The sequence below is a fragment of the Paenibacillus hemerocallicola genome, from assembly GCF_006265175.1.
GTDB classification, from domain to species: Bacteria; Bacillota; Bacilli; order Paenibacillales; family NBRC-103111; genus Paenibacillus_AB; species Paenibacillus_AB hemerocallicola.
The window spans coordinates 117,402-232,744 of the sequence record NZ_VDCQ01000003.1; the positions used below are offsets into that span (position 1 = coordinate 117,402).

Below are 115,343 nucleotides of genomic sequence, written 5' to 3' on the forward strand. Positions count from 1 at the left end.
TTTGCAGCTATCGAATAATTACACCCTGCAAGGCAAGCCGTTCCCGGCCGGAGACGGCGCTCCGGTACTGACACAATTGGGCGACGGCGTTCAGATTGTGGCGGGAACCAAGTTTCCGTACGCGAATTTGGAAGGGAAGACGAAGGAAGGACTCATTGCGATAAACGACGGATTTTTGTTGGCCGATGTCCATGGGCGGCAGGCATCCGCCTCGTACCAGCCAGGGGATGTGGCGTGGGCTGCCGTGGGAGCGATAGATAAAGTGTATTTTTGCATCACGGGCGGCACGTCGAGCACCGGCAGCTTTCCCGGCAATGAAGGAAACGCCATACCGGATGGCTCGGTCGTATGGCGATATCTCGGACGCAGGCAAGTGTTATCCGAATACGGGATGATCGGAAATGAACAGTGAGATACAAAAATAGCGAAGAGCTCCGCGAGGGGCTTTTTTGTTTTCCTGACAGGCGTGCTGAAACGGGGTCAAAGACAGTCGATTTGCACAAGGCAGACGTCAACTGCATCCTCAGCAATAAATGCTTACTTTTTGCGATTGTGCTTTCATCCTCATTTTCATATAATGTTTTTCGTAGGCTTCAAACATGTATTTGCGTCGGCTCCTTTCCATAAATGGTCGTTCCCGGCTGGAGATTACCGCCATTTTATGTCGGAAGTTCCTAGGTTTTGGATTGGATTCGGATAGGGGAGGGAGCTTCATGTCTCGATTTCCTGAGTACCAGGACGCGCTGACTTTTAATAAGTTCGGTAAAAACGATTTGCCGTTTTACGTATTGGTTTGCCGGCATACGAAAAGCTATCGTCTGCATTATCATAACTTTGCGGAACTTTCCTTCGTGATCGAAGGCTCCGGGGAAGAAATCTTGAATGGCCAAAGCCATCCATTAAAACGAGGGACGATTTCATTTCTGCTTCCCAATCATCTCCATGAAATCGTGATCCAGCCGGGGACCGTATTGACGAAATATTGCTGCATGTTCGATCTTCATCTCCTACAGTCGAGCTCCATCGATCCTATCGTATGGGATAAAATTTTGAAAATCGGCAGCGAGCTGCCTTCCCGCTACGATTTGGAAGGAGAACAAATAGAAAGCTTCGAGAGATTGATCGAAGAAATGTTCAAGGAGTACCACTCTAACGGGTTCGGGAAAAACACGGTAATCCGGTCCAAGCTATCCGAGGCGTGCGTCTATTTGCTGCGTACGGTGCAGGAATCCATCCATCAGAGCGGCACCCTGAACATGGAGAAACAAGGGGCGGTCATGGAAATGCTGAAAGTGATCCACATGCACTATAACGAGGAGCTAAGTCTGACATTCCTTTCCGAGACGCTGGGACGGACCCCCACCTATTTGAGCAGCATTTTTAAACGACACGTCGGCCATACGTTTTTGGAATATTTGCACGCACTTCGGGTAGGACGTGCGACCGGGTTGCTGGCAGCTACAAACTTGTCCATCTCCGAAATCGCATTGGAGGTCGGATTCGGAGACTTCCGCACATTTCGCAGAGTGTTCAAAGAAATGAAAGGGATGTCTCCGCTGGAATTCCGGCACCGTTCCCATTCGAACGACGACAACGCCCTGAGCCTTTAATGTTTCAAGATCCGTTTGGCTGTTTCGATTCATCGGATAAGGCAATCCGCCTTCATCAACCCTATACGGATCCGGCTGCCACTCCACTTTACAGTCTTCTGTAAAGTGATTTTTGTGTTGTCAGGTTTTCCTGGCAGGATATTTTGATTTATATTAAATATTCCCAGGTTATCTTTTGACATTTTGATACTATTGATAGTGACACTCAGTGAAGAGCGTACATGGATCGATTGGAGGGATGGAAGCATGAGTGATCGGAAGGTAATCAAACCAAACGCCCATGAGTTGATGGAATTCCATGTTAAGGCGCTGTTTACGCATGACCAGAACGCCCGACTTCGCACGATAAACGAGCCTTGGCCCGGAGAGACCCTTGCCCCCCGTTTTTTCTTGGGACGGACTACAGTAGGAACGACTCTATGCCGGTTCCGGTATGATGTTCCGGTGAAGCTTGTCGAACAATTGGAGAGATTGTGCGCTGACGAACCGGTCGTGACGGATTTCCAGACGAAGCCGAAACATGCCGAGGAGTATTTGAACCTTTTGCAAGGGGAACGATTCACGATGGGGCCTTGTTTTCTCGTGCCTGACGAAATCGTGCCGTTCACACAGGTTGTCAGCATCACCCCGGAAAACAGGACGGAGTTTTTGCACGGCGATTTTGAATGGCTGAACTCGGAAATAGACTTCGCGCAGCCTTGCATAGCGCTCGTGCGCGAAGGCCGGGCCGTCTCGATCTGTCGTAGCGTTCGCATCACATCCAGGGCGCACGAAGCAGGGCTGGAGACCTTGAATGCTTTTCGCGGAAGGGGATATGCCGCGGCAGTAGTTGCCGGATGGGCAAGGGCGGTGCGGGAGCTGGGGATTGTCCCGTTATACAGCACCTCATGGGAGAATGCTGCATCCCGAAGCGTGGCAGCAAAATCGGCTTTGACTTTCTATGGAGTCAACTTCACGGTGACTTGATCACATTTGCGAGGAATTACTGCCGATTCATGATGCCATCGAATTATATTGTGCAGCGATCCGCTATGACCCGCTATAATGTACGTAGGGCGGATTTGGGCACAATTGAACGGAAAAGGTGGGAGCGGAATGGAACCGGCTGGTCAGCTTCTCAATTATTTTGTCCATCATCTGAGCAGCTTCAGGACAAAACCGTTTTATCATAGCCATACCGACTACGAGGTTTACTATTTTCATGGCGGGAGCGGCTCGGTGCTCGTGGGCGAGACATCGATCGATCTCGTTCCCGGGGACTTGATCATTATGAACGGGATCAAGCGCCACGGCTCTGTTATGCGCGATACATGCGCCCGCACGATGTTGCGCATCGAGGAATCCAGCGTGCAGCCGCTGGTGCAATTGCCGGGAACCGTCGATTTGTTCCGCCCGTTCCGCGAGCTGCAAAACGGTCACTGGCGTCTGACGGGAAGTCGCAAAGAAGAAGTTGAACACATTTTGGCGAAAATCGACAGATTTTACAACCAGCCAGGGCAAGTCAACGTTACCCGTCTGCGTATGGCCGTCGCCGAGCTACTGCTGTTTATTTACGATTGCGACGAGCGGCAGCCCGGCAGACGGGAAGACGCCGCAGGGGAGAAGGAAAGCCACGTGCGAAATGTCATCGCGTATATCGAGCAGCATTATATGCGCGATCTGTCCTTGGACGAGCTGGCACAAGGCGTTCATTTCAGCAAATATTATGTGCTGAGGCTATTTAAAGAGGTGACCGGCATGACGGTGTTCGAATACATTCGCCGGCGCCGTATCAATGAGGCGAAGCTGCTGTTCACGCTGAACAAGGCCGAGACGGTGACCGACATCAGCTATCGGCTCGGTTTCAAGCAACCGACGCATTTTTCGCGTCTTTTCAAACAATTCGTAGGCCAATCGCCGGAGCAATACCGCAAGCAACTGGAAATCATGTTGGCGGACCGCAACGATAGATAGGCAGTTCGCCGAATACGGCAATCATCGGCATTCGGAGGATCCGCTTCCGTGGTATGCTCTAATTCGAGCGCCTGTCAAACGACGGAGCGCAAGCTACCTTTATATTCGGTTTTGGGAGGCTACGGAATGTACGGATTTATACGATACGATGCAACGTCCGCTTACGAGCAGTCAGCCGGTTTTCCGCGCGGATTGAGGGTCTGGAGCGACGAGGAACGAGCAAACGAGCTGAAAAGGAGGATCGCGGAAGAGAAGCGGAGGTCGGAGCTTCACGTGCATTATTACCGGATCGATCACGTGCTTGCTTTTCCGCTGCCGGTCACGCAGCTGGACATTATACGCAAGCCGGAAGGGATTCCGGGGATGGAAGCTTACCCTTGGTACACTTGGTTCATGTGGGCGATCAAGGAGCGTTGGGATTTGCTGCATGCGGCTTGGCGGCGGTTCGGCGACGAGGAGGCGGGGCTTCTGCTGCAACATGAGCTGGCCATAACCGCCAATTGGAGCAATGGACATAAAGGTCCCGGCAAGGCCGGGTTATTCAACGGTCATCTGGCTGTTTGTCTGGCCAATTATTTGCAGCGTCCCGAGGGCTGGGACCGCGAGCTTCTCGAGAATACGAGGCAATCCGCCATTCAGTTGCTGGAAAGGGACATCGTTCCGTTTTACCATAACGTCTGGGGGCAGAGAGAGCGGGTCGTTTCCGAGCATCTCGTAAATATTCCGGTTATCGTACTGCTCGGCGGCGCTTATTTGGCGGAGACCGTCGGACATGGCGAAGCGTCATCGTTGGCGGACAAAGCACAGGAAGTCGTGATGGTTTGGAAAACGGCCCGGCTCGGTGACGAGCATTTATCCGAAGGCATCGCGTACGACGGTTTCTGGCTCGATGCGCTGACGGACTGGCTGACGGCGCGGGCTAGTTCCAGGCCGTCCGATTCGGATAACGAGCCCGCGTATGCTTCCTTTGTCAACAGCTGTATACAGCTGGCGCTGCCGGGACGTATCGATATCAATGCTCCGCTCGGGGACAACGAGCCGGAAATGCCATTTTGGATGGACGCCGCGCTAAAGCTGACCCGTATCTACGATTGGCCGGAGGGCCATTGGCTGGCCGGCAGGCTGCCGCCTGCACGCATGACCGCCGCGGCTTTGGAGCAGCTGCTCGATTGGCCTTGGCGCGATCGACCGGACCAAGAGCAGCCTGTTGCCCGCTGCGAGGAGCACCCTTTCGCCGTCAGCCTGCGAAGCGGCTGGGGCAGCGAACACCTGCTGGCGGCCGTCGGCGCTAGCCGGTATCCGCTCGGGCATTTGCACTTTGACGGCGGGCACGTCGTCATCGGCGGGGGCGATCGCTTCTGGATTACCGATCCCGGCTATCAGCAGTACCGTCAAGGGCCGGAACGGGAATTTTCGATCGGGATGCAAGCCCACAACGCACCGGTGTTGGACGGTATGCCCCAAACGAAACGCGCCGCTCTCGTACTGCGGGCGGAAACGGATCAAGAAGGAAGGCAGCATACGGCGCTGCAGTTGGCCGATTGCTATGGGACGACGACCGATTCCGGCGAAGCTGCGGCGACCGACGTGATTCGCGATGTGTGGATGCTTCCTCGGGGTGTAGTTGTCGTCAAGGATACTATCCAAACGGCACGAAACGGTTTGCGGGCGGACTATTATTGGCAAGCCGGCACATTTCTCGCCTGGGCGTTTCCGGACGGCTGGGCTCGTCTCGGAGACGGTGCGCAGGCGATGTGGATCGGCGCTTTCGACGGATCGGGCGTACAGGAGCCGATTGCACCGGTAGCGCTGCATCGCCACGAGGGCAGCCGCGGCCCGCTGACGCTGCATCATTCTCGCGTATTGGAGCAGGACGGCGGAACGGTTTGGTGGGTATTCGCCTTCGATCGCAGCGCGGGCTGGACGCCGCCGGTTGCAAGTATGGACGAAAGCGGACTCACCATTCGTTTTGCCGAAGGGGTCGAATCGAATGTGCCGATAAAATAATGCATGTATATAATGAGGTTGTTGACATTGTCCGATGTCATCAACCTTATTTACATTTCCGTCCAAACGAAATATGCCAATAGTACGTGGGTTTGGCTGATTCGGGAGCTTGTCTCCTGTCGTGTGCTCCTACATCGCATGATCGGTGAAGGCTTGCCGTCTTTGCCGGCGTTCGCGAGACGTGATTCCATAAAATAGCGGAACTGGCGTATGTTATTGAACCGAATAGCAGTGTCGACAGCAAAATAACGGAAAGCTATTCCTCTATTATGCTGTTCATTATGTATTATCCCCCCGAGAGATCGTATTAACGGAAGCCAGTGCCGTTATAATCGGGATTGTAGTGAAATTCGGGACAATAACGGAAGTCTGTGCCGCTATATATAGGGAGTGTATCACTCAAGCCCACTTAATCGCCTCCAAGCTGTATGCGGCTTATGCGTTAGTAGTTTTTTCGAGGGGAAATTTCCCGCTAAATTACTTTTGGAAGTATATTCCCTTTTCCGAACGAGTGTGATATAAATGAGTTGAAAATGAATCTAATCATTTATTTTTATTTATATATGAATATATGGATTCAATCTTTTTCGACTGTTGAACTCCATGCATTCCACGATCGAACAACAGTTTAAAGCGAAGAGGGTGGATTGTCAGCCTCAACAAAGGTTGTCGAGCTTTGATTGTAATCGCTCTCTTAAAAGCTGCGCTGATATTATCGGATCGGAACTTCTTAAGCAAGTTGGCCTCGCGTTCCAGAACAATCCCACTAAACGCATATGCAGCTTAACCGGTAGCGGATGACAAGCATTTAGGGAACCGACCGCCAGTACAGGGAGCAGATCGGGCAAATCATCTCGAAGGAGAATCGTAGCGATGGCGAACTATGTGAAAATCAGCTGCTTGACAGCCCCACACTGCCGGATCGATCCGTTGACAGATATGGAGGCGATAGTCGATCGGATCATTGCATACTGGAGCAAGCAATTGGACCAGGTACTGCGCGATCGACCGGACCTGATCGTACTGCCGGAATGCTGCGACGACCCGATGAAGCAAGACCGTACACTGGAATGGTTGTATGACTATTACCGATATCGCGGGAACCGTGTTCGCGATTTTTTCGCGGCAACGGGCAGGGACAATCGATGCTACATTGCTTATTCCGCTATGATCGAAGCCGCCGACGGAAGCTTTCGCAACGCAACCCAGCTCCTTGATCGGTCCGGATCCGTTTGCGGCGTATACAACAAAAACCATCTCACGATCAAACAAAAATCGACCTCCGGCACGTTATACGGCAAATTCGCGCCGATTATACAAACGGATTTCGGTCGAGTCGCCTGCGTGATCTGCTTCGACTTGAATTTCAATGAGCTGCTGGAGCAATACGCACGGGAAAAGCCCGATCTGATCGTATTCTCCTCCGCCTATCACGGCGGCTTGATGCAGCAATATTGGGCTTACCAATGTCGGGCCCATTTCGCCGGGTCCGTGTATTTGCCGAACCCATGCTCGATTATTTCGCCTGTTGGGGAAATCGTCGGGGAGAGCACGAATTATTACCCCTATGTAACTCAGACGGTGAATCTGGACTGCGCCGTCATTCATCTGGACTACAACATGCCGCGGCTGGAAGAATTGAAACGAAAATACGGCGCTAAAGTACACGTTCAAGATCCGGGTCGTCTCGGATCGGTTTTAATATCCAGCGAAACCGACGAGTTCTCTGTCGATGAAGTGATCCGAGAGTTCGATCTGGAATTGTTGGACGATTATTTTGCCCGATCGCGTGCCGATCGTTGTAAAAGCGGTCATCTTGAGCCGTAAACCGCCGCCAGCACCACACGAGCGTAGTTATTACAATCATTGAGTATAGCTTCATCCTGCTGTATAATGTGAATATTCGTATTGATGGAGGGATGAGAACGTTGATGATGATGGCCGTATTCTTGACAGTTGTTATCAGTTGCTAATGAACTGAATAACGCGAATGACACGCGAGAAACCCAAATCCGATATTTCGGGTTCTGTTTTCATGGATTTCTTCCTGCTGTCGATTGTCAAGGAACGGAATAGTCAATACGCTCTTTTCTAAGGCGGCCCTGAGAGAGGGGTCTACTTACTGTATAGGAGACGCGAATGGACTTTTGTTCATTTGCGTTTTTTTATACCCAAAATCCCGAATACGAAGGAGAAATAGGAAGTGGCGCATCTATTTGCAACGGTATTGCCTGGGCTCGAGTACGTTTTGGAGAATGAAATTCGGGTTAAAATTACTGACGCTAAAATCGAAAATATAGAGCGAGGCAAAGTTTTTTTTACTTCCGACTTGCCTGCTGACGCATTAATGGTTTTACGGACTGCTGACAACCTATACGAATCGATTCATCGGTTTCGGGTTGGCCCTCATAAGATTCATTTAATCGGCATAGAAAAAGAAATATCCCAATTAGACCTTTCTTGCTCTTCTCGCAACCGGTCAGAACCTGTCAGCTTTAACGTGAACGCCAGCCGAAAGGGAAAGCATACTTATTCCCGTTTTGAAGCTGCTGAAGCCGCCGCACGGGGAATTGCGAAACGCAATGCTTTTTGTCGGCACGAGATCGCTGGTACGCATGATATAGAATTTCGGCTTGATATTGATCATGAAGAGGCGATGTTCGCTTTAAGGCTGACGGATGCCGCATTTCGTTATCGAAAGAACGCAAGAAGTTTTACCAACGCCGCTTTGCGTCCTACAATCGCCCATGCGCTAGTTTGGCTATCAAGTCCCGAACCGACGGATGTTTTTGTTGACCCATGCTGCGGTTCGGGAACGATTGTTTCCGAACGTATTGCGTACGCTTATTCTCGAATATGCGGAGGGGATTTGTCCAAAGAGGCAGTCGCAGCCTCATTGGAAAATGTAGGAATCCGCGATCATGTAAAGATTCGACATTGGGACGCCCGGCGTCTGCCCATCGAAGCCGGTACTGTAAATAAAATGGTTACCAATTTGCCGTTTGGCCGGCAAATCTCATCCGATGAACTCATCCCGTCCCTGTATCAAGCCGTCTTCAAGGAGATGAGACGGGTGTTGGACAAGAACGGATTCGTCCTTTGCATGACCGATGCGGATGCCGCGTTACAAACCGCCGCCCGACAGGTCGATTTCAGCTGCCGCAAGGAGGCTGCACTTAGCTTAAAAGGGCTTCACCCGGCAATCTATAGGCTCGAAAAACAGTAGTACCCATAGAGCAGAAAGGTTCTGAGACACATCCAAGTTTTTCAATTGTAATATCAAAAGAAACTCCGCGTACCGAAACGCGGGGCGAGACGCATAAACAGGTATGATGTACTGGATCAAATGAAACAAAAGGGCGATATCCGAGGTGTTTTAACTCTCCGGATTATCGTCCTTTTAGTTTCAGGAAGAAGATTTGTTGCGAGTCGTGGAGCTGAGACGATGAATCTGCTCTTCCAAGACGTCACTTGCCTTGCCTAAAAACTGTGTAATCAGCTCGAGCTCCTCTTCCGTATAGGTGGAAGCCAGTTTCACCATCGCGGTGTGAAGGGGGAGGTACGTATTGAAGACCTCTTCTTTATTTTCATATAAAGGGACAATAATTACTTTGCGACGGTCGTTCGGGTCCTTTTGTCTGCGAACAAAGCCGTTTTTTTCGAGCCGGTCAATCAACGCGGTGACGCTGCCTGTAGCAAGTCCGGTCAGCTTGGACAGCTCGCCGGCGGTAATGGGTCCTTTTTCATGCAGAATATCTACGGATAGATATTCATTATTGTATAACCCTAACGAGGCGGCTACATTTTGCTGGTATAGTACCGTGCGGGTGCCCAGGCCTCGCATGCGCAAGGTGAAATTTTGATGCAAATCCGTTGGTTGATCTTGGCGATCGCTTGACAAAAGACAACCCTCCTTTTAAGATATATTTATCTCGATAATCAAGATATTAGATAGAAAAGATACTAGATCATCGTATGTTTAATCAAGTAAACTTATTTTATCGAAATTAACGCGAATTTGCAAAGGAATGAAGCATAATGCTTTGTATAACGGTTTAACGCTACGTTCAAGTTGGGAAATGAGGGGGAATCTTTGTTGTGAAAGAAACTATTGTTATTAAGGGCGCACGGGAAAATAACCTGAAGAATGTCTCGCTTACGCTTCCCAAGTACAAGCTGGTCGTACTGACAGGTCCGTCGGGCTCCGGCAAATCGACGCTGGCCATGGATACGCTTCAGCGGGAATGCCAGAGACAGTATATGGAATCCATGGGTTTGACGTCCGATTCGATCAGCAAGCCGAAGGTCGAATCTATTGAAGGATTGTCGCCATCCATCAGCGTGGGACAGCATGTCACTAACCGCAATCCGCGCTCGACAGTCGGGACAGTTACGGACATATACACGTATGTACGATTTATTTTTTCCAGACTGGGTGAGCGAGTATGCCCATCCTGCAGCGGCAGCATCCTGCCTACCTTTGAGCCGGCTGGTCTGTTGGCGGAAGAAGACGAGGACATGGAGCGTCATACGATGCGTTGTCCGCATTGCAATACGGAGCTTGAGAAGCTGGGAATGTCACACTTTTCCTTCAATAAGCCGGAGGGAGCTTGTGAAGCGTGCAGCGGGCTCGGTCATGTGGCAAGCATCGATGAAGCGGCTGTTTTCAATCCGGAGCTCAGCTTGCGCGACGGGGGAGTTGCTTCTCTGAACGGCGTCCATCGCGATATCCAGATCCGTATTTTAATAGCGGCGGGCAAGCATTACGGATTTGACCTTGACCCTGATCAGCCCTTGAAAGATTACGGCGATATTCAGCGGGACTTGCTGTACTACGGAGTCGAAAGCGAGGCATTCAAGCGTCATTATCCGAATGTGAAGCCGGTTCAAGGCACTAAATTTGAAGGTGTCATACCTGGATTGTGGCGGCGCTACAAGGAGAAGGAGGGGGAGTCCGGCTCACAGGAAAAAGAAGGGGGCTTTTTTCATGAACAGCTATGCCCCGAATGCCGCGGAGCTCGCTTAAAGAAAGATATTCGTCTTGTTCGGGTAGCTGACGCCTCCATCTCCGACCTATCGGACTGGTCGCTCGTCGATGTGTACGAATGGATGGGAGGGTTGCGGGCGGTACTTCCCATAGAAGGACTTCATCTGCTTGAGCCGATCCTCCACGATATGCCTGTACGGTTAAAGCGGATTATCGATGTAGGTCTCGGCTATCTTTCCATGAACAGGCAGACGGTAACATTGTCCGGAGGTGAAGCACAACGGCTGCGGCTCGCATCGTTGCTTGGTTCAGGCTTGACTGGCGTGCTGTATATTCTGGATGAACCGACGACGGGTCTTCATCCTCGGGATACGGTTGGCCTCATACGGGTGCTTCAGGAGCTGCGCGATCTGGGCAATACAGTCCTCGTTATCGAGCACGATGTCGAGATGATGCGTGCTGCCGATCATATTATCGATATCGGTCCGGGCGCCGGATTGTACGGTGGAACCGTTGTGGGCGAAGGTAATCTGGAGGATCTGATGGCAAGCGAGCTTTCGGTTACGGGTGCTTATCTGAGAGAAGAGAACCTCTCGACTTCCGCCCGTGTCCAAAGGAAGGGGAACGGACATCATGTCACGATCCGCGAAGCTCGGTTCCGCAATATCAGTATCCCGGCAGTTTCCTTTCCGCTTGGCTGCCTAGTGTCCGTAACGGGGGTTTCGGGGTCGGGCAAATCTACGCTTGTATTCGATATCCTCGCACAAGGAAGTCCGAAAGGAAACGAGCAGAGCGGATACAAGGAAATTACGGGCTTGGAGCAAGTCGGAAATATCGTTATCTTTGACCAAACGCCAATGGGAAGAGTTCAGCGCTCGAATGTCGCGACCTATACCGATGTGTTTACACACCTGCGCCAGCTGTTTGCCGGATTGCCGGAGGCCAAGGAAAGAAAGCTGACCTCGAAGCATTTTTCTTTTAATACGCCGGGAGGTCGTTGCGAGACATGCCAAGGTCTGGGCGTGCTGTCCGTAGATATGAATTTTTTGCCCGATCTGGAGGTGAAGTGCCACGACTGCAAGGGTAGAAGGTTTACTGACGAGGTCTTGCGGGTTCGGTATGAAGGAGTTTCCATCTCGGATCTGCTGAATATGTCCGTACAGGAAAGCCTGCCGATCCTCAAGTCGGAGTCCAAGATTGCAGGCATGATTGCGATGCTGTGTGAGGTAGGGCTTGGTTATCTGAAATGGGGTCAATCGGTCAAAACGTTGTCCGGTGGCGAAGGACAGCGGATCAGGCTGGCGAAAGAGCTGAGCAAACCATCCAAAAACCATACGCTATATTTGCTGGATGAGCCGACGACCGGCCTCCATCCATCCGATATCAAACAGCTTCATATCTTATTGAAAAAGCTGGTCGAAACGGGAAATACCGTAATTGTTGTCGAGCATAGCCTGGAATTGATCCGGGATTCCGACTGGGTTATCGATATCGGACCGGAAGGAGGCGCAGCCGGCGGCAAGCTTGTAGCCGAAGGTACACCGGAGCAAATAGCCGAAGCTCCGGCTTCTTACACGGGAGTGTTCTTGAAAAGGATTCTGACTGAAGGTCTCTGATTACTGTGAGCCGAGGTCTCAGTGGAGCTTAGCCCTTGTTGGTTTTGTTGCAGAAGAAGTAATATGAGGAGGGTACATGGGACGATGGCAAAATCCTTATGGCATATTCCGTCTGTCATTGCTCTGCTGGCGCGCTTGCGATGAGCAAATATAAATTTGGTCCAGCTGCCGAACTCGAACAATATTCGGCTTCACTTTAATAAATCCGTAAACGTGTCAACATAAGTTGTTCCAAAAAAGCTTGAGAAATCAGGCTTTTTTAATTTATGAGGCAACTGGCGAACCGGTTAGGGTATCGGCTTGTCAAGCAAATTGAATCATCCTATACTAGTTAACATATCAACTAATGGAACTACAATTTGCCGGAGGCGTCAACTTCAATAGGGAGAACAAATGGAGGTATATATGAAAAGTAAGATCGAGATCCCGAAAATCCCTTTAAGCCTACCCATATTATCACAACAAGTTTTCTCGTTGAAATCAAAAGATGAGTTCAGTATGGGGACTATAGACGACATCACAATCGACAATCAGAAAGCTTCCAAGGTTTCATTTGAAAAAATGGTTTTTAAAAATGTAACCATAATGGAATCGGCATTGACGGAGACTGAGCTTACAGACGTCATTTTCGATAAATGCGACTTTTCAAATATTGATTTTTCCGGTTCCTTCATTCATCGGGCAGAGTTCAGAAATTGCAAGCTGATAGGAACCGATTTCTCGAGAAGCAGATTTCAGAACGTTAGTTTTCTAAGTTGCTTGGGGGATTATTCCATGTTTCGATTTGCAAAATTTAAGCAAGTCGGATTCGAGGACTGTTCCTTAATTAGCGCGGACTTTTATCAGTCCACCTTTCAAAAAATATGGTTTACCGTCTGCAATATGGATCAAGCGGTCTTGTCAGGGTCGAAGCTGGAAGGGATCGACTTAAGCGATTGCGAATTTGAAAAATTATACGTAGAAATTGAAGACTTGAATGGCTGCATCATCTCATCGCATCATGCTTCGTCTTTTGCCGGACTTTTAGGTTTGGTTATTAAATAGGGATTGATTGGGAGGCATACTATGTTCCAGTACATCGATCAACATTATAATGCGGTTAATTATAGCGGACGAGATTTAAGGGACGGCGAGCTCATTCGTTGTACATTTGAACGCTGCACCTTTACTAACGGTTCACTGGAGGAAATCACGACAAGCGACTGTCGTTTCATTGAATGTAATTTTCGCGGAGCCACGTTGAACGGTTCGATTCACTCGGATTCGGCTTTTGTAAATTGCAGCTTCGTGGAAGCCAATCTCTTCGTCTCGAAATTCAACAATTGCAAAATGACAGGTTCGGACTTTTCAAACGCTCAAATGGATGGTATTACAATTTTTCACGGGGATTGGTCTTATACGAATTTGAGACACACTCGGTTTGTAAAACAGGATATGAGGGGAATTCGCTTCAATGAGGCCGATCTCTCCGAAGCTAATTTGGAGAAAGCGGACTTGAGAGATTGCGACCTGACAAGAGCCATTTTGGCTAAGGCCAAACTGCAAGGGGCCGATTTGCGCGGTGCCAATCTGGATGGGGTCGATTTTAAATCGTTTGCCGTCAAAGGTGCGCGGATGGACAGAGAACAAGCTATTCTTTTTTTGCGTTCACATGGTGCGAAGATAGATTGAGACCAGTTGATGGACAGAGAGCCGGAGGAAACGAGACTGCTGCTGGAGCCGGTTACCGTTATTTTCCGATGCGAAATCGCCTTTGCGCAAAAAAACTGGGGCATGCTGGCGCAAGGGATCGAACAGCTTCGGCTATGCTTCGCCGGAGAGGATCAGCGCATGGCGCTTTCCTTCTATGTAAGCCAGTGGGCGCTAGCGCAAAGCGAAGTCGAGGTGTTTTGGACCATGCGACGGAATGCTTGCCTTACTTTGAAACTACGGGTCACGCCATGCGTATGGAGCAGTTGTATGAAGCTTTGGCCGTCGTATCAGAGGAAGGGCGTCGATATAAGGAATCTTCGCTTTATTACCGCAAATTGGTATATTTGCTGCGGAGTCAGGGTGGAGGAGGGACTCCAGCATCGGGTTAAATACAAACAAAGCCGCATCCGTTTCGTTTCAATGAGCGAAAGGAGCGGTTTTTTTTGCGGAAAAGCCCGTTCTCACCAAAAAAATACGGCGTGTATTGTCCACATGGGGCGATATCGCTTCTTTGTTTTGTCTTATGAACGAATGGAACAACTGATCGGAGTCTGGAGTCGCAATCCCAGCGTAACGGTTCACGAATTCGGTCGGTCTATTGGCGGCAGAATACTGTACATGGGAAAGTATGGTCGAGCCGATCCTGTACCCCGGCCCGGAGTCATTCTCTTCGCCTGAGGAATGGGTTGCATTGCGGGAGCTGATGAGAAAGAACGATCCGAACCATTACGTCAAAACGCTGCATATTTCGGAGCAGAGGCTCGGGAGGCCTGACGGTTGGAACGGCGGTCCGCAATGGCAAATCGGGATGACCGGCACATTGGATCCGGCAGCCTTCGCTGCATGAACGGGCAGAATGATAGCTACTCCGATGGCCGACCTGCGAAAAGTCATTTTCTGAAATTCGGGTCCAGGCTTTCGTACCAGTCTCTCCTGCTATTGGACTTGTGTGAACTCCAGCCGATAAATTTCATCAGTTTTCCGAAGAATTTCCTCTGCATAATGGGCAAATGGCGCTTGAACCGGCTTGCCTTTTACCAGAAACGCCCCGTTATCGGTTTGCTGCCGATGGAATGCCGCATCATACAGTCTGGCAGCCCCTTTGCTAGGCGGCGAAAAGAACAGGTGAACCAGAGGTGTCATAAAGGCCGGCATGCCGGAGCTTTTGGTCATTGGCGTTTTATTGGGGCCCGGACAGACGCTTCTAATCCGGATTCCCTCCGTCGCGAGAGCTGGCGCGACTTGTTGTGACCAAAGCGATAGCGCCAGCTTGCTGTCCGCGTAGGGTCCAAGAAGCTTGCGAAAATGCCGCACTTGCCCCAGCGTCTCCGGATTCAAGCGTTTCACCGTCAATGAAGCATTGGATGAAGTGTTAATGACTGTTTTTGTAACGCCTCGCAGCAGCAAAGGCTTCAGTTCCATCAGTACAATATAAGGCGCAACCGTATTTACCTCATAATGCGCTTCGCGTCCTTGCCTGGATACATCCGAATTCGCCAGGCTGATTCCCGCATTGTTAAACAGCGCATCAACAGCTTCCACATCTGCGACTATGCGTTGAAGAACCACTTTAAGCTGCGCGAAATCACGGAGATCGACACGATACAATTGCAGTCGATTTTGCCGTATGGCTTGTTGAATGGATAACTCATGATCTGGAAATTCTGAACGATTCATCGCAATAATATGCCATCCTTCAGCCAACAAGCGTTTGGTCAGCTCCAAGCCGATACCCGAATTCGCTCCTGTAATGCATGCAACTTTAGGTGTATCGTTTTTCATCTTAGCTTTTCGCCTCCGTATTCGACTCCGATCTTCTCAAGGCCAGCTTCTCGCCACTGTGCAGCTTTGCCGTAATTACATCCAGAATTTTTTGCAATTCACGCATTTGCCCCTCGACTTTTCTTTTGTAATCGAGCAGCATGTCGCGGATAACGGGAATGTTCTGGATGTCCTCATCCATGGGCAGCTTCATAAAAGGACTGATTTCCTCCAGCGACATTCCGGCTTTCTTCAGGCATAAGAGAACCATTACTCTTTCCTCATCCTCAGCTGAATAATAGCGGTGTCCATTGTTCTTGCGCATGGCAAAGGGCAACAGCCCGATTTTTTCGTAATACCTTAATGTGTCTTCACTAACACCGGTCAGTGCGGCGAATTGCTTGATTGTATAGGTACGCTGCTTCATTTTTCATCCCCAGCTTTCTTTTCTTTGCCTAGCTGTTAAAAGCCTTTAAAAGCATATTACAACTTGGAGCCAACTCCAAGTCAATACAAGGTTGCAAATTCGTTTGCTAATCGAACGCCATGACCGAAATCGGGCAAAAAACAAACCGCATTCACTATTGCTGAACTACCTAAGTTCGCGAATAGTAAAATGCGGTTCAATAATGTCCATACTCGCCGATATACAGCATGATCAGCGGTGGATTGCAGCTTGCTCGCTCACGATCGGATCGACGACATCAGGTTTTTGGATGCCGTGCAGATTTCCTCGATCTCGATTTCGGAATGCGGAACGAAATCGTTGTTCCGACTCCCGGCTCGCTATGGATGAACAAGCCTTCGCCGTACTGCTGCGTCAGTCTCCGATGCGTGTTGAGCAGTCCGATTCCCCGGCCGCTTCGCCGTTCGCCGTTCAGCAGCCCGCTGATTTTCTCCTGATCGATGCCTGCGCCGTCGTCCGAGATCGTTACGGTCGAATAATCGTTGTCGTTGGTTATGGTAATCCGGACGGTTCCGCCTTCGAACTTGCTGAGTATGCCGTGCTTCACGGCGTTCTCCACCACCGGCTGGATCGTGAGAGGAGGGAGCTGCAGTCCGTGATTCGGTTCGATCTCCCAGACGACGTTCAACCGGTCCTCGAAACGCTCCTTCTCGATATACAGATAAGAACGAACCAGTGTAAGCTCGTGCTCGAGCGGGACTAACCGCTCGGAGTTCCAGAAATCGAAGCTGATCCGCAAGTAGGTGCTGAATGCTTCGACAAGCCCGTTCATTTTGTTCGTATCGATATCGCCCAATGCCGTGATCGAATTCAGTGTATTAAACAAAAAGTGGGGTTGGATCTGGGCTTGCAAATAAGCCGCTTCCATTCGAAGCCGTTCGCCGACCGACTGCTTCAGGCTGATCAATGCCCTCACCCGGTATTTCAATTCCATGGCGTCAACCGGCTTGGTCACGTAATCGTTCGCTCCGGACAAAAATCCCGAGTAGACGTCTTCCTGCTGGTTGCGCGCCGTCAGCAGCAAAATCGGCAACTCGGATATCGAGTAGCGTTCCCGTACGATCCGCGCTAACTCGTAACCGGACATCCGGGACATCATGACGTCGGCGATCAGCAGATCCCACTGGGTAGTCTCCAGCAGCGATACGGCTTCCACTCCGGAAGTCGTAACCGTGATGTCGTACCGTTCCGAGGACAAAATATTGCTCAATACTTTCAAATTGATCGAATCGTCGTCGACGGCCAATATTTTCGGATTACCGGTAGATGGAGCTTCCTTCGATACTTGGAAGGAGTCCGGTAACGGCGGCACCGTCCCGGCATCTATGACCACCGGATCTCCTTGGGCGGCGGACGGGTCGGGTAGTTCCGAATACGAAGCGATATGATGATTATCGGACAAAGGAAGCGTAAAAGTGAAAACCGATCCTTCGCCCGGCGCCGATCGTAAGGTCAACAAACCGCCGTGAAGCTCTATCAGCGACCTGCATATGCTCAGACCGAGTCCGATGCCTGCGCCGACGCCGAAGCCGGCAGCTCCTTGCTCGTAGGGCAGGAATGCGCGAGCTTGCGTGTCGTAGTCCATCCCGATTCCGGTGTCCGATACGTGGATAGCCGCCCGACCCTCCATGATTTCGGCTGAAACAGAAATCATACCCTCATGCGTAAATTTGATCGCATTATGAAGCAGGTTGAACAAAATTTGCACAAGTCTTTTCTCGTCGGCGATGACGGCGGGAAAAGACGGCGCAATCTCCATGCCGATCCGGATCGGCTTGCCCTCGGTCAAATACCTGACCATATCGATCACGCCGGTTGCTACGGATTGTACGCGAACGTTGCCGGGGCGAAGAGAAACGCGATTTTCCTTCAATTGCGACAAGTCGAGCAAATCGTTCAGCGTATAGGACATCCGGCGGCTTATCGTAATGAGGAGCTCCAGATCTTTCCGATTTTTCTCCTTCATCGTATCCCACTCGTCGTTCGCGACCGATTGCGCGATATTCATAATGCCGTGCAGCGGCGTTCTCAGCTCGTGGGACGTATTGGCGAGAAATTCATCCTTCAGCCTGTCTTCCTTTTGCAGCCATTCGGTCAGTTTGGCGTTTTGTTCCGCATTGCGGAAATATTGCTTGAACCAGAAGGCGGAAAACCCGACGACCGCCGCCACAATGTCGAACGGGTAAAACGTTACGTCGACATAACCCCTGCTTTTCAAAGATCCCCAGACAATGCTGGACAAGACGCTTGCTGCGGCCATGAGCAGGAAAAAGGCGTCTTTGTAGTTCCGGACGAGCATTTTGGCGATTATGAAGTTGATCGCGACAACCGGAAATACGACAGCAAACGAAAATAGGGGCGTGCATAGCAATATCCATTCGTGAGGCGCGATGATGAGAAAGACCGCATATAAGACGACAAACCAATCGTACCAGCGCAACAACTTACCGCCGATCGTATATTCCGGAAACATTTGCTTGATAACCCTCAGCATGAAATACGACAAGGCCGCGTAGGACAGCAGCTTCAGTTTGATCGACCAGGCGAAAGAAATCGGCAACCAGAGCAGAAGCAGTAAATCGTCGTCTGTGGCGACGGACAGAGCGGCGCAGACGAACAGCACAATCAAAGATAGAATGACCTTTTGCCTGCGGTTGAACAAAAAGACGATACCCGCATACAAGGCGTGCAGCAGCAAAATGACGATCGTGACGAGCTGGAATCCGATCGAGTACATCCGTTCGCTGTCGATAGCCGCCTGCGAGCCGAAGCGAATCGATTTGACGATGCCGCCCATGCGCGGATTGTCGAAGTTGGCGGCATGGACAAACAGTTCGATTTCATTGCGACCGTCCGCCGCGTACGTGGCAGAATAGGTGTTCGCCTTGGCCTTGTAATGTTCCTTGTTTTCCGCCGGCGGACCAAAGCTCGACAGCTTTTCCCCGTTCACATACATTGCCGAAGCAGCCGAAATTTTTTGAACCCAAAAACCGTACGGCTGCTCCAGATTTCCGCTGACCATTATGCGCAGCCGGTAGGTTCCGTAGCCGTAGGGGGTTTGTCCGGGCATAGACGTACGCCAGTCACTCGGAACTTGGATATAGGCCGGCTCCGATGAGGAGGTTGGTCCTCGTTCGTTATTCGGCACTAATTGTTCCGGATAAAACTCCCACTCGCCGTTAAGCGTGATCGATCGGTTGCCCTCGAAGTTCCATTCGCGCAAGTCCAGCACGCCTCGAGAGGCGTGAGGATGGTCCGGGGTCGCTTGTATGGCCATCCACACCAGGCGCAGACTGGTAAGCAAGCATAGGAATAACGTGATCAGTAAAAACAGCTTGCGTCTCGACATGGAATCAGGCCGTCGTTGCCGGCATCGCGGCAATATCGCTTTCCGCATTCGGCATCCCCGATTTTGACGGTTCGGTATTGTCGGGGGCGTTACATTTTTTCCTCATGTTTGCGTTCTCCTCCGCCGTTAGCGCTATCATTTTTTTGCTATTCCTAGTTTCGCCGCTTTCGTCGGAAATGGCAAGTACGGAAGCAGTGCGAGCGAACGTATGGAAGGGTATAATTAGTTAGCGGAAGTTAACCCTAAAGGGGATGCCCTGTGCCGATACAGAAAGTAGTTATCAAATAACATCGCTTTTGTTTTATGTAATAGAAAATATTAAAATACATAAAAACATGACAAAGAAGGAGATACGATGACAGAGAATAAAGCAGGTACAGAAGCAGGATGGAACTTCGACAACGGTTATGCCCGTCTGCCGAAGTCGCTTTATACGAGGCTCAACCCGACACCCGCAAGCTCGCCGAAGCTGGTTATTTTTAATGATCCGTTGGCAATATCCCTAGGGTTGAACGTTCAAGCGCTGCAAAGCAATGACGGTATATCGGTGCTTGCCGGCAACCGGATTCCCGAAGGGGCATTGCCTCTTGCTCAAGCTTACGCCGGACATCAATTCGGGCATTTTAATTTGCTGGGAGACGGCCGGGCTCTGCTGCTTGGCGAACAGATCACTCCGCAGGGGGAGAGGTTTGATATTCAGCTTAAAGGTTCAGGCAGGACGCCATACTCCCGTCAAGGCGACGGTCGAGCGGCACTCGGACCGATGCTGCGCGAATACATCATCAGCGAAGCCATGTTTGCGCTTGGAATACCTACGACCCGCAGCCTGGCCGTTGTTACAACCGGGGAGTCTATAATCCGTGATACCGAGCAAGCCGGCGCAATTTTGAATCGCGTGGCTGCAAGTCATCTGCGGGTAGGTACTTTTCAATACGTTTCGAATTGGGGCACTGCCCAAGATCTCCAAATATTGGCCGATTACACCTTGCAAAGACATTATCCGGAAGCGGATTCGGAGGAGAACCGCTATCTTGCGCTGCTTCATGAAGTGATCAAGCGGCAGGCCGTACTGATTGCCAAATGGCAGCTGGTCGGCTTTATTCACGGGGTAATGAACACCGACAACATGGCACTCAGCGGAGAAACGATAGATTATGGTCCTTGCGCCTTCATGGATGCCTATGACCCGGCAACTGTATTCAGTTCCATCGACATCCGCGGCCGCTATGCCTATGGCAACCAACCGCGTATTGCCGCCTGGAATCTCGCGAGATTTGCCGAAGCTCTATTGCCTCTGCTGCATGACAACGAGGAGCAGGCTGTCAAATTGGCCGAGGATGCGATTTCAGATTTTATCGAGTTGTATCGCCGCGATTGGCTCGCGGGAATGAGGGCGAAACTGGGAATCTTTAACGAAGAGCAGCACGATGAATCCCTTATTGAAGACCTCCTCAGTATGATGCAGAAAAATCGTGCGGACTTCACCAATACTTTCCGCGCATTAACTTTTGACAAGCCGGAGGATACGGCCCTGTTTGGGACCGTGGAATTTACTCAGTGGCACGAGCTGTGGCAGGCGAGACTGGGCAGGCAGCAGGAACCAAAAGCTTCCTCGCATCAGTTGATGCGGAACAACAATCCAGCGGTCATTCCTCGCAACCATCGTGTAGAAGACGCGCTGGAGGCCGCGGTGAATCTAGGAGATTTCAGCGTAATGGAGAGGCTTCTTGATGTTCTATCGCGCCCTTTCGCTCACTCCAACGAACAGGCTGATTACTCCACATTGCCTGCGCAATCAAACCGTCCTTACCGAACCTTTTGCGGGACCTGATGCAGAAACATTGGATCGTTCGAAGGCTGCCGACATGACCGGCAGCCTTAAGGCCCAGGCACAGTAAAAAGCCTTAAGGACTATTTTCTATATTCTACCATGAACAAAGTTTGTAGCGACTCCTCATAATATTGAAGGGGATTAGTATCCAGCCGTTCAACTAAGTTAACATAACATTATTTATGTAAACTAATTATGAAAACGATAAATTCCCAAAGGCAAGAGGGAAAAGAGGATACGGATTCGCTATCGGAAACGAGTGCTCACTCTCCCGCAAAAATGAGGCTGCCGGCTTGGGGAGCGGCAGCCTCATTATGCTAACGGGCGGAAAAGCTCAAATCGATCAAACCTACTTGGACAAGCTCTTCACGACATCGTCCATCACTTTCGAGCCGGCGATAAGTCCGTTGTACAGCCAACTGCCGGAACGGTCGAACTCGTACACATGTCCCGCTTTGACGGCCGGAATGTTTCTCCACAGCGGTTCCTCCAGATTGCCGGCTTGCCCTTTGTCGCTGTTGACGAGGAAAATATAGTCGGCGTCCAGTTCGGCGAGCTTCTCGAGCGAGATTGACACCCAATTTGCTTTGGCATCCGGAAGCACGGCCAAAATATTGGGCGACTTCATACCCAAATCGCCATACAAGACGGCTCCGCTCGCCACTTTACCGTTCACGACGTAAAACGTTTTCTTGCTCAGCCACAATATGGCGGCGGATTTGTCGCCGATCGTTTGCTTGACCTTATCCCGGGTTGTTTTGGCTTTGTCTTCATATTCTTTGAGCGCTTTCTCGGCAATATCGGTTTTATTCAGCAGTTCAGCCATTTTCAACAGCGTTTTGCGCCAATCGCCGACAATTTCGTCACCCAGCACGTAGGTTGGCGCGATTTTTGAGTACTGCTCATACAGCCCCTTGGCTACCTGCGATTCGTTGCCGATCAACAGCAGATCGGGCGAAAAGCTCAGAACCGTCTCCGGAGGAAGCGTCGACGGTATGGTCGGAACTCCGCTTAGCTCTTTCTCCAAATACAGCTGCGTTCCGTTCGCCACCATCCATTGCGCAACCGGCTTCTCTCCCAATACAAGCAGCGGATCTTCCAAATACGAGGCGATTATCCGTTTCGGATTGGCCGGTATCGTTACTTCATTTCCCATTGCATCTTTGACCTTTTTCTCCGCGACCGGCTTGGCGGCTGTAGAAGAACCGGGAGCAGAGGTCTCGGCAGCGGAGCCGGCCACTTGGTTCGTACTTTCTTTGTTCCCTCCGCAAGCCGAAGCCGTCAGCGAGATTGCCAGTATTGCCGATAATAGTCCGATATGTTTCCGCGACTTGAACATGACCATTTTTAGGATTCCTCCATAGATATCGATTAAACAATTACACTCGGCCTCTATGATATTGAAAATCATTATCATAGTCAAGCGTATTCCCTAAAAGAATTTCGTACAAATAAAATTAATAATATTAAATAATAATGACATTAAATACATTTCCGGGTCGTTATTATAGTCCGTGCTCGCAATCGTTAATATCATTAACTAAATGGAGTTAAAGAACCAGCCACGAACAACCAACCACTACAACCCATGCAGTAGAAGGGGGAATTGCCATATAGGCGAGCTTTGTCTTCCACGGAATGAAAACTGTGCGAATAGATCATTCGTTCAACTTATTGGAGATGAGTTGTACTCGAGGTAATACAAAAAATGATATTCATTATAATGATTAAAAATTTATTTACAAATAGATTATAATGATATAATATAAATAACAAGAAAGCGAATTCAAATGGCATTGATTATAATGAATGAGCGTGGTGAGGACATTGAAAAAATTGGATAGAGGCTCCGGGATGCCTTTGTATCTTCAGCTAAAGGAGGTTTTAAAGGAGCACATCGAGGCCAACTACCGACCGGGAGACATGATACCTGTCGAGTCGGAGATCGAAGAAATGTATCAAGTCAGCCGTATGACCGTCCGCAAGGCGATCGACGAATTGGTTGACGACCAGATCGTCGTGAAACAGCAGGGGCGCGGAACATTCGTACAATCGCCCAAAATTACTCAGGATATGAGCCGGATATTCAGCTGGACGGAAGAAATGCAGCAGCTGGGCAAGCAAACCGAAACGAGAGGATTGGAAATCCAGGAAGTACGGCCGTCGCGCAAAATGGTGCAGCAGCTGCAGCTGGCTGCGAATGAAAAATTGATTTCCATCAAGCGTATTCGTTACGCGAATGGGGAACCTATAGTCATAATGATCAATTATTTAAGGGCGAGCCATATTCCCGGATTTCTGGAGACAGGACTGAAGTCGGAATCTTTATATGACGATCTGGAGAAAAGGTACGGGATCCGTTTCTCCGATGCCGAAGAGATCGTCAGCGCCCGCGAAGCGTCTGATTTGGAAGCGCTCGCTCTTCAAATCGAGCAGTACTCCCCGGTCATGCATATTGTCCGTACGTCTTATTTGGCGGACGGTACGCCAATGGAAGTCGTCGATTTGGTAGCACGGGCGGATCGGTATCAATACTCCATCCGGCTTTCCGGAAATAGCCGTTCCCGCAACCTTATCTAACATCAAACAACTACGGAACAAAGGGGGTATCGGTCATGCTGCCATTAAGCGAAGAGGTTATTCGATTGGATGCCGATGCGGAGTCGCCGATCGATGCGATTCGTATCGCTGGAAATCTGTTAGTGCAGGCAGGCAAAGTCGAACTGGCCTACGTAGAGTCAATGGTTCAGGCGTTTCAAGAGTTGGGGGCATATTTCGTTATTGCTCCGGGCATTGCGCTGCCTCATTCGCGGCCGGATGAAACCGTCAAAGAAGTTTGTCTGTCGTTAGTTCGGCTGAACCAGCCGGTCGTGTTCGGCCATCCAAAGAACGATCCCGTTCAATTGGTTTGCGCAATAGCCGGCGTGGACAAGAAAGCTCATATCCAAATGCTGCGCTCGCTTGCCTCGATATTGTCCGACGAGGCGAAGCTCAATGAAATAATGCGGGCGACTACGGCCGATCATGTATTGTCGACCATGCAGCATTCCTAGACCAATCATTTACCAAATGAAACGAGAGGATGATAAACATGAAGGTTGTAACCGTGTGCGGAATGGGATTCGGGACTAGCTTGATGCTGTTGATGGACATTCAAGAAATGGCGGCGAAGCATGGAATTAAAGTTGAGGGAGAAGCGGTCGATCTCGGCTCGGCCAAAGGAAAAAGCTGTGATCTGATGGTAGCATCCAGCGAAATTGCCGGAGAGCTGAGCGAGGAAAGCGTACAAGTGATAGCCATCAACAATTTGCTGGATAAAAACGAACTTCAGGACAAGGTGCTTCCGGTACTTCAAGCTATTATTGCTGGAAAGGATAAATGACTATGCTAAATTTCATTACGAACGTCTTAAGCAATCCGGCTATCATTCTCGGCATCATTGCGGCAATAGGATTGATTGCGCTTCGTAAAAGCGTTTCCGATATTATCAAAGGAACGTTGAAAGTATTGCTTGGTTTTATTATTTTGCAGCAAGGCTCCAGTATCATCGTGTCCGCGCTTGTTCCGTTCAGTACAATGTTCACCGAAGCGTTTCATTTAACCGGTATCGTAGCCGAAGACAATTCGCTGGTTGCCGCCGTGCAAACCGTGCTCGGCAAAGAAACGGCATTCATTCTCATATTCTCGTTTATCATCAATCTGATCATTGCCCGGTTTACGCGATGGAAATATATTTTCTTGACGGGTCATATGATGTTTTCCTTCGCCGGCACGATGGCGATCACACTCGATCAGATGGGAGTGAAGGGATGGACGGCCATCGCGATCGGTTCGGTTATTCAAGGGATTTGTATGGTCTTGTTCCCGGCGATTTCCCAGCCGTTCGTTCGTAAAGTGACCGGTAACGATCAAGTCGCCTTCGGGTTTTGGGGGAGTTCCTGGATTTCGCTATCCGGCTGGGTCGGGGGCTTGGTAGGCAACAAGAAGAAATCGACGGAAGATATTAAAGTGCCCAAATCGATCGATTTCCTAAAGGACATGTCCGTTCTCATGAGCTTGGTCATGATCGTTATATTTATTGTAACCGCTGTATTCGTAGATAATTCGAAGATTACGGAAATAACGAATGGTCAAAATGCTTACCAATTCTCGATTATGACGGCATTGACGTTTGTCGCCGGCGTACTGGTGCTGCTGCAAGGTGTCCGTATGTTTCTTGGCGAGATCATTCCCGCATTTAAAGGAATTGGCGATAAAATCGTTCCGGGAGCCAAGCCCGCGCTGGACGTGCCGATTTTCTACTCGTTTGCTCCGGTTGCGGTAACGATCGGCTTTATCGCCGCTATGATCGGCGGTCTAATTGTGACGTTGATCTCCGGATTTCTGCCGGTCGTCGTTCTGCCCTCCGTCATCGGCTTATTCTTTATGGGCGGGGCAGCGGGCGTATTCGGAAATGCGGCGGGCGGCGCGCGCGGCGCAATCGTTTCCGGCTTTTTCCTCGGTATTACCTTTTCGCTGCTGGTCGCCTTGGCTTATCCGCTGATCGATGTAGGGAAGTATGGGGTGCAGGGACTATGGTTCGCTTCTCCCGATGCGATTATCGTCGTCATCATCATGCGTCTAGTCGGAATGATCTTCGGATAATAGCATTTCCCCATATGTCATAGATACAATTCATATCGGAACAGGAGTGGTACAGATGACTAAAAAAATAAGAACCGTACTGGGAGACATAAAAAAGGAGCAGTTGGGATTCACCTACAGCCACGAGCATCTATGGTGTTGTCCGCCGCCTTCGCAGAAGGACCGCGATTTGGAGCTGACCGACTACGCGGCTTCGCTGCACGAGCTGCGCAGCTTCAAGGAAGTCGGCGGACAAGCGTTAGTCGACGCATCGACGTTGGACTACGGCAGAGACGGCGGCAAGCTGAAGCAGATGTCGCTTGATTCGGGCGTTCACGTCATAGGCACCACGGGTTTTAACAAGCATATTTATTTTCCGGAATGGGTGGAGACGGAGTCGATCGAACAAATCGCACAGCGGCTCGTACACGATGTAACACAAGGCATGGACGGCACCGATGCGAAAGCCGGATTTTTGAAATCGGGCTCCTGGATGCAGATGATCCATCCGCTCGAAGAGAAAACGACCCGAGCTTTGGCGCTCGCGCAAAAAGAAACGAAGGCTCCGGTGTGGCTGCACACGGAGGCCGGTACGATGGGCATGGAGATGCTCGATATTTTGCAGGAGGAAGGCGTCGATATGTCCATAGTGGCTGTCGGCCATAGCGATCGCAATGCGGATCCGTATTATCACCTGCAGCTGGCAAACCGGGGAGCATATGTTCAATTTGACGGTGCGAGCAAAGTAAAATATTACCCGGAAAGCACGCGCGTCATGCTGATCAAGAATATGATCGAACACGGATTTATCGATCAATTGCTGTTCTCCGGGGACATGGGGCGTCAATCTTATCTTCACGGATATGGCGGCGGTCCCGGATTCCAATATATTATCGCGAAGTTTATTCCTCGGCTGCTCTCGGAAGGCATTACGCAGGAGCAGATCGATACCATTTTCGTCAAAAATCCGGCTCGATGGCTGGCACAGTTTGAGTAAGGAGGCCGTTATGAGACCGTTGCAAAAAGGCACCATTATCAGTATCGTGCGTGGCGTCGATCCGCATGAGATCGTCCCGATCGCGGAGGCGCTCTTGGAAGAAGGGATCGAATGGCTGGAAGTCAGCCTAAGCGAAGAGAAGCAAGGGCTTGACAATATCAAGCTGCTGTCGGAAACGTATGGCGATCGGTTGCAGTTGGGCGTCGGTACCGTGATTCACAAGGAACAAGCGGATCGCGCCATCGCAGCGGGAGCCCGTTATGTAATTACTCCCGGCTGGGAGAGGGAGCTGGTTCGCTACGTAAAATCATTGGACATGCAAATCTTTCCGGGGGTGTATACCCCGGGCGATATTATGCAAGCCGTGCAAGAACAGTTGCAAGTCGTCAAGCTGTTTCCGGCTTCGACGTTAGGCGCCGACTTCGTCAAACAAGTACAAGGTCCGTTTCCGAGCCTTCACATCATGGGTGTCGGAGGGATTGCTTTGAGCAACATCAATTCTTTTTATGAGGCCGGATGCTCCTCTTTTGCCATCGGCAGCGATTTGGTTCCTCGCGGTGCGACCAGGCAGCAACTATCAACCATTCGTGAGCGGGCCAAACAGTACAAGAACATACTTCACGAAAAGGGTTGAGCCGACTATGAATGCATGCAACGAATTGATAGTTATGACCAGAGATGATGCCGCGGAAGCCGTGAAGCGCTATCCTGTGGCGGTTCTTCCCCTGGGTGCGACAGAACAGCACGGTCATCATCTTCCGATCGGCGTCGATATCTTTTTGGCGGAAGCTTTATCGCGGCGCGTGTGCGAACAGACGGGCGCCATCCTGCTTCCGTCCGTACCGTTCGGATACTCATGGGTATGGCGGGATATTCCCGGAACAGTATCTTTGCAGCAGCACCACGTGGAAGCGGTCATTAAGGATGTAGCGCACAGCGTGTCGCGTTATGGCACCAAACTGCTGGTTATCATTAACGGTCACGATGCGAATAATACTTCGATGAAGTATGCGGCGCGGGAGCTGGAGGACGAGCTGGATATGAAAGTCGTCTACTTGTTCTATCCGAATATGTCCGGCATCGTCGAGAAATATTGCGATTCGGAATTATGGCACGGAATGATACATGCCTGCGAATTCGAAACCTCTCTGATGCTGGCGGTTAAGCCGGAATACGTCCAAATGGGGAAGGCCGTACGCGAATATCCGGATAAACCGAATTTGTACGGGAAGTCCACAATATCTCTCGGCGATTTAAGCCGAAGCGGCGTTTATGGCGATGCGACGCTCGCTACCAAGGAGAAGGGCGAACTGATGCTGCGTCTGTTTGTAGAAGAAATGTCGCAATTGGTGGATGAAGCATACCGGGAAACAATCGGCAACTAGGAGGGATTAACATGATTCGTCAAACCGTAGTCGTTCCATTTGAGGAAGGCATGCACATTAGACCGGCCAACGATTTGGTGCAAATTACGGCCAAGTTCCAGAGCGATATTCAGTTCGAGCGGGAAGACGAAGCGGCGGATGGCAAAAGCGTGATGGAAATCATGCTGCTCGGTGCCGAGCATGGAAACGAAATTTTGGTGACTGTGGACGGAGAAGACGAGCAGGCGGCGATGGATGCGGTCAAAAACTTTTTCCAATCGAAGGACGGGCAAACGTGATGGCGCAGATCAGCTCGGTTCGACTGCAGGGGATTGGGGCATCGGAAGGGATCTCTATCGCGCCGGTTACGATTTTCTGCAAGGACAAGATTCAGGTTCAGCTTCGGAAAATCGACGATGCAGAGTCCGAGTATGAGCGCTTGGATAAGGCGATTGCCGAATGTTATGCCGACCTGCAAGCCGTCCATGCCGAAGCGGGCAAAAGACTCGGTCCGGAGGAAGCCAAAATTTTCGAAGGACACTTGTCTTTGCTTCAGGATCCTTCCTTGAGAAAAAAAGTCACACAGCTCATCGAGCGCGAAAAAGCGAATGCCGAATACGCCTTGGAGCAGCATTTCGACACCATTATCGCCAAATTCGAAAAGATGAAAAATGAGTACATGCGGGAGCGTGAGGCCGATGTTCGCGACGTGAAGGAAAGACTGCTGAAGAAGCTGCTCGGTATAGCGGACCAATCGTTTCCGGAACAGTCTCTTAAAGTACGTTCCATTCTTGTCGCGCATGATTTGACTCCGGCCGATACGACGAGCCTGACAGTCGGCAGCACAGCCGGGTTTGCTACTGAAATCGGCGGCAAAACTTCGCATACGGCTATTATAGCAAGGTCTTTGAACATTCCGTCGGTCGTCGGGGTATCCGGGCTAACCAATGCGGTGAACCCCGGCGATACGATCATTGTCGACGGGAGAGAGGGCGTTGTGATCGTTAGGCCTACGGAAGAGGAAATTGCAAAATACGAAAGCAAACGCGAACAATACGAAGCAGAAAAAACTGCGTTAGCGTCGTTGATTCATGAACCGAGCTTGACCAAGGATGGCAGGAAAATCGAGATCGCCGCGAACATCGGCTCTCCGCTTGATGCGGATGCGGCTATCGCTGTCGGGGCGGAAGGAATCGGTTTGTTCCGAACTGAATTTCTATATATGAATCGAAGCTCGCTGCCGGATGAGGAAGAACAGTTTGAAGCGTACAGGACGGCGGTCGAGCGAATGTCTCCCAAACCAGTCGTCATTCGGACGCTGGATATTGGCGGGGATAAATCGCTGCCTTACTTGCCCATGGACCCGGAAATGAATCCGTTTCTCGGCCATCGCGCCATTCGGCTTTGCTTGGAGCGGCCGGACCTGTTCCGACCTCAAATTCGGGCTATCCTTCGTGCCGGCGAATATGGAAATGTCCATATGATGTTTCCGATGGTCGCTACCATGACGGAACTGCGACAAGCGAAAGAAATGGTCGATGAGGAAAAAGCCAAGCTGCGGACGGAAGGAACACCGTTTTCAGATCATATTCCGGTCGGCATCATGGTAGAAATTCCTTCTACGGCTCTGATCGCGGATCAGTTGGCCAAGGAAGCCGACTTTTTCTCGATCGGCACTAACGACCTAATCCAATATACGTTGGCTTGCGACCGTATGAACGAGAAAATTTCGCATCTGTATCAACCGTTCCATCCCGCCGTACTCAGGTTGATTCAAATGACAGCGGACGCGGCTCACCGCGAAAATAAATGGGTCGGCGTTTGCGGAGAAATGGCCGGCGACGTCCAAGCAATTCCGCTGCTGGTCGGGCTTGGCATCGACGAACTAAGCATGAGCGCATCCTCCGTGCTCAAGGCAAGACATCTCGTTCAGGGGATGGATTACGTCGAGCTCCGGGAGCTGGCGCGGAATGCGCTTCAACTGGACACGCAGGAAGAGGTGCTTCGTTTGTTGGAGCGATCGAGAAGGAACCGCAACGCATAATCAATCGTTTCGGACCGAGAACATGTGAATAGGAAGAGTAAGCGGTAGCAGTTTATTGTCAGATTCCATTGACATTAAGCTGCTCTTTTTTTCGTTATCCTAAATTTCTCCAATGTTTTGAGGCGGCGGGTCTAGCCTGCGAATCTGCTTGTCCCATGCTGGATCTGCAATTCAGGCTTGCATGTTTATGATCGATTATAGCGACGGAACAACATTTTTTCTCAAAAAAGATTACAAATGTACACGTTGACTTGTTATAGTTTGGATAGACAGAAGCGAATCGCGAAACGGCTCGGGGAGGAAACAGCAAGATGAACGATTGGCCAAACCGTCATTTGACGAATGGATTTCTGCATCCGGATGGAGGAGAGATATGATTCCATTTACCGAGATTAAAAATGCCGTTATGAAAATGCCCCCCAGGGATGGAAACGCGTACCCCTACGCGTCGGAATGGACCCCGGAGCGGTTGCTTGCGATGCGGGAGGCGCCCCATCTGCAAAAGCTGCTGACGGAAATCCGTCGGGAGGCGCAGCGGGCCGCCGAAGAACCGATCCCTCCGCTGGCATTCTCCTTGTTCCGCGCATTCGAGACGGATGGAACGCGCAAAGAGTACGAAACCCCGTACTTCGAACGGCGGGGGAGGCTGCTGGCGTTGACGATGACTTCCGTAATCGACGAGACGGACCGGTATATGGGTGCGCTGCACGATCTGATCTGGGAAATGTGCGAGGAATTTACGTGGTGCTTGCCGGCGCATTTGCCGGTCGGTGTCGAAGCGAACCGGGCGAGCCGGAGACCACCGGAGCAAATCGTGGATCTGTTCGCCGCGGAGACGGCGCATGCGCTGGCCGAGTGCGTCGTATTGCTCGCCGGCCGGCTGGATCCCTGGATCGAATACCGGGTGCGCGGCGAAATCGAACGTCGCGTGTTGCGTCCGCTGTTCGACGATCCGGTCCCGTTCGGCTGGGAATCGTCTATGATGAATTGGTCCGCGGTGTGCGCCGGCGCGGCCGGAATGGCGGCGCTCCTGCTGGTGGACGACCGCGAACGGCTTACCGCCGCGATAGATCGCGTCGTTCGGGCGATGGAATGTTTTCTATTGGGTTACGGCAACGACGGCGGCTGCGCGGAAGGGATCACCTATTGGGCGTACGGCTTCGGCTATTATGTCTACTATGCGGACATGCTGCATACGGTTACCGCAGGCGCTCTCGATTTGATGAACATGCCGAAAGTAAAGCGGATCGCCGCTTTTCCGGCCGAGTCTTGCTTCTCCGGTACGCATTATCCGGCCTTCTCCGATGCGGACGGTTCGTGGATGCCTACTCCAGGACTGTTATGCAGGCTGGCGTCCCGGCTCGGCATGCCGGTTCCGGAATTGCGGGAGATGCCGTCATTTCACGCAGACCACTGCTACCGATGGCCGACCGTCTTGAGAAACGCGAGCTGGACGGACCCGTCTTTGCTCGGACGGCCGGTACCGGACGGGACGGCGGTTTTCGACGACCTGCAATGGATCGTCGATCGCGGACATATCGGCGGTATGCCTACCGGGTTTGCTGCAAAGGGAGGACATAACGCAGAGCCGCATAACCATAACGATCTGGGACATTTTATTTTGCACGCCGGCGGCGAGGACCTGCTGACGGATTTGGGAGCCGGCTTATATACGCGCGATTATTTCGGTCCGCAACGCTATTCGATGATCCATAACGGCTCCGAAGGCCATTCCGTGCCGGTCGTCGACGGCTGCCCACAGCTGGCGGGCGCCGCCCGTAGAGCTGAAATGTTGGTTGAAGAACGCCATGGGAACGGAGCTCTGAGAATTGAGATCGATGCGACGAAAGCGTACGACGTGAAGCACCTACGGCTGTGGAAGCGGAAATTCGGCTGGGAATGCATTCCCGGCTCCGATCGAGCGGCGCTTCATGTGCGGGACATCTTCGCGTTCGATACGATGCCCGGGCATCTGGAGGAAGTATGGATAAGCCGACTGAAGCCGGAGCTCGGCGACGGAGCTGTGGTGTGGCGCGGACGGGAGGCGACGCTGTCGCTGCGCTTCGAGCCGGAATGGTTCGACGCCGAGGCGGAGCGGCTGGAGACGCTGAACCATGCGGGCCAGCCGGATGACGTATACCGCGTGAAGCTTCGGGCGAAGCGGCTCGAGCGGGAGATGTGCTTCGATTTCGATTTCGAAATTACGACGAACGTCGGCTGAACGATGAACGATGCTCAAGTTTTCCGTTCATGATGTAGCGACATCACGATGCTTTTGCGAAACAGAAGGCAGAAATACGGAATGTTGCTATAACCGGTCCGCATGCCGATCTTTTGATCTGCAATAGCCGGTTTTCAACAGCCGGCTAGCTTCTTTCACCCTGCGGGCAGTCGAGTATACCTTTATGGTACATTCGGAAAGTTGCTTGGACAATAGGGGCACGCGGCTCTTTGGTGGAGTCGTCCAGTCAAAAATCGTGCGCAAATCTCGGCGAGTAAGTGCAGGTTACGCCGAGCGTAATTTGCAGTAAACGAGGAGGCGAGATCGAATGGTCGAGTATGTACAACACAAAAGTCCAATCTATGACATTCGGCTAGATAAGATCAGCTCGGGGTTCGTTCCGGGACAGGATTACTGCTGGACGCATCCGAGAGCCGGTATCGTGAAAGGGGAGAAGCCCTCCGTAGTGGTGACTATGTCACCGTTGAAATTAACCGGCAGCGACGTCTTCTTCGCCTTGAACGAGACGCGCTCCGACGAAATGGGGAAGACTTGGTCTTATCCCGCGGAACAGCCGGCTCTTGGACGACATGCGCTTAGCGACGGACTCGAAGAGGTCATAAGCGACTTTACTCCTGCATGGCACGAAGCGTCCGGCAAGCTTCTGGGTATCGGCCATACCGTAACGTACAAAGGCAATCATATATACCGGCCGATCCGTAAAACGGTATATGCGGTATACGATGCGGGTAGTCGAAGCTGGACGGAATGGCGAGAGATGGCGATGCCGTCAACATTTTTCACTTCGGGTGCGGGATCGACGCAGCGATTCGATTTGGAAAATGGAGATATTTTATTGCCGATCTATTTTTCGAAATCCGTCGAGGATTTAAGCAACGGTCGTCATTTCAATTACTCTACGGTTGTCCGATGTCGTTTCGACGGAGAGAGTCTGCGATATATCGAGCACGGCTCGGAGCTCACGGTTCACCGGCATCGCGGCTACGTCGAGCCTTCCTTGACGCGGTTCCGGGGACAGTTTTTCTTGACATTGCGGGCCGATGATCACGGGGCTGTGGCGCGAAGCGCGGACGGACTGCATTTCGGTGAGCCGAAAGCATGGACTTGGGATGACGGTAGCGAGGTGCTTACATACAACACCCAGCAGCACTGGGTAACCCATAGCGATGGGCTGTTCCTGGTCTATACGAGAAAGGCGGACAACAACGATCACATCTTCAGACACCGTGCTCCATTGTTTATCGCCGAGGTCGATCCGGAACGGCTATGTTTGATCCGCGCATCCGAACGCGTACTCGTCCCGGAGCGGGGGGCGAGACTGTGCAACTTCGGGGTAGTGGACGTGAACGAAAGGGAGACATGGGTAACCGTAGCCGAATGGATGCAGAACGGCGGCGTGTGGGGCGAGGAGATGCGTCGACTGCTGCTTGAAACGTATACCGGAGAGGAACTGGCTCCTCTCGAATCAGCGCCTCATATGAGCGGACTTATAACTTTAATGGGCGCCGACAACAGCGTATTTGCCGCCCGTATTTTATGGAAGACTCCCAACCGCAGCGTGTAACGGGTCAAGCAGGCCGTCGTCAGTAATGTCAGAATACAATAATATTATCCTCAGGAAGTCCGCGTAAATCGCGGGCTTTTCTATCTGGGACAGCCTATTCCGCATGCAAGTTGATGGAGTTCAGGTAGACTTGACATGTAGCGGACTGTATATAAAGGAACCAGATACCGTTATCATCCCGAAATTCGTTGCACTCCTTAATATAGCGGCACTGGCTTCCGTTATTTGAATCACTCGGGGTGAAATGGCTAGCGAACAGCGGAATAGAGGAGTCGTTTTCCGCTATTTTTCTATCGACACTTGTAAACGGGCCAATAGCATACGGTTCCGTTATTGTATGGCTTTGCGGTCTCGTGAGCGTCGGCATGGACGACAGACAAACCTTACACGTAACAAAGCTAATAGCCCGGTTCTTATTTATTACAACTGATTGGGCAGAAGCGGAAGCGGCGGCTATTCCGTCGAGTTATCCTTTTTCTCGTATTGACAAAAATCTTATTCGGTTTAATAATGAGTATATATTCACTCATAAAAGTGAGGGTAAGCTTATGCCGCGTACCAAAGAACAGTTTGAAGAAATGCGCAACGCAACAAGAGAGAAAATCCAAGAAGCGGCCATGCAGTTGTTCGTTCAAAAAGGATTCGGCTCCACAAATGTTCAGGCGATTGCCGATTTGGCCGGAATCAGTATTGGGCTGCTTTATCGGCATTACAAGACAAAAGAACAATTATTTAGTGAATTGGTCGAGTTTTCGCTTGCAGGTATTCGGGCGGTTACCGATTTATTCGGGCTGGACGAATCACCTAAAAAACTAATCGGGCAATTTGTCAGTGAGGTATACAACGACATGATAACCGGCGAACAACTGGCCAATTTATTGATTCTCATGTCGCAATCTTTTTTTTCAGGAGAGGCAAATCTAAAACAAAATGAGATTGCCGAGCTAAACGGCAAAATGCTTCATTCTACTGCCGAGCTTATCAAAAGAGGGCAGGAGCTCGGAGAATTCCATTCGGGAAATCCTCATGAAATGGCTATATATTTCTATTCGGCTATACATGGATTGGCCGTGATGAAAATCACTTTGAAAGACAGCTTTACCATGCCATCCTCGTCTATTCTTACCGCGTTTTTGTACAAGGAAGGTGAATGATGTACGCAAGTAACGCGAAGGGGTGTTAACAATGATCGAAATTAAACGTGCAAGCGAATTGGGAGAAATGGCAAGAAAAAAAATCAGCGAGGTATTTGTTGATGCATTCGGTAAAGAGCTGCAGTTTTTTACAAAAGATAAAAAAATATTGGCGGATGCGATAGAGCATATGTTTGTTCTTGATGCTTTTTATGTCGCAGTCGTAGATGGGGAGATTGCCGGCATCACAACTTGTACAAATGGTCCTGTGCTGTGTATCGATCATAATAAAAAAGAATTGAGAAAACATTTAGGTTTCTATAAAGGCACGATTGCCAGCATGGTGTTCAAACGCGAGTTCCAAAAACCTTCATTGGAAACCGGAGAAGACATTGCATCCGTCGGATTTGTTGCAACATCCGGAAAATATAGAAGAAAAGGTGTTGCAACCGCGATTATGAACCATTTATTTGCTTTGCCTCAATATCGCGAATACGTTCTTGAGGGAGTTGCGGATACGAATACGAGCGCACTAAAACTATATGAAAAATTAGGTTTTAAGGAATTTAAACGAATCAAACAAAAGCATACCAAAATAAGCGGAATTAATTATTATGTATATATGAAATATGTATCAAACGACTCCGAACGGACTACCTAAGCTTTTAGAACAAAGCGTCACATTCGAGGGCACTCGAAGTGCCCTTTATTTTCAGGTTTCATTGCTGCTTCGGAATAGAAGAGCAGGAAAGGGTTGGCGGTTGCCGACTTTTAATCGGTCGAGTTCCCATCCAACCCATGATTTGCTCCATTGTTCACTATTCATTGTAGAGAACCCTGATGTTGTCTGCGCTTGCGCCCAAACTAATTCCATCTTCACCGTTTTGCTTGAATCTCCGGGGGCCGACGCGTTGACTGCAGACTGAATCGTGGGAAAGCCGCGCTGGGGATTAGATTAGCAATCCATAAGAAACGCAACCTTTGCCAATGTGATAGAGTAAGCTTGTGGAATCCTAAAACCCCAATGGAAAGGATGGTTGAGTATGGGAAGTTTGAAGCCATACATCATATCGGAGGATGCGAGAGCTCAAGCCGAGTTCTACACGCAATCGCTCGGAGGAGAGATTTTGTCCTTAAGTACTCACGGAGAGTTAATGGGAGCACAAAATGAGTTTAAAGACAAAGTTATGCATATGTGTCTGGCTGTTGCCGGAGGAAATACATTCTTCATGGCGGATGCAATCGAACCGTTTACTCAAGGATCCGGCATCTCATTAACGATAGATTACAAAACGGAATCCGAAGCCGGTGAAGCATTCGCGAAGCTTGCAGTAGGCGGACATGTCAAATATCCTATTGAAATGCAGCCTTTCGGAATATTTTACGGAGAGCTTACAGATAAATACGGTATTATGTGGATGATTACGGCCCAGTTGAAATCGGAGCCATCCTGATCCACTTAGTGAAATCGCGGTCGCCACGTTAATCGAAGTCATCCTACTAAGGATACATGTTATTGTCCAAGCTTGGGACAACAACAAGCTTGCTCGGGAGGGAAGGTGCGATGGGGGAGATATTGCCCGATCGGTCGCAGCCGGACACCCTGGTCGAGTAAAAAAGAGATTGCAGCCCGAGCGCAGCGCGGGAGCAATCTCTTTTTGTAAGACCGTCTAATTCGATGCGAAGCCGCACCATAGCGGACTTACAACCGGTGTTCCATACGGTATTGTTTCGGGGTCATGCGGCAATTGGCTTTAAATACGCGGCTTAAGTAAAATCCGTTCTGGTAACCGCAGCATTCGGATATTTGATCCACCGTCAAATTCGTTTCGGCGAGCAGCTTCTTCGCTTTTTCGATACGAAGGGCGGTCACGTATTTGATCGGGGTCGTTCCCAGCTCGGCATGGAACTTCTGACATAATTGCACACGGTTAACTCCGAGGGATACGGCTATCGCTTTCAGGCTGAACCGCTCGAACGCTTGCGTCTGTATGAGTGTAGTCGCCTTCAGAATAAGCGGATCCGATGAGCGCGGAGCTTCGGCGGAGGGCAGTTGTTCCGCCTGTTCGCAGTACATCAGCCAAATATGGTGCAAGTAATGGTTTCTGCCGATCATGCTCCATCGCTCTTCAAGGAAGTTATGCTGCTTCATGGCGGCATAATCGACCATAAGCTTCTCCGTATCGCGCAGGCTGACTTTACCGACCGGAATGCGGTCAAGACCCGACGGATCGAGCTCGTTTCCCTGATCGTCTCCCCAGCCCATCCGGAGTACGAAAAGGGTTACCGGCGAAATGACGACCCGCCGAAAGACGACGCCCGGCGGACAAAACACAAGATCGCCGAAGGAAGCGGTTGCACGACGATTCTCGATTTCGTAATAAAACGACCCGTCTTCCACTGCAAAGACGAGCCATTCGTTCTGAACGCTTTCGTATTGAAAAAATTGCTCGCGTCGCACCACGTGCCGAAAATATGTTAGCCGCGGTATATGTCCGCATAAAGGAAAAGACATCCTCAACCTCTCCCCGTCTGCATCATCGGTGAACGGACTTGCTGTTCCGAAGCGGCGATCATTTGTATATAGTTTAGATTACAAAAGTGCATGGAGAAAGTAAAGCGTTTTCCCCTACAATAAATAAGGGAAGCAGGCCTGCCATACCAATAAAAAGACAAAGGGGAGCGCTTGAATGGGAACGACCAAACGAATACCGCTTGTAACGGGCTTAAGTCTCGTTATCGCTTTGCTGACTGCGGCTTGCACCGCGACGAATAACAAGGCGGATGCGCCGGCGCCCGGGGCGGCGCCAAAATCGTATGCCGACGAGCCGGCTGAGCTCGTTATTTTCGGGGCGGTCGGAAATACGGAAGAGGTATGGAACGAAAGGTTTGGGACAGCGCTTAAGCAGAAGTTTCCGAAATACAAATTCACTTATATCCAGGGATCGGCCAAAAATACGCTGCAAAGTATGATCGCCGCCGGCCAGACGATCGATCTCATCCATGATTCGCTCGGCGGCATGCGCGCCAATATTATCGATAACGGGTATAACTACGATTTATCCCCGCTCATGAAGACGCATCAAATCGACACGAGCCGATTCGAAACGGCGGTTTTCGACTCGCTCAGCGACAAAGGGAAGCTGTACGGATTTCCGCTGCACGACGGAGGTTTGGTCCTTTATTACAACAAGGACATTTTCGATAAATTCGGAGTCGCCTATCCGAAAAACGGCATGACATGGGATCAAACCATCGAGCTCGGAAAACGTTTGACCCGCTTCGACAACGGTGTCCAGTACATCGGCCTCGGCGTTTCCGTCAATCACATGCTCACGATGAATCCGTATTCCTTGCCGTTCGTTAACGAAGCGACGGGCAAAGCGGCGATCAATACCGATGCGTACCGCAAGCTCGTAAGCAAAACGATTCTCGAGCCGACCGATGCGAACGGTTATCGCCAATATGTAACATCAATAAAGAAAACGTTCAACAACGATAATTTCATGAAAGACAAAAATATGGCCATGTTCGTCATGAACTTCTATTTGCAATTGCAGCCGGACTTTAACACGTTCAATTGGGGAATTGTCAGCTTGCCTGTGTTCGGAGATTTGCCCGGGGTCGGCTCGCAGCCTTATCCGAACGGTCTGTTTCTTACGAGCACGAGCAAGTACAAGGATCAGGGGATGGAAGTATTGAACTTTATGGTTTCGGACGAATTCCAAATGCAGCTGTCGCGGAAAGGATTCATTCCCGTCGTCAAAACGAAAGCGGTCCGCGATGCGTTTGCGCAAGATACCGCTTTTAAAGACAAACAAATCGTCGAAGCGCTGTTTACGAATAAGCCTGCCTCCCCGATCGTACGCTCCGCGAACGAGGGCTTGGTGCTGTCTCCGCTCAGCGCGAATTTGGCCAAGGTCATGATCGGAGAGATGGATGTGAACACGGCGTTGCGACTGACCGAGGAGCAAGCGAATAAAGCGTTGGAAGAGGCGGTGCGCAAATGAGTGACGGGCTATACGGGGGGCGGCCTGCAACTATCCCGATGCCGTCGGGAGACGCGATTCATGGCGAGTACGACATCATGGTGTTCGGCGGCGGATCTGCAGGATGCACGGCGGCCATTCAGGCAGCCCGGGCCGGGAAGCGAACGGCGCTCGTGGAGAAAAACGGCATACTCGGCGGCACGACGATCGTAGCCTCGGTCAATTTCCCCGGCCTGTTTCACGCCTGGGGCAAGCAGGTCATTCGCGGCATCGGCTGGGAAATCATTGAACGAACCGCAGAGCTGGGCGGAGCGGAGCTTCCGGATTTCTCCGTCGTTCCCCAAAGGCATTGGATGCATCAAATTACGGTTAATCGGTTCATATACAGCGCCGTGCTCGACCGGCTCTGCCTCGAAGCGGGCGTAAGCTTGCGTCTGCACGAAATGCCTGCCGCGGTTCTGAAGGGCGAGGGTGGAACTTATGTCGCGCTCGTAGGCAAGTCGGGCTTGAAATGGTACAAGACGAACAAGCTGATCGATGCGACCGGCGACGCCGATGTGACAGGCTTGATGGGATACGCGCGAAAAAAAGGCGAGCAGCTTCAGCCGGGCACGCTGATCAACGATATTGGCGGCTACGATATTTCGGCGATCGACACCGACATGCTGAATCGCGAGTATGAGGAGGCGCTCCGGTCCGGGGAAATAAGCCGGAACCGCCACGGACTGTACAACGACCTCAAGTCGGGACGGATCAATATGCACATTCAAGACATCGACGGTTCGGAATCGGAGACGAGGACGCTTGCGGAGGTCAAGGCGAGGCGGCATTTGCTGGACACCGTTACGATGCTGCGCCGGGTCCCGGGATGCGAGAAGATCGAGGTCCGACATTTCGCGAGCGAATGCGGAATTCGCGAAACTTGGCGCATCGACGGGGAAGCGGAGGTCGACGAGCAGTCGTACGTTTCCGGCTACGTTTGGCCTGACGCGGTGTGCTACAGCTTTTACCCGATCGATCTGCACCACCATAGCGGATTTCATATCGAGCAAAAAATGATTGCGCCAGGAATCGTTCCGACACTGCCGTACCGGGCGCTGATTCCGAAAGGAAGCGACGACCTGCTCGTTGCCGGACGCTGCGTGTCGGGCGACAGGATGGCCAATTCTGCCTTTCGCGTACAGGCCAGCTGCATGGCTACCGGACAGGCCGCCGGCATGGCGGCGGCGATCGCCGTCGATCGGAACTGTTCGGTACGGGCAGTTCCGATCACGCAATTGCGCGAAGAGCTGGAGCGCTTCGGCGCAATCGTGCCGAAGGACGCCGGCAACCGCTAATGCTCTGACGCGTGAACAAGGAGGACTTCGAGACTTCGATTGGGCCGATCAAACCGAAAGAGGTCTCTTGAACTCTCGAATCCAAGCATCATGCCGGTATTTATTAAGGACGTCGCGCGTATCGAAACCGATTAAAGCTTATCCAGACATTCGCCGGTTTGCGCATCCACGAAGGTCTCGCAATCCAGCAAATGCATGAAGCGATAGGAGTCGGATTCGCTGTTCCAAACATAATATGGCTTGCATACCACTTGCTCCTCTAAGCGGGCGAAAGCTCCAACTGCCGGAAGCAGCTCGGGGACCGAAGCCGGTTCGGCCGGGGATCGTTCCATCACCTCGATCAAACCGCCGCTATTGGCGTCAAGGAACAGCTTGATTTTGCCAAGTATGTCGCGGTATGCTTCTTCCTTTCGTCGGATCGCGGCGACCAACATCCCGTTATGGCGGGTGAGCCGTTCAAGCATCCATATCCCCGACTGCTCCGGTTTCGTCCGCATAGCCCAGGCGATAACCGTCCGGTATGCTCGCTCCGCTTCCTCCTCCCCGATCGGAACGCCATCCGGGTGTTTAACGTTCCAGTCGATACGAGTGGAACGGATTTCCGCAGCTTCAATAAAACGGCGTATTCGCTCCCCGATTTTTTCGTTCGCCGGCGCGGCGGGTACGACCGTTTCGCGCGCCAGCTCTTCCTCGGTCCATTCTATGGTACGGTTCAGCGGAGGCTTGCCGAAGTTCCGGGTATCGAACTCGTAAGGAACAGTCCCCCCGCCGCGGAAGTCGATAAATGTCTCTTCCATTCCGTACACCCAGCTTCGCGAAGCATATCCTTCGCCCGACAAGCGATCCGGTATATGCACCAACGTAAAATACTCGCGGGCATATTCGCGGACGGTGCCGGCCGCCGGAACGGGAGCAACCGATTCGCTGTCGAAGGAATGATGGACAGCGGATGTTCCGTAGGACGAATAGCCCGTAACGGTGCCGTCTTCCAGCATATCGACCGAGATCGGGTTCGGAGGATAGAGCGGAACGCCGTCATATACTTCCCGGAAGTGCAACGAAACTCGTCCGCGACTCTCCGTTTCCTTTACGAATTGAAGCCGATCGGCCTCTTCTCGGAAATCGGCATTTGCGTATATCCACTTCAAAGCAACCTTTTTGCGATCTTCGCAGGCCGACAGCATGGGTCCGGCTGGCCCGCCCCCTTCAAACCATTCTTCGCAGCGAACGACAAGATAGGAGCAGAGCCGCCCGCTGTACGCGTCGACGCTCACTAGCACCGTACCCGGCGGATTCGGTTTGTCGGTCGAGGTTTCCCCCTCGTACGGCTCCCCGTGTCCTGCGTTATCCATGGCTGCAGGAGTCCACTTAAGCTCGACTATATATTCGGTCTCGTTGCGCCCGTTTAATTGCTGTCGGATCATCCATTCTCCGCGATCGCGCGCCGCAAGTCCAAGCCGCTCCTCCCATACTCGAAAGAAGGCTCTCACGTCGATCCAACCGATGCCCAGACAGACGTGCTGCAAATTAGGAAGACATTCGATCTCGGGAGGAAAACAATCGAACTCATTGTTTGTGATATCCAAAAACTTCAGTTTTTGCAAATTCGTAAATTCCGGGGGCAAGCTACGGATCCCGGTATAATGGATCGTCAATATTTCCAAATTCGCAAGCAGACCGATTTCGGCGGGAAGCTCGGTCACGCTTACCTCGGATTTATCGATTACCGGCTCTCCTGGTTTAAGACTCGTATAGCAGCCGCAGCTGATCTCCAGTGTTTTCAGGCTATGCAGCTTGCCGATTTGAGGCGGAATGCATTCCAGGTCCTTCGTCCAGATGCGCAAATGCTCGAGCCGCTCCAACTCAAACAAACTGTCCGGCAGCCGGACGACATCGTCTTCGAAGACGGTAAGAGAGACTAACGATCGAATAAGACCGATCTGTTCGGGAATTCGGTCGATTCCGAATCCTTCTATATGCAATTTGTCCGCTTGGTGCCGGATGGCATCGCGAATCAAATAGTCGAGAGAGGAATTAAATCCGCTTTTCAGAAACAAGCCGTCAACCGTCTCCGAGATCTCCTTTCCTTCCGTTTCCCCTATGTGAAGACCGGCCATCTGTTCGTGGGCCACATTGTACAGCCAGTCTTTGCCGTTTTCGTCCAAAAAGCATAAATCTTCCGGCAAATGAGGATGCTGCCAAGCGAACAGGCTCGATGCGGCCTCTTTTATAACTATCGCCGCTTCCGGGTCGCAGCGATAATAATAGATCGTTCCCTCAAGCGAGTATGCGATAGCGGACATCCCGATCGCACTCTCGCAGCTTTGCATGCGGATTAAATACGGCTCCAGCGCTTCGAATACGCGGGAACATGCGTCCCCCGAACCTTTCCATCCCCGGTCGGCCAAAGCAAACACGGGGCAACGACTCATGGCATAGTCGATCAGCCAGCAGTAAGCGTCCCCTTTGGGGTCATTGTATATTTCGATCATGCTCTCGCCTCCTAACTACATTGACGCATGCCGGACAAGGTTGGTTTCACGGATCGTACGCTATCGTAAGAAATAACGGAACGATCGGAGTCGTGTTCCGGTTTTATCGGTGTTCGGATGCGGAACTATACGGATATACCCCAAATGGGTTATATACAGGATCGGAAGCGAGCTTATAATTATTAACATGGGAACGGAAAAGAACACAAAATGGAAAAGCCGGAATGTGCGCTTGACACGATTCGGCTTTTTCATTTGCTCGGAATCGAACGGATTTGATTTTTGGAAGGAGATATATGTTGCTTGAATAAGCTTACATTTCTGGAGATTCCGCTGTTTGAAGGTCTGGATCGGGTGCACAAGGCTGCACTGCTGCAGGAATTCACCCAGCTCAGTTACTGCAAAGGGGATTTATTGTTCGAGGAAGGCGAATTCGGCGATTCCTTGTACATCGTTATGCAAGGCAAAGCCAGAATTTATCTGGGCTCCGGAACGAACGAAACGACTCTGGCGATCTTGGGCGAGAAGGAATATTTCGGAGAAATGGCTTTGCTGACGGGAGATCCGCGCTCGGCCTCCGCTAGGGCGGAGAGCGACCTGGTTGTGCTTAAGCTGATCAAGGAATCATTCGATCGGATCTTGTACGAGCACAACGCGCTTGCCGTTCAATTTGCCGGTATTCTTGCCAAGCGTCTAGCCAGGGTGAATCGTCAGTCGAGTTCAGAGGGCTTGACGCGCGATGATCCGGCGATATCCGAATCGATGTTGTCCGAGGAAATTCGTTCGACGTCAGCGGCCACTGACGCGCGGCCAAGCGAGTACCGGGGAGAGGTCAGTATAGAAGCGGACCGCTGGCGTTCGCCGCTGTCCCGAGCGTTATGCATGACAGTATCGCTCATTTCCGGTCTTCTTACCTATTATGCAATGCGTGCGGGTGGCGAGCCGAATACGGTATGCGCGCTAGGGGCCATAGGAATAACAGCCTTGCTGCTCACAGCCTGCGGGGTCGCTTCGCTGCCGTTAGTGTCGGTGCTTATGGGGGCCGCCGCCGTATCGCTGCCGGGTGTCGAGTTCGAGTACGGCAGGGGAATCGCTGCTGCTTCCGCGCCGCTGCTCACCGCATTGGCTCTAACGATGTCGGCGCAAGCCATGTATCGATCCGGTGTCGTGCAGCGTTTGCTGCTTGCGCTAGCTCTGCGATTTCAGAACAAGGGCAAGCGGTATGGGGCCATGATCGAAATAATGTCTGCGTTATCGGTATTGCTGCTACCGTCTTCCAGACTGCGTAGCGATGCATTCGCTCTTTTACAGATTAAGGATCGGGAGCGGCGTCATGCGGATGCGTATTCTCTTCTGTTTATCCAATCATCCAGTCTGTGCTGGTTTGCAATGGCGTTGATTCCAGGCGCCCTAGCGGACAATTATGGATTTTCGCATTGGATGATGGCGGCTTTGCCTCTGGTGGCGGTCATGTTCCTTTATAATACGGCCAAATCGTTTATGAAACGGGAGGGTGAACTCTTTGCGCCCGACCCTGCCATCCTATCCGCTCAGCTGTCGATAATGGGCAGCTGGTCGATCAAGGAGACCGCCGCCCTGATTATCATGCTTGGCGGCGGCTTGGCTATGGTGCTGGCACCTTGGCTGGGCATCAGCCTGCTGGGGATCAGCTTGCTTATGGTGCTTGCCTTGACCGTTTGCGGGCTGATGAGCAAGACTATCGCCGGCGAAGTGAAATATGAGCCGTACATTGTATTTGCATTGCTGGTTGGAGTGGCAGGGCTGTACGAGGGCTCCGGTATGCAGCATCTGACCGCCGGGTGGATTTCCCATCATATGTCGGCCGCGGGAGCGCTCGTTGCGCTGTTTGCCGTCGTTTTGCTGCTTAGCCGCTTCATTCCTCCGATGATGGCCATCTTCGCTGGAATGATTTGTATAGGCACCGGCTCCGTGGTGGCGGGAGCGAGTCCGGCTCAAGCAGCCGTCGTCGTCGTGTTGGCCTCGCAATTGCAGTACGACCGGCTGTTCACCATGAAGACGTGGAATCAAATTATGCTTAATAAAATCGTTCCCGCCTGCTTGGCAGTCCTCCTCGCGATTCCTCTATGGCATTGGACCGCGGCTTGGACCGAAATGCCCGTGCCATCGTCCGCGCCGGCCCTGCTAGCCGGTGACAGTGCAGCGCCCGAGGTGCCGTTTGCAGTTATTCTCCCGGGAGAGGCGAGCGCTGCAGCCTCCATCAAGCAAGGTGTTGAACTGGCTGTAGCGGACTTGAAGCTTAGCTCCGATTTGCCGCCTCTGAAGCTGAGGCCGGATTACCGGGGCAACGGAGAGGCAGGACGGATCGAGGATCCGGCTCCGGCTCCCGTATTCGCCATCGCGGCAGCACAAACGGATTCGGCGAATAGGCAAGGCCTGCCAGCAATCATCTTGAATGGGGCGCTGGCGGCTGCGGATCGTTCTGTTGCGCTGGCGCCGTCACCCGAGGTCTACGCCAAGGAAGTGGCGGATTTGTTGGTTCGGCAAGGCTACGACAAAGTTGCGATTTATTACGAGGACAGCAATCCGGGTAAGCAATTTGCTGCGGCCCTGGAAAAAGCGGCCGATCAGCGGGGGAAATTGGTAGTGGACCGGCTGACTAGAATTCCCGCACGGACAGCGCTGATCAACGCAAGCAACAGGTGGAGGATTCTGGAGACAGAAGCTGTAATCGTTTATGACAGCAGCGGGGAAGCAACCTCGGAAATCAGCGCCGGGTTGGAAGCGTCCGGAGCGCAATATCCGCTTATTGCCGGACCGTCGATTCCGGGCACAGACTTCCTTTTGGCGTATAAGGGTGAAGTGTACGGTTACTCCGACTTCGACGTAAATGCGGACAGATTACGCACGGCGGCTTTCGCAGAGCGGTACCGCTCTGCCTACGGCACCGCGCCGAGCCGGATGGCTGCCGCCGCTTATGACGCCGTACGGCTGATAGCCATGTCCGCCGGTCTGGCCGCTGCAGCAGAGCCTGACCCGATGTACGAGGCGCTTGAAGGAATCGGACCTTGGGAAGGCGTAGTCCGAACCTATAATTTTAAGTCCCGTGACGAGGCCGACAACGGGAAGCTCGTGCAAATATTTTCATTAACGCCGAAATATTGGCGAACGGAGGGGACGACGCGATGAATCCGAATATTTTCCGCCAGTCCTCTCTAGAGAAGATGTCTTCGCCCGAGAAGCTGGATGTATTGATGACCATCGCCCATCCGCGACATTGGATCGCCCTTCTGTCCATTTTAGTTTTGCTCGTCGCGTTTTTCATATGGGCCGTGACAGGTACGGTTACGGTGAAGATGACCGGAAGCGGCGTATTCGTGCTGCAAGACGGGTTCGCGACGATCGTTCATACCTCTGCGGGGCAAGTGACGGATATAGGGGTAAAGCCCGGGGAGACCGTACGGCGGGGCGATTCGGTCGCGAGAATCTTCGATCCTTCGTGGCCGGAAAACGGGGTCCGGGACGATTCAACTGACAGTGCGCAGCGATTGCTTCTCAAATCCAGAGTCGTAAGCTTGCAGAACGGCCGCATTCTGAAAGTGCACGTGCAGCCGGGTCAGTGGGTCCAGGCCGGACAGCCGCTCTTCACGTTGGAAGCGGCGGGCTCCGAAGAAAAATTCGAGGCCATCGTCTACGTTCCGGTGGAGCAGGGCAAAAGCCTGAAGCCCGGCATACAGGCAAGGGTGTGGCCGAACGGCGATTACGCCAATGCGAACGGAGCCATACTCGGCGAGGTTGCAACCGTATCGCAGGTGCCGGAAGGACTGGAGGATATGGAGCGCACGACCGGGAACCGCGAGCTGGCGGCAACATACATGAAAGCCGGACCCATGGTCGAGGTCCGGGTGATTCTACAGAAGGATCGGTCGCACCCGACCGGACTGCGCTGGACCGCCCAGCGCGCAGAGCCCGGCATGTCCGTGAAGACGGGAATGCTGTGCTCCGCCCAATTTATCATTGGGAAAACACATCCGATCGAATGGATTTTCTGATCGCGTTAGGAGGTGAAATCCAATGAAGACGTCATTATTATCCAAGCTATACGGCGGTACCCGAGCTTTTACACCGACGATTCTACAGATGGAAGCGGCCGAATGCGGCGCGGTTTCGCTCGCTATCGTACTCGCTTATTACGGACGCCATATTCCCATAGAGACGCTTCGGTACGACTGCGGGGTGTCCAGAGACGGGAGCAAGGCAAGCAATATTTTAAAAGCCGCCCGCAAATATGGTATGGAGGCCAAAGGCTACAAAAAAGATCCGGAAAACCTCAAGTCGCTGATGCCTCCGTTTATTATTCATTGGAATTTCAACCATTTTCTCGTGGTGGAAGGCTTCTTCCGCGGCAAAGCGTTTCTGAACGATCCTGCGCACGGTCCGTACTCGGTAAGCCTGGAGGAGTTCGAGAGCTCCTATACGGGAGTCGTGCTGACTATGGCGCCGGGAGAGACGTTCATTCGGGAGGGGCGCCGATTTTCTGTGAGCTCGTCGTTGCTGCAACGGCTGAAGGGGTACGAATGGGAAATCGTCTATCTGATCGCTGCGGGTCTCGGTTTGGCGGGTACGGGGGTACTCATTCCGTTGTTCCTGAAGCTGTTCGTAGATCGGATGCTGATGGCCGGACGGATGGAATGGGGAGGAGCCGTGCTTCTGGGCATGCTTGTCGCCGTCATTCTCCGCTTCATGCTGACCGCTTTAAGACAATTTGCATTGCTGAGATTGGAAACGAAGGTTTCCCTCAGTCTGGCTGGCTCCTTCGTCTGGCACATACTCCGCTTGCCCGTCGGCTTCTTCGCACAGCGCTTCGTAGGGGAAATTGCGGGAAGAGCGCAGGCGAACGACAGAATCGCCCAATTTTTAACCGAAAAGCTTGCCGGCACCGTCATCGACGTGTTGCTTGCGGGATTTTACTTCACCTTTATGCTGCTCTACGATTATCGATTGGCGTTTGCCTCCATGATGGTCGCCGGACTTAACGTGACGTACCTGCTGTATGTATCTCGCAAGCAGACGGACCGGAACCAGAAGCTTCAAATGGACCAGGGAAAGCTTGGAGGCGCCTCTATCGCCGGTCTCATCAATATGGAGTCCCTTAAAGCCAGCGGCAGGGAATCGGATTTCTTCGCCCGCTGGGCGGGACATCAGGCCAACATGACCCGTGCGGAACAATCGCTCGGCGTATCCAACCAGTACTTGTCGGCGATCCCCGTGCTGCTCGAGCATTTGAATCACGCCCTCATTCTCGTCATCGGCGGTGTCTTCGTGCTGAACGGTTCCTTTACGGTCGGGATGCTGCTCGCCTTTCTCGGCTTTACCGCCGGTTTTCTCACGCCCATTAACAACCTGGTATCGATGGGCGGACAATTGCAAGAGATGCGCGGGCATTTATCCCGACTCGACGATGTACTCAAGCATCCCGCCGATACGGCTCATTCCGCTGTGTCGGAAACCGGCGAAGGGACGGAGCGGCACGAATGGCCGGCCAAGCTATCCGGGGCTTTGGCCGTTCGGAACGTTACGTTCGGCTATAGCCCTCTGGATCCTCCGCTTCTCGAACAGCTTACACTGGAAGTTCCTCCCGGCACAATGGTTGCCATAGTAGGAGGATCAGGCAGCGGGAAGTCGACATTGTCGAAGCTTGTATCCGGTTTGTACCAGCCGTGGAACGGAACCGTGGAATTCGATGGTCGGCTGCGCTCCGAGCTGCCCCGGCACGTTCTGGTCAACTCCGTATCGCTGGTCGATCAGGATATCCGGCTGTTCGAAGGGACGATTCGCGACAACATCACCCTCTGGGATCAAACGATACCCGATGCCGTTGTCGTGCAAGCGGCTAAGGATAGCTGCATCCATGAAGTCATCGCGGCTAGGCCGGGCGGATATGATCATTTGCTGGAGGAAGGCGGCCGAAATTTCAGCGGAGGACAGGCGCAGCGGCTGGAAATCGCCAGAGCGCTTGCACAGCAGCCGTCCATCCTCATATTGGATGAGGCGACCAGCGCCTTGGATCCGGAGATAGAGGCCACCGTCTATAACAATATTCGCAGAAGAGGCTGTACCTGCGTCATCATTGCCCATAGGCTCAGCGCAATCCGGGATTGCGACCTCATCGCGGTGCTTGATCAAGGAAGACTTGTACAGACGGGAACTCACGAGGAATTGCTCCATAGGGATGGTTATTACCGACAGCTGTTCTACGCCTCGGAGAGGAGTGAGGCTTCATGACATCCGATTGGATTAAGATCGCCGAGGTACGGCGGCAATACCAATCCAGAACTTCCTTGATGCTGCAAGAGTGCCCGTCGATGTCGATGCATTACGTCGAGCGAGGATCGGTGGAGATTTATTCGGTCCGAATTGCACAAGGCGCAGCAGCCGGCTCGAAATCGCATGTTCTGACGGTGGAGACCGGGCAAATTTGGTTTGACCTGCCTCGAACCGATGAAGGCGACTTCGGCTGGCTTGCCGAGGTGATGCCGGATACGGTGCTCGCGAGCTGCCGTTTCGAGCAATTAACCGGCGCTGCCGGGCATGATGACAGGCTCGAACTGCAGACTCGGGGGTCTAGATTGCTAAACGAGTGGCTGCTTAATCTGAGCTCCGCCGCCGTTGCCGATACAGCTCCTGTTCAAGCCCAGCAAGTGGTGCCCATGTCCGATATCGTCGTCTGGGCACCGGCGGTTTTCACCTCGGAAGCGCAGGTTGTCTGGGTTCGGGCGGAAGGCGGATTTCCCGGCCTGTGGCAGGACAGCGACTTGCCGGCGGTACCGCCAGGCGTATACGTGCCGCTGATGCGCTCCGTTTGGACGGCATCTCCGAAAGGCAATCGTCTGCATACGGCCGACACCCTCACACTTCTGCAGCTCAACGACTTGCCTGCGTCTATGTGCTTTTTTCACCGACACCTGGTACATAAGCTGCTCCATCAGCATCGTCACGCGAATCGGGAAGAACAAGCCAGGATCGCGAAGAGACTGGAGCAAGATAAGCTTAGCATGGAGGAAGCGGTCCGCCGATTTTCAGCGGTTGTCGATAAGAAAGGCCTCCAGACGCTGGAACAATTCACGGATCATCGCGATCCTCTGCTCTTTTGCGCTCGTATAGTTTGCGATTACATCGGCATCGAGCTGCAAGCACCGAAACGATGGGAGCCGGGTCGTATGGCGGAGGACTTGTTCCGTGAGGCCGGCATTCGCTACCGCAAGGTTGCGTTGCGTACGGGGTGGTGGCGTGAAGACAATGGACCGCTGCTCGCTTTCCGCGGGGACGGTCGGCCGGCGGCGCTGCTTCCGATCGGGGGCAGGGCATACGGGATTAGCGGCGAGGCGGGAGAGAAGCCGGTTATCGTTACAGAGCGACTGGCAGCGCAATTGAGTCCGTTCGCTTACGAGTTGTACCGTCCACTGCCTTACCGTTCCCTGATACCCAAGGATATCGCCGGGTTTCTGCGTACCCCCAGAGCGATGAAGGATGTGGCTTGGGGGCTGACATCCGGACTGAGTCTAGGTTTGCTCGGCATGTGCTTGCCGGCCGCGACCGGCCTTATCATAGACAAAATCATTCCTGCGGCTGAACCCGACCAGCTGTTACAGGTGTTGGCCCTATTGGTATGCATTGCCTTTGCAAGCTTCGGCTTCCGGGTAACGCAGTCCATGGCATGGCTTCGGCTGTTTGGAACATGGGGAGCATCGCTTCATAGTGCGACCTGGGATCGGCTGCTGAATATGCCGGTCGGTTTTTTTCGCCAATATAACGCAGGGGATTTGGCCAGCCGCATCGGGGGAGTGAGCTCCATCTTTCATTTGATATCCGGTTGGCTCGTATCCGGCATGTCGATTGCGCTATTTTCCGTGCTGCAGTTCGGCTTGTTGTTCTGGTATCAGCCCGGGTTGGCCTGGTTGGCTGTTATATTGACAGCTGTCTATACGGCACTTTTCGTTTTGCTGAGCATTCAGCTGGCGAAGCATACGAAACGGAAAACCGAGCAAGAAGGCAAGGTAGGCGGATTGCTGGTACAGCTTCTAGCCAATATGCCCAAGCTGCGTGTGGCTGCGGCCGAGCAGCGCGCTTTCAACTGCTGGAGCAGCGCATTCAGTGTGCAGCGCGCGCATGTGTATCGACTTCGCGAGTCCGGCAATCGGCTGGCCGTCATCAACAGCGCTTATCCCATTTTATCGAGTCTGGTATTGTTCTGGGTCATTTCGGCTTCGGACATACGAATGAGTCCGGGCGCCTTCGCCGCCTTTCATGCCGCATATGCGACATTGATCGGCTCTGTTGTCGCCTTCTGCGCTTCGTCTATTCCGCTGTTTGAGCTGAAGCCGCTGTACGAGCGGGTCAAGCCGCTTATGAAGGAACAGCCGGAGACGGAAGCGAGCAGGGAAGACCCGGGTGATTTGAAAGGCGCGATCGAATTGAGCGAGGTCACTTTTCGATACGACGGGAACGGCCCGCCGATACTCGACAATGTATCGCTGCAGATCAAGCCGGGGGAATACGTAGCGATTGTCGGTGGTTCCGGCAGCGGCAAGTCCACTCTTCTGCGTTTGATCATCGGCTTCGAAAAGCCGGAGCAGGGTGCCGTGTATTTCGATGGCCAGGACCTGAGCGGGCTGGACCTTCGGGCAGTACGGCGACAGTGCGGCGTGGTGTTGCAAAACGGCCGCTTATGGGCCGGCGATATCGCGCAGAATATTATCGGCCAGAGCAGCGAGTATACGATAGAGGACGCGTGGAATGCGGCGCAGCAGGTCGGGATGGACGGGGAAATTGGCCGGCTCCCGATGGGGATGCATACCGTCCTCTCGGAAGGCGCGGGAAGCTTATCCGGAGGGCAGAAGCAGCGGATTCTGATCGCCCGTTCCATTGTGCATAAGCCGAGGATCGTTCTACTCGACGAAGCTACAAGCGCGCTGGACCAGAAATCGCAGGAGAAGATTACGACGATGCTGCGCGGTATGAACAGTACGAGAATTGTTATCGCCCACAGGCTAAGTACGATCGTTCACGCGGATCGGATTATCGTGATGGACAAAGGAAGGATCGCCCAGCAGGGAAGCTACGAGGAGCTTCTGCGGCAGGACGGACCGTTCGCCCGGCTCGCTGCGCGACAGGTTGTCTGACTTTGCTGAAAGATACCCCGAATGGGGTACGGATTTTCACCGCAGTTCCCGATATAATGAGTTCATTGTGTTGAACATTAAGAAGGAGGTATGAAGCATGAGTTGGACAATTGAAAAAGCCAATGAGCAATTCGAGGTATTTAAGCAACGCGCTTCGGAGGATGCTCAATTCCGGGCTTTGGCGCTGACCAGTCCGAAGCAGGCTATCCGGGAGTTGACCGGTCTGGAGTTGCCGGAGGGTATCGAAGTTGTAATCTCGGAGGACGAGAATGGAGAGATCCAGGCGAAGGCGCTGCTCAGCGTCCCTTCTTCCGACGCAGAGCGAGAGCTTGATGACGCGGAATTGGAGCATGTCGCAGGAGGAACGACATTCGCTAGCTTTATTCAGTATGATTCGACAGTCCCGTCAGGAATGCCTCCGAAGAGGAGATAATAAGTCATTTTGAGGCGGAGCCGGAATGAACGTTTCGGCTTCTTTTCTTTTTCGGAAAGGGGACGCATGCCTTTGATTGAAATTATTAAGCTCACACCGGAAGCGTCGGGGCCATACCGGCCTTTTACATATCGAGCCTACAGGGACTGGATGGTTAAGCCGGAAGCGGAGTCGGAAGCGGAGAAAATAGCTCTTGGCGCCTGCTTTATGGGCGAGCCCGTCGGACTGCTCCTTGTTCATTCCCCTATACACGATGAGCCGGCGAGAGTGCTTTCCCTATTCGTAGACGAGCGCTTCCGGAATCTCGGCATCGGCAGCGCACTGATGCAGGAACTGAAGACTTGTCTGAGCAGGAATAACTTGAGGCGAGCGTGCGTGGAGTACTATGCCATAAACAAATACCAGGCACTGGAGCGAGTGCTATTGAAATCAGGATGGCAGCTGCCCGCCGTGTACAGCCGATTCTACCGCTGCGACATATCCGCCGGTCGGGACAGCCCGTGGATCCACCGGTTCAAGCTGTCCGCCCGCTGCCATGTGATTCCGTGGAGCGAGCTTCAGCGAGACGAAATAGCGGTCATGAATACGTTGCAGGAAAAAGACTTCAACGCTTACTTCATGCCTCTTCTCAATGATGGTACTATCGAGACCGATTGCAGCTTGGTGCTGAAGCTTGACGATGAGATCGCGGGCTGGTCGATCGTCGATCGGGAATTGACGGATACGTTGCTGTACAGGGCGTTGTATATCCGCGAGGTCTACCGCGATCAAGGGCTAGGGCTGGCATTGGCAGCGCAATCCGCGCAAAGGATGATCAGGACGAATGCAACGCATCTCGTCATCCAGCTATTGGCGGGCAATGAACGGATGCAGAAGGTGGCAGACAGACTGCTGGCTCCGATGCAACCCGTCATCACCGACTACAAAAGGGCGGTTTTGGAATAGGAGCAAGCCCCCGCCCGATTGGGCAATAAAAAGCCGCCTGCCGGTTCCGGCGGGCGGCTGTAGGTTTACACCTTTGCCAAGTATTCGGCGAGCTTGTCGAACGTTCCGCCGTATCCTTGCTCCATCGATTCGAAGCCCGACTGAAATACAAGCACTTCTTCTTTTGTAGCGTTAACGGGGATGCTTCTAAGGGTGAGAGTCGTTTTGCCGTCAAGCTCGGAAAAAGTAACCGTATTTAGTATTTCCATCGGCCATGGTTCGTCGAACGGCGGCCGTGTAATGTTGCCTTCCGCATCGGAAAAGGAGTTGACGAAGACAATCCGCTCCGGCGCGGCGATTTCACGGTAAGTGAACCTTCCCCACATTTCGTTTCCGTCCGGATCTCGCATGATGTAATGGAATATGCCGCCCGGTCGGACATCCAGCTTGGCCACAATTATCGAGAGCCCCTTCGGTCCCCACCAATGTTGCATATGCTCCGCTTCTGTCCATACTTTAAATACGAGCTCGCGCGGCGCATCGAGAACGCGTGTAATCACAAATTCTTCGTTCTCCGTGGCGTTTGTAGTGCTGTTGTTCTCCACCATGTTCAATCCTCCAAATGTAATTTTTAATTGTTCGCAAAAATTCAGCCAATCGATTCAAGGCTTGTATTGCGCCATGCTGAGGCAGACAATTGCTCCGCAGAAAAGTACCGTTACGCAGGAATTCGATATACTCAGCCGGTTGGGCTAGGTAAGAACGCCCAAAGTCGAGTTCATGAATATAATATACATTTTAGGGAATATTCCTGTCAAGGTATATAATATTCTCTGCACATTGGGAAGAGAGCCTCTCGTTAAAGTTGTCCTTTTCAACCCGCCAAGATGTAATGGCAGGTGAAGGTGAACAAGGTGAAGGCGAACAAGCAGAAGCAAGCGATACAACGATTTTTGAAGGGAAAGGAACAAAAAGTTCCTCTATTGCGCTTCGCGGCGTCGAAAAACAAGCTTAACGGAACAAAAACTGGCTTTATTCCGTTCGGCGTAACGTAATTCGGGCTGCTGAAAGCGAATAAAGGAACAAATCGTTCCATTTAGCCTTTGTTTTCGCACTCGCGACATAATAGAGGAACTTTTTGTTCCCCTCCAGATTGCGGGGTTTCCTTCTTTCACCTTTTTTGTACCTCATGCACAGTTCCATACGCAGTATCGATGTATGACGTCGGTTGACTCGCGAAAAAACGTATTATCCGCATAACTGAGGAGTCTTCAGCTCGGACGGATGTTTCAAGTGCAACAAATGCGGTTAATGATAGATTGACAGACGACGGTTCCCTTGATATGATCTATACATACACTAAACTAATCGGAATAATAAGTATTTATTGAACGATGTGACGTTAGAGTTATTTTCCAACATGAAAGTCTACCGTTCTGGCGGAGGCCCCGAATCATGGCGGCAGCCGCTTCTTTGTTCATCCGGGAGACAGGAGGGTATCGAGCATGAAGCTGGAATGGACTATTCAAGTCGAGCGTGAAACGACCGTGGGGCAGGCGTTGGAGCTGGCGGACATTGCCGCCGCCTACGCGAGCGACATCCGGATCGGGCGTCCGGGAAGCGCGTTTCTCGATCTCAAGCGGTTAACCGGCATCGTAGCATTTTTCTTGACGGTACGGGCAGGTCAAACGGTGCAGCTTGCCGTGAAGGGAGCGGACGCTTTGGACGCCTTGCTCCGACTGCGGATTTATTTCGGGGATGTCGGACATTTCGAGCATTGACAAGCACAACGGCTGTCTCCTGTTGGGGGCGGCCGTTGTGCTGCAGTTGCACCGAATTTCGTGAAAAGAGGGGAAGCGTTTACTCGCATGAAGCCGTACTTATTTCTGGCGCAACGCTTCGATTTCTTTATTGGCCGCTTCGTTCGCCGTACGCAGGGCGGTATTGACGTCCAATCCTTTGGTGGCCACGTTTTTCATCGTTTCGTCCATGATGGTGTTGATCGCTGCATCGTAAGGGGAAGCGATTTCATATGGCGCGGGCTTCGCCTTGAATACGCCTTCCAGATTTTTGCCTCCGTATATGATCAAATCGCCTGCAAATTCCTTTTTCAACGCCGGGTCCTTCAAGACGGTCAGGCGGGTTCCGCGGTTCATCGCGACCTGCGCTTCCTTGCCGACGAGCGCCTTCAACACGCGGTAGGCGGCTTCCTTGTTTTTGCTCGAAGGAGGGATCATCAACACGTGGAAATCGAATTGTCGGCCGATTCCAGGCTTGTCGTCGAAGGAGGGCCAGGCGGCGACGTCCCAGTTGAAGCTTTTGCCGGTCTGATTCAACGTATGGATGCGGCTTGTATGATTCGTAAGCCAGTACGGATACATGGCCAAAATTTGCTCCTCGTAAAATCCTTTGACATTGTATTTGTACTTGCCCTTCGGGTCGACGATACCGGGAATGGCGTACAGCCGTGCGAACAGCTCGAATACTTTCTTGTAGCCGTCCCCGGTCAGAAGCGCCTTCTGATTCGCATCCACAGCGGCCAGGGAGTAGGAACGGGTCAAGTCGTGTGGAGAGCCCATATCGAGCCCGACGTACTGTACGCTGTTCTCGATGCGCGTCACGCGCTTGGCCAGCTCGATCATGTCGCCCCATGTCATATTATCCTTCGGGTAAGGAACTCCGAATTTGTCGAAAATATCTTTGTTGTATGCGGTTGCACCGTAATTCATGGCAAATGGCAGCGCGTATAATTCGCCGGCAGAGGAAAATTTGTTCATCACCTCCAGCGCACCCGGCTCCAGCGTGGTCAAGTCCATGCGGTCTCTCTGGACGAAAGGCTTCAGATCTGTGGCTACCCCCATCGCGACCATCTCTTGAATCCATACGTTGCTAGTGCCGATCAGATCGGGCAAATCGCCGGCGGCAAGCATTTTATCGAGCGTGCCGGTTACTCTCTTGAACGTAATATTCGGATACTGGCTACGAATCGGCTTCAGCAGCAATTCATTCATTTCCTCGTCGGTCGAGACGCTTGCCGCATGATTGAAAAATGTCAGAACGATCGGCTCCTTGCCGAGCTCCGGCGCCGGCGGAAGCGTATTCGACGCTTGGTCCGACTGCTCTTTTCCACTGCCGCAGCCCGTTGCCAAAACGAACGACACAACCGCCGCCGCAACCCGGATGCGCATCTTTTTCTTCATTGTGTTTTCCCCCTCGTATCAAGAAATGGCTTCGCGTAAGGAAAGCCCTATACCCGATTATACGGACGCGCAGACGGCGGGAACATGGATACAAAAACAGTTACATGGAAAATTGTTAACAAACAAATCTCTATGTTTCGCTACCCGCATCCATTTACTCGCCGCCCCCGCGAACCTATAATGAGGAGGGACAACTCTATGCCGGAAGGGGGAAAGAGATTTGGATAGCGCTTTCTTTATGCGCTTTTACCCAAAAATCATCGATGTGTTAATGCGGGACGAGAAGTTCTGGTACGGGCGGCTCGCGCGCACTTTCGAATGCTCGTTGAAACGGAATTTCATGTATGTGCTTCACGGAAGCGGAACGCTTACGGTCGAATCGGGCAGCTTCCCGTTAACCGCCGGCTCCGCTTTTTATTTTCCGTTTCGGCACCATATCCGACTCTCTACGGAGAAAAACAATATGCTGCAGTTTTATTCGGTCCACTACGACTACAAATGGATCGACTGGGACGACAATTCGATAACCGGCGCGCCGCCCGCGCAGGACAGCCTGCCGATTCCGCTCGTGACGCAAATGGCGGACATGGAAGGGTTTCCCCTTCGCCTTCAGGAGCTGTACGAGCTGTGGCAGCGGAAGGATGCCGACTACGAATGGCAAGCCCGGCTTGCCTTCATGAACATATTGAACGATGTATGCAGCATGAACGCGCGCAGACAGGAGGGAGACTTGGCCCGTCGCGCCATCGCCAGAAGCATGGAATATATCAGGCTGCATTATGGGCAACCTCTGGAGCGCGATGAGCTGGCCGAGCTCGTCTCGATGTCCCCGACCTATTATTCCGTCATGTTCAAGAGGGTGACGGGCTGCACGCCGACGCAATATATTACGAAGGTGCGTATGGACAAGGCGAAGGAGTTGCTCGTATGCAGCGATAGGATGGTGTCGGAGGTGGCCCGGGAGGTCGGATTCCAGGACCCGCTCTATTTTGCCAGAGTGTTCTCGGCCCATACGGGCATGTCTCCGAGAGATTACAGAAAATGCTGAGCGGGAAGGAACAGAGCAGGGCGGAGAGCAGGACGATGGAACAGGAACGGAAAATGGCTAGTAACGTTGATAGGAGTACGAAAAAAGTGGGATCGGGGAGTGCCGCAAACGCGGAAGAGGGCAGGGGAACCGCAGTATGCAGTCCCCCGCAGTCCGGACGGAGCCGGAAGGTAACAGATGAAGCGATTGCTTCCAGACCGCCGCCGCATCTTTACGGCGCAGGCTTGAATGCCACTACGGTGATCGAATTCGCTGCTAGCTCGAAGTCGGCTGTCCCGTCCGCATAGCCGATCGGATCGAATTGTCCGAAGACGGGATCTGGATCGGACGCGCCGGTACCGGACAACACCCAACGTTCATTGACGACAGGGGCCGAATAATGCTGTAACGTCATATGGACCGGAACGGCTGAATTGCCGCTGTTGATCAGTACGAGAGATAGCTCCCCGCTGGAAGGCGAATGGCTGGCGAAGGCGGAAATTTGCGTCGCGCCGATGACGGACACCATGTTTTCTTTGACATACGCATTCCACAGCTGAAGCGCTTTCCCCATCGCCAGCAACTGGCCGTCCTCATCGATCGCGGAACGCTCGTCCTGCGGATCGTTGTTCAAGCCTTTGCGGGTCACCCAGAAATGCGTGTAATCGACCTGGTCGTATTGCAAAATTTTTCCGATCTTCGTGGCCAGCAGAGCCGCTCTGCCCATGTCATTCGGGAAAGGGCTGCCCGAGCTGTACGTATTCGTCTCGGTAATCGCGATGCGCAATCGCTCTCTGTCCTCGGGGGCGCAATATTGCCGGATATGCTGGACCAGCGTATCGAGCGGGGCGATATTCGTCGTCCCATACATATGCAGGGCAAGAAAATCGGCCGTTCCGGATACGACGGGCAATACGGCGCTGTTCCAAGAAACGGAGTCATGAACGGGGACCCCGACGAGTATGGAAGGGTCAACCGCCTTCATCGCCGCCGCGAACTCGAGAAAGACGGCTGCATAATCATGGGGCGACCAAATATGGCCGGACTGCGACGTGAAGAAGGGCTCGTTGCCGATCTCCCAATATTTCACGTTCCAATCGTTCGTCACATTGGCATAACGCACCCACTCGACGGCGGCAGTTTTCAGTTCCTCCTTGGACTTCGCCCAGTCGGCGTCGGTCGCCTTGATCGCATCGAGTCCGACTATGACGAAAGGCTGGATACCGAGCGGGTGGACCGCATTCATAAATTCCTTGAAATCCTGCGTCTGCTTGTACGTTCCGTCCGGATTGAGCAGCGCCCTCTCGCTGTTGCTGAGTATCCGCTGCGTCGAGTAGTAGTAGGAAAGCTGCGGTACGAGCGGGCTGCCGCTGTCGGCCGGATAAGGCGGTCCGGTCCACAAATAGCGGTCGCTCGCCTCGCCCTCGCCGAAGCGGACCGTCCCGGAGCCCAGCTCCTGAAGCGATTGGGCGAAGCTGTTGGCCCGGGCGGGATGGTGGATGTCCGAATCGAATAAATGGTTCGATACGACCCCGACGGGGTTGGCATAAACGTTGCTCAGCACATCGGAAACGTCGACGACGATATTTTGCGTGACGGGTCCGCCCGTTTCTTCGGGATGCGAAGTCACTTTCACATTGTCGACACTGAGGATCCCCCAGCCCGAAGTCGTGGTGACGAATTTGATTGCGGCTACATCGGTTGCCTCGGGAATTTGGAAACCTGCGTAATCGACCGTTCCGAGCAACGTCGTCCCGGCTTGATCGTAGCATTCCGCTTTTACTTTCTTTTGCGTCAAATCCACGGTCAGCCTGATCCGGTACCAGCTGCCGTCCGCATAGGAAGCGGTCGGCAGCATGGAGGAAGATATCGCTTGACCGGCATCGTTTTTTTGCAGCAGCTTGAAGGCGTATCCGTTTGCCTGCGTACTGTTCTGCAATTGGGTAATCGCTTCATTTTGGCTGCTGTACAAGGTGGCGCCAAAAAAATCGTGCTTCCGGGTCAAATCGGAGTCTGCTTCCGTGCGGATATCGAACTCGACCGTCGCCGTTCCGTTGGAAAGGCTTTCAAAATATAGCTGCGCAAATCCCGTACCCGCTCCCGTGTCGACTATGCGCAAATAACGGTCGGCAGGCTGCGCGGGGTGCGCTTCCAGCGTGATTGCCGTATTGGCCGGCTGACTGAACTGCCACCGAAACGGTAAAGTCGGCGATGTCGGCATGTCGGTTCTGACCGAATAGGCGTTGAAATCATCCTCGTACACTTCCTGTTCCTCCTGTTCCTGCGCGTGTGCCGCCGGTTCCCGGTAGCCGAGCCATGCGAACAGCATGACCGCGATTGCCAGCAGAGTAAGCGCCGCCGTCATTGCGCGTTTTCCTGCCTGAAGCGAGTCTCTCATTTCCGCTTGTCCTCCTTGCGAATCGGATTGGGTCTTTCTCCCGATCCGGCAGCCGGCCAGCTCCGGTCTGCGGATCGTTTCTCCTTTACTGTATAAAGTACGGGGATTGATGTATATGGAATTATAATGCGAAACATGGACAATTGTTGTCCGGCGGGAAAAAGCGACGTGCGCAGCGGGTTTCTCTGAATGGTGCAGGCAGACGCGGGGGAGAGAAGGAGGCGGACTGGCGCGGCCCCTGGCGAGAAATGCGACAGTTGCTCTATGAGCGGTTGCGTACAGGTTGACCGACACTTTTGTAATCCGGCATCCGTTTAAACGGCAAGCCCGATTGAGTTAACATAATATTTATTATGTTAACTTTAATTCGAATCATTTGTTGAAATTAAAAAAAGGGTATGTTAAGATGGGTGTAATTTAATGATTGGAGTTGAGAGGAATAATGTGATTTTTCTTGCTAAAAATAATAAAACAGTATATGCGTTTTTTTCGCATGTTTTATTTTTTTATATGCAAGAAAGTTACTGATTCTTTTCACTCAAACGATATCCTTATCTAACTCCGCAAGCGAGTTGGATTTGCTGTATTTATTTGAGCTACAAGAAAGTAACTTTCTTGTAGCTTTTATTTTTTTCAGCAGGAGGATAATTTAATGTCATTAATAAATGTTGCAAACTTGACGTTTGCCTATGAAGGCAGTTACGACAACATATTTGAAAATGTAAGCTTTCAAATAGATACCGATTGGAAATTAGGATTTACGGGAAGAAACGGCAGAGGGAAGACAACCTTTCTCAACTTGTTGCTTGGCAAATATGACTACGGCGGAACTATTTCTGCAAATGTAGGTTTTGAATATTTCCCTTTCCATGTCGATAACAAGGAAAGCAATACCCAAGATGTAATTGACGACATTTTCCCGGACTATCTTCACTGGAAATTAATGCGTGAGCTTTCCTTGCTAAAAGTTTCCGAGGATGTTTTATATCGGCCCTTTGATTCCTTGTCCAACGGAGAGCAAACGAAAGTGTTGTTGGCCGCCTTGTTCCTTAAGGAAAACAGTTTTCTGTTAATCGATGAACCGACCAATCATCTTGACATGAATGCAAGAAAGCTTGTCAGCGATTATCTCAATACCAAAAGCGGATTTATTCTGGTGTCTCACGACAGATCCTTTCTTGATAACTGCGTAGATCACATCCTTTCAATCAATAAGACCAACGTAGAAGTTCAAAAAGGCACGTTCTCCGATTGGTGGGAAAATAAACAGCGACAAGATAACTTCGAGCTTGCAGAGAACGATAAGCTGAGAAAAGATATTAAACGCTTGTCGGATTCTTCCAAACGAACTAGCAACTGGTCGCACGAAGTGGAAAAAACGAAAAACGGTACGAGAAACTCGGGTTCCAAGGTAGATAAAGGGTATATTGGCCACAAGGCTGCCAAAATGATGAAACGCTCCAAAGCAACTGAGCAAAGACAGCATAGCGCTATTGATGAAAGGTCAAAACTCCTTAAAAATATTGAAACCTCCGACAGCTTAAAGATTTCACAACTTGCTTTTCATAAAAACCAACTTGTCGGACTTGAACATGTTTCGATTTATTACGGCGAGAAGACGGTTTGCGCAAATATTAGCTTTACTATCGAGCAAGGGGAGCGAATTGCGCTTACAGGCAAAAATGGCTCCGGGAAATCAAGCATGATCAAGCTTATTTGCGGCGAGAATATAAACTATACCGGCACCTTGCGAAAGGGAAAGCAGCTTAAAATATCCTATGTTTCACAGGACACCTCACATTTAGAGGGCAATTTAACGGACTACGCGAGAAACAATGGGATCGATGAAAGCCTCTTTAAATCCATTTTAAGAAAGCTTGATTTTTCCCGAGTTCAATTTGAAAAGGATATATCCGCTTTTAGCGGCGGCCAAAAAAAGAAAGTGCTGATTGCAAAAAGTCTTTGCGAGAAAGCTCATTTGCAAATTTGGGACGAACCGCTTAACTTTATCGATATTATTTCTCGGATGCAAATTGAAGAGCTGCTGCTCGAATACTCGCCAACCATTCTATTTGTCGAGCATGACAGCGAATTTTGCAAAAATATTGCCACAAAGATTATCGAGCTCTAATGATAATTCGCCGGATACAAAAGAAACGGTACCGCTAATGGTGCCGTTTCTTTTGTGTTGGTTTCTTCACCTTATCGAATCGCGGTTACTGGAAGTTTATCGAACCAGCTCGATAAATCTGCTTGCCGATATCGAAAGCGGCATATTGCGCATAATCATGATCCCCACGTGCGAGGGCGGGAGCTGCACGTCCAGCTGAATCTCGAAGAGGGAGCCCTCTTCCAGCTCCTTTGACACAAATTCTCTGGTCACGTAAGAGATTCCGAGTCCTTTCCGCGCAAACTCGATGAGAAGATCCACGCTTCCGACTTCGATTTCAGGTTTGAGTTTGTAGCCATAGCTTTCAAATAATTCCGTAATGGCCATTCGGGCCCGGCTATTGCGCGAGAACAGGATGATGGGGTACTGAAGCAGCATATCGAACGAAAGCACCATGTTCTTAAGCTCGGCAAATCGGGGCCCCGCTACAAAACAATCTTGCAGTTGGATACTCTCCGTTACTTTAAGCTGGGAATCGACGATTGGCATGCGTACGACGCCCAAATCAATTCTGCCTTCTTTCAAGAAAGCGATGATTTCCGGCGTTGTTCCATGATTCAGGTGAAGTCTGATACCCGGATGCTTCTGAAGAAAACCTTCCAAGTACGGAAGCAAATAATGCTTGAACAGCGAATCGCTTCCGCCGATCCGCAGCTCGCCGCTTTCCAGATTTTTTAGCGAGGCCATTTTTTCTTCCGCTCGCGATATCAAGATCTGAGACTGCTCAATATAAGAATACAGGATGGCGCCTTCATGCGTCAGCGCAACCCCTTTCGAATTCCGGTAAAACAACGTGATGCCCAGTCTGTCTTCCAGCTGTTTGATGGCGTGACTTACGCTCGGCTGGGTGAGAAACAACGCCTTGGCAGCCTGGGTCAAACTGCCAGTCTTCGCAGCCCAATAAAATACTTTGTACAATTCGTAGTTATTTCCCATAGACATGGTCTATAGCTCCTGTGAAATATATTAATTACTTGCATACATGTTAATCGTATTATAGTGGAACTACGAGAAAGAATCCAGAACTTGCGGGCCGAAAGGAGAACGGAAATGGAGTCGTCCACGTTTATTTTGTTTGGAGCGACAGGGGATTTGGCCAAAAGAAAAATTTACCCTGCCTTGTATCATTTGTTTGTCGAGCAGAAGCTGCCGCCAACCTTTTCCTTGATCGGTCTCGGAAGAAGAGAGTGGTCCGATGAATTATTTCGGGCAAACGTCAAGCAATCTCTCCTTCAATTTTCCAGACGCGAAGCGAAAGATCCCGCACTTCTGAATGCTTTCTTGCGCGCATTCCGATATTGCATTCTGGATGCCGGCCATATAGAGGATTATCGCAAGCTGCTGCGGCTGATCGAACAGCGGGAGGCAGAGCTTGGGCTATCGCCTAATCGCTTGTTTTATTTGTCTGTCGGACCTGAATTTTTCGACACGATCGCCGCCAATATTCGGGAAAGCGGGCTCGGTTCCGCCGATGGCTGGAAGCGTCTGGTGATCGAGAAACCTTTCGGCCATGATTTGCAGTCTGCCCGGGATTTGAATCGGAAATTGAACCAAGCCTTTGAGGAGCATGAAATTTTCCGGATCGATCATTATCTCGGCAAACCGATGGTCCAGAAGCTGGAGGTTCTCCACCAGACCGATCCGGTACTCCGGGAATTATGGACCAATCGTCGCATAGCCAATGTGCAGATTACGGCAAATGAAACCGTCGGCGTCGAAGAAAGAGCGGGCTACTACGATCATGCAGGCGCTGTACGAGACATGTTCCAAAACCATATGCTGCAATTGCTCATGATGCTGGCCGTTCACTTTCCGAACGACAATACTTCCGGCAACGCGCGCTTGAAGAAGAAAAAGGTGATGGAAGTCCTCGAGCCGCTGCAAAAGCAGGAGGCGAGCGCCAACGTTATCCGAGGGCAGTACAAAGAGGGGAGCGTTCAAGGAAAGCCGGTAACCGCGTATACTTCCGAACCGGGTATTGACCATGCTTCGATGAACGATACTTTTATCGCTGCCAAGCTGCGAATCGACGATTCCTTCTGGGGGGAAACGCCTTTTTATATCCGAACGGGCAAAAGAATGAGGGAGAAGTCCACGCGGATCGTGATCGAGTTCAAGGACACGGAGACTCCGGCATCTCCGACGAAAGACGGCAGCAGAGCGCCTAATCTTCTGGTAATCGAGATTGGTCCTGGCGAAGGCATTACGCTTCATTTCGATAAGAAGAGGCCGGGGCAAAAAGAACAAGTCATCCCCATTCCGGTCGACTTTCCTGCAAATGGGGACGACGTTCCCGAAGCTTACGAAAATTTGATTTTCGACGCTTTGCGCGGAGATCCTGCATTTTTTGCGCACTGGGACGAAGTCGAATTGTCCTGGAAATGGGTTCAACCTATCCTGGAAGCATTCGAAGAGAACCTCGTTCCGCTTCGTCCGTATGCGGCGGGCACTTACGGTCCGGTCGAGTCCGACAAACTGTTGGCGGAGGACGGCTTCCATTGGTGGCTCGATGCCGAGCCCGAACAAGAACCCGATATCAAAAAAGGAGAACATTATGCCTATCACACAAACCATTGATCAGTTAGCGATCGATACGATCCGTACGTTGTCCATCGACGCCATAAACGGCGCCAATTCCGGTCATCCGGGACTGCCCATGGGGGCAGCGCCGATGGCATACGCCCTTTGGTCCAAACTGTTGAATCATAATCCCGTTCATGCAAAGTGGTTTAACCGCGATCGCTTCGTCTTGTCCGCCGGTCACGGGTCGGCCTTGCTGTACAGCCTTCTGCATTTGTCCGGTTACAACGTATCGCTTGACGACTTGAAGCAATTTCGCAAGCTGAACAGCAAGACGCCCGGACATCCCGAATACGGGCACACGGATGGCGTGGACGCGACGACGGGGCCTTTGGGACAAGGGGTTGCGATGGCAGTCGGAATGGCAATGGCCGAAGCGCATCTGGCCTCGAAATTCAATCAAGCCGGATTCCCGGTTGTCGATCATTATACGTATGCGCTTGTCGGGGACGGCTGTTTGATGGAAGGGATCTCTTACGAGGCGATGTCGATGGCCGGACATATGAAGCTTGGCAAATTAATCGTCTTGTACGATTCCAACGATATTTCATTGGACGGAGCGCTAAACCTTTCCTTCGGGGAAAATATGCAAAAAAGAGCGGAATCGGCTCATTGGGAATATATTCGGGTAGAAGACGGCAATGACGTTTCGCGAATTGCCGAAGCGATTGCGACAGCCAAGCAAAACGATTCGCAGCCGACTCTCATTGAAGTTCGGACGATTATCGGATACGGCAGCAAAGTAGCGGGAACGAACAAAGCGCATGGCGTTCCGCTCGGCAAGGATGAGGCGAAGGCGACCAAGCAGATTTATGGCTGGCAGTACGAGGAAGAGTTCACCGTTCCGGAAGAAGTCAAAGCCCATTTCGAGCAGCTTAAACAGAAGGGCGAGGCCAAAGAAGAAGAATGGAACAAGTTGCTCGCATCCTATAAAGCGCAGCATTCGATGCTTGGCAAGGAGCTGGAGCAGGCCATCGACGGTTCCGTGCTGATTGATGCCGCACATATTCCTACATTCGACACTTCCAAAAGTATATCTACCCGCGTAGCGAGCGGCGAAGCCATCAATCAGTACGTGAAAACCGTACCGTCCATTTTTGGCGGAAGCGCGGATTTATCGCATTCGACGATGACGGACATTGCAGGTGAACAAACATTCGCTGTCGAATCTTACTCGGGACGCAATATATATTTTGGCGTCCGGGAGCATGCAATGGGCGCTGCTGGTAATGGAATGGCCTTGCATGGGGGCGTAAAACCGTTCGTAAGCACCTTCTTCGTATTCAGCGATTATTTGCGTCCGTCCATTCGGTTGGCCGCTCTGCAAAAGCTGCCTGTCATTTATGTATTTACGCATGATTCGATTGCCGTCGGGGAAGATGGACCTACCCATGAGCCGGTCGAGCACTTGGCCGCCCTTCGGACCATTCCGGGACTTACGGTCGTGCGTCCGACCGACGCCAATGAAACGGCGAGTGCGTGGGCGTATGCTTTGCAGCAGCAAGAAGGTCCGGTAGCTCTGGTATTGAGCAGACAGAATTTGCCTGTATATGAAGCGACAAAAGCCAATATCGAGAAGGTCGCGAAAGGAGCTTACGTTCTGGCCGAAACTAACGATCAACCCGATGTCATCCTGATCGGATCCGGATCTGAAGTTTCACTGGCCGTGAGCGCCAAAGCGGAGCTGGAGCGCGATAACATCTCCGTGCGCGTGGTCGCCATGCCGTGCAGAGAACTGTTCGATCGACAAACCGAGGCGTACAAGAAAAGTATTTTACCCGCTTCCGTTTCGAAACGGGTAGCCATCGAAGCCGGCATTTCGTTAGGCTGGGAACGTTATACGGGACTTGACGGAGCCATATTGTCGATCGATACGTTCGGCGCTTCCGGCCCGGGTAACGAGGTTATGGAATACTTCGGATTTTCCGTGAATCATGTGGTTCGTCTGACGAAACAGTTACTGCAATAGCCAACATCAACTAAAAAAACGGAGGTAATACCCAATGAAATTTTTTATCGATACGGCAAATGTGGAAGACATCAAAAAGGCATATAAAATCGGCGTCTTATCCGGCGTTACGACGAATCCGTCGCTGGTCGCCAAAGAAGGCGTGAAATTCGAAGATCGAATTGCCGAGATTTTGCGGGAAGTGCCGGAGGTCGAGTCCGTTTCGGCCGAAGTAACCCCCGATGCGGTTACGGCCGATGAAATGATTGCGCAAGCGAACGAACTGATCAAGATCAATAATTATGACAAAAATATTACGATCAAGCTGCCGATGACGCTGGACGGTCTGGAGGCTTGCCGCTACTTGTCCAAAAAGGGCGTGAAAACCAATGTGACGTTGATTTTCACCGTGAACCAAGCGCTCTTGGCCGTCCGCGCAGGCGCTACGTATGTTTCTCCGTTTCTCGGCCGTTTGGATGACATTTCGGAAGACGGCGTCCAATTGATCGTAAAAGTCGCGGAAGTATTCCGCACGCATAACCTGGATGCGCAAATTATAGCCGCATCCGTCCGTCATCCGGATCACGTGACTCGTGTGGCGATGGCAGGCGCACATATTGCAACGATTCCATTTGCCGTAATCGAACAAATCTCGAAGCATCCTCTGACGGATCAAGGGATAGAGAAATTCGCAGCCGATTGGAAAAAAACGGTTCAGCAGTAAGAAGCGATACGATGTCAAAAAGATCGCCAACCACCTGGTCGAGCTACGCTCAGATGGTTGGCGATCTTCTTCTTTTTCAATTTAATACACGTACGCTTCGGCAGTCGCTTTCATACCATTGTACGTTGCAGTCAAAACGGTCACGCCCCGCTTCAACCCGGTAATGACTCCCGTCGAATCGATCGTTACAACCGACGGATCTCCGATCGAATAGGCGGCTTGTCCGGTTACGATCGAAGTCTGTCCCGCATAAACGGCTGAGACAACCGTATCCAGCGATTGTCCGACGATGACGCTGTACGCCGACGAATCGAACTTCATCCCGTTTTGCGTTCCTCCGCTATAAATATACACGTCCGCTTTGGCCTGCAGGCCGTTGTAAGTAGCCGTAAGCACGGTTTGACCGGGCATGAGACCCGTAATATTGCCGGAAGTGTCGACAGACGCAATCGCTGGATCGGCGATCGAATAGGCGCCGACACGGGTAACATTGGTTTGCCCATTGCCGTAGACGAACGTCAGAACCGTATCGATCGTTTGTCCGGCAACCAAGCTATAGTCCATGGAATCAAGCTTTAGCCGGGCATCAGGCGGCGCCGATTGGCCGGCCAGCTTTACGATCGTGTTCGGCGACCGTACTAGTACGGCGCCTCCATCAGCTGTGGATATCGCCTTGGATAGATCGGTCGCGGAGTAAGACCACAGTGTCAAGGCGTTACTGTCGGTCATGACCGCGCCCTGGTTCGTGCCGATCAAGTAACCTCCGTCTTTCGCAATGTCGAGGGACACGGCTTGTCCGCCGTTCCAAGTTTTTGTCCATTGCATAGCACCGGAGTTATCCGTCTTGATAATGACATTCTCTCCATTCGCACCGATTCCGGCAATTGCATAGCCTCCATCGGAAGCGGGGACGGCATAACCCCCGCGTACCGGATATAACTGATTCCACTCGATCTCGCCGGTAGCGCCGAGCTTCCAAATCGAGAAGCTGTCCCCTTTGTAGCCGCCGACCAGATATCCGCCATCCGCCGTTTGCCGGACAGATTTGGCGGCAACGTCGGGAGAAACCCACCTACCCCCACCCAGCACTTTGGTCCATTCCTTTTTTCCGCTTGCATCTAATTTTACGGCTGTCGTGCTGAAAAATCCCGCGTTCAAGCTTTCGGTAAATTCGACATATATGAACCCGCCATCGTTCGTTTCCCGAATCATATGGAAAGTTCCATAGGCTCCCGAATCGTCAACGACTTTCCACTGAATCTCGCCATTGCCGTCCATTTTGGCGATATAGTAGCCGCGGTAACGCCAGTGGTATGAAGGAATCGTCCCGCCAACAATATAGCCGCCATCACGAGTATGCTGCACCGATTCGACCGTAACGTTTTTACCGTTCTCGGAGAGAGTGACCGTCTTGGACCATTGCTTATTTCCTTGCGCATCAGTCCGGTCCAAATAAACTTCGCCCTCTTTCCCGGCTCCCATCGATGTATATCCGCCGTTACGCAATTGTTGCACATCGATTAGGCGCACGGTTCCTTCGATCTGCCTCTCCCATTCCATATCGGGAGCTTGACCTTCAGCCGCCGCTAACCCGGCGTTCCACGACGGCAATAAGCCGAATAAAAGTACGCAAACGAACAAACATTTCGTCCATCGTCCGAGTTTAAACATATCCGCCTCCATATTGTTATAATTTGGAATACACTACAACATTCGAAGGATCGTTCTTATTAATGAACGTATTAAAAAAATAAATGTAAACATTCCGGCATTCCCAAGTATAACCGCAAAGACATTTCTCCTTTCGATAACATTCGACGACTATTAGTTATGCATGAAGTATTGCAGAACGAACCAAGACGATTCTTTTGGACCGATTCGAGTAAATTAGTAGTGTTGTGCCGAAGTTCGTTCTTAATAAAGAACTTTCTGGACGAACTATTCAATGACGAGTTAGGTAGTGGAAGGCGACGGAATTCTGCAACAGACTTCTGTCCGCGGTCAAATGGAACAGAAAGATCCCTGCATCATTGTTAGCGATCGGCAGCATACGGATTGGTCTGTGACCGCAGCCGTTAACGATTTCACGCTGCTTTCGCGGGCAGTTTTGCAGCATATAGAATATAGGGTATGATGTAGATACCGGCATTGGATTTTGTGAAACGGTGACAGGTCATAACCCAAAAAGGAGATTCGAAAATTATGACGGACGCATCGGGCAAGAAAAGAGTCGATACTGCTGCGAGAGTCATCCAGGCATCGCCGCAGACTATTTATAAGGCGTTCGTGGATCCGTCGGCTCTCGCTTCGTGGCTTCCGCCAAAAGGTATGCTAGGCCATATCTACGAGTTCGATGCACGTGCCGGCGGTGCCTATCGAATGTCCCTGACTTATGTCGGAACGGACCATTCCGTACAAGGCAAGACTACGGAAAATGCAGATGTCGTCAAAGGGAGATTCTTGGAGTTCGTTCCGAACGAGCGAATTGTTCAGTTGGTAGAATTCGAGTCCGAGGACCCCGTTTTCTCGGGAGAGATGATCATGACATGGACCTTAGCTGCCGTTCCGGAAGGTACCGCGGTTACTATCGTTTGTGAGAACGTACCCGCAGGAATACGCAAGGAAGATCACGACGTTGGCTTGAGATCCTCTCTGGAGAATCTCGCTCTTTACACGGAATGATGATAAGGGACGATAGACCGGTTTGCGCAAGCTGAGTCATGTTCAGAAGCGATGCCGCCAGTTCCTGGGCTTGCCATCTAATCCGAATGATCAAATGTGCTATACTTGTATTGTTGCGATAGGGGGGAGGTCGAAAAAAGCAATGTATGATGACAAAGAGAATACGCTCTATGCAAAGTCTACACTATAAACAACGGCGGTTGTTTGTATAGAGCTGAAAAGTGGAGACCGCCTAAATCATTTAATGGTGAAATCAGTTTATAATGAGACTTTGCTACCTTGAAATTAAAAATATTTTAAGGGGTAGAGTAATCATGAAATATGTCAACGCTGACATTTTACCAGAGGAATTGCTAAAGGAAGTACAAAAATATATTAATGGTGTCATGGTTTATGTACCTAAACCTGAAGGAGTACGCAAGGGTTGGGGCGTGAATTCCGGCAGCAGAACATCTATTAATCGAAGAAACGATGAAATTCGCCAAAGATTCTCTCAAGGCGCTACTGTTGAACAGCTTTCGGAACAATTTTTCCTTTCCCGCGATAGTATTAAGAAAATTGTTTATTCAAAGCTTAAATAGATTATCACTTATACAAAGCCACAACAGATTAATTTCTGATGCGGCTTTTTTGTGCAAAGAATAATTCCTACCTGTTTATTGCATATAATCAAGCGGTTCATGTTGTTAGAATCTGAATAAGGGGAGAGTGTTAACAAATTCAGAAAGGAAGGAAGTATGATGACACAACCTAAACTAAGCTATACGATTTGGTTTTCGCAGAGGACGGGAAGTACATTGCTCAACTATGCTCTGGCCTCGACAGGGGTTGCAGGGGATCCCTGTGAATGGCTGCATTATCAGAATAAAAACCCCGCCACATTGAAGCGCGAGGAGCTTGAACGGATATGGCAATACGGAACTACGCCGAACGGTGTATTCGGGTTGAAAATTGGTTTTGAACAGAGATGGATCGACGCATTCCGCACGATGTTCGTGCTCCCTCATAATGCTTCACGGGCGGAAGTATGGAGTGCCGCCTTCCCAAATTGCTCCAAGCATATATATATGACGCGCCGTAACAAAGTCAGATTGGCTGTATCGTGGTGGCGAGCGATCGTATCCGGCGAATGGCATCGGAATTTCGGGGAACATCCACAGGAACATCATATTGCTGATAAGTATAATTACGAAGCAATTCATCATCTGATCTTTCAAAGTACGATGTGCGAAGCGGCAATCGAGGACTTCCTCTCCGAGTCCGATATCGTACCGCTGACGATTGTATACGAGGATTTTATTCAAGATTATAAGGGAACGGTCATGAAGGTGTTGGAATTTTTGGATATTCCGACGGATAACGTTAAAGTAGCCCCGCCGGCATTGGATAAACTGGCAGATGATGTTGCAGAGCAGTGGGTGCAACGGTTTCGTGAAGAAAGTCAGAAAGGATGGGAGAATATACGATGGTAATCATTCTCTGCGATAATCATGTACGGATCGTCTTTCATGACAGGTTCTATGATTCTACATAGCGGAGTACGAAAGCTGAAAACAAGCAGCGCCTTCTCAGGTATGATTACCGAACATCACGGCTGGATCGATATGGCAACCATGTGGCAACAAATTCGGTCGGCATGGCGCAAACCTGCGATGTTCTCGACGGAGAAAGCTAGAGCTGCTATGTGAATTGGGAGGGATGAGTTATGCAATTAAACTCACTTGTAAATTTCCGATTCAGATCACTCTAACAGTCGAACCTTCATAAAAGCCGCCTTGCAGCAAAGTATGCTCGTACGGAAGATGGGGATTCGCCATGCGCCACAACATGCGTTCGGCGGCGCGGATTCCCGATTCCCGGATCATGAGCGCCGGCCGGGATAGTTCGGGTACAAAGGCATTCTCGGCATGCGCCAGACTGATCAGCGAAATATCGTCGGGTATTCGCTTGCCGAGCAGGCTGCATGCATGATAGATCCAGACAAGTTCGTGATTGATCGCACTCAAGATAGCTGACGGTTGGAATTGCCGCAGCTTCTCCGTTAGCTGCGCCGACCATATTTGTTGGCCTCCCAATCCCCCAATCATATGATCGTCCGGGTTCACGCTGAGCCCGCCCTCTTTCATCGCGTTCAAGAAAGACTGCCATCGCAATATAAACCCTCTGTGAATGTCTATATTCCCGATATACATGATTCGTCTATGTCCCTTGGACAGGAGATAGCTCACCGATTGATGAATCGCTGTCCCTACATCCCATACGACGCTATCCACCTTAGCCGCAGGTCCCGGGAAGTTGATCAGAATTCTCGGGATCGAATACTGCAGCAAATGCGCTTCCTGAACACGTCCGATCATCGGCGTAACAAAAACGCCGTCGCAATATTCCAGTTGATGGGTTTTGGACCAGTTTTGCAAGGTGCCATGCTCGAGACGATAAGGAATCGTCACCGTTTCAATGGAATGGCCGTATTCCGACAGCTTCTCCTGCAGCCCGCTCAATATGAGAGGGACCAAATCAAATGTTTCATACTTGTCGGAAATAACCATCTTGAACCTGGAAGGCTTATGGGGATGGAGCGGAATCCGTTCGACCGCATGAACCCGTTCCTGATCCTTGGTCCGGTATCCGATTTCCTGCGCCACTTTATGGACTTGATTCCGGGTCTCCTCGGACATGCCGGGCAAACCGCGCAATGCTTTGGAAACCGTATGAACCGAAAATCCCGACTGCCGGGACAAATCTTGCAAAGTTACCGTTTTCTTCTTCCGCATCTGAAATCACCTTCGATTCGACATTGTTTTTACTTTGATTTTAATTAAAATGAAAGTTTTCTTCAACTAGAAATGAAACTTTAATTTGAATAAAATCGAATTGGAATCGGATACCACGACAAACATACAGACGCAGCAAGGGGAGGAGAACTATGCCATGCGCATCATCGATTTTACGAAGCTCAAGTACGACGCCGGCTCGGCCGTTGAGAAGAACCCGCTAACGATTAACGCCGATTTATGCATTTTCGGGGGAAGCTCGGCCGGGATTGCCGCAGCGATCCAAGCACGCCGGATGGGCATGGATGTGGTCATCGTCGAGTCAAGCCGTCATTTGGGCGGACTGACGACAGGCGGGTTAGGCGCGACGGACATTGGCAACAAAGCAGCGATTGGGGGGATTGCCCGCGAATTTTACGGCGAGGTCGGCAAGCATTATGGGAGTACGGAGCCGGATGGAACAAAATGGACATTCGAACCGGGCGTTGCCAAACAAATCTATTTGAATTGGTTGCAATCTGCAGAGGTTCCCGTCTACTTCAATCAGCGGTTGGAGAAGGTAGACAGGCAGAATGGGAAAATCTCGCGGTTGATCATGACAAACGGCAACCGGTTCAGCGCCGCGGTCTTTATCGATGCCACCTATGAAGGAGACTTGCTGGCGAGCGCCGCAGTCGCTTATCATGTCGGGCGGGAAGCGAACTCGGTTTACCGTGAAACGCTGAATGGCGTTCATTACGGGCATCCGAACCATAATTTCAAAGTTTGGGTCGATCCTTACACGATTCCGGGAAAACCGGACAGCGGTTTGATCCCGGGTGTGACGGATGCTCCCGTACTGCGGCAAGGGCAGGGCGACGCGAGCGTGCAGGCATACAATTTTCGCATGTGCCTGACAAATGTCCCGGACAACCGGATACCGTTTCCGCAGCCGAACGGCTACGATCCCGATACGTATACGCTGCTGTCTAGGTACATTCAAGCGGGGGTATGGGATGCATTGTGCCTGCACAGAATGATGCCGAACGGGAAAACCGATCTGAACAACTTCGGGGCGATTTCCACGGATCATATCGGAGGCGGCGACAAATGGCCGGAAGGCGATTCGCATACCCGGGAACGGTTGTTTCAAGACCATCTCCGGTACAACTTGGGGATGCTGTACTTTCTCAGCCATGACGAAAGGGTGCCGGAATCGATACGCCGGGAAGTCGGTCAATGGGGGCTTCCCGCAGACGAATATCCGGACAGCGGACACTTCACGCCGCAATTGTATGTTCGGGAAGCGCGCAGAATGATTTCGGAGGTCGTCATGACGGAGCGCCATTGCCGCGGATATGACGTTGTCGACGATCCGGTCGGACTTGCGGCGTATTCGATGGATTCCCATAACTGCCGCAGGCTCGTAATCGACGGGAGATGCATCAATGAAGGAAATGTGGAGGTTGCTCCCGGTGCGCCTTATCCGATATCGTATCGCGCCATCGTACCGAAAGGAGAGCAATGCGTGAATTTGCTCGTGCCCGTCTGTTTGTCCTCCTCGCATATCGCTTTCGGCTCGATCCGCATGGAGCCTGTCTTCATGATTTTGGGACAATCGGCGGCGACGGCGGCCGCGCTCGCTCTGGAAGCAAGCTGTGCCGTGCAGGAGGTCGACTATTCGAAGCTGCGGAACAAGCTGTTGGCGGACAAACAAGTACTGGAATGGAAGAAATGAGAAGCTGGGGGAGTAGCGGATGGCTGTAAATAGAAGATTGTACCGAACGGGCTGTGTAATGATAGTTAGCTTGTCATTACTCGCAGCCTGTTCGCAAAACGCGGGCGAGAAGCGGAAATCACCCGGGGACGATGCGAGTTCCGACCCCGGTGCCGCTTTGTCGGCTCCCGTCACACTGCACTATTATACGAATGACAACACAAAATGGCTGGAGCTCGAGAAACAGCTGATCGCGAAGAAATATCCGAATGTAACCTTGAAAGTGACGCTGGAAGCGGATCAAAAAATGGACCAATTGGTTACCGCGGGCGAGCTCCCGGACTTCATCTCGTTCAGTCTCGGCTCGTTCTGGGATTTGAAGAGCTACGGCCTCATTTCCGATATGGCTCCGTTGATGAAGAATCACCGGTTCGACGACAGCCGTTATATTCCTGGCGTACTGGAAAGCGTGCGGTCTTACTCCGATCGGGGAGAGATGCTTTTTCTGCCGTTTGAGCTCAACAGCAACGTGCTTTTCTACAATAAAACGATATTCGACAAATTCGGCGTCTCCTATCCGCGCGACGGAATGACCTGGGAGGTGGTATACGAGCTCGCGCGCAAAGTGTCGCGCAAAGAAAACGGGACGGAGTATAAAGGCTTTCTATTTCAGCATCAAAATCTCGTATGGAAAAACCAGCTGGGCCTTCCGTTCGTCGATCCGAAAACGAACAAGGCGGCGATCCATACGGCGGAATGGAAAAAGTGGCTCGACGTGATGGGCGGTTTTTACTTTCTGCCGGACAACGATTACAAAAACGTAAGCTTCTACAAAGATCAGACGGTAGCGATGTGGACCGGGGCGAACATAGTGTCGTCCGTAGTCGAGGCTTCCGCCAGCACCGGATTGAACTGGGACGTAGTATCATTGCCGCAATTCGGCGGCAGCGCGAACGGCGGGACGCAGATGATTGCTCCGTTCTATGCGATTCCTCCCGGAAGCAAGCATAAGGATGAAGCGTTCCAGGTCATTTCTTACCTGCTGTCGGAAGAAGTGCAGGTCGCCAAGGCGAGACAGGGCAAAGTTCCGATCGTGAACAGTCCGGCGGCGACGCAAGTATTTGCGGCCGATTTGAAAGGAGTTTCCGGTAAAAATATGGGAGCCTTCCTGAAGGATAAAATCGGGAAGCCCGCAGTCGTGACGCAATATGACGGGATCGCCAAGGATGTTTTTTACAAGACCGCTCTCGGCAAAGATTTTTATAGCCGCACGAAGGATGTCAACACGATTCTTCGCGAGGTTGAAGAAGAAATCAATCGGAAGATCAAGGAAGTGCAGCAGTAAATCATACCCATCGGAAAGAGATGAGCAGCTCAATGAAGCGTCATGAAGTAAAACGGATATTGTCCGGCCCGGCCATGTTACTCATCCCGCTTATGCTGGCATTAACCGGATGCGGCGGCGAACGGGGGAACGAACCGGCAACGAAGGAGATGGAAAATAGACCCGTCGACACGACACCGGTCACCTTGCAGCTGTTTCTGCAGCAATCTGTCTCGGATCAAGATGTGAACCAAATATGGATCGAGCCGCTCAAAAAGATTTATCCGCATATTACATTAGAGTTAATAAGACCGGGTAAGGACGTCACGATCGACTCCTTGATCGCGGCAGGGAAAATTCCGGATATGATTTATGCGTTCAACGGCATTTTGCCCGGTTACTATTTGACGGATCTGCTTATGGATATGTCGCCGCTGATCAAGCAGCATCAGATCGATTTGTCTCGTTTCGATCCGGCCGTCATGCAATCGATCGCGGCCGTCTCCAAGGAAGGAAGCATCGTCGCATTGCCGTTCACGAATCAATTCGCCGCATTATACTACAATAAAACGTTGTTTAACCGGTTTGGCGTTCCATATCCCAAGGACGGCATGACATGGGACGATGCCGCAGAGCTGGCCAAAAAATTATCGCGATCCGAGGGCGGCGTGAAATTCGCCGGAATGGATGTAGAAACGGTGTCAAGGGTTGCCAGGCCTCTAGCTGCACTCAAAATCGACGGCGCGACGGATAAAGCTTCGGTAAACACGGAGGCATGGAGGAAAGCGTTTGACCTTGTTCGAACGGTCTACACGATACCTAATAATGAACGGCCCAGCAATACGAACTCCTTGAACCGATTCATGAAGGAGCAGTCCGTAGCCATGCTCGGAACGGTCAACATTTTGGCTCAAGGCCTTGAAGACGCCATGAAGCAGGGGCTCGATTGGGATATGGCGCAATACCCGAGCTACAAGGAATATCCCAATGTGTCGACGATCGTAGACAGTCACGTCTTCTCGATTACGAAAACAAGCAAGCATAAAGACCAAGCGATGCTCGCCTTGAAGGTGTTCACTTCGGATGAAGTACAGCTGAAGAGCACCAAAACGACCGGAAGATTAACGATATTAAATAATAACGACGTTAAACAACAGCTTGGAAAAGATATGCCTTTCTTGCAAGGAAAACATTTGGATGCGGCTTTCAAGAGCAAGATCATCGCCTCTCCGGCTTTTTCCCGATTTGAATTCGGAGCCAACAGCAATGCCTTGACGGATGCCATGTATGAATATATCGACGGCAAAGACATCAATACTACGCTCCGGGATTTGGAACAAAAAATCAATACGAACATCGCAAACAGTAAATAAGCGTCAGTTCGGAGATGATTCAATCGCAATCTAGATTAACGAATCGGAGGTGGAACAGGTGACGGAGTCCATATGGTTTGCGACAGACCATTACATGCGCAACTTGCGGAAGAACGTGAAACGGGAGTTCGATTATACTCGCGTGCCGGATGGGGGCGACTGGAACAATTGGCAGAAGTCGTTCCGACGGCGTCTATATTTCGGCCGGTAACGGACTTGAATATTTGTAAGCACTTACAATGATAAGGGAGCGAATTCCATATGTCCTACGAGCATAAAATCAGCAGAAGAAAACTGTTGGCCGCCATAGGCATGACCGGCGCGGCTGCGGCGATGTACGCTTCATCTATAGGAAACGCTGACGGGAATGAGGAAGCGGTCTCCAAATCGGTGTACGGCAAAGGCGGCAAACACGGACTCATGTTCGCCGATTCAAGCCGGGCAACGACAATTGCGGAGTTGCGGGCAGAAACGAGTCCGCTCGAAGGAGTCGTCTATTATGTCATCGACGCCGGACAGGAAGGACCGTTTCTGTACGATCCGGCCGATACGACATCCGCCGATAACACCGGCATAATTGTAGTTTCCGTATCCGGAGCGCGATTCAAACGAATCCGGGAAGCCGGATATGTCGATGCAAGGTGGTTCGGGGCCAAGGGAGATGGTGTGACCGACGACACCGAAGCGATCAACCGGGCGATCGGAGACGGAGGTGTAACGGTGCATATCCCGAAAGGGACTTACCTGATTCACGCCGATGCCACGTCTTCCGGACAGCTCAATGCGGGAATTCAGGCGAAGGACGACACCACGATCTACATTAGCCCGGGTGCCGTCCTGAAAGCAAAACCGACCGCTTCCCAAAGGTATACGATCATCAATATTTTCGGAAAGCGGAACGTAACCGTCGAAGGCGGAGGCAGCATCGTCGGAGAACGAATCGAGCATCTCGGCACGACGGGGGAATGGGGGTACGGCATCGCCATCGGCGGCTCGGAGCAAGTACTCGTACGCGATATCCGGATCGACGACTGCTGGGGCGACGGAGCGGTTCTCGGCTCTTACCAGGTGAAAACGAACGTTGCCCGCAACGTTACGTTCCGAAATGTACGCTGCGACAACAACCGCAGGCAGGGCATCAGCATCATTGCTGCGGAAGGCGTCCTCCTCAGCGAATGTTACTTCGGCAATACGAACGGTACGCTCCCCCAAGCCGGCATCGATATCGAGCCGGATTCGGGCACGGCCGTTGCGGGTGTAGTCATTGCCGGATGTCTATTCGAGAACAATGCCGGCGGAAACTTGGTCTTGAACGGTATGAACGGGCCGATAAAACACGTTATCGTCGAATCGAGCCGGTTCCGAGGTGTGAATGGAGGAATTACTTCACAACAAGCGCAGGACGTCCGGATAAGCGGCAATTGGATCGATACCCCGGCCCGGAGTATTCATCTTAATAAAAGCAGCAACCACATCGTCGAAGGAAACCAAATTCAAAACAGTACCGATCGGGGCATCGATGTGAGGTTCTCCACATCCGTCGTCATGGCGAACAACCACTTTTACAATATCGGATCGAACAGCGTACGGCTAAGTCAATCGAACTATTGTCTGTTCGAAGGAAACGTAATCGACGAATGCGGGAAAACGACCAACAGCTGCGACGTAATCGTCACGTCCTCCGCCAGTTATAACAGCATTCAAGGCAATATGATCCGCAATCGGTTGAAGCATGCGGGCAAAGCCATTTCTGGAAGCGGAGCGACAATCGTACTCGCTGCCGAGGCATCCGCGGCAAACGACGAATACAACGGAATGCTGATCACGATTACCGGGGGCACGGGGCTCGGACAGAAGCGGAAAATCGTCTCCTACAACGGTACGAGCAAAACGGCCTCATGCAGCGCGAACTGGACGATCGCGCCGGATGCCACTTCGGAATATGAGATCCGATACGGATCGGCGAATGCGATCCTCGTAACGTCGTCCTCGGAAAAATACAACATGATTCACGGCAATCAGCTGTTGTTCGGAACGACCCTCCCCGAATCAAGCGGAATCAACGATCTGGGTACCGGAACGTCGATCCAAAACAATGTTGCCTTCGCGACGATATAGGCAGTTGGGCCGCCTCCGACAGGGAGGGCAACCCACTATTGGAACATGTAAAACCTTGATTAAATCTTGAACCAAACTTGCGACACAAGAATACCCTCATAATAAATGGTATGATAGATAGAAAAGATACCTATCGGGCGTTCTTAACTAAACGTCGAGGCAGGAGGTTTTCTTTAAAAAGCTCCGCAACGAAGGATGAGCAGGTACATGACAATGGCGAGACCGTTGGCGAAGGTGGCAGGTGCGGCATTCATCCTGTTCGGGATGAACGGTTTGATCAACTATGCGCTGATGAAGCCGCTTAACGGCGCGTCGGACGCGGTCAACCGGTTCCGCTACCATTTGGACGATGCCGTATTCACGTTGCTATTTGTTTTCATAGCGATTGTTTTTTGGGCGATGTTTGCCGTTCTCCCACGGGAGCGCGGGTATTTTTATCTTGGCGTGATCTCGTTATTGACATCGCTGCAGCTGTTTTGGGATTGGGATGACAAAAGCTTATTGTTCGGACCTTTCGCGGAAGTTCCATACGGGTCGTTGGTTATCAAATGCGGCATTGTTTTCCTGCTGTTCTCTTTTATCGCTTACTTGCTGGGAACCGCAAAAAGACCGATCACCCGCGGACTCCTCTGGGCGGAAGGCGTGCTTTGGGCGACGATTTTCACAGCGACGCTGCTATCGGCCGACGAATCTTTGTTCATTGTCCTCAACCGGCTGTTTCTGGTTCTAGTATTCTTAAACATGGCGCTCTGCATCTCGCAATTTCTAACGTTGTTACGCCGCAACGAACATCAAGCGGAGCTCCGGTGGATTGCGTTCGGATTCGTCTTATTTGCGCTCGTTCTGCTGCCTGATCCGGTGAAAGATTTGATGGAAGAAGTCGAGGGACGCCATCTCGGATATCGTTTTGTATTCTGGGAGCAATGTCTGGAAGATACGTTCCCGTGGGCATTGCTCTCGTTGTTGACGGTGTTCGGCGTGGTGTTTTTTCGCCGGTTCGTCCAGACGCTGAAGGACAATAGGGCCGTTACTGAAGAGCTTTGGTCGAAAAACGCGGCCCTGGAGCAGGAAATGGATACCCGGCAGCGGTTGGATCAATTGTTGTCCGAGATGCTGCGTACCTACCGGGTCGCCGATTGGGAGAAATGCGTCATCCGGGAAGGACAACGATATTTTCAACCGCATGAGTTTGTTTTGGTGAAGTACGATGAAGCGAATGGGTCCATTAGTCTTGAAGGAGCCAACGATCCTTCTTCTATTGAGGAGGACATCGGAGAGACGCTGCGATCGAAACGGAATCCGATGTCCCCCGGAGAGGCGATGATTACACCTTCGATGGTGCTAGGATCGGCTGGGGGCACGAATGAAACGAAGCTTTTTTTGGCGGTACATTCCGCGGATGTCGGTCCGGTCTACGTTGAAGAACGAGCCAAGTTCGCCTTATCGCTCATGTCGAAATATGTGTCGATCTTTTATGAATACTTTCAATTGCTTGAGGGCCGGTTAAAGGAAATGGAGCAAAGGCAAGCTGACGGCGCGCCTTGGCTGTCCAAGCTGTTCATGCAGATGGTGGAAAAGGAACGGAAACGGCTGGCCTCCGATCTTCATGACGAGGCGTTGCAAGAACTGCTCCATATTCGCCGCTTGTTGGATCGAGCGTCGATCGGACAATCGTCGCCCGAAGACATGGAGCAATTACGGCTTGGTTTGGATAACGCCGAGTTCATGATCCGGGAAACGTGCCGAGAGCTGATGCCGTCTTTTTTGTCCGATCAAGGCGTGCTGCATGCGATTTCCAGACTAGTGGAGAAAACCCGGCTGCGGGCCGACTTTCATCTGGAATATTATCCCTTGCCCCTAACCGCTTCTCTCAGCGACGAGCAAACGACGACGATCTATAGAGTCGTGCAGGAGCTTATCAATAATGCGGTGAAACATTCGGAAGCCAGCCGGGTAGCATTGGAGGTCGGTCAGCAGGGAGGAGAGTTGCATATCCGATATACGGATGACGGTAAAGGTATGGAGACCGGTATCGATTTCTCTTCTACGAACCGCTTCGGATTAAGAGGCATTGCGGAGCGGATTCGCATGGCCGGAGGGGAAGTATTGGTGCAGTCAGCGCCCGGCCAAGGGGTTGCGGTCCGGTGTACCTTGCCAGTCTAGTGCGGTGTACCGAAAATAACCGGTTACACATCCACGTTCAGCCACCTTAACTCGATCCCCTTCATGACCGCCTCCTGGCGGGAGGACACACTCAATTTCTCGAACAGATGGGAGATCATATATTCGACATTGCGCTGGCTCATGAAAAGCCGGTCCGCAATGTCTTTATTTTTATGCCCCTGCGCGATCAGCTTCAAGACGGCTAATTCTTTATCCGTTAACGTCCGGTTAGCGGCCCCGGCCTTTGAGCCCGGGCCGAGGGAGCGGCTATCTTTGGTTCTCAGCTGCTTGGCGAGATGAAGGGGAAGAACCGTTAATTGCTGCATGGCTAGCTGAAGACTACCGATAAATTCCGGTTCGCCGAGCGATTTCTCCATAATGCCGGTTACCCCGATCTCGATCAGTCTGTCGTAATGCTCCGAGATGTCCTCGCCGGTCAAAATGACAATGGTCGCAGCCGGATGGCGCTGCAGGGTCGCTTCCGACAATTCGAAGCCGTTCATCCCCGGCAGCTTCAGATCAAACACGAATAGATCGAAAAGGGCTTGATCCATCCGGTTCAGTGCTTCCGCTCCGCTTGATGCGATTGTCACGTTGAAGCCGTGTTTTTCCAATATGATGGCGGTTCCGGCCAAAAAGGTCCGGTGATCGTCTACCAATAAAATATGTTTCAAAACGGATACCCCCACATGACGCTCCTTTGAAATGATTTCAGTATACCATGCCGGACGTATGGATTCACCGCAACTGTCGCGAGCGAGACCGAAACAATCACCCTTTTCTGCCGAAGTTCGATTTGCGCGGATACGCCTCATTCTTTCGGTGAGCTTCCTATGAATGCCGTGTTACCGTAGAAGCATGAACACCGGGAAGGGGATACAAAAATGGAAAAGCGGTTGATCTATCTGGATTCGTTGAAAGTATTCATGACGGTGCTGGTCGTGCTTCACCACACGGCGATCATTTACGGTGGATCGGGAAGCTGGTTTTATTACGAGCATCAGGACGATGTTGTCGTTAACACGTTATTAACGATGTTTACGGCCGTCAATCAGTCGTTTTTTATGGGGTTGTTTTTCTTCATATCCGGTTTTGTGACGCCTGCTTCTTATGATCGTCATGGGGCAGGCCATTTCCTGAAGTTACGCCTGTTCCGGTTCGGCATTCCGCTGTTATTCTACATGCTGGTGATCGCTCCTCTTCTGCAGTATGTTGCCTCCGGATATAACGGTTCTCTGGGTACCTTTATACAAGAAGAAATAATCCCCAATCCACTTCAAGGTGTCATTGCTTTTGCTGTGGGGCCGTTGTGGTATTTGGAGGCGCTGCTGCTGTTCTTTGCCGGGTATGCCGGGTTTCGCAGGCTGACCGCAGGCAAATGCCGCGGCAAACGCATCGCCTTGTCGCCGAGTTTGATAGCCGGCTATGTCGTAGCCGTTGCGGCAACGAATTTTGTGATACGTTTGGCATACCCCGTCGGAGAAGATGTTTTGAATTTGCAGTTGGCCTATTTCCCGGCTTATATCGGCTTGTTCATGGCGGGCGTTGCTGCCTATCGCGGGCAATGGCTGCAGCAGCTCACCAATGACTCGGCGCGGAAATGGAAGTGGGTGGTCGTAGTGCTGATCATTTTGATGGCTGCAGGGATGGCGCTCGGAGGAGCAATGGAAGGAGATATCTCCATGTTTATGGGAGGAATTAGTTGGCAATCGGCATTCTATTCCATGATTGATCCGCTGATGGGTCTGGGCATTTCCTATGTACTGTTGGTATGGTTTCGCGAGCGTTGGAGCGCGGCAACGAAGTCAATCGGATGGCTGTCCGCCAACGCCTTTCTTGTGTATATCCTTCATGCGTTGTTCGTCACCTACGCGGCCTTTGCGCTTCGTGATCTGGGTTGGAACCCGATGATGAAATTCATATTGGCCGGTTGTGCCGCGGTCCTTCTTTCCTACACGGCGGCATCGCTCATCCGGCGAATCCCCGGTGTCAAGAAGGTGGTTTGAACATCGTATGCGGACACCAAGCTCGAGGGTGAAACGGAACGGCGGGTATTGCAAGCCAGCCAATTTTAAAGTTGTACAAAAGTATACTATTGTCGGCAATCCGCAGAGGACGACTGCGTCGGGCAAGCTGTGCAGCGTCCACCCTTGCGAGGGTTACGAGGGCGGTGCCGGCCCGACGCCAGGCTATAGTGATAAGATTCGAGTAACAATGGACAAGTTTCGCACATTAAAACTAGGGCTGTGGCAGGTCGCGGTAAGGCACGCTGTTGCAGCCCCATCCGGTTTTTTGGCCGCCGAGTCCGCCTTGTTTGCTTGTGTCAGCCAAATTGCGATTGGACCGACTCATTTCTCGAGAATCACTCACAGAAAGGAGGAAAATAAAGAGAAATATCGAATTCAATACTTCCTAACCGGACAGCTCATGCTCCGGTCTTTCTAGAGAAGTTTTGTAATCCGTGATTGTATCGTGTAGCTATGGAGGAGTTTCAATGATTATAAGCACAGACTTGAGAGATCGTTCGCTTGGGTCAAAAATCGGACCAACGAAATGAAGATGGCGGTACTAGGGAAGTATCCCTGGGCCGCCATTTCTTGATTCCGGTCTATAGTGATCGTTGGCAATGAGCTTATGTCCGCCCATTTTTTGCAGCTTCTTTTCGGGCAGCTGCGCTAAGCCCTGGAAGCGGAACAAAAGCGATGGAATGGCCCTTCTGTACGGCGGTGGGGGCGACTCCGGTAAATTTTTTGAAGATGCGATGGAAATAAGATTGCTCGCAGTATCCGAGATGATCGGAAATTTCCGCAATTGTCATGCCGCCCCCTTTCAACAATTCGCAGGCCACGGATACTTTGACCTGATGAATGTAATCGATGGGCGTTTGTCCCAGCATTTCCTTGAATATTCTCGTAACGTGGTTCGGGGATCGGTCGATGTGATGCGCCAAGTCGGACAGCTGAATCGGCTTGCAATGATTGTGCACGATATAGTTTTGCAGTCTGTTGATCAAGTCCTTTTTGACGGCTGAGCTATGTTTGTGCCGCGCATCGTGAATCAATCTCCCGACCAACTCGAGTAAGATCCCTTGGCAGATCAGATGCCCCCCGTGCACTTGATCGAACCATTGCATCAGAAGCATGGAGAAACGCTGCCTGAAGTAGTTGGCGTTGTGCATGCTCCATTTGAATACGACGTGTTCGCGCAATACGTCCAAGGCTGCTTCCGCCTCACCTGAAGCAGTGAAGTGCGCGGAATATTTCTGATGCGGGCCTTTGGCATCGTTTTGGCAGGAACGTATCGTGCCGGAGGGGATAAACAGAACGTCCCCTTCGTGAAGCTCGAGCACTTCTTCTTTTACTTGGTATATAACTTTTCCGCCTGAAACGAAGATCAGAATATGGTGATAAACGGGCTCGTCACGGATTTGCCATTTCTCGATGCGGTCGTCGTACAAGACGGATTTCAAAGTAAACATGAGAGCAATCTACCTCTCCCTCTCCAAACCGGAAAGCGATTTTGTCCTTAACGGGGTAAGGTGCTTATTCTATTCTACGTACGAGTTCAATGTCCTTTTTCATCGGATGCAATTAATAAAAGGGTTGAATCGTTCAAAAAGAATCGCTAACGTTCATGGATATTGAAATCGCGATCGTGATAAATTGGAGGTAAGTTTAAGGCAGAGGGGGTTTCGAATATTGAGTGAAAAAATAAAGATCATTGACTGCGATGTACACAATTCGCTAAGAAGCGAAAGAGACTTGCTGCCCTACTTGCCTGATGCGTGGAAGGACCGGGTAGCCCAATCGGGACTCGGCCTGATGTACTCCGGGTACTACTCTCCCGTCGGCGTCGGACGGCAAGATGCGATGCCTCCGGGCGGCGGCGGCGTCGGATCGGATCCGGATTTCGTCATCAAGCAGCTGATGGAGCCGTATAACATGGAATACGCGATTTTGACCGGCAATTTGTTCAGCGTATCGGTAGGCCATGATCCGGATTTTGCAGCTGTCGTGGCTAGCGCTTATAACGATTATTTGATCGAACATTGGCTCGACAAAGATCCCAGGTTCAAAGGCTCCCTATTCGTCGCTTTGCAGGACCCGCAACTAGCCGCCAAAGAAATCGACAGGCTCGGTTCCCACCCAGGCTTCGTCCAAGTGGTGAGCAGCAGCGCTTCCCGAATGCCGCTCGGCCAACGGTATTATCATCCGATCTATGAAGCGGCCGAGAGAAACGGTCTGCCAATCGCGCTCCATCCCGGAGCGGAGGGGGCGGGACAGGCCAATCCGCCTACGGCGGCGGGTTATCCGACGTGGTACATCGAATGGCATACTTGTCTTTCGACGACATTCATGGCGCATCTCACCAGTCTAATATGCGAGGGCGTATTCGAGAAATATCCGCGTCTGAAATTCGTATTTATCGAGGGCGGCGTATCATGGCTGCCGCATCTGATGTGGAGGCTCGATAAAAACTACACGGCGCTGCGTTCTCAAGTACCTTGGCTGAAAAAAATGCCGAGCGCTTACATTCGCGATCACTGCTTCTTCACGACTCAACCGATTGAGGAGCCGAGCCAACCGTCCCATCTGAAGCATATTTTCGAAATGATCGACGCGGAGCACATTTTGCTTTATTCCAGCGACTACCCGCATTGGGATTTCGACTCTCCCGATCACATTCTGAGATGGTTGAAGCCGGAAGAGCGGAGACGCATTTTTTACGAGAATGCCAAGCAGTTATACAAGCTGTAGAGAGGAAGGCACCATGACTGTACATGTTGTAGGCACTGCCGATCAGATTGGCGAAGGAGAATATCGCGTATACGACGTCTCGGGTCGTTCCATCGTGATTTACAATATACAGGGAGAATATTACGCGTTATTGAACTACTGTCCTCATCAAGGGGCTGAAATGTGCAAAGGGCGGGTGTGCGGGACGAACTTGCCCTCCGATGTATATGAGTATGCGTTCGGGCGAGTTGGCGAAATCGTCAGATGTCCATGGCACGGCTGGGAATTCGAGATCAAAACCGGTAAATCGCTCGTCCGCGCAAATATGAGGCTGCTCCGCTATGAGGTTGTCCTCGAAGACGGCAAGCTAGTGGTAAAGATATAACGTTGAGTGCCAAGTGGAGTAGAGGTGAACATGCAGCACGAAATGAAAACGTTTACATTTGTATTGCTGCAGCGATTATGCGATTTTAGGAAGAAAGCGAACGACTTAAAAGGGGGACAAGCACGTGGCGATCTTATCGAAAAAAATGGGAATGGTGCCTTTATTGTTCATGCTGCCGCTTGCCGCTTGCGGCAAATCAGACAGCGGTTCCGCAGGTAATATACCTGGCGCGCAGATACCACCGGCGGAAATTGTTTTCTACGGGGGCTCGACTCAGCCGAAAGATTTCTTCGATAAACAGTACGGAGAATTGCTTTATAAAAAATTTCCTCAGCATACGTTCAAGTATATTCAGATGCCCAGCACGAACCTTCAGGAAGGTACGGCCAAGCTGCTGGCGGAAGGCCAGCGGATCGATATTTTCTATAATAATATCGGGATTTTCGAGAATACGCTGTTTTCGTTCGGGATGCAGTACGATATGACCGATCTGATGAAGAAGCATCAGGTCGATCTGGGCCGGCTGGAGCAAGAATCGATCAAAGCGATGAAGCAGTTTTCCGGAGGAAAAACGTACGGCGTTCCGGTCACCGATATGAAATTTGTATTATTCTACAACAAAGATATATTTGATAAATTTGGCGTCGCTTATCCGAGAGACGGCATGACGTGGGATGAGGCGATAGAGCTTGGCAAGAAGCTGACGAGATTTGAGAACGGCATTCAGTATGTCGGTTTGAGTACGTCCCCCAGTCAATTCATTGCTCAGAACCAGTTGTCCATCCCGATAGTCAACAACCAGACGGAGCTGCCGACTATAAATACGAACGCCGGCTGGCGCAAGCTGTTCGATGCGCTGTTCGTGCAGCCGATGCAGGATAACGGCGTTCGCAGCAAGATTGGAACATTGAAATCGATACCGGCCAACGATGCGTTCGTGACGAAGCAAGATTTGGCGATGTATGCGTACAACATTGCCATCTATATCAGCCCAAGTTTAATTCCGGCCATGCAGCAATTCAATTGGGATATGGTTACGGTGCCCGTCTTCCCCGAAGCGCCGGGAGTCGGTTCGCAGACGACCCCGTTTTACTTCGGCTTGACCAACATGACGAAAGAGAAGGACGCCGCCATGGAAGTGTTGAAGTTTATGATTTCGGACGAGTACCAGAGCTGGGTTTCCCGGCGCGGCTTGATTCCGACCTTGATGACCGAGGAAACGAAGAGAGAGTATGGGAAGGAAACGGCTTTTCTGGATAAAAATTATGCCGCCCTCTTCAAGTACAAGAACGCGCCGATCCCGCCTTACGCGGATTATACGTTCTCGGTGAACAGCGTATATGCGGCTTCCGCATTGCCAGTGGCGAATGGTACGAAAGATATGAATACGGCGTTCCGCGAAGCGGAGGAGCTGGCACTCAAACGGATCGAAGAAGCCAAGAGGAACAGAACGGCAAAGTAGACGAAATGCGAAAGGTCAAATCGCGGGATTCGCCCATGCGGGAGCTAATCCCGCCCGGACTGCCGGTATATATTCGATCGATTTGTAAACGATTTCATTTTATGTTGTAGGAGGAATGCACGATGGACGATAACCATGTAAAGATGACAGGGCGAAGCGCGGAAGAGACACAAATAGGACGAAACGGCACGATCAGCAGAAGAGCAGTGCTGACTTCGCTTGGTATGGCAGGGGCTGCGGTCATCGGCTCGTCGCTCGGTTCCACTCATGCCAACGCCGCGTCCGTATTGGAATCCGTATACGGAGACAAAGCCAAGAAACCGGATAAGCCGCCGAAAGAACCGCAGTTGATGGACTGCTGTAATACTGCGGTTCTGAAAAGCGTGCTTGATCTTCTCGCCGCACCGAAGACAATAGATACGCTGTACATCTTGCAGGGATACCACGCGATTATGGATTATGGCGGCGGCCTGTTCTATTGGAACCCGGGCAAGCCGAAGAGCGAGCATAACGGCGGAACCGTAATAAGTCCGACTGTTCCGTGGGACGGATCTCGCGCCGATCTTTCCAACTTTCTCCTTGGCGTTGGCGAGACTCAGCCAAACGGGCTTGGATGCTTCTGTCGTCCTGAACTCGAATGCTATCCGGTACAAATGTTCGGCGCGATTGCCGATTGGGATGGAACAACCGGGTTCGATAACCGGCTAGTTATAGAAACAACAGTCAAGTCTGTTTATAAGACGGTGATCCCGAAGGGGGATTATGGGGTCGGCGCCGCGGGATCCATCTTTATCCAAGGCTACACCGGCAAGCGAATCGAGGGTGAAGGAACGCTTCACAAGATGGGCCGCAAAGGAATTTTTTCGTTTAACACTTGCACGGACATTGCGATCAGCGGGATTAGCATGGATGGACAGATCGTCCGTGACGAGGTTGAAGGCGGCAACATATGGGATGGCACACGTCCTGCCCTCAATTATGCGTTTGCAGTTTCCTTTGCCAATTGCCACCATTGCGAGGTAAGCGGTACCCGCATCTATGATTTTGCTTGGGATGGGCTGGTCGCACAGGGGACAGTCGCGGTGGGCGGCGAGACGGCCACGCTCTCGACCGAGATTGTTTTCCGCAACAATAGGATTAGCTCGATTCGCGGGAGTCAGATTTGGCTTAAAGCCGTTCACGGGGCGGATATTAGCCGGAACAAGCTGTATAACCCGACCGACTTCGCACAGAAGGCCAATGCGGTATTTCTCGTGGAGTGGTGTGAGGAAGTGACAGTAGCGCACAACCGGATGAACTTCATCGGGGACAACGCGGTCGGCATCGGCGAAATGCTGAACAATAATGCATTTGCCCGTAACAAGCGCATTACCGTCGATCACAACCTGATCAAAACGACCCGTTACCACTCCATCTTGGTAGCCCAGGGCGAAGATATCGACGTTACGCATAACATCATACACGAGGCCGGAGCCAAGTCCATTATGCCGGGCAACAACTCGGTCGTTCTCACCGCCGCGATTACAATTATGGCCGGAGGCGTATCGCCCAGCAATGCGAGGGTTTCGGTCCGAGGCAACACGATCCGGGATCCGTATGAGTATGGAATTTATGGATTTGATCGACCTGGTACCTCTTATGCCGCGTCTTCCGAAGACATCTGTATAGAAGGCAACACGATAACCGGAGCGGGAAAGCTGCCTGCGACAACCCGACTGGCAAGCGGCGGTATATTGACCCAATTCCAGAAGGCGGTCAAAATCGGCAGCAACGTCATAGACTACATCACGGGCGACGGAATCCGCGTATTCGGCGATGCGGTAATATCCGGAAACGTGCTGTCTCAGTTGATTGGACTCGGCATTAACGTGCCGGCCGACACGATCTGGGGCAATACGGATCTCAGTTCGGCTCTAACCTTCAACATTGTCAGAGATGCGACACGAACAGGGATAAGCGTGGCAGGTCGCGATCAAATAACATTAACCGGCAACACGACTATCCGATGCGGCAGAGACGTAAATCCGGGAACGGAGAACATAACGACAGCAACCCAATACGCCGGCATTTCTACATACAACGTCAAGTTCGTACAGAGCGGCGGCAATCAAATGCGCGAATGCGGCTCCAGCGGCTTTGTGTCTCGACTGTGCGACTATGTGCATGATACGGGTTCTACAATGTCGGAGAACGGCCAAGTATTTACCGTAAATAACTTGAGGAGCGGAGCCTATCTGGAAGGCAGCGCAACGCGACTGGTCAAGGCGTCATTCCTGCTGCCGCAAGGCGATGGCGGCACAACACAGTATTACCCGATCCGCATCCTGTACGCCGACCCGTCGGCAGTCGCAGTTGACGGCCGGTTCACCAATCATACTGGCGCCAGTCTCGGAGTCAACGCAAAATCTCTGATCAACATTCCATAACAAAGCAGAAGAAGTATATGCCTGCGCCAAAGGAAATCCCCCGACCCATTAGCAGATCAATCATGGAATAGAAACCCGATTGCGGCAGTATGCCTAATATTCATTCGGGAAATGGCTGATGAAGGAACGGGGCTTCCACGGCCTTTGAATTGTGATATGGGACGTTCCGTATTTTATCGCATGACGAAAATACAAATAGGCTAACCAGAAGCTTCTGATTAGCCTATGAATACGAAGCGTATAATTTTTCAAGCTTCACTCTTCCACAATTTCCGCCTTCAAATCGCTTGCAACCTCAACCATCATGGGGATCACCGCTTCATTGGCGCCAGATACGTAGATGTCTCCCTGATAATGCCGGAATGGAATCATCGCAACACCGCAGCTCCACATGAAAAAGTCACCTTCAATGGACATACTGGTGGAGCCCTTCATTGTAAACACGGCTGTGTAGGAAAAATCAGGCTTGGACGAAAAGTACTGTTTGCACTCATCCAAAGTTATGGTTTGCTCCGCATGGTTGTTTACCTGAAGTGCTCTTGTAATACGATAGCGTTTACTCATGAAAAGTGCCTCCAATATCATTCGGTTCCTATAGTTTCCCATGACTAATATTCTAACATGCTGGCTAAAATTTCACTATCCTATCCGCTGCCTTTAGAAGTTCGAAGGGAGGACGATAAAACACGTTTTTTTGTGGAAATGTTCAATGGCGGTACAGGAACTGTTATGTGCTACTTCATCATCAGCCTTCAAGTTACGACTAGGCTCGGATGAATGTTGGCATATCCAGAATTCAGTATAAAATTTTTTTATTTAAAATACCTGTAGCCTTAGTTGTGGCAAGAGTAGTATTATACGATTAGATGATTATCGAATTAGAATATCATCTAATTTTATTCCGAGAAATTCAGCAGGAGGCCGGTATAAATGAGTACTACTTTCTTTCTTGTAAGGCATGCTATAAAAGAAATGGCGATTGGAGATGTCCCAATTACTCCCAAAGGTATATTGCAAGCACAAGCAACGGCTCGAAGATTTTATAATTTACCGATAACAACCATAGTTACAAGTCCACTCCGAAGGGCGAAAGAAACTGCCACATATATTGCATTAAAAACGAAATTAACTTTTTATGAGGATAGTCGATTGCGAGAACGTGCTAACTGGGGTGATTTACCCGAACAAACATTTGATGAGTTTGTCGCGATGTGGGAGCGATGTACACGTGATCGCGACTATATACCACCCGTAGGTGATTCTGCGCAACAGGCAGGTGAACGTTTATCTTCGTTTTTATTAGAATTGGCAATGAAACATCCGTCTGAAAGTAACATTGTTATTGTTACTCATGGAGGATTAATAACTGATTTTCTGGTCCATACATTTTCCGAGAACCAACTAAATGTTCGGCACCCTGATTTTGTGTCAGTACAAAGCGACCTTATTCCTGAGTGCTCGATCACAAAGCTAATTTATGAAAACGGAAATTACAAATTAGATTTCTTTGCATCAGTAGAACATTTAAAATCATGAGAATGCTTTCCTCGATCGGGGCGACCTATTAGCAAAAGCATTTCAAGAAACGGAATCAGCGGCTGCTTCAATGACGGGGGTAGGCAATTAAAGGGGGGAATGGGCGTTCCCGCTAACATGACAACAACCCACTGGCCGTTGACCCGATCGATAGCGGACACCATACCATGCGGCATCAAAGTCCGATTGAAGTCCGGCGTAAATCGAGGGCTTATTAGTTATCGGATCAAGTTCTAGACATTTGGAGACGACCAGAACTTGATCCGATTGCCGACAAGAACAAGAATAGGAAGGAGGGGGTGAAGATTAGGCTATAAAATGATATGCAACAAGATCACCGCATCGTTGATCAATACGTCTCATACACAAGCGTTCGATCCATCACAAGCTTGCGATTGAATACGACATAGATATACAGTCGTCCTGCATCCGTATCCCCCGCATCATAACCGATGCGAACCGTCCCGTCCTCCTCAACTACTAACCCGCTGTATACGAGGTCTGTTATTTGCTCCTCGGGGTGCTGTTCGGCAATGAACTGGAGCGCCTGCTCCTGCAGCGCATCCATACGTTCCCAAGTCTTCTTGATAGCGGAGACATGCGAGCCAATCGCTACCAAATGCAGGCTACTATCCTCCCGATGAAGGAAAGTCTTTAATCTTTCCATTAACATAGCCATCGCATCCGATCTGCCGGATCCTTTACTCTGCCTCCTGGGCTTGCCGCCACTGGCTCGGACTCATGCCGTACCGCTTCTTGAACTGCCGGCTGAAGTAATGGATGCTGGGAAAGCCGTTCGTCTCGGCAATATCTTTGACTGTCAGGCTTGTATTGGTCAAATAGCTTTTGGCCGCATTCATGCGCAATTCCTGCAAATATTGGTATGGGGTTGTCCCCGTGTGCCCCTTGAAGAGGCGAATCAAATAGGAAGAGTCCAAATGAGCCCGCGAAGCCAGCGTTTGCAGCTTCACTTCGTGCAAATAGGCGGTCTCCATATATTGCATCAAATCTTGAACAAGCTGTTTGTTCGGATTCGCTTCCGCAGGCTCCGGATTTGCGGTATCCGACTGGCGTTGCTGCTGGAGCGCCGCGGAAATTTGGAGGAAAAGCTTGCTTACATCGTGCAGGACGATCCGCTCGCGCAATTCGCCGTGCCGAGATAAGCTATCGTTATTCATTATGGCCGCGATGGAATCGGCCGTCGAGCCGATCAGTTCGGCAAGCCCGGGCACGCTTGAAGACAACGCTTCGTCGTCGCTCTGCTTGCGGTTCCATGCAATCGCTTCGCCGACGGAAAGGAACGAAGCGGCCTCCGTAAGCGGCCCCGTCCCTTTCTCCAGCTCCAAGTACCAGTATGCGGCCGAATCGCAATGCTTGTAGAGTTGGTGCGGGACGTTGTCCGGGATCAGAAACAGTGTACGGCTCCCGGAGCGGAATGATTCGTTCATGAATTCGAGCGTCATTTCTCCACGGGTAATGCACAATATTTCGTAGTACGGGTGAGTGCCACCGCCCACGCTGAATTTCTTATTGTCGTCCACTACATTGTGATAAGTGCGAATGATCATCGTATCCCGCCCATTCCCGTCAAGTCGTAATAGCTTTACTATAAGGTACTGGGTAGAGGCGTGTAAACTGGATTAACGCACGACGACAGAGGTGCTGACCGTAGATCCGTGCGAATCGCGTACGTTAATGAAATAGGCTTTGGCTTCCTGCGGAAGGCGAATATAGACGCGCTTGTCCGACCGGTCCAGCGAACAATCGGCCGTGATCCATTCGCATTGCTGCCAGTTGTCGCAATTGCCCGTATAGAATATCTCTGCTTGAACCGGATCATTCCCGTCGGCGGAATCGTAGGCCACCCAAACGTTCCCATCGTTCTCCGAAGGTTCGCCCAGGCGCAGCAAAGATTCGCCGCCGAGAACGATACTATCCGCGAACGCATATATTTCGGCCGGCTTCCAGCCGAGCGGGTGAGAATGTCCGAGACGGGGATAAATGCACATGCCAGACCGTTCGATTCCATTTTTGGCGCAAGCATACGATTTGCTGAAGATATTCATGCCGAAATGAGGGTCGTAGAGCCAATTCACCCACAGCATGGGCATCGCCACGCGGGACAAATAAGCGGACGGTTCGGTCAACCGTTTGACCGATTCGGCGCTTGCTTCCCCCATATCCACGAATCGCTGCCCCCATTGATTGTGGGCTTCGTACAAATAGCCGCACCCGTAAACGGGGATGCCGAAGGCGAACCGGTTATCGATTCCGGCGACAAGACTGGTGACGATGCCGCCCCACGATATTCCCGTTATTCCGATCCGTTTCGGGTCTACGAGCGGCATGCCGCGAAGGAGAGTATGGGCCAGTATTACATTGGCGACGGCATGGTACATCCACTGATCGTCTATCGGCAGATCGCAATCCAGAAAAATCCCTTCCCGCGGAGGACCTGGCATTGTATGGCCGAGTCGCTTCGTCTCTCCCTCCGACTTGTCGGGAACATTTCCCTCCAAATCCATCGCAATTGCGGCGTATCCCCGTTTCATCCATAAATTCACCCATTCTTCATAGGCGGTGCCCCCGCCACCATGAACGAGAACGATCGCCGGCACTTTCTCGTTGTCCGTCACTTCCGGCAATCCGTAATGGGCGAAGACGCGCGTTTCTTTTCCCTTAAAAGGCAGTCCTTCATAAAAAATCGAGTGAATGCCGTTCGCGGTCTTCACGTCGGACGGATAAATTCGCGGGGATCGATGCAACTGCTGCAAGTTCCATGGCGAAATAAGCGGTCTGTCCATCCCGATACCTCCTGGCGTATGATTATAGTGGGAAGGATCGCCCTTCCTCTTGCTGCTAATTTATCAAAATAGAGACCGCTTGTATTTAGTTTTTATTCGGATATCGATCTCCCGCAAACACCGACGATCATGTCCGATTTGTACATAATTGATCTTTGCCTTCGCGTTGGAGACGAGAGTAGGCAACGAAATCCTTTTCCGGTCGCGGGGAAAAGTCATTTTTGTACAAATGAAGGCGGGAAGCGCGACTTTCATACCGTTGAATTGCCGGATTTATACCAAATACAGATGCTGTCTCATGCAGTAATCTTAATGTGCAAGCGCTTAACCAAAGTGCAAGCGGGGTTGCAGAGAGATGATAAGGGGGTGGCGGGGAAGGGAAAGGCCTGCTGCGGGTTAGTGCAAGAATGCAAAACAAATCGGTTACGGGAGGTTCTACGATGAACAAAATAAAACAAGCGGCGCTTCTCACAACGTTCATGTTGTCGGTCGGCACGGTGTTGGCAGGCTGTGGCGACGGGCCAAAGGAAGCTGCGCCTGCGCAACCTGCGGAAATCAACAAACCGGTTACGATTACGGTATTTAATCCATCCAACTATTCGGAGTATTTATGGAATAACTTATGGGTGGAGCCAATCAAGAAGAAATATCCGCACATTACACTCGTCCATATCAAAAATGAGAAAGGGTCGAGCTTGGCCGATCTGGTGTTGGCGAATCGGGTGCCGGACATCATTCAAGGATCGGGAGTCAAATCGACATTCGAGTATAACGATCTGGGCATCCTCGACGATATGACGCCGCTGATGAAGGCGAACGGATTCGATCCCGGCGGGATCGATCCAATAAGCATGGACAACTTAAAGATCGATAAAAAAGACGCAAAAATTTACGGGCTTCCCGTAGGGCAAGGCCATGCCGCCTTATATTACAACAAAGACCTGTTCAACAAGTTCGGGGTTGCTTACCCGAAAGACGGGATGAACTGGGATGAAGTGTACGAGCTGACGAAAAAAATGACCCGCACGGATGGAGGCGTCAAATACCGCGGATTCGATTTTGTCGCAGATTTCCAAATCCCGTACAATCAGTTGTCTTTGCCGTTTATCGACAATAAGACCGACAAAGCGAACGTCCAAACGGACGGTTGGAAAACACTGTTTGCGGCTATGAAGAAGTTTTACGATATCGACGGCAACAACCCGGGAGCGCTGCCAAACGTGTTCAATCCTTTCCTGAAAGACAAGACGGTCGCGATGTTCGCCGTACCGAATATTTTGAGTCCTTTGATCGAATCGACCCAAAACGGCCTGGATTGGGACATGGTCACCTTGCCAACGTTCGCAAGCGGTCCGAAGACGGGAATACAGCCGGTTGTATCGGGTCTGTACGTCTCCAAGACGAGCCAGAACAAAAATGAAGCGTTCAAGGTCGTGGCGCATCTGCTGTCCGAAGAGATTCAAACCGAGCGCTCCCGGATCGGCGAGCCATCCATTTTGAAAAAGCCGGAAATCAAAAATTCGTTCGCTACGGAGATGCCGCATACGAAAGGAAGAAACGTTGTCGCCTTCGTATCCGGTATGCCGGCCCCTTCGCCGAGCTCGGTAACGAAATACGATGCCTTGGCCGGTACGGAGATGGTGAAGAAATTCAAGGAAGTCGCCTTCAACGGAAAAGATATCAATACGGCGTTAAGAGAAGCCGAAGAGATCATTAACAAGAAGATCGACGAGGAAAAGGCTAAGAAGTAGAGAGCCGCTTGAGTTCAAACGAAATGCCGGGGTCGGGATGCCGGCTGCGTTAAGACTAAACAGAGGTGATAAGCTTGGGTTTCGAAATAAAGCTCCAGGAGTATGTTTTTGCGGATGACGTTTCATTTGAGAGCTGTCATGCATCAACGTTGATTGCGATTCCGAACGGCGACCTTGTGGCGGCTTGGTTCGCCGGTACGCGCGAGGGGGCGGACGATGTGGCGATCTGGTCGTCTCGTCGCACGGAAGGAGGCTGGACGCCTCCTGTCAAGGTAGCGGATGAAGAAGGGGAGCCGCATTGGAATCCGGTTCTGTTCCAAGAAGGGAACGGAAAAGTATGGCTGTTCTACAAAGTGGGAAAAACGATCAGAAACTGGAGAACGATGTATATCCTTTCCGAGGATGAGGGCATAACGTGGACCGTTCCCCGATTGCTGGTCGAAGACGACTCCGGCGGTAGAGGACCGGTCAAAAACAAACTGATCGTATTGCAGGATGGCACATGGGTAGCCCCCGCATCCCTTGAGCTGGATACATGGGACGCATTCGCCGATTTGTCGTACGATAACGGGATGACGTGGGTAGCCAGCGAGAAGGTGGCGCTGCAGCAGTCTGAAGTTGCAGCTTCCGCTGTTCCTGTCAAACCGGTCGAGGTTGCCGTTTCGGACGGTCCCGTATCCCTTGTCGCGGAGACGTCTCTCCAAGGAAAGGGAGTCATACAGCCGACCTTATGGGAATCGGAGCGCGGCAAGGTACACATGCTATTGCGCAGCTCTACAGGATATATATTGCGCAGCGATTCGGCGGATTGCGGGAAAACATGGTCGGCTGTCTATTCGACCGAGCTTCCGAACAATAACAGCGGCATTGATCTTGTCCGGATGGACAACGGCGCCTTGGCGCTCGTATACAACCCGGTCGGCCAGAATTGGGGCAAAAGGACGCCGATCGTCATCAGCTTATCCCGCGATAACGGTGCGACATGGGGAGAAACGCTTGTACTGGAAGACGCTCCAGGAGAGTACTCTTATCCGGCAATCGTTTCGGTCGGCAATGACGTGTTCGTAAGCTATACATGGAAAAGAAGCAGAATTGTCTTTTGGCAGCTGACCGTGACGGCTTGACTCGATCGAGATCGAATGAGGGAGGATCAAGATGAACCAGAAGAAGCCGAACGTGGAAGAGATTTCGAACGAAGCGCATGAGGACATTCAACGGTCGCGAGCGGAACCGGCGGCATCCGGCAGTAAACTAAGCCGGAGAGCGATGCTGACAACGATCGGCGCGGCCGGAGTCGCAGTCGTATCTGGAGGGCTGCTCCATAAAGTTAATGGAGCGTCCAGCGTCACGACCTCGGTATACGGCGACGAAGAACCGGACGCGGACTCCGTAACATACAAGTATGGGGCGGGGCAGCCGGAGCGAACCGTCGGCGCAAAATTGCGCGAATCGGCCAGTGTGAAAGATTTTGGAGCAATCGGCGACGGTATCGCGGACGATACGGCGAGCATTCAAGCAGCGGCCAACAGCTTGACGAAGGGCGGGATCTTGTTTTTCCCGGCCGGAACATACAAAATCAGCGACACGGTACATTTCCCCAAAGGTACGATTATTCAAGGTGCAGGCTTGCATAGCGTCGTCATCAAGATGACCGATTCTACGAAATTCGCGATAAATTTGTTTACTCCCGGAACGAGGTATGAGTATTTCAGTGTCAGCGGTTTTACGCTGAATGCCAAATACGGAATTACGAATCGTTGGAATTTGGGAACCGATTATTCGAATACGGCGAACCCGACACGAACGGTGAAAATAGCCGATATTAAATTCCAAGGGACATACGACGCGCTGAATGACCCGGACGCCCAATCCGTCCTTGTACCCGCAAGAGGAGAATTGGAATCGCTTGGAGTAGGACTGCATTTCGTTATGGTTTATGGTGCGGAAGTCAAGAGCTGCCTGTTCGACAATTATGGAATCGCCTTTGAAAATATCGGATGTACGCTGGCCAAGGTGGAACGCAACCGTTTCAACCGCAATGCTCGGCACATTCATGACGAGCGGGTGACATGGTATTTTTCGTCATTCGGAATGGGTGCGGATAACGTATATGAGCAGAACGATTTGTTGGATGCTACCCGAATCGGGGGGATTACGCTGTGGCGCTCTTACGGTGCGGAGCTGCGGCATAATTACAGCGAGCAATTGGAACGGAGCGGAGTGAAGTCGGCGCCCGAAATGTACTATCTTTACAACCCGGATTCTTGCAAGATTCATATGAACCATCTGAACGTGGCCCTTTCGGTTGCCAAGCAGAGACCCTATTTCAAAATCGTATACAACGGAGATTATATAGGCTGCGCATCCGGCAACGTGATTAGTGTGAATGCGCCTACGCCATTTAACGGCGTTCTCGGCAACATCTTGGAGATCGTTACGACAAAGTGGGATAGGCGCTACCCCTGGAATACGCAGGTGTACTACCAGGAATTGTCGCCCATTAAACGTTTGCCCTATGTCATAAGCGGCATACAGCCGGAATTGAACGTTATGGAATTCGACAACGTATTTCCCCAGATGAATATTTCGGGGACGCTTGCGAACCTGGATCTGCCCTTCACCGAAAACGGGAGCAACAAGGCATGGCATCTGGCATCGGGCGAAAACAAAAATTTTCGTTTTAAGCTGTATGTTAAAAATCCTAAGCTGACAACCGCATTCGAATTGCAAATTACGGCGGAGAGCAATCCCGTCACGGCCGCAGGAAACGGAAGAGCGAACACGGTAGTGAGAGAGCCGAGCGGGGCTGTCCTCTTCAACGATTATGCTTTTACTAACGTGACCGACTTGACGGCCGTAGCGATTCCACTGAATGTAACGGCACCGGAATCATTGCAAATATTTGATATCGATTTTACCAACCTATCTTTCAGCAAAATTTATCGCGCGGCCGTCGTACCGCTGTAATGGAGAAATATTTGAAGGGCCGGGCGTCTCTTGTTTGAGAGAGCCCGGCCCTTTAAATGCTTGCCAAATGGATATCAACACGTAAAAATCGTGACTTGACAGGGAGCGGCAGGGAAACATTCCTTCAAGTCTTACCTGGTTTCCAGGTTTAGGCTTGTTTTTTTGTCGACATAATCCATCAAGATTTGAGACCAGCGCCTTTTGTCACATTTTACAAAAATGTCTATAATACTAGTATCCCGCGAGAAATAGGTTCGATACCTGTTGCGGGTGTATCCTAATAACCTCCGTTCCGATCGATCGGTGACTCTGGTTTCATGAATTCATTTACTCATGGCCGGACCGTCGTCAAGGGAGACGTCCCGCTAGCACGAGGTCGGCTTTCAAGGAGGCGACCGTAATGAGTACGATCTGGTCCATCCGAACCGGAATTCGGGATTTCCTAGAGGCCATCTACCGAACTTGCCAAGCATGGATTGAGAAATATCCGTTTATTAAAACGATGTATACGATTTTTTCCTGGTTGTCGCTAATCCTGTTTGTCTTAAGCTTGTTTTTCGTTAAAGAAACGCGTACCATGATGGTTCAATATTTATGGTCGTTATATGTGCTGCTGCAATTTTGGTTGCTCTGCCGAAGCAAAACTATGCCGTGGAAGCCGATTGTGCTATTCGTTCTGGCAGGTGTTTTCCTAGTCGTACCGTTCACGACGCTTACGCTTAATGCTCTCCATGCGCTTATCGGTGGAAAAACATCCGACACTTGGTCCATTGCCGTAATCACGCCCATATTCGAAGAATTGTGGAAGCTTCTTCCACTCGGCATTTTCCTGTTGTTCTCGCGCAGAGCTTCCGCCTTGAGCTTAAGCGATTACACGCTCATCGGTGCGGCGACCGGCGTCGGCTTCCAACTGATGGAGGAGCTTTCCCGAAGGTGGCTAAGTTCCGGCATTCTTGCGAAAAAGTTCGGCTATAGTTTTACGATGCTGGGCGGCGAAACGATTCATTGGGACTTTTTCTCGCTGTTTCCCGGACGTTTCGAAGAAAGTCTGTTTCCGACGCTGATGACCGTCGGTCATCCCGTACATACCGCCATGATCGCGCTAGCGTGCGGAATTGCCTACCGGCTGCGGACAAGACTGACGAAATGGGTTTTTCTCTTCCCGGCAATCATTTTGCTTTGGTCCATCCTGGATCACGCGGCTTATAACGGCCAGCACAAGCTGCCGGGTTGGGTGTTCCGGCTACATGACCTAACCGGCAGCGGTTATAAAACTCAAACGGCCTTCCTTCTTATGCTGGCCGCAACGCTTTTTGCCGATTACTGGTCGCTGAACAAAATACGGAACCGTCTTCCGGCGCTGCCGAACGAGCCATTTCTTAACCCGTTTACCGAGCTATGGAATATGATCCGCTCTTTTTGTCTGGACCGGGGGAAATTCATTTATTGGCTTGGCTTTTACCGGGAGCGGAGGGAGCTTGGATTTCATTTTCTTTATGGAAATGAGGAAGCGGCCGGTAGACAAGAGCCTGTCCAGGCCCGGGTAAAAGCTCTTTTCCAGACGCTGACCGGACTTGCGGTGATTCTGCTTGGGGCCGCTCTGTTCGCAGGCATCGGGGCTCATACGGGCGGAGGGGAAACGGCATGTTTCGCCTGCATGTTCGATTCGCTGCAAGATTGGTGGGATCGCCTGAAATGGTATGAACAGGGTGCGATCGTACTCGGAGCCCTTGCCTTGTCCCTGCTCTTCGTCGGATTCTGGCCGGCTTTAGGCATCGCGATGACGGCGGCGGGCATCGCCGGTAGCGGACATGAGATTGCCGGTTATATCCGCGATCCGAAGAAGCTGCTGACTCCCGAAAATGCACTTTCCGTGATGGTAGGCATTGTACTAAGCCGAATCCCGTTTGGCAAAGTGCTAAGATGGATGGGGAAGAAAGGGCGCCGCTATGTGCGCAAGCTTCTGGATAAGCTCGGTTCCCGAAAGCCGGATGTCGACGTTCCGATTAAACCGAAACCTCCGGGGACACCAAAAGCTGACTTGGACAAAATTAGGGAATCGGCTCCGGATTACTATAAAGACTTGATGCACAAGTATGGAGATAAAGGAACGTACTTCCATAGATCTCAGGAAGAGTATGAGAGTTTAGCTAAAGATCCAGCTAAAAATTTTAAAATTAATGAAAAATCAAGGATCGAGAGACAAGCCGGCTTAGAGTTAGAGGCAAGAGGTGATTTACCTGGTCCTATAGTTAGGGATCCCAATCCTGCCGGTGCAGAGTTTATTGATGCTAAGGGTGTAAAATGGGACGTAAAAGGATGGTACTCTAAATATGCTCCAAAAGGGTATTCACTTGAAAAGGCAATTGCAGGCATAGAAGAATCTCTTTCAAAAGGTGAAAATGTAATCATAGATACAACAAAAATGTTCCCAGAACATATCAAAGAAGTACAGGAGGCAGTTAACACATTAGGCTTCAGTGATAAAGTATTGTGGTGGCCATAACAAAAACATCCGAAAGGAAGGATTGCATGGATACTGAAAACTTATTTTTGAAACATAGCCAATGGGTAAATTCAGATGGTGAGACTGGTGAAAAATTAGAAATTGAAAAAGGAGAAATGAGCGAATTAGACATTACAGATACGAATTTAAGTTGCTCAGTAATTGTAGAATCATATGTGAACAATTCAATTTTAACAAATAATGACATGAGCGATTGCTATTTTTTAAGTACATCGTTTGATGAAACAAATCTCTCGGAAAGTATACTGAGTAAAACTGTATTTGATTTTGCGTCATTAAAACATTCAATTTTGAAAAATTGCATAGGTATAAAGGCGTCATTTGATGATGCAAATCTGAGCTTTGCTGACTTATCTGGATCGGATTTGCGTCGCGCCTCTTTTCGAAGAGCAAATTTAAGTCATGCAAATTTTTCTAACGTTGATTTGACAAGTGCATCACTTGATGGAGCCTTTCTCTACGGAACAAACTTTAAAGAAGCAAGGGGGATTGATGAAGTTTCTGCCCAATATATTTTTGTTGGGACAGAAGAGAAGCCAATTAGGTTGGAAGGCGATGATATCCACAAATGGTTGATAGAGCAGACAAGAGCGTAATGCCTTCAACAGCCGGGCGACAATTTCGTTTATGCAGGGTCCTGCAATACGACCAACTAACCAAACGCTAACCAAATGCTAAGAAGCTTGACAAAATACTTATTAAACTTTCAAAGGCTTATTCCAACTTGATCGATGAGGGGGAGTGAGCCTTTTTTTGCATGCCCAACATGTGAAACATCCCGAAGAGTCACTGGAATTAGTTGACTATCTACTTTTATTCACATATACTTTGGTTGCTTATTTAATTAGTAACCAAAGTATTTTGGAGCCTATATACTTGGAAAACGAAGAGACTCCGCCGGATAGCGTCAACGTTTTCAATAGCGACATGGCTTCTGGAACCGATCTACAAAGTTACGTAGTTTCCAATGAATTCTTATTCGGGGAGTGAATGGATTGTCGGTTGAGAAGAAGATAATAGCAAAGCAGTTAATGGAATCGTACTTCCAATCGCAGGTTGGTGGAAATATGATGCAGAATCGCTCGATATACAATCAAAAGCCAGGCGAGATCATGGTTCTCTATTTCATCAGCACGAATGTCAAGGATGACAGTCCCGGATTAAAGGTTTCGGAAATAAGCGGAAAACTGAATGTCACTCCGCCAACGGTAACGCAGCATATCAATAGTCTGGAAGCTCAGGCACTTGTCGAGCGTCATGCCGATCCTGCCGATCGGCGAGTTGTCAGAATCCTGCTTTCGGATAAAGGTAAAAAGTATATACAACGCATTAATGAGGCCCGCCTCAATATGTTCGTTGGTCTCGTTAAGCATCTAGGAGAGGAAGAAAGCCTGCTCTTTGCCGAGATGATGAGAAAAGCTTCGGATTATATGCTCACGCAACAGGAATTCTATATCCGTAATTTCATTGTGGATGAAACTGATGAGAAATGAGTAATCGACTAACATATTGTCGAGTGTCAAAAATTTGTGTGTGGTGCATCGAAGCACATTCGGGCAGGTGGAATGTTAAGCAGTTTATGAGAACGAACGCTCCTGCAGCCGGGGGCGTTTTTTAGTGCGACCTGAGATGCGGCGCCTTTACCCGATTGTCAATGCTTGGCACGGGTGCTAGACTGAATGGGACAGCAAGGATACATCGGCAAGGAGAGCGGGGTGATCGGGAGGGATAGCGCGGCGGGTAACCCTATTCGGACTTTGGCAATGAAAAGAGGGAACTTATGGAACGGATACGCAATTGGAGGGCGGGACAAGGCAAGCGGGATATGTCCCGCCCGGTCCGCAGCACGGAAACGAATCGGGCTGTCCCGACTACGATGTGGACGCATGTGTTGCAAATGCAGCGGACGGTGGGAAATCGCGCGGTCGGTCAATGGCTGACCCGTTCCCATACCCCTGCGACGACGATTCAAATGATGAGGGACAAAGATACGTTTCTCACTCAACGTACTCCTCGGGAAGGGCAAAACGAACGGCTCGAGCAGATTGCCGATCAACTGGAGCAATACCGGTCGCTCAGCAGTGAAAACGACGCAAATGGCCAACTGCGGCTGCATGCCCTGAAGCAACTGGACACGCATATCCACAGTTGGATGAATACGTTCGTCGAAAGGAAGATCAATGATGTTCCGAACGGCGCCTTGCTGATGTCGTTGCTGAAGGAAAGCGAGGACGAGCACCGAGAACTGGTTAAGGATATCGCGCGGCAAGAAGCGCTTGTTCCGATCGACACGGCCGGCATGGGGGGCGAAACCATTGAAACCGTCCATACGATTTGGAGGGAAATCGTGGCGGGAGCAGGCAATATTAAAATTTTGGAAAAAACGGAAGGCTTTCGCGACCGGATGTTGGCCGCGATCGCCAAGCTGCTGCAGGGGCCGAACGGCCGGAAACTGATTGCCGAGCTGAATGCAGCGCAGGACAGCGATAAAAAACAGGTCATATTGTCTTCCAATTTTGCCGCGGAGCTGACAGGCACCGGCATTGCCGATACGACTTCAAATGAGGCGATCCCGAAGAGCGATTTGGAATCGAAGGATAAACGATACAATTTCAAGCCCGCTAAAGATGACGAACTGGGGGGTGTGGATATGGCTGCAATTCCCGAGTTCGGGGGAGAGGCGGGGGACGCCTCCGCAATCAATCTGTTTTTGCATGAGAACCGCGGACAGCCCTTTTTCAAATTCAATGGCAAAGTATATAAGACCGGCCAATCAACGGGCAGCCTTGTACGTATTAACGACGAAGGGATGAAGAAATTGGTCGGCCAAAGAAACCAGGAAATCGCCACGCCGGAATTTGTCACGGTCGGCCATGAATTGGGGCACGCGTCCCGCTTCATGAAAGGGATGGTGCCGGATTCCTTTGTCGGCGTCGACCAGTTCGGAGTGGGAGGCAAAGCCGACCAGAAGCTATGGCATAACTCCGAGGAATACCTGAACATTAACTCGGTGGAAAATGAGGTGCGCGACGATCATGGCATCGGCAAAAGAAAGTATCATGTCGGGTCGGTCGACGACGTGAATAAGCAGGTATTGCACGAGAGGTATGACCTGCGGCGTATGGCTCTGTTCAACCGATTCGAATGGGCCGCAAGGCAATTATTCAATCATAGAGAGGCGAACAGGGTGCTCAGAGCCGATTACGTGGAGCCGCAAGCCGATTTCGGCGACCCCGACGCCATTGCACTGCTGATGCGGCAGCTCGATGAGCTCGAACCGATTCTGACCGCGTTGGAACCGTTGAAGGGCAAAACGCCGGACGATCTGTACGCCAAAGCGAACAAAGGCGTCAAAGCGCGGCTGGACGACGACGAGCCATTTCAGGAGTATAAATTTTTATTCGAGCAGGCGATCGAAAAGGCGCCGCTCGACGGACTTGCCGCAGAGCTGGGCCGTTTGTACGAATTGGCGAAAGGACGGAGCATGAGCATGGAGTTCAAGGCGGCCTCATTGCTGGAGGATGTCGATTTCGACTTCAACTTTTAGGAAAGAAGGCTGTTAAATAGCTTGTCAAGATTTCCATCATAATAAAACTGAAATCCAGCCTCTTTCACTCTAGCGACCTCATTCCTCCTGGAGTGACGCCCCAATATTTGCGAAAAACGCGGTTGAAGTAGCTGGCGTCCTTGAAGCCGGTCCGCTCCGCGGCGGTGACGACGGTCGAACCGGCCTGCAGAAGCTCCTTGGCGAGTCCCATCTTTTTTTCCAGCACGTAGTCGGAGAAAGAGAGGCCGATTTCCTGCTTGAATTTGCGGCTCAAGTAGGAGGAATTGAGATGGAGCCGGTCGGCGATCGCATGCAGCGACAGCTCTCGGTCAATCTCGCTTTTGATGATGTCCGTCGCCTGACGGACGATGCCATATGTATCGCCTTGCCGCTTGCCGTATTCGATAATGCGCGCCGCGATTTGCACAAGCGAGTTGAAGGCGTCCTCAGCACTGTCGGTCGGTTGAAACCGGGAACGGAGCAGAGGGTCGCCTCCGGCGATCTCGTGAAGCGTCCGTCCTTTCCGTTCGGCCGTCCTGACGAACAGGCCGTTCATGGCGAGCCAATGCTCGCGCACGTCCACGACCGAGCCAGCTTCGGCCATCCGTACGGACCACCAGCGCTCGAGCGCGGACAAAGCTTTGGCCGTACTCCCCGTATCCAGCCCGACCTCGATGTCTTTCTCCAGTTCGCCCGCCGTGCGGCGGCTGCCGTTTGGTTTTGGCTGCGAACGCTGCCGTCCGGACATTCGCCGGACATCGCGGCCGCCGGAGCGAACGATTTCGAGCCGGAGCGAAGCCGGCCGTTCGACGACGTCGGGGACGAGCATTCGAAGCGTGCCGGTTTTTTTGTGGTACGACCAGGAAGCCGGGGGCCGTTCCTTGCGAGAGCCGTTCGTCTCGCGCCATGCCTGGCCGTCCACCTTGACGGCCGCCGGCTTGTCGAGCGCATGAACGACGACGTCCCACGTCCGCCTATCCGGCATGCCGGGATAGCGGCCAACGCGGGCCCCGAGCTCGACGCCGAAGACGCGCCGGTCGTCCCGGCAGGCGATGCTCGACACTGTCAATTCCCCGCGCAAGTAGCCGAACGTTATCCCGTCGTCCTCATACAGCGCAAATTCGCCAGCGCCGCCCGGGTAAAGGTGCAGCTCCAGCCGGTCGGCCGGCTGGAGCCCCACGTACTCCATGTCCGGCCACATCGGCACGATCGCTCCGGAGCGGACGAAGAGCGGGCCGCCGGCATGCTTGGGGACGCGGTACGAGATTTCGGCCGGGCCGGCGAACTTCTCCCCTGTCCAATAATCGTACCATTCCCCGGCCGGCAAATACACCCGATCGGTGAACGCTGCGACCAGGAAGGCGTCCCCGAACATATATTGGTTTTGCAGCGTGACGGCGTGCGGATCGTCGGGAAAGACGAGCGGCATCGCTCTGGCGATCGGCAGTCCGGTGCGCGCGGCTACGTGGGCCGCGGAATAAATGTACGGCAGCAGCCGGTAACGGAGCCTGGCGTACGACTTGAACGTGCGCAGCAGCTCCGGGTCGAGCAGAAGGGGGTGCCGCCAATACGCCCAGCTGTTCACCTTCGACCAAGGCTGGAAAAAGCCGCAGTGGATGCCGGCGGCGGTGTGCAGCTCCATATCGACGGCCATGTGCGGGATGCCGGAGAGTCCGAGCCCGAGCACGGACAAGTGGGCATCCGACCTCCCGCCCGACCAGACGGCGGCATATTTCTGAATGCCGGTATATCCGATAGGCGTATAGATCATCGGCCGCCGTCCGGTCTGAGCGGCGAAGCCTTCCCGGATGGAGCGGCCGACCACGGTCGAATGCGGTAAGCTTTCCGCGTCGTCGGAACTGTCGTCCGCAGGAACGGGAATGTTCGCCATCTCCCGAACCGGTATTTTGGTGCACAGGTTGAAGCCAAGCACGCCTTGTGCGACAAACGGCTTTAAATAATCGTACCAATCCTCCGGCAAATTGCGTTGTTGCCCCGCCTCATCATCCCGCAAATATAGACCGAGGGTCAGTTTGAACCCTGCCGTGCGCAAAGCGCCCATAAACGTGTGGGCGCCTTTCGGCAACCACTGCGGAATGTAGAAACGGTCCGGATGCCAATCGACGGGCGCGTCGTAATCGAACTGCCGGTCCATCCAGGTTGGCTCCAGGCCGATCATGTCGCACGGAATGCCTTCCCGCCGGAATTTCAACGCGTCCTCGAGCATGTCCCGCGCCGTCGTCTGTTGATTACAGTTGAAAGAAAGTCCGTAAGCCCAGACGGGGAGCAGCGCCGTAGGGCCGGTCAGCTCCATGTACTTCTGCAGCAGTCCGGCAAGGCCGCCGCCTGCGAACAGGTAAAACGCCAGCTCCCCGCGCCTTCCGCGAATCCGCACAACATCCGGCGAGGAGCAACCGACATCGAATTCGTGCCGGCGGTCGGTATCCATCAGCAGTCCCCATCCTTCGCTCGACAGGAGCAGCGGGACGGGGGCGTGCACCTCATTGCCGCCGCGAAAGCAAATCGCGATTTTGCAGCCCCGTTTCATCAGCGGGGTACCGTGCTGGTCGCCCAACCCGTATATGCGTTCTTCCGCGGCAAGCGCAAACTGCGTCTCGAAGCCGTCGTCGGAGACGCTGGCAGCAGCGCCGGGACTGGCCGGCGTCCCGCAGCCTGCGCGAGGCGGGCGGTTTTGCCGGGTAAGCAGCGTTCCGGCTTCGCCGTACAGCGACAGTTCTCCGGAACTGCGGTCCACTCGGAGAGACGCCGAGTCCGTGCTCACGCCCATTTCTTCCTCCCGCATTTTCGTTTCCCAACAAACCGGTGCAAGAGAGGGGACGACAACCCCAAGACGGGCAAGCGGAGAGGGTTCCTCGAAACAGCCCGTCCGATTCATCCGGACGTGAAACGTATGTGGCGCCATCGGTTCGATGCGAACGTGCAATCCGGACGAGGTTAGTACGACCACGGACGCGCGGGAACTGCTCACAGGAATGCCTCCTCTACTATGCCGGAAGAAGACGGAAGCCGATCCAGCCTGAAGTTTTCTACTCATTTTAGCACATTTTTGCGCTGCTGCGGCGAAGAAGCCGCTTCGGCTGCGGATGACTCCGTTCGCCTGCCCGTACTAGTGCCGATTCGACTGTTTACCTGCAGTCGCGGCTCCGCTGCGTTCGACGCCTCGTGATCGCCTATCGTATACCGGACAATATCAACTTCATGACATTGACGGTATTTTCATGACCTTTGGTCCGAAACGGTATTTTTATGACCTTCAATGGTCGATTCGGTCAAACGGGGCAACGCTGCGTCCACAAGTAACAAAAATGTAATCCGAAGTCATGAGGATTTCTTGTTGGCGAAAAATGCGGCCCGCTATAATTGAAGCTGCGGGTAGGTGAAAACGTTGTCATTTTTGTAGCGAATCCGCCTGATTCCGCAAATAAGCAGTTGAGAGGGGCAAGTCGAAGATGAGCGGGACGAGAAGAAGATGGCTTGGCGCGGCGACGATGTCGGCATTGCTGCTGTTGGCCGCTTGCGGCAAAGAAGGAGGCGATGGAGGAGCAGCCGGAGAGCCGGTCCGGCCCGACGATACCGGAAAAACCGTGGAGGCGGTCAATCCGAACAAAGAGGCGGAGCTGACCGTATACTCGTTGCTGGGCGGCAATTACGAAGGATTCATGAGCTCGGAGGGGCAGTACATCCAGAAGAAGTATCCGAATTTCAAGTTCAATTTCATGCTGCCGGGGACGGGGACCACTTTACGGGATGTCGTCACGGCAAAAACGCCGATCGACATTATCATTTCGTCTCCCGACCTGCAACCGGTCATCGACGTGGGACTCGATTCGGATATTTCCGATTTGATCAAGAAGCACGACTACAACCTCAACCGCTTTATCCCGGTCACGATCAACATGATGAAGCAATTGACCGGCGGCAAGGTGCTCGGACTTCCCGGCCGAGTGAGCTCGTATACGCTGTACTACAACAAGGACTTGTTCGACAAGTTCGGCGTGCCTTATTTGAATGACAAGATGACATGGGAAGATATTATGGAAACGGCGAAAAAGCTTACCCGGGCCGACGGCGGCGTGCAATATTACGGCTTCGCCGCAGATATTATCGCGTTGCTCGACATGAACGAGCGGGCGCCCCAGTATGTGGATGCGAAAAACTTGAAGGCCACTTTGAACAGCGAGTACTGGAAACAGAAATTCGACCGGACCGTGCCGCTTTTCAACATGCTCCCGGACATTTCCGACCCGGCCTTGCTTACGAGCCTGACCAAGTCGAGAGATTTATTCCTGAAGGAAAAGCGGGCGGCGATCTTACTCGGCATCAACGATGCCGGCGTTCGGGCAGCCAGCGAGAAATGGGATCTGAACTGGGACATCTCGCCATTTCCCGTTTTCAGAAACGCGCCGAAGGAAGGGCCGCAGCCCAGCACGCGCTATTATTTGATCGCCGCCGGCAGCAAGCACCGGGAAGAAGCGTTTGCGGCGATCACCCAGCTTGTCTCCGACGACATCCAGCGGGAGTTGGTGAAAGGCGGATTCACGCCGCCGCTGCAAAACGCCGACTATATGGATTTGTTGGGCAGCGGCATCCCTGAGCTGAGCGGAAAGCATGCCAAGGCGCTCGTTCCGCCCAACTACGGCGAAATGAATGTGAAGGACAAGTACTACATCGCGGCAAGGGCTGAACTGATCAATGCGTTCAACGATGTCGTCAGCGGCCGGAAGGATACGAATACGGCGCTCCGGGAAGCGGAGGAGCGGGCGGACAAAAAGATCGCGGAATTGAAAAACCAATAATCGGCAAAGGAGAGGGGGAGTCCGCATTGAATATCGGCAATCGGAATACCCGCCGAATGTGGGCAAAGCTGCTCATATTGACTGTATTGGCAACAGGCTTGCCGTTCGGCAATCTCGCGGCAAGCGATACCGTTTACGGGAGCAGCCGCCCGACGGAAGGCGAGTCCTCCTACGTTGCAGTAAAGGACGGGCGGATGAATCGAGACGGAACGATTTCGAATTTGGGGGAACGAAAGATGACGAATGGCGGCGGCGCAAAGCCGCATCTGCCTGCGCTTGACCGGAGAGCTGCGACTTCCACGCCGGCGAACCAAGGAGCCTCCTCGCTGGACATCGTGCGAGGCGGACAGGCGAATGCAATCGTTGTGGTCGACGATACGGTTTACCCTGAGGAACCGGCCGCCGGTCCGGAACAGGGCGTTATTCACGGGTGGACGCAAGCGTACGGGAAAGGAAACATTGCGGTTACTGATGCCGTCAGCCATACGGGAAATTACAGCCTGCACTTCAACGATGGCGATAGCTCTGCCTACGGGGTGTTAAGCGATCTCGTTGAGATCAGCGAAGGCGAAACCTACACCGTCTCTGCGATGGTGTATCGTGCTTCAGGCGACGATCCGCAAATCTTTATCCGGTTTTACGACCAAAACAAGGTGCGCATCGGCGGCCAACCCTGGCTCCGAGTGCCGGGTACCGGCGCCTACTGGACCGAAGCGTCCGTTGCGGGGACAGCGCCTGCACAGGCCGCTTATGCCGCTGCGGGACTTTATACCGGCGTCCCCCAGGCAAGCGTTTATTTCGACGATATCCAGCTGCGTTCGGTCTCCGGGAACGTGCCGCTGGCGAATCCGGGCTTCGAACCGCAAACTCCGGTTAGGAGGGGGCCAGCTGAAACGTTGGTCGACTACGTGCGGAAATCGACGGGAGCGCTTTTGCCGATCATGACGGAGCCGGAATACGGCGCTGGCGGGGGCGGAGAGCCGGAACAAGTCCTCATTCGCATCGGCACGACGGAAAGTGTTTACGGAAACGCGCCGGCGCTCGATGCGCTGCTCTCCACCTTGGACGGGGACGGGTTCGTCATCTACCCGCAAGGCCAAACGATTACAATAGCCGGTCCCACCGTCTGGGGGACGACGAACGGCGTGTACGGCTTTCTGGAACGCTATGCCGATATTCGCTGGCTGATGCCGGGACCTGACGGCGAGGATGTGCCGCCATTAAGCGAATTGTCGGCGGGAAGGGGAATCGTGCGAGAACAACCGGCCTTCGGATTCCGGGTGTTTAGTCCGTTGCACGGGAAGCCGGACAACAGTGCGGATGCGATCCAGGAGCTGAATATATGGGCGCAGCGAAACCGGCTGCAAGGGTTCTACAACGCTCCAGTCAGCTTTCATCATAATATGTACAACTTGTTTTCGGTATCCAAGTTCGGGGCGACGCACCCGGAGTTTTATCCGAACGGGCAGCCGCCTGGCGCGAATTCGATCTCCGGATGGCAGCCGTGCTTCTCGAATCCGGATACGGTGGACGCGGCCGTCGAAGAAATTTTGGCTTATTTTCGGGACAACCCGGACGCGCAGTCGTATTCGCTCGGCATCAACGACGGAAACGGTTACTGCGAAAGCAATCCGATTCCGGTATACTACGATTGGGTCAATCGGGTTGTGGACCGCGTATTGGCCGTCCATCCCGACAAATGGTTCGGGCTTCTCGCCTATCAGTCGGTGATCCGGCCGCCGTCGTTTCCGCTGAACCCGCGTGTCATTCCTTTCCTTACAAAAGACCGGATGGCTTGGGCCGACCCGGACGCCGAGACTCTCGGCTATGCGGATGAAGAAAGCTGGCTGCAAGTGGCCGGCCAAATCGGCTACTACGATTACATTTACGGCAGTCCGTACCTTGTACCGCGCGTATATCCGCACCAGATGGCGGAAACGCTTCTGCATGCACGCGAACGGGGAATCGGATCGTACTACGCGGAGTTGTACCCGAACTGGGGCGAGGGGCCGAAAGCATGGTTGGCGTCAAAGCTGCTCTGGGATCCCGAACAAGATGTCGATGCGCTGCTGCAGGAATGGTATACACGGGCGGTCGGCGTGACGGCGGCGACGTACCTGAAGCAATACTATGATCATTGGGAATTTTTCTGGACGGAACGAGCCATTCTCGAGCCTTGGTTTTTGCCCGGCACCATTTATCAAAACTTCGCCGACCCTGGTTATTTGAATGCGGTAACCGAGGAAGACATATCGCTTAGCCGCGAATGGCTGGAAGCGGTTGTCGCCGCGGCGGAAACGGAGCCGCAAAAGGCCAGGGCCAATCTGCTCCTTCGTGCGTTCGAGTATTATGAAGCATCCGCTCTGAGCTATCCGCGGATCGGCGAGCGGCCGGCCGACACGGCTTCGGCGCTTGCCCTCCTGGAGTATTCGGTCAATCTGTTCGGGGAGCGGATCGAGATGGCCGGGAAGCGGTTCGCGCTGCTGGATGAATTCAAGTCGAATCCGGTCCTTCTGCAGTATATGGATGCGAGAAGATTCAATCAACTCATCTGGTCCGGTTGGAACGCACCGGAGTTTTGGGCGCTTGTCGATTACATGAAGGAACGGGAAGATGCTGGCGGGCCGGTGCGTCTTCGGGCGTCGGAGCTGGCCGCGACGCATCCTTCGCCCGAAGGGAGACAGTACGCCGCGCTTATGCTTCAGGCATTGTCACGTCCGTCCGCGGTGCAGAATCCGTCCTTCGAGGACGGCGATGAGGCGGCCCCGCCGTGGGAGCTGCTGTCGCGTTCCACGTCGTCCCGCTCCGTTCGGCGGGCGGAAGGGACGGCCTTTACCGGTACCGTGAGCATGCAGGTGTACGGGAAAGGATGGGGCGGACCCAGCCAAGTGATCGTCGTGGAGCCCGGGCTGGCCAGCATGAGCTTCCGTTACCACATTCCGCAGGCGGGAAACACGGCCGGCAGCATCCAATGGGGCTTCGATCTGCTTGACGACCAAGGAGAATGGATCAACTTCAGCACGGTGCGCTCCCCGGTCACTTCTCTTGCGGATGCGGAATCTCAATGGTTGGAAGCGCGTCTGGACGGAGAAATTCCGCAGACCATCAACGGAAAGCAGGTCCGGCAAGCGCGATTGATCGTCCTCGTCTCCAGCACCGAGCCGGTCGAGGTTTACGTCGACGACTTCAAATTTTACAGCATGGCTAAACCATAACTGTCATTGGTGCGAGCCCGCCCGCAGCTTTCCATTTGGAATTGCGGACGGGCTCTTTTGTGTACTAAAGAGGTTTCCCATGGCAGCTGTACTCGATGCGATCGTAAATCGGGGGTGCATGAAATCCGACAACCTGGTGCGTTTTTTTGTCAAGAACATATACCCATAACCGAATGTGCGTCTTCGGGTTCTTGCCAACTCGGTATAGAAACGCCGAATCAGTCGCGTGGTAATCTCGCAAAAGCCGCTTGCTTTCTCGAATCTATTGCAGCAATATATATGGATGAGAGGACTATTCCCGTGCTTCGCACGGAGTCCGCCTAGGCGCATGCGACTTGTGCAGAACGAGGCAGCAGTAATGGCTGGAGCATTGCGGATGATGGAATACCGAAAGGAAATCGACATTCGAGAGGATGGGCGCTGCATGAATATTGATTTTCTTGACGTTTTTCAGCCTCATATTCTCAATATTTCCAAAGGCAATGATAATTGGAAAGTTCGAAATTATATGATATCAAGAGATCAGACGTTTGCCCATTCCCTCGCGCTTGTTTACGAAGGGGAAGGATCTCTTGAATTAAATGGCATCCGGTATGAATTGCGGAGAGGCGCCTTATTCTATGTGCCGATAAAAAGTTCGATGCGCATTCGCACTCAGGAAGAGAACTCACTGAAGTATCATTCGATCATATTTCATTACGGTACGCTTCGCTGGGAGGGGGAACAAGGGATATGGAGCAACGCGAACCAGCTCCCGCTTCCCCTTCCGGATATTGTTTTTTTTGAAGAAGAGCCCGTTTTTCTCGATTCTTTCCGAACGTTGGAGGAACTTTGGATGCAGAAGCTGGGCGGAAACCAGTGGGATTGCAAGAAGGAGTTCAAGCATCTCCTCGAGCTTATGATACGGAAAAAGTTCGAAAGTTCCAGTACTATGCCCGGGAATTGGACGCTTATCGAGCAAGCCATCACCTATATTCGCGAGCATCTCGACGAGCCGATCGATCGTAATGCCCTTGCTAGATCGTTGTCCATTTCTCCCGCTTACTTTACTGCTTTATTCAAACAGTACACGGGCTACACGCCGGTACAATTCCTGCTGCGATTACGCGTTGACCGTGCTAAACAATTGCTTAAAGATACCGGTTTATCGATCAATCGCATAGCAAAAGAAGTCGGTTATGACGATTCTTTGTACTTCTCGCGCATGTTTGTGAAACATACGGGAATTTCTCCGAGGAATTTCAGAAATTCGTAACGTTAACCTATCGCCCATCCAACAATCCCTCATGAATCATTCATGGGGGTTCTTTTTTTATTCGAATTCGAAAATAGTCCATAATTCCTTCAGCTTTAGTGTATGTAACCGAAAGGGGAGATTGAATTACAATTTACGTGAGTCGGGGAAAGTGCACTCATAT

General features: G+C 51.7%; 86 protein-coding genes (1 of these 86 only partly in view). 66 read left to right on the forward strand and 20 right to left on the reverse strand.

The annotated features are described in order from the left end of the window. From FE784_RS03175 to FE784_RS03205, 7 genes are all read left to right on the forward strand, one after another. On the forward strand, positions 1–412 hold the 3' end of the coding sequence (locus FE784_RS03175; RefSeq protein WP_139600669.1) for a glycosyl hydrolase family 28-related protein. It extends 1,880 nt beyond the left edge of the window; the window shows 412 of its 2,292 coding nt (coding positions 1,881–2,292); its start codon lies off the left edge, out of view; its stop codon occupies positions 410–412. Positions 413–713: 301 nt separating this feature from the next. Beyond that, the gene (locus FE784_RS03180; RefSeq protein ID WP_176705930.1) at positions 714–1,610 is read left to right on the forward strand and encodes an AraC family transcriptional regulator; all 897 of its coding nucleotides are present in this window, start codon (positions 714–716) and stop codon (positions 1,608–1,610) included. A gap of 246 nt (positions 1,611–1,856) precedes the next feature. Continuing rightward, positions 1,857–2,576 (forward strand): kasugamycin N-acetyltransferase AAC(2')-IIb, encoded by a 720-nt coding sequence (gene aac(2')-IIb, locus FE784_RS03185; protein WP_139600671.1) that lies wholly within the window; start codon positions 1,857–1,859, stop codon positions 2,574–2,576. A gap of 129 nt (positions 2,577–2,705) precedes the next feature. After that, entirely contained in the window at positions 2,706–3,563 is an 858-nt protein-coding gene (locus FE784_RS03190) for an AraC family transcriptional regulator (protein ID WP_176705931.1), read from the forward strand. Positions 3,564–3,689: 126 nt separating this feature from the next. After that, positions 3,690–5,570: a heparinase II/III domain-containing protein gene (locus FE784_RS03195; protein ID WP_139600673.1), complete on the forward strand. Its 1,881-nt coding sequence runs from the start codon at positions 3,690–3,692 to the stop codon at positions 5,568–5,570. A gap of 873 nt (positions 5,571–6,443) precedes the next feature. Next, complete coding sequence (locus FE784_RS03200) at positions 6,444–7,397, forward strand: carbon-nitrogen hydrolase family protein (protein WP_139600674.1); 954 nt, start codon at positions 6,444–6,446, stop codon at positions 7,395–7,397. 376 nt (positions 7,398–7,773) lie between these two features. Further along, positions 7,774–8,796, forward strand: coding sequence for a methyltransferase domain-containing protein (locus FE784_RS03205; RefSeq protein WP_139600675.1), 1,023 nt, complete (start codon positions 7,774–7,776; stop codon positions 8,794–8,796). Positions 8,797–8,976: 180 nt separating this feature from the next. Here FE784_RS03205 and FE784_RS03210 read toward each other — a convergent pair whose 3' ends face one another. Further along, complete coding sequence (locus FE784_RS03210; RefSeq protein ID WP_176705950.1) at positions 8,977–9,414, reverse strand: MarR family winged helix-turn-helix transcriptional regulator; 438 nt, start codon at positions 9,412–9,414, stop codon at positions 8,977–8,979. Between the two features lie 254 nt (positions 9,415–9,668). On the opposite strand from FE784_RS03210, the gene uvrA reads away from it, so the two are divergent. From uvrA to FE784_RS03230, 4 genes are all read left to right on the forward strand, one after another. Then, positions 9,669–12,173 (forward strand): excinuclease ABC subunit UvrA, encoded by a 2,505-nt coding sequence (uvrA, locus tag FE784_RS03215; protein WP_139600677.1) that lies wholly within the window; start codon positions 9,669–9,671, stop codon positions 12,171–12,173. Between the two features lie 405 nt (positions 12,174–12,578). Continuing rightward, complete coding sequence (locus tag FE784_RS03220) at positions 12,579–13,217, forward strand: pentapeptide repeat-containing protein (RefSeq protein WP_139600678.1); 639 nt, start codon at positions 12,579–12,581, stop codon at positions 13,215–13,217. Between the two features lie 21 nt (positions 13,218–13,238). Next, positions 13,239–13,844, forward strand: coding sequence for a pentapeptide repeat-containing protein (locus FE784_RS03225; RefSeq protein ID WP_139600679.1), 606 nt, complete (start codon positions 13,239–13,241; stop codon positions 13,842–13,844). A 649-nt stretch (positions 13,845–14,493) separates the two neighbouring features. Then, positions 14,494–14,712 carry a hypothetical protein gene (locus tag FE784_RS03230; protein WP_139600680.1) on the forward strand — a complete coding sequence of 73 codons (219 nt, stop codon included), beginning with the start codon at positions 14,494–14,496 and terminating at the stop codon, positions 14,710–14,712. Positions 14,713–14,801: 89 nt separating this feature from the next. Here the strand turns inward: FE784_RS03230 and FE784_RS03235 are convergent, their stop codons facing one another. The 3 genes from FE784_RS03235 to FE784_RS03245 form a co-directional block, all read right to left on the reverse strand. Next, on the reverse strand, positions 14,802–15,647 hold the full coding sequence (locus FE784_RS03235) for an SDR family NAD(P)-dependent oxidoreductase (RefSeq protein WP_139600681.1): 846 nt from the start codon (positions 15,645–15,647) through the stop codon (positions 14,802–14,804). 1 nt (position 15,648) lies between these two features. Further along, entirely contained in the window at positions 15,649–16,053 is a 405-nt protein-coding gene (locus FE784_RS03240; RefSeq protein WP_139600682.1) for a MerR family transcriptional regulator, read from the reverse strand. Between the two features lie 277 nt (positions 16,054–16,330). Continuing rightward, positions 16,331–19,441 carry a hybrid sensor histidine kinase/response regulator gene (locus tag FE784_RS03245; RefSeq protein ID WP_139600683.1) on the reverse strand — a complete coding sequence of 1,037 codons (3,111 nt, stop codon included), beginning with the start codon at positions 19,439–19,441 and terminating at the stop codon, positions 16,331–16,333. 355 nt (positions 19,442–19,796) lie between these two features. Here FE784_RS03245 and FE784_RS03250 point away from each other — a divergent pair, with 355 nt between their 5' ends. After that, entirely contained in the window at positions 19,797–21,272 is a 1,476-nt protein-coding gene (locus tag FE784_RS03250; protein ID WP_139600684.1) for a protein adenylyltransferase SelO, read from the forward strand. A gap of 349 nt (positions 21,273–21,621) precedes the next feature. On the opposite strand, the gene FE784_RS03255 is transcribed toward FE784_RS03250, so the two are convergent. Next, positions 21,622–22,617, reverse strand: coding sequence for an ABC transporter substrate-binding protein (locus FE784_RS03255; protein WP_342779072.1), 996 nt, complete (start codon positions 22,615–22,617; stop codon positions 21,622–21,624). A gap of 509 nt (positions 22,618–23,126) precedes the next feature. Between FE784_RS03255 and FE784_RS03260 the strand changes: the two genes are divergently transcribed. The 14 genes from FE784_RS03260 to FE784_RS03325 all read left to right on the forward strand — a co-directional run bounded on the left by FE784_RS03260 (position 23,127) and on the right by FE784_RS03325 (position 36,693). Continuing rightward, a complete protein-coding gene (locus FE784_RS03260) occupies positions 23,127–23,852 on the forward strand; it encodes a GntR family transcriptional regulator (RefSeq protein WP_246131884.1) in 726 nt (241 codons plus the stop codon). A 35-nt stretch (positions 23,853–23,887) separates the two neighbouring features. Then, a complete protein-coding gene (locus FE784_RS03265) occupies positions 23,888–24,325 on the forward strand; it encodes a PTS sugar transporter subunit IIA (RefSeq protein ID WP_139600686.1) in 438 nt (145 codons plus the stop codon). Positions 24,326–24,363: 38 nt separating this feature from the next. After that, positions 24,364–24,654: a PTS sugar transporter subunit IIB gene (locus FE784_RS03270; RefSeq protein ID WP_139600687.1), complete on the forward strand. Its 291-nt coding sequence runs from the start codon at positions 24,364–24,366 to the stop codon at positions 24,652–24,654. 2 nt (positions 24,655–24,656) lie between these two features. Next, the gene (locus tag FE784_RS03275; protein WP_139600688.1) at positions 24,657–25,916 is read left to right on the forward strand and encodes a PTS ascorbate transporter subunit IIC; all 1,260 of its coding nucleotides are present in this window, start codon (positions 24,657–24,659) and stop codon (positions 25,914–25,916) included. A gap of 55 nt (positions 25,917–25,971) precedes the next feature. Beyond that, positions 25,972–26,892 (forward strand): phosphotriesterase family protein, encoded by a 921-nt coding sequence (locus FE784_RS03280; protein ID WP_139600689.1) that lies wholly within the window; start codon positions 25,972–25,974, stop codon positions 26,890–26,892. Between the two features lie 10 nt (positions 26,893–26,902). Beyond that, positions 26,903–27,526 carry a bifunctional 4-hydroxy-2-oxoglutarate aldolase/2-dehydro-3-deoxy-phosphogluconate aldolase gene (locus FE784_RS03285; RefSeq protein ID WP_139600690.1) on the forward strand — a complete coding sequence of 208 codons (624 nt, stop codon included), beginning with the start codon at positions 26,903–26,905 and terminating at the stop codon, positions 27,524–27,526. Positions 27,527–27,533: 7 nt separating this feature from the next. Continuing rightward, the gene (locus tag FE784_RS03290; protein WP_139600691.1) at positions 27,534–28,277 is read left to right on the forward strand and encodes a creatininase family protein; all 744 of its coding nucleotides are present in this window, start codon (positions 27,534–27,536) and stop codon (positions 28,275–28,277) included. A gap of 11 nt (positions 28,278–28,288) precedes the next feature. Next, the gene (locus FE784_RS03295; protein ID WP_139600692.1) at positions 28,289–28,555 is read left to right on the forward strand and encodes an HPr family phosphocarrier protein; all 267 of its coding nucleotides are present in this window, start codon (positions 28,289–28,291) and stop codon (positions 28,553–28,555) included. Further along, positions 28,555–30,300, forward strand: coding sequence for a phosphoenolpyruvate--protein phosphotransferase (gene ptsP / locus FE784_RS03300; protein WP_139600772.1), 1,746 nt, complete (start codon positions 28,555–28,557; stop codon positions 30,298–30,300). Before FE784_RS03295 ends, ptsP begins: the two co-directional genes overlap by 1 nt. A 373-nt stretch (positions 30,301–30,673) precedes the next feature. Beyond that, positions 30,674–32,521: a heparinase II/III domain-containing protein gene (locus FE784_RS03305; RefSeq protein ID WP_139600693.1), complete on the forward strand. Its 1,848-nt coding sequence runs from the start codon at positions 30,674–30,676 to the stop codon at positions 32,519–32,521. 328 nt (positions 32,522–32,849) lie between these two features. After that, positions 32,850–34,106 carry a sialidase family protein gene (locus FE784_RS03310; RefSeq protein WP_139600694.1) on the forward strand — a complete coding sequence of 419 codons (1,257 nt, stop codon included), beginning with the start codon at positions 32,850–32,852 and terminating at the stop codon, positions 34,104–34,106. Between the two features lie 365 nt (positions 34,107–34,471). Beyond that, on the forward strand, positions 34,472–35,260 hold the full coding sequence (locus FE784_RS03315; RefSeq protein ID WP_342779073.1) for a TetR/AcrR family transcriptional regulator: 789 nt from the start codon (positions 34,472–34,474) through the stop codon (positions 35,258–35,260). Positions 35,261–35,291: 31 nt separating this feature from the next. Then, positions 35,292–35,900: a GNAT family N-acetyltransferase gene (locus FE784_RS03320; protein ID WP_246131886.1), complete on the forward strand. Its 609-nt coding sequence runs from the start codon at positions 35,292–35,294 to the stop codon at positions 35,898–35,900. 382 nt (positions 35,901–36,282) lie between these two features. Next, a complete protein-coding gene (locus tag FE784_RS03325; RefSeq protein WP_139600695.1) occupies positions 36,283–36,693 on the forward strand; it encodes a VOC family protein in 411 nt (136 codons plus the stop codon). Between the two features lie 248 nt (positions 36,694–36,941). Here FE784_RS03325 and FE784_RS03330 read toward each other — a convergent pair whose 3' ends face one another. Next, positions 36,942–37,754 (reverse strand): AraC family transcriptional regulator, encoded by an 813-nt coding sequence (locus tag FE784_RS03330; protein WP_139600696.1) that lies wholly within the window; start codon positions 37,752–37,754, stop codon positions 36,942–36,944. A gap of 175 nt (positions 37,755–37,929) precedes the next feature. Here FE784_RS03330 and FE784_RS03335 point away from each other — a divergent pair, with 175 nt between their 5' ends. Together FE784_RS03335 and FE784_RS03340 are read left to right on the forward strand one after the other, a co-directional pair. Continuing rightward, complete coding sequence (locus tag FE784_RS03335) at positions 37,930–39,249, forward strand: ABC transporter substrate-binding protein (RefSeq protein WP_139600697.1); 1,320 nt, start codon at positions 37,930–37,932, stop codon at positions 39,247–39,249. Further along, positions 39,246–40,565 (forward strand): FAD-dependent oxidoreductase, encoded by a 1,320-nt coding sequence (locus tag FE784_RS03340; protein ID WP_218103740.1) that lies wholly within the window; start codon positions 39,246–39,248, stop codon positions 40,563–40,565. Before FE784_RS03335 ends, FE784_RS03340 begins: the two co-directional genes overlap by 4 nt. 131 nt (positions 40,566–40,696) lie before the next feature. Here FE784_RS03340 and FE784_RS03345 read toward each other — a convergent pair whose 3' ends face one another. Next, positions 40,697–43,057, reverse strand: a complete 2,361-nt coding sequence (locus FE784_RS03345) for a leucine-rich repeat domain-containing protein (protein ID WP_139600698.1) — start codon at positions 43,055–43,057, stop codon at positions 40,697–40,699. A gap of 303 nt (positions 43,058–43,360) precedes the next feature. Between FE784_RS03345 and FE784_RS03350 the strand changes: the two genes are divergently transcribed. From FE784_RS03350 to FE784_RS03375, 6 genes are all read left to right on the forward strand, one after another. Further along, positions 43,361–46,225, forward strand: coding sequence for a cyclic nucleotide-binding domain-containing protein (locus tag FE784_RS03350; RefSeq protein WP_176705933.1), 2,865 nt, complete (start codon positions 43,361–43,363; stop codon positions 46,223–46,225). After that, on the forward strand, positions 46,222–47,088 hold the full coding sequence (locus FE784_RS03355; RefSeq protein ID WP_139600700.1) for an HlyD family efflux transporter periplasmic adaptor subunit: 867 nt from the start codon (positions 46,222–46,224) through the stop codon (positions 47,086–47,088). The genes FE784_RS03350 and FE784_RS03355 overlap by 4 nt, the downstream gene beginning before the upstream one ends. A gap of 22 nt (positions 47,089–47,110) precedes the next feature. Continuing rightward, positions 47,111–49,321, forward strand: a complete 2,211-nt coding sequence (locus FE784_RS03360; protein WP_139600701.1) for an NHLP family bacteriocin export ABC transporter peptidase/permease/ATPase subunit — start codon at positions 47,111–47,113, stop codon at positions 49,319–49,321. Then, a complete protein-coding gene (locus FE784_RS03365; RefSeq protein WP_139600702.1) occupies positions 49,318–52,218 on the forward strand; it encodes an NHLP bacteriocin export ABC transporter permease/ATPase subunit in 2,901 nt (966 codons plus the stop codon). Before FE784_RS03360 ends, FE784_RS03365 begins: the two co-directional genes overlap by 4 nt. A gap of 97 nt (positions 52,219–52,315) precedes the next feature. After that, positions 52,316–52,651 (forward strand): hypothetical protein, encoded by a 336-nt coding sequence (locus FE784_RS03370; RefSeq protein ID WP_139600703.1) that lies wholly within the window; start codon positions 52,316–52,318, stop codon positions 52,649–52,651. 72 nt (positions 52,652–52,723) lie between these two features. Next, the gene (locus FE784_RS03375) at positions 52,724–53,596 is read left to right on the forward strand and encodes a GNAT family N-acetyltransferase (RefSeq protein ID WP_176705934.1); all 873 of its coding nucleotides are present in this window, start codon (positions 52,724–52,726) and stop codon (positions 53,594–53,596) included. Positions 53,597–53,661: 65 nt separating this feature from the next. Here FE784_RS03375 and FE784_RS03380 read toward each other — a convergent pair whose 3' ends face one another. Next, positions 53,662–54,183 carry an SRPBCC domain-containing protein gene (locus tag FE784_RS03380; RefSeq protein WP_139600705.1) on the reverse strand — a complete coding sequence of 174 codons (522 nt, stop codon included), beginning with the start codon at positions 54,181–54,183 and terminating at the stop codon, positions 53,662–53,664. Between the two features lie 257 nt (positions 54,184–54,440). Between FE784_RS03380 and FE784_RS40655 the strand changes: the two genes are divergently transcribed. Beyond that, complete coding sequence (locus FE784_RS40655; RefSeq protein WP_176705935.1) at positions 54,441–54,590, forward strand: hypothetical protein; 150 nt, start codon at positions 54,441–54,443, stop codon at positions 54,588–54,590. Between the two features lie 490 nt (positions 54,591–55,080). Further along, positions 55,081–55,356, forward strand: a complete 276-nt coding sequence (locus tag FE784_RS03385; RefSeq protein ID WP_139600706.1) for an HPr family phosphocarrier protein — start codon at positions 55,081–55,083, stop codon at positions 55,354–55,356. 99 nt (positions 55,357–55,455) lie between these two features. On the opposite strand, the gene FE784_RS03390 is transcribed toward FE784_RS03385, so the two are convergent. Further along, the gene (locus FE784_RS03390; protein WP_139600707.1) at positions 55,456–56,775 is read right to left on the reverse strand and encodes an ABC transporter substrate-binding protein; all 1,320 of its coding nucleotides are present in this window, start codon (positions 56,773–56,775) and stop codon (positions 55,456–55,458) included. A gap of 220 nt (positions 56,776–56,995) precedes the next feature. On the opposite strand from FE784_RS03390, the gene FE784_RS03395 reads away from it, so the two are divergent. Further along, on the forward strand, positions 56,996–57,823 hold the full coding sequence (locus tag FE784_RS03395) for a helix-turn-helix domain-containing protein (protein WP_139600708.1): 828 nt from the start codon (positions 56,996–56,998) through the stop codon (positions 57,821–57,823). Between the two features lie 211 nt (positions 57,824–58,034). On the opposite strand, the gene FE784_RS03400 is transcribed toward FE784_RS03395, so the two are convergent. Continuing rightward, positions 58,035–60,200 carry a hypothetical protein gene (locus FE784_RS03400; protein ID WP_139600709.1) on the reverse strand — a complete coding sequence of 722 codons (2,166 nt, stop codon included), beginning with the start codon at positions 60,198–60,200 and terminating at the stop codon, positions 58,035–58,037. Between the two features lie 652 nt (positions 60,201–60,852). Between FE784_RS03400 and FE784_RS03405 the strand changes: the two genes are divergently transcribed. Continuing rightward, positions 60,853–62,331, forward strand: a complete 1,479-nt coding sequence (locus tag FE784_RS03405) for an Lsa family ABC-F type ribosomal protection protein (protein WP_139600710.1) — start codon at positions 60,853–60,855, stop codon at positions 62,329–62,331. A gap of 96 nt (positions 62,332–62,427) precedes the next feature. On the opposite strand, the gene FE784_RS03410 is transcribed toward FE784_RS03405, so the two are convergent. Next, entirely contained in the window at positions 62,428–63,306 is an 879-nt protein-coding gene (locus FE784_RS03410; protein WP_139600776.1) for a LysR family transcriptional regulator, read from the reverse strand. A gap of 114 nt (positions 63,307–63,420) precedes the next feature. Between FE784_RS03410 and zwf the strand changes: the two genes are divergently transcribed. Genes zwf through fsa form a run of 3 tightly spaced genes read left to right on the forward strand, consistent with a single transcriptional unit; the run spans position 63,421 to position 67,622 of the window. Further along, on the forward strand, positions 63,421–64,947 hold the full coding sequence (gene zwf / locus FE784_RS03415; RefSeq protein WP_139600711.1) for a glucose-6-phosphate dehydrogenase: 1,527 nt from the start codon (positions 63,421–63,423) through the stop codon (positions 64,945–64,947). Continuing rightward, the gene (gene tkt / locus FE784_RS03420; RefSeq protein ID WP_139600777.1) at positions 64,931–66,919 is read left to right on the forward strand and encodes a transketolase; all 1,989 of its coding nucleotides are present in this window, start codon (positions 64,931–64,933) and stop codon (positions 66,917–66,919) included. The genes zwf and tkt overlap by 17 nt, the downstream gene beginning before the upstream one ends. Positions 66,920–66,953: 34 nt before the next feature. Then, positions 66,954–67,622: a fructose-6-phosphate aldolase gene (gene fsa / locus FE784_RS03425; protein WP_139600712.1), complete on the forward strand. Its 669-nt coding sequence runs from the start codon at positions 66,954–66,956 to the stop codon at positions 67,620–67,622. Positions 67,623–67,703: 81 nt separating this feature from the next. On the opposite strand, the gene FE784_RS03430 is transcribed toward fsa, so the two are convergent. Then, on the reverse strand, positions 67,704–69,293 hold the full coding sequence (locus tag FE784_RS03430; RefSeq protein ID WP_139600713.1) for an Ig-like domain-containing protein: 1,590 nt from the start codon (positions 69,291–69,293) through the stop codon (positions 67,704–67,706). 531 nt (positions 69,294–69,824) lie between these two features. Here FE784_RS03430 and FE784_RS03435 point away from each other — a divergent pair. From FE784_RS03435 to FE784_RS03445, 3 genes are all read left to right on the forward strand, one after another. Next, positions 69,825–70,304 (forward strand): SRPBCC family protein, encoded by a 480-nt coding sequence (locus tag FE784_RS03435; RefSeq protein WP_139600714.1) that lies wholly within the window; start codon positions 69,825–69,827, stop codon positions 70,302–70,304. 314 nt (positions 70,305–70,618) lie between these two features. After that, the gene (locus tag FE784_RS03440; protein WP_139600715.1) at positions 70,619–70,885 is read left to right on the forward strand and encodes a CD3324 family protein; all 267 of its coding nucleotides are present in this window, start codon (positions 70,619–70,621) and stop codon (positions 70,883–70,885) included. Positions 70,886–71,044: 159 nt separating this feature from the next. Beyond that, positions 71,045–71,776, forward strand: a complete 732-nt coding sequence (locus tag FE784_RS03445) for a Stf0 family sulfotransferase (protein ID WP_139600778.1) — start codon at positions 71,045–71,047, stop codon at positions 71,774–71,776. A 264-nt stretch (positions 71,777–72,040) separates the two neighbouring features. Here the strand turns inward: FE784_RS03445 and FE784_RS03450 are convergent, their stop codons facing one another. Then, the gene (locus tag FE784_RS03450; protein ID WP_139600716.1) at positions 72,041–73,078 is read right to left on the reverse strand and encodes a LacI family DNA-binding transcriptional regulator; all 1,038 of its coding nucleotides are present in this window, start codon (positions 73,076–73,078) and stop codon (positions 72,041–72,043) included. Between the two features lie 157 nt (positions 73,079–73,235). Between FE784_RS03450 and FE784_RS03455 the strand changes: the two genes are divergently transcribed. From FE784_RS03455 to FE784_RS03475, 6 genes are all read left to right on the forward strand, one after another. Continuing rightward, a complete protein-coding gene (locus FE784_RS03455) occupies positions 73,236–74,795 on the forward strand; it encodes an FAD-dependent oxidoreductase (protein ID WP_139600717.1) in 1,560 nt (519 codons plus the stop codon). Positions 74,796–74,814: 19 nt separating this feature from the next. After that, positions 74,815–76,119 carry an ABC transporter substrate-binding protein gene (locus FE784_RS03460; RefSeq protein WP_139600718.1) on the forward strand — a complete coding sequence of 435 codons (1,305 nt, stop codon included), beginning with the start codon at positions 74,815–74,817 and terminating at the stop codon, positions 76,117–76,119. A gap of 32 nt (positions 76,120–76,151) precedes the next feature. Further along, complete coding sequence (locus tag FE784_RS03465) at positions 76,152–77,471, forward strand: ABC transporter substrate-binding protein (protein WP_176705936.1); 1,320 nt, start codon at positions 76,152–76,154, stop codon at positions 77,469–77,471. Between the two features lie 58 nt (positions 77,472–77,529). Beyond that, positions 77,530–77,682 carry a hypothetical protein gene (locus FE784_RS40660; protein ID WP_176705937.1) on the forward strand — a complete coding sequence of 51 codons (153 nt, stop codon included), beginning with the start codon at positions 77,530–77,532 and terminating at the stop codon, positions 77,680–77,682. A 50-nt stretch (positions 77,683–77,732) separates the two neighbouring features. Further along, positions 77,733–79,589, forward strand: a complete 1,857-nt coding sequence (locus FE784_RS03470; RefSeq protein ID WP_139600720.1) for a right-handed parallel beta-helix repeat-containing protein — start codon at positions 77,733–77,735, stop codon at positions 79,587–79,589. A 207-nt stretch (positions 79,590–79,796) separates the two neighbouring features. Beyond that, positions 79,797–81,752: a sensor histidine kinase gene (locus FE784_RS03475; RefSeq protein WP_176705938.1), complete on the forward strand. Its 1,956-nt coding sequence runs from the start codon at positions 79,797–79,799 to the stop codon at positions 81,750–81,752. Between the two features lie 23 nt (positions 81,753–81,775). Here the strand turns inward: FE784_RS03475 and FE784_RS03480 are convergent, their stop codons facing one another. Continuing rightward, a complete protein-coding gene (locus FE784_RS03480; RefSeq protein WP_176705939.1) occupies positions 81,776–82,426 on the reverse strand; it encodes a response regulator transcription factor in 651 nt (216 codons plus the stop codon). A gap of 210 nt (positions 82,427–82,636) precedes the next feature. Between FE784_RS03480 and FE784_RS03485 the strand changes: the two genes are divergently transcribed. Beyond that, the gene (locus tag FE784_RS03485) at positions 82,637–83,758 is read left to right on the forward strand and encodes an acyltransferase (protein ID WP_139600723.1); all 1,122 of its coding nucleotides are present in this window, start codon (positions 82,637–82,639) and stop codon (positions 83,756–83,758) included. A 626-nt stretch (positions 83,759–84,384) separates the two neighbouring features. Here the strand turns inward: FE784_RS03485 and FE784_RS03490 are convergent. Next, entirely contained in the window at positions 84,385–85,230 is an 846-nt protein-coding gene (locus tag FE784_RS03490) for a helix-turn-helix domain-containing protein (RefSeq protein WP_139600724.1), read from the reverse strand. A gap of 220 nt (positions 85,231–85,450) precedes the next feature. Here FE784_RS03490 and FE784_RS03495 point away from each other — a divergent pair, with 220 nt between their 5' ends. From FE784_RS03495 to FE784_RS03510, 4 genes are all read left to right on the forward strand, one after another. Next, a complete protein-coding gene (locus tag FE784_RS03495; RefSeq protein WP_139600725.1) occupies positions 85,451–86,509 on the forward strand; it encodes an amidohydrolase family protein in 1,059 nt (352 codons plus the stop codon). Between the two features lie 13 nt (positions 86,510–86,522). Next, positions 86,523–86,873, forward strand: a complete 351-nt coding sequence (locus FE784_RS03500) for a Rieske (2Fe-2S) protein (RefSeq protein ID WP_139600726.1) — start codon at positions 86,523–86,525, stop codon at positions 86,871–86,873. A 124-nt stretch (positions 86,874–86,997) separates the two neighbouring features. Continuing rightward, positions 86,998–88,335 carry an ABC transporter substrate-binding protein gene (locus tag FE784_RS03505; protein WP_139600727.1) on the forward strand — a complete coding sequence of 446 codons (1,338 nt, stop codon included), beginning with the start codon at positions 86,998–87,000 and terminating at the stop codon, positions 88,333–88,335. A gap of 122 nt (positions 88,336–88,457) precedes the next feature. Further along, the gene (locus FE784_RS03510) at positions 88,458–90,761 is read left to right on the forward strand and encodes a right-handed parallel beta-helix repeat-containing protein (RefSeq protein ID WP_139600728.1); all 2,304 of its coding nucleotides are present in this window, start codon (positions 88,458–88,460) and stop codon (positions 90,759–90,761) included. 255 nt (positions 90,762–91,016) lie between these two features. Here FE784_RS03510 and FE784_RS03515 read toward each other — a convergent pair whose 3' ends face one another. Further along, positions 91,017–91,325 (reverse strand): hypothetical protein, encoded by a 309-nt coding sequence (locus FE784_RS03515; RefSeq protein ID WP_139600729.1) that lies wholly within the window; start codon positions 91,323–91,325, stop codon positions 91,017–91,019. Between the two features lie 366 nt (positions 91,326–91,691). Between FE784_RS03515 and FE784_RS03520 the strand changes: the two genes are divergently transcribed. Then, a complete protein-coding gene (locus FE784_RS03520; protein ID WP_139600730.1) occupies positions 91,692–92,297 on the forward strand; it encodes a histidine phosphatase family protein in 606 nt (201 codons plus the stop codon). A 349-nt stretch (positions 92,298–92,646) separates the two neighbouring features. On the opposite strand, the gene FE784_RS03525 is transcribed toward FE784_RS03520, so the two are convergent. The 3 genes from FE784_RS03525 to FE784_RS03535 form a co-directional block, all read right to left on the reverse strand. Continuing rightward, on the reverse strand, positions 92,647–92,916 hold the full coding sequence (locus tag FE784_RS03525; protein WP_139600731.1) for a hypothetical protein: 270 nt from the start codon (positions 92,914–92,916) through the stop codon (positions 92,647–92,649). Positions 92,917–92,998: 82 nt separating this feature from the next. Next, positions 92,999–93,865, reverse strand: a complete 867-nt coding sequence (locus tag FE784_RS03530) for a helix-turn-helix domain-containing protein (protein ID WP_139600732.1) — start codon at positions 93,863–93,865, stop codon at positions 92,999–93,001. Positions 93,866–93,937: 72 nt separating this feature from the next. Beyond that, positions 93,938–95,101, reverse strand: a complete 1,164-nt coding sequence (locus FE784_RS03535) for an alpha/beta hydrolase family protein (RefSeq protein WP_139600733.1) — start codon at positions 95,099–95,101, stop codon at positions 93,938–93,940. A gap of 440 nt (positions 95,102–95,541) precedes the next feature. On the opposite strand from FE784_RS03535, the gene FE784_RS03540 reads away from it, so the two are divergent. The 7 genes from FE784_RS03540 (at position 95,542) to FE784_RS03570 (ending at position 105,893) form a co-directional block, all read left to right on the forward strand. Next, positions 95,542–96,852 (forward strand): ABC transporter substrate-binding protein, encoded by a 1,311-nt coding sequence (locus FE784_RS03540; RefSeq protein WP_176705941.1) that lies wholly within the window; start codon positions 95,542–95,544, stop codon positions 96,850–96,852. Between the two features lie 65 nt (positions 96,853–96,917). Beyond that, positions 96,918–97,976, forward strand: a complete 1,059-nt coding sequence (locus tag FE784_RS03545; protein WP_425465526.1) for a sialidase family protein — start codon at positions 96,918–96,920, stop codon at positions 97,974–97,976. Positions 97,977–98,007: 31 nt separating this feature from the next. Further along, complete coding sequence (locus FE784_RS03550) at positions 98,008–99,819, forward strand: glycosyl hydrolase family 28-related protein (RefSeq protein WP_176705942.1); 1,812 nt, start codon at positions 98,008–98,010, stop codon at positions 99,817–99,819. Positions 99,820–100,219: 400 nt separating this feature from the next. Continuing rightward, positions 100,220–102,325: a PrsW family glutamic-type intramembrane protease gene (locus FE784_RS03555; protein WP_139600736.1), complete on the forward strand. Its 2,106-nt coding sequence runs from the start codon at positions 100,220–100,222 to the stop codon at positions 102,323–102,325. Positions 102,326–102,351: 26 nt separating this feature from the next. Continuing rightward, the gene (locus FE784_RS03560; protein ID WP_139600737.1) at positions 102,352–102,942 is read left to right on the forward strand and encodes a pentapeptide repeat-containing protein; all 591 of its coding nucleotides are present in this window, start codon (positions 102,352–102,354) and stop codon (positions 102,940–102,942) included. Between the two features lie 399 nt (positions 102,943–103,341). Continuing rightward, complete coding sequence (locus FE784_RS03565; protein WP_139600738.1) at positions 103,342–103,839, forward strand: MarR family winged helix-turn-helix transcriptional regulator; 498 nt, start codon at positions 103,342–103,344, stop codon at positions 103,837–103,839. A 287-nt stretch (positions 103,840–104,126) separates the two neighbouring features. Continuing rightward, entirely contained in the window at positions 104,127–105,893 is a 1,767-nt protein-coding gene (locus tag FE784_RS03570; RefSeq protein ID WP_139600739.1) for a M91 family zinc metallopeptidase, read from the forward strand. A 64-nt stretch (positions 105,894–105,957) separates the two neighbouring features. Here FE784_RS03570 and FE784_RS03575 read toward each other — a convergent pair whose 3' ends face one another. Continuing rightward, positions 105,958–108,882: a TIM-barrel domain-containing protein gene (locus FE784_RS03575; RefSeq protein ID WP_176705943.1), complete on the reverse strand. Its 2,925-nt coding sequence runs from the start codon at positions 108,880–108,882 to the stop codon at positions 105,958–105,960. Between the two features lie 481 nt (positions 108,883–109,363). On the opposite strand from FE784_RS03575, the gene FE784_RS03580 reads away from it, so the two are divergent. The 3 genes from FE784_RS03580 to FE784_RS03590 all read left to right on the forward strand — a co-directional run bounded on the left by FE784_RS03580 (position 109,364) and on the right by FE784_RS03590 (position 115,180). Beyond that, positions 109,364–110,710: an ABC transporter substrate-binding protein gene (locus FE784_RS03580; protein ID WP_139600741.1), complete on the forward strand. Its 1,347-nt coding sequence runs from the start codon at positions 109,364–109,366 to the stop codon at positions 110,708–110,710. Positions 110,711–110,736: 26 nt separating this feature from the next. Next, a complete protein-coding gene (locus FE784_RS03585) occupies positions 110,737–113,925 on the forward strand; it encodes a DUF4838 domain-containing protein (protein ID WP_139600742.1) in 3,189 nt (1,062 codons plus the stop codon). A 358-nt stretch (positions 113,926–114,283) separates the two neighbouring features. Further along, complete coding sequence (locus FE784_RS03590; RefSeq protein ID WP_176705944.1) at positions 114,284–115,180, forward strand: AraC family transcriptional regulator; 897 nt, start codon at positions 114,284–114,286, stop codon at positions 115,178–115,180. The last annotated feature ends 163 nt before the right edge of the window (positions 115,181–115,343 follow it).

Coding starts and splice junctions, on each gene's coding strand:
- FE784_RS03550 (WP_176705942.1), top strand. CDS start 98,008: ATGAACCAGAAGAAGCCGAACGTGGAAGAGATTTCGAACGAAGCGCAT.
- FE784_RS03510 (WP_139600728.1), top strand. CDS start 88,458: ATGGACGATAACCATGTAAAGATGACAGGGCGAAGCGCGGAAGAGACA.
- fsa (WP_139600712.1), top strand. CDS start 66,954: ATGAAATTTTTTATCGATACGGCAAATGTGGAAGACATCAAAAAGGCA.
- FE784_RS03340 (WP_218103740.1), top strand. CDS start 39,246: ATGAGTGACGGGCTATACGGGGGGCGGCCTGCAACTATCCCGATGCCG.
- FE784_RS03490 (WP_139600724.1), bottom strand. CDS start 85,230: ATGTTTACTTTGAAATCCGTCTTGTACGACGACCGCATCGAGAAATGG.
- FE784_RS03410 (WP_139600776.1), bottom strand. CDS start 63,306: ATGGGAAATAACTACGAATTGTACAAAGTATTTTATTGGGCTGCGAAG.
- FE784_RS03290 (WP_139600691.1), top strand. CDS start 27,534: ATGAATGCATGCAACGAATTGATAGTTATGACCAGAGATGATGCCGCG.
- FE784_RS03285 (WP_139600690.1), top strand. CDS start 26,903: ATGAGACCGTTGCAAAAAGGCACCATTATCAGTATCGTGCGTGGCGTC.
- FE784_RS03380 (WP_139600705.1), bottom strand. CDS start 54,183: ATGGTGGAGAACAACAGCACTACAAACGCCACGGAGAACGAAGAATTT.
- FE784_RS03295 (WP_139600692.1), top strand. CDS start 28,289: ATGATTCGTCAAACCGTAGTCGTTCCATTTGAGGAAGGCATGCACATT.
- FE784_RS03530 (WP_139600732.1), bottom strand. CDS start 93,865: ATGATCATTCGCACTTATCACAATGTAGTGGACGACAATAAGAAATTC.
- FE784_RS03570 (WP_139600739.1), top strand. CDS start 104,127: ATGGAACGGATACGCAATTGGAGGGCGGGACAAGGCAAGCGGGATATG.
- FE784_RS03390 (WP_139600707.1), bottom strand. CDS start 56,775: ATGAAGAAAAAGATGCGCATCCGGGTTGCGGCGGCGGTTGTGTCGTTC.
- FE784_RS03330 (WP_139600696.1), bottom strand. CDS start 37,754: ATGTCTTTTCCTTTATGCGGACATATACCGCGGCTAACATATTTTCGG.
- FE784_RS03230 (WP_139600680.1), top strand. CDS start 14,494: ATGGTCGAGCCGATCCTGTACCCCGGCCCGGAGTCATTCTCTTCGCCT.
- FE784_RS03310 (WP_139600694.1), top strand. CDS start 32,850: ATGGTCGAGTATGTACAACACAAAAGTCCAATCTATGACATTCGGCTA.
- FE784_RS03540 (WP_176705941.1), top strand. CDS start 95,542: ATGAACAAAATAAAACAAGCGGCGCTTCTCACAACGTTCATGTTGTCG.
- FE784_RS03195 (WP_139600673.1), top strand. CDS start 3,690: ATGTACGGATTTATACGATACGATGCAACGTCCGCTTACGAGCAGTCA.
- FE784_RS03440 (WP_139600715.1), top strand. CDS start 70,619: ATGAAATATGTCAACGCTGACATTTTACCAGAGGAATTGCTAAAGGAA.
- FE784_RS03360 (WP_139600701.1), top strand. CDS start 47,111: ATGAAGACGTCATTATTATCCAAGCTATACGGCGGTACCCGAGCTTTT.
- FE784_RS03220 (WP_139600678.1), top strand. CDS start 12,579: ATGAAAAGTAAGATCGAGATCCCGAAAATCCCTTTAAGCCTACCCATA.
- FE784_RS03470 (WP_139600720.1), top strand. CDS start 77,733: ATGTCCTACGAGCATAAAATCAGCAGAAGAAAACTGTTGGCCGCCATA.
- FE784_RS03305 (WP_139600693.1), top strand. CDS start 30,674: ATGATTCCATTTACCGAGATTAAAAATGCCGTTATGAAAATGCCCCCC.
- FE784_RS03580 (WP_139600741.1), top strand. CDS start 109,364: ATGAGCGGGACGAGAAGAAGATGGCTTGGCGCGGCGACGATGTCGGCA.
- FE784_RS03315 (WP_342779073.1), top strand. CDS start 34,472: ATGGACGACAGACAAACCTTACACGTAACAAAGCTAATAGCCCGGTTC.
- FE784_RS03265 (WP_139600686.1), top strand. CDS start 23,888: ATGCTGCCATTAAGCGAAGAGGTTATTCGATTGGATGCCGATGCGGAG.
- FE784_RS03500 (WP_139600726.1), top strand. CDS start 86,523: ATGACTGTACATGTTGTAGGCACTGCCGATCAGATTGGCGAAGGAGAA.
- FE784_RS03465 (WP_176705936.1), top strand. CDS start 76,152: ATGAAGCGTCATGAAGTAAAACGGATATTGTCCGGCCCGGCCATGTTA.
- FE784_RS03180 (WP_176705930.1), top strand. CDS start 714: ATGTCTCGATTTCCTGAGTACCAGGACGCGCTGACTTTTAATAAGTTC.
- FE784_RS03385 (WP_139600706.1), top strand. CDS start 55,081: ATGAAGCTGGAATGGACTATTCAAGTCGAGCGTGAAACGACCGTGGGG.
- FE784_RS03400 (WP_139600709.1), bottom strand. CDS start 60,200: ATGAGAGACTCGCTTCAGGCAGGAAAACGCGCAATGACGGCGGCGCTT.
- FE784_RS03515 (WP_139600729.1), bottom strand. CDS start 91,325: ATGAGTAAACGCTATCGTATTACAAGAGCACTTCAGGTAAACAACCAT.
- FE784_RS03190 (WP_176705931.1), top strand. CDS start 2,706: ATGGAACCGGCTGGTCAGCTTCTCAATTATTTTGTCCATCATCTGAGC.
- FE784_RS03370 (WP_139600703.1), top strand. CDS start 52,316: ATGAGTTGGACAATTGAAAAAGCCAATGAGCAATTCGAGGTATTTAAG.
- FE784_RS03430 (WP_139600713.1), bottom strand. CDS start 69,293: ATGTTTAAACTCGGACGATGGACGAAATGTTTGTTCGTTTGCGTACTT.
- FE784_RS03475 (WP_176705938.1), top strand. CDS start 79,797: ATGACAATGGCGAGACCGTTGGCGAAGGTGGCAGGTGCGGCATTCATC.
- FE784_RS03435 (WP_139600714.1), top strand. CDS start 69,825: ATGACGGACGCATCGGGCAAGAAAAGAGTCGATACTGCTGCGAGAGTC.
- FE784_RS03560 (WP_139600737.1), top strand. CDS start 102,352: ATGGATACTGAAAACTTATTTTTGAAACATAGCCAATGGGTAAATTCA.
- FE784_RS03455 (WP_139600717.1), top strand. CDS start 73,236: ATGCGCATCATCGATTTTACGAAGCTCAAGTACGACGCCGGCTCGGCC.
- FE784_RS03325 (WP_139600695.1), top strand. CDS start 36,283: ATGGGAAGTTTGAAGCCATACATCATATCGGAGGATGCGAGAGCTCAA.
- FE784_RS03210 (WP_176705950.1), bottom strand. CDS start 9,414: ATGCGAGGCCTGGGCACCCGCACGGTACTATACCAGCAAAATGTAGCC.
- FE784_RS03460 (WP_139600718.1), top strand. CDS start 74,815: ATGGCTGTAAATAGAAGATTGTACCGAACGGGCTGTGTAATGATAGTT.
- FE784_RS03240 (WP_139600682.1), bottom strand. CDS start 16,053: ATGAAGCAGCGTACCTATACAATCAAGCAATTCGCCGCACTGACCGGT.
- FE784_RS03405 (WP_139600710.1), top strand. CDS start 60,853: ATGTCATTAATAAATGTTGCAAACTTGACGTTTGCCTATGAAGGCAGT.
- FE784_RS03535 (WP_139600733.1), bottom strand. CDS start 95,101: ATGGACAGACCGCTTATTTCGCCATGGAACTTGCAGCAGTTGCATCGA.
- FE784_RS03280 (WP_139600689.1), top strand. CDS start 25,972: ATGACTAAAAAAATAAGAACCGTACTGGGAGACATAAAAAAGGAGCAG.
- FE784_RS03445 (WP_139600778.1), top strand. CDS start 71,045: ATGACACAACCTAAACTAAGCTATACGATTTGGTTTTCGCAGAGGACG.
- FE784_RS03260 (WP_246131884.1), top strand. CDS start 23,127: ATGCCTTTGTATCTTCAGCTAAAGGAGGTTTTAAAGGAGCACATCGAG.
- ptsP (WP_139600772.1), top strand. CDS start 28,555: ATGGCGCAGATCAGCTCGGTTCGACTGCAGGGGATTGGGGCATCGGAA.
- FE784_RS03520 (WP_139600730.1), top strand. CDS start 91,692: ATGAGTACTACTTTCTTTCTTGTAAGGCATGCTATAAAAGAAATGGCG.
- FE784_RS03590 (WP_176705944.1), top strand. CDS start 114,284: ATGGCTGGAGCATTGCGGATGATGGAATACCGAAAGGAAATCGACATT.
- FE784_RS03235 (WP_139600681.1), bottom strand. CDS start 15,647: ATGAAAAACGATACACCTAAAGTTGCATGCATTACAGGAGCGAATTCG.
- FE784_RS03450 (WP_139600716.1), bottom strand. CDS start 73,078: ATGCGGAAGAAGAAAACGGTAACTTTGCAAGATTTGTCCCGGCAGTCG.
- FE784_RS03335 (WP_139600697.1), top strand. CDS start 37,930: ATGGGAACGACCAAACGAATACCGCTTGTAACGGGCTTAAGTCTCGTT.
- FE784_RS03345 (WP_139600698.1), bottom strand. CDS start 43,057: ATGATCGAAATATACAATGACCCCAAAGGGGACGCTTACTGCTGGCTG.
- FE784_RS03355 (WP_139600700.1), top strand. CDS start 46,222: ATGAATCCGAATATTTTCCGCCAGTCCTCTCTAGAGAAGATGTCTTCG.
- FE784_RS03255 (WP_342779072.1), bottom strand. CDS start 22,617: ATGGTCATGTTCAAGTCGCGGAAACATATCGGACTATTATCGGCAATA.
- FE784_RS03250 (WP_139600684.1), top strand. CDS start 19,797: ATGACAGAGAATAAAGCAGGTACAGAAGCAGGATGGAACTTCGACAAC.
- FE784_RS03485 (WP_139600723.1), top strand. CDS start 82,637: ATGGAAAAGCGGTTGATCTATCTGGATTCGTTGAAAGTATTCATGACG.
- FE784_RS03275 (WP_139600688.1), top strand. CDS start 24,657: ATGCTAAATTTCATTACGAACGTCTTAAGCAATCCGGCTATCATTCTC.
- FE784_RS03245 (WP_139600683.1), bottom strand. CDS start 19,441: ATGTCGAGACGCAAGCTGTTTTTACTGATCACGTTATTCCTATGCTTG.
- FE784_RS03225 (WP_139600679.1), top strand. CDS start 13,239: ATGTTCCAGTACATCGATCAACATTATAATGCGGTTAATTATAGCGGA.
- FE784_RS03320 (WP_246131886.1), top strand. CDS start 35,292: ATGATCGAAATTAAACGTGCAAGCGAATTGGGAGAAATGGCAAGAAAA.
- FE784_RS03555 (WP_139600736.1), top strand. CDS start 100,220: ATGAGTACGATCTGGTCCATCCGAACCGGAATTCGGGATTTCCTAGAG.
- zwf (WP_139600711.1), top strand. CDS start 63,421: ATGGAGTCGTCCACGTTTATTTTGTTTGGAGCGACAGGGGATTTGGCC.
- FE784_RS03365 (WP_139600702.1), top strand. CDS start 49,318: ATGACATCCGATTGGATTAAGATCGCCGAGGTACGGCGGCAATACCAA.
- FE784_RS03270 (WP_139600687.1), top strand. CDS start 24,364: ATGAAGGTTGTAACCGTGTGCGGAATGGGATTCGGGACTAGCTTGATG.
- FE784_RS03200 (WP_139600674.1), top strand. CDS start 6,444: ATGGCGAACTATGTGAAAATCAGCTGCTTGACAGCCCCACACTGCCGG.